Genomic DNA, 115,343 nt, shown 5'->3' on the forward strand with positions numbered 1-115,343 from the left:
CCTCACCCGTGCGCCACTAGTACTCACCCGAAAGCTTTCCCCGTTCGACTTGCATGTATTAGGCACGCCGCCAGCGTTTGTTCTGAGCCAGAATCAAACTCTCCAGTTTAAATTCTGTTTAGAAGCAAACAGCTAGCTTTTACGCTATTGTTTGTTCGAATATTTTTTGAAATTGTGAATACCAATTACTCGGTATTCAAAGAGCCCAAAAATCTATTTTATCTAGCTATTCAGTTTTCAAAGAGCGAATCTTGCTCGCCGTTAATCTTACTTAGCGGCGAGGTAGAGAGTTTTATCGAAGAGCTAAGCTCTTGTCAACACCCTCTCAAACATTTTTTCGAAAATTTTCAAAAAGAACTTTTTCGAAAAAATATTTGATCCTCAATCAACGTTCAAACGTGTCGCAAATAATTGAATTCAAATCAATTACTTATGAACCCTGTCTGTGTTTGGAATCAAACATAACGTCGGTGAGGTCCTGATTTATAGGCCTAATGCCCTTTCCAGGCAAGGCCTTTTTTAAATAAATAAAAGTGTAGAAAAATAGGGCAAAAATTGCGCTTTATGCCGCCTTAATGGGCACAAAGCGACTCCGCAGCGCTTCATGCTTATAAAAGAGGAGCCCATTTATCCCGCATTTCAGAGGAAATCTCTAGATAGAGGGACCATTTCCCTTATTAATAGGGAGCAGAAAATGCAAAAAGCCCCTTCCATATAAAAAAAGGGGCCTTTAAAACCGCTCATTAAGTACGGCGGGACTTCTTATTGTCGTTCATGTGTTCAACTTATCCCCCAGATCATGGATGGCCTGACCGGTTTTCGGGGCTTTCTCAGAGATCTTCTGCCCCACCTTCTCGATTTTATCCCCCACTTTATGGGACAGGCTTTCTTTCTCACCGTGTTTGGATGCCATAAGAAACCTCCTGGTTCGTTTGTTCTATTCTATTACTGAATGAACCTGCTCCATGAAGAATCCATCATTAGTGCCAGCTTACATTCGTAAGCCATCACCTAGGTGCAGAGACATTTGAATTTAGACATAAAAAAAGCCGCCCCAAGGGACGGCTTCAATATTAGATCACAGTTTCGTCGTGACCGAAGACCCTGCGGTACTTCGCCATGAACCAATTCTGGAATCGGTCCACATATAAGTGAACAGCAGGAATCACATATAATGTCAGCAAGGTGGAACTGATAGTTCCCCCGATAACGACAATCCCAAGGCTTGTGCGGGATTTCGATGCTTCATTCAAACCGATCGCCACAGGAACCATGCCGGCAATCAGCGCAAGACTGGTCATGATGATCGGACGGAGACGGGTTTCACCCGCCTTCAGCAAAGCTTCTGTCGGAGACGTACCGTGTTTTTGCTGTTCAGCTGCAGAGTCGATCAGCAAGATCGAGTTCTTCGTCGCAAGACCCATCAACATCACACACCCAATCATCGAGAATAAATCGAAGCTGGATCGAGTAATGAACAACGACAAAAAAGCCCCGCAGGCTGCCAGCGGGATCACAGACATAATAGTAACCGGAGTGATGAAAGAGCCATACAAGCTTGCCAGCACCAGATAAATGAACATCACACCCAGGCCCAAAGACACGAGGATGTTCGTCATCAGCTCGGCAAAACGTTCGGCCTCACCCACGAAGCTGAAGGTCACACCCGGTGGCGGCTTCAACTCTGCCTTGGAAAGACTGTTAATTTCTGCGATCACACCGCCAAGGCCTTTGCCACCCGGGGTGATATCGGCAGACAGCTGGATGTAACGGTTGCGATTTTCGCGCAAGATCACAGAAGGCCCCTGGGCCTCTTTTAAGTGGGCCACGTTCGCCAACGGGACCAGGCGCTGGCTGAGGTTTGGAACCTTGAGACTTGGATACTGTTCACGCAAGTCACGCTGATCCGGCTGCAGGCGCACACGCACATCATAGTTCACACCATTTTCACGATAGATGGCCGGCGTCTGACCTTCAATCAAAGTACGAAGCTCCATCCCCACGCCGATCAGAGACACCCCGGAGGCCTGGGCATTTTCACGCTTCAACTGCACCTGGAACTCTGGCTTACCGGCGCGATAGCTGGTATCCGGCTGGGAAAGACCCGGCTCGGCCTTCAGCTTGGCCAGCACCTTTTCAGAATACTGAATCAGATCGTTCATGTTCTGACCCACGATATTCAAGTTGAATTGACGGCTGTTCTGCTGACCGGGGTTGTCCGTCACGATGATGTTGTATTTCTCCAGGCCCTTATACGCTTCACGCAAAGCCGCTTTGGTCTGTGTGGTGTTCATGCTGCGTTTCTTAGACGGCACAAGACGGATATAAAGGCTTCCCTTGTGAGGCTCTCCATTGCCGGTACCCACGAAGGTCAAAATATCCTCGATCTCGGGGAACTTGCGGGTGCGGCTTTCGATTTCTTTGGCAATCACATCTGTCCCGTCAAGGCTGGCGCCCGGGGAAAGCTCAAACTGCACGTAGAATTCACCGTTGTCCTGCGCTGGCAGGAATGTGAATGGCACGCGTGTGGCAATAAAGAGTGAAAACACAAAGATCCCGACGGAAGCCAGAATGGTTTTCGCCGGATGCGCCAGAGCCCAGCCAAGAGTTTTCACATACCACTGCTCCATACGGGTCTGGAAGCGGTCAAAGGCCTTCAGAGCTCTTTGATTCCAGATGCCGAATTTGGATGTTGGAGGTGTGTGCGAATGCTCCCCGGCCACGTATGCTGACAAAGTCGGCGCAACAAACAGGCCGTCGAACAAGCTTACGATCATGGCAAAACAGATGGTCAAACCAAACTGTTTGAAGAACTGCCCCACAATCCCCTGCAGATTCCCGATCGGGCCAAACACCGCAAGAATTGTCAAAGTGGTGGCCACAACGGCCAGAGTCACTTCATTGGTACCGACCACAGCGGCTTTTTTCGGCGACATGCCGATTTCAAGTTTACGGAAGATGTTTTCACGCACCACGATGGCGTCATCCACCAAAAGACCCACAACCAAACTCATCGCCAGCAGACTCATGATATTGATGGAAAACCCGAAGATCCCCATCATAATACACGCCCCCAATAGCGAGTTCGGAAGCGCAAAGCCAGTAATCAGAGTGGATTTCATACTGCCCAGGAAGAAATAAACCACCAGAATCGTCAGGATCACCCCGAAGATGATGGATTCATAAACGTCATAGACGTTTGCGCGAATCTTGTTACTGGTGTCCTGAACGATCTTCATTTGGGCTTCAACACCTTGAGCTTTGAAGTCCTCATTGATCTTGGCAACCTTCTTGGCGATATCGTCGGCCACTTTAACTGAGTTGGCTCCGGACTGGCGATAGATGCTAAAGTTGATGGCTTTTTTGCCATTCAGACGGCTGCGCGAGCTTTCGTCCTGCAAAGTGTCTTCGATCCTGGCCACCGTACCGATGGTGATCGGATGATAGACATCCGCCAGGCGAAGCACGGTCGAACCGATCTCATGGACCGATTGATATTGCCCCAGGGTGCGGAAAGAGAACTGGGTTTCACCAACATCAATTTTACCAGCGGGAATGTTTCGTCCCCCGCTGCGCAGGGCTTCAGCCACAGTGCTGGCTGAGATGTCCGTACCGTTCAAACGGTCCCGATTCAAACTGACATGAATTTCACGTTTGCGCCCCCCGAGGATTTCGACCTGGCCGACCTGATAGACCTGTTCAAATTGCGGGGAAATGATCTCTTTGGCAAGATCGTAAAGCTTCCCGTCTTCCATGTCCGCTTGGAGTGAAATATACATGATCGGCGCATCAGATGGCCCGACCTTTCTGATGACTGGTTCATCGACATCGTCAGGAAGTTCCCGCATGGAGTTTTGCACTTTGGCGCGGACTTCCTGCTCGGCGAAATTCAGATTGGTTTTTAACGAGAACTCGATGCTAAGAATACTGACCCCTTCCATATTCTGGGAAGAGACCTTCTGTACTCCGGAGATGGTTGAAACCTGATCTTCCAATACCTTGGTGATTTCAGTTTCAACCTCCTGCGGACCGGCACCGGCATAAGAGGTCACGACCACGACAGTGGGAAGCGTGACATCCGGATACAAATCGATAGGAAGGTTTTTTAAAGAGATGCCTCCGAGAGTCAGCATAAGGATGACAAGAGACATGATAAGAACGGGTTGGCGTACTGATAATAAAGCTGGTGACATAGTGGCGGGAAATTAGCAGCAAGGATGAATGCGGACAACTGGAGAGATATTCGAGGACCGAAGCAGTCCCACGCCGAGGATCTATTTTTGATACCACACCCTATTTTTGAGCCATTTTATGGCTTTTCAGATCGTTTTTTGATACCCTCAGAATGATGATTGAGACTCCAAACCAAATACTGCAATCTGGTTTCAGAAAGCGATGAGGCTTTCTGAAAGAGGCAGGTCTCAAATGAAAAAAATTTTTTATATTATGTGTTCGCTGCTTGGTTTCGACAGTCTGGATGTGGATTGCAGTCACATTCTAGAGCGCGAGTTTCGCAAAAACTTTAAAAGGTAGGATCCTGTGAACGAATTTAAGTCCCAGAAAATAAAAGCAGTTCTTAAAGCTCTTTTGAAAAAGAAAGGCCTGACTTATGAGGCCCTTGCTGAACAAATGGAATGCTCTGTGCCTACGATCAAAAGAATTCTGGGGCCCGAAGAACTTACGCTGAATCGACTTCTGCACCTGTGTGAGATTTTAGATACAAATCTTGCAGAGCTTGAAACCCTGAGAGCAGAAGAGGACACCGGAAGCCCTTCGTTCACCGAAGAGCAGGATGCCTTCCTGGCCAAGAACAAAAATTACTTCGCCTACCTGATGAAGCTTTTTGACGGAATGACCCCCAAACAAATTGCTGACGAGTACCAACTGACGGCCCGAACCACCGACAAGTACCTTCTTGGTCTGGAAAAACACGATCTGATTCGTGTGACCGGAAAACAAAAAGTCAAACCGGCCTTTAAGACGGTTCCTAACCTGGGGAACGGAGCTTTGGCGCGTGCGCACTCGGAATCTTTTATTAAGAGCATCGCGTATTTTTTTATAGACCTTGTACGTGAAGGCCTTTATTCGCAGAAGAAAAAGGAAGAGCGCAACCAGGCGACCTTTTCCACTCAGGTGGTGAAGGTCTCCAAGGCCAGCTATCTGGCGTGGATTGAAGAACAGCAAAAATCCATGCGCAGCTTTGAGAAACTTGCGACCTATGAGGAAAAAACCAAAACTCCTGAAGAGCTGATGACGGCCGTAATTGTTTCAGCCCACACAATTCTGAGACACGACTATGAGGGCTTAAAAAAAATAAGCTCCACATTTGGAGAGATCACGAACTTCTAGGACCTCCGGGGAACACTGACTGCTGCCATCTTAGCCAGTTTTCCCTGTTCTTGGATGGTATGTACCTGAATAATGGGATCTTACGGAGGTCCCTATGCCAGAGATTGCCGAAGTCGAAACCGTGCGCCGTCATCTTGACAAAGCCCTGCGCGGGAAAAGAATCAAAGAAGTCATTTATGAAGAAAAAGACAGACACCTTTTCGCCTTTGCCCCAGCCGAAGAAGTGAAAAAGGCCCTGGAAGGGGCCCGCATCACCGGCACTGGCAGAAAAGGAAAGTATTTCTGGCTGGAGCTGGATCGTAAGCCCTGGCCCTTGTTTCACCTTGGAATGACCGGGAACATTTCACTTCTCAGCGACCCTTCAGACACAAGACATCGCAACATCTGGGGTGGAAAAAAGCTTTGGAGTCTTGAAGACGAAAGCGAGCACAGCATGATCTGGTTTTGCCGATTGCTGCTTCGCCTGGATAAAAAAATTGAAATGGCCTTCAGTGACCCCCGACGCTTTGGCAGAATGTGGCTGACAGACGACCCATGGCAACATCCCCGAATTGCCAAACTGGGTTTTGATCCTTTGCTGAACTTTCCTGCGAGCAAAGCTCTGTATGAGCGCCTGCGCAAACGAAATAAACCCATCAAGGCCGTGATGCTGGATCAAGGCCTTTTTGCAGGTATTGGAAACTGGCTGGGCGATGAGATCCTGTTTCAAGCGCGCATCTCCCCCCATCGCCGGGCCTCGGAACTAAGCCCTGATGAAGTGAGTATCCTGCGCAAAGTGACCTTGAACGTCGTCAAGAAAGCTGTTGCCGTCGACGCCGACTATGAAAAATTCCCCAAGACCTGGCTTTTTCATGAACGATGGGGAAAGTCAAAAACCGCAAAAACCCACAAAGGACATAAAATCCGATACGAAGAAATTGGCGGCCGCACCACTGCCTGGGTTCCGGATTGGCAAAAGTAGGCCCTTGGACCGATCGAGCTCTTGTTTTAAATCACCTCGTTGGAATTTAAATCCCCAGGTGCCGCAGGAAGAAGGAAAATGATTCGCGGGAGGCCTTTATGCCTGACAAAAGAATTCATTCTGTTCGAGGTTCGGAGTTGCGCAAAAAAATTGAGGCTTCGCTGGAGAAAGGAGAGAATTTTCGATCAGAACATCAGGGCGCTGACCTCATTGACACAAACACCCGTCATGAGGGAACCACACGCAACCGCAGCTCGTCCAAAAACAGTTCTAAAAAGTAGCCGGTGGACCTATGATCCCCACCAACATCGAAGAATTGATAAAGCGCCAGACGCCCCTGCAGCGCCATGAGGACCTGCAGGATGTGATATTCCACATCAAGGACCGCAAAGTGGTTCTGCTGGGAGAAGCTTCACACGGCACTCACGAATATTACCACTGGCGCGCACAGATCACCCAGGAGCTGATCAGCAAGCACGGCTTCAGTTTTGTCGCCGTGGAGGGGGACTGGCCGACATGCCAGTATCTGGATCGCTATGTCCGCTCCAGCAATCTCGACAAACTTCCTTTTTCGCACTTCGCAAGATGGCCTGCATGGATGTGGGCTAACGAAGAAGTCCGGGATTTTACAACCTGGCTGCGCTCTCACAATCACCTGAAAAACCAGAATCTGGCCGGCTTTCATGGACTGGATGTCTACTCGCTCTTTGAATCCATCGATGCCATTGTCAAAACTGTGGGTGGGATCGAACCTGATCTGGTGGCTCCTTTAAAGGAATATTACAGCTGCTTTGCCTCTTATCGGCATGATGAGAAAAAATACGTAAAAGATCTTATGCGAAACTATAAAGGCTGCCGCGAAGAAGCCGTCTCGGCCCTGGAAGACCTGCTTGAAAAGAACATGAGCCGTGCGGATAACGCCCTGTTTGATGCAATTCAGAATGCCCGTGTGATTAAAAATGCAGAAAAGTATTACCAGGCGATGACTTCTTTTGAAGACAGCTCGTGGAATGTGCGCGACCGACACATGCTGGAATCTTTGGAAGCCCTGCTGCAGCACTATGGCCCCAATTCAAAAGCCATTGTCTGGGCTCACAACACCCATATCGGTGACTATCGTGCGACCGACATGCTGCTTGAAGGCAGTGTCAACATCGGAGGACTGGCAAGGGAGATTTTCGGGGAAAGCAATGTGGCTTTGGTGGGATTTGGCAGCTATCAGGGAAGTGTTATTGCCTCCCCGGCCTGGGCTGGCCCTGTGAAAATCATGAATCTTCCCCAGGCTCAGAGCGGCAGTTATGAAGATCTTTTCCACCAAGTGGCCTATGCCTCGGGATACAAAAACTTCTCTTTGAACTTCACCCCGGAGGACCGGTCCAAACCCTGGGCTCAGTCGCGCGGGCATCGCGCGGTGGGAGTGGTTTACAATCCTCATCATGAACGCAGCAACTATGTTTCGACCAAGATCGCCGAGCGCTATGACTGCTTTTTGTTCTTTGATGAGTCACGGGCATTAAGTCCGCTGAGACAGAAAATCAACCGGACTGAAATACCCGAAACCTACCCTTCGGGTTTATAACCCGAGAATGGAGTGTTTTAAAGATTCTATCACCAATTTTTCTGCCGGAATTTTCCCAAACTCCGGACGATACACCAGAGCAATCTGATCTTTATAAACAGGCAGCTGGGAAAGGTGTTTCAAGGAAAGCCCGGACATCTCCACTGCACGACCGGGAACAATTCCGTAGCCGATGCGTTCATGCGCCATCTTGCAAATCAGCTCCAGACTGTCGGTGGAAATCACCTTTTCCGGACGATCCTTCCATTTCTTCAAAATGGACTGCGTCTGAAACAAATTCAGATTGCAGATGATTGTATCGTAAGACTCATTCTTGGCAGCCCAAACACCGACGGTATCCTGGGACATCTTTTGAATAACCAGATCAGGCACTTCCGCCGGGTTGATGACCACACCGATATCGATATTGCCTCTTTGAATCTCCGTCTGAATACTGCGCGATAAATCATGACGAAGTTCGATGCTATAATCCGGTGCTTTCTCTTTCAGAAAATGCACGGCTTTGGGGATGGAGTATTGAGCAACAGTCACGTGGCAGCCAATGGTCACCGTGCGTCCGGCAAAAATACGCTCTTGATCGACTGCGAAATCCAGCTCTTGCAGGGACTGCAGGGCTCTTTGAGCCTTACCAAGAAACACCCGACCACTTGGTGTCAGCTGGATACCGGACCGGGAACGATAGAAAAGAATTGTGCCCAGATCTGACTCAAGGCGCTTCAGACTTTCCGAAAGTGCCGGCTGGCTGATTTCAAGCTTTTGCGCCGCCTGAATAATTGTCGAGCAGGTGCTTGTCTGAATAAAGTTTTCGATATCACGAATCTTGTATTTCATAAGTAAACACCTATCACAATTCAGGTGTTTATCCAGCTTTAACTATGGATCAAGGGCTTAATCAGCAGGTTCTTGTCCTTCAGGAAGTCTGGATTAAAAACCTTGGACTGGTAGCGAAGCGCCGAATCCCCGATCACGGTCGCAATGCGCAGGCCTTTTCCCTGATTTTGCAAAGCGTACTGATAAGCCGCAAAAATATTCAGCGCCGCGGAAGTCCCCACTAGCAAACCTTCATGCTGAGCCAGATAATAAAGCATCGAGAGCATTTGCTCATCGTGGACCTGAACTGCCTCATCGACACGGGCTCTTTTAAAATTCTCTGTCAGGCGCATGATGCCGATGCCCTCGGTGATGGAACTCCCCTGAGCCTCAAACTTGCCTGTTTTTACAAATGAATAAAGGCCCGAACCCATTGGGTCCGCCAGAAGTGTAAAGACCTTGGGATCTTGTTCTTTTAAAAACGCCGAAACTCCAGCCAGTGTCCCCCCAGTTCCTACGGAAGAAACAAAGGCATCCAGCTTTTGACCCATCTGCGCCCACACCTCAGGACCGGTGGTCATATAATGAATTTCGAAATTGGCGGTATTTTCAAACTGATTGGCCCAAAAAGCATTCGGGCGAGATTCAGCCAAAGTGCGAGCCGTGTGATAGAAGTGATTGGGATTGGCAAAAGGACAAGGGGCGACCTTAACAAGCTCCACCCCCAGAGCCTGAAGCGCATCGTACTTTTCTTTGGCTTGATTGTCCGGCATCACGATCACGCAGCGATATCCGCGCTGCGCCGCCAACGTGGCAAGGCCTATCCCCGTGTTGCCGGCAGTGCCCTCAACAATAGTGTAGCCGGGTTTAAGCAGCCCCTGCTTTTCGGCGTTTAGGATGATCCCCAGAGCGGTGCGATCTTTCACACTGCCGCCCGGATTCAGGTATTCAGCTTTGGCGAAGATCTCGCATCCGGTCACTTTGGAAAGAGACTGAAGTTTGATTAATGGCGTGTGCCCCACAACGTCTGATACGGAACCTGCCTGCATAATTACCTCGCAATCCAGTCAGAACTATAACAATGAAAAACAAAAAAGCCAGGTCCTGAAACCTGTTATTGAGTCTTCGACTCAACTTCGTTGTGACACCCCTTCATGCCGGAATAATCTCCTGGATAATTCAGAACCCGCGGGAACCCCCAAGCGAAAATTTGCTGAGCTATATCAGGAAAGCCCGCCCCTTTGCTGCAAACGACGATAATTATTGAGTCGACCGTCATTCCCTTGTCTCCGATTGTTTTTACGGCGACCTCCGGAGTCAGGGACTTCAGCACAGAAGCGGGAATATTACTGACCGGCATTTTGGTGATGGGATCCATGCTTAAATTAAATTGCTGGAAGTCGGCTTCGCTTCGTACATCCAGCACATGAGCTTTGAGTTTGGCTTTACTAAATGGCATGGCAAAAGTTGGTGCCAGCTGTTGACTTGGCGCCCGCCCGCCTAAAGAAGCCATGCGGGCTTTACTGCTCCACTGGGCGACTTCGTTTTTCTGAGACAAATAGGATTTCAACTGCGGCAAATCAATCTGAATAGGACCCGGACGAGTTTGGCAGCCCAACAATATCCAGAATGCGATTAACACTAGGTACTTCATTAAAAAAGCATACGCCTGATTGGGGGAGTGCACACTTTGTCTTTTGCAGGAGTTTAGAAATAAAAAAGGGAGCTGATTCAGCTCCCTTTTGAAATTCGAAGAAAAATTGGGGTGAGTAACGGGGCTTGTCTGCCCAAAGGGCAGCTTCGCTGCTAGGTTCAAGCCCGGCGAAGTTTTAGAGAAAAATTGGGGTGAACTCCAACACCCCAAGTTAAATTAGGTACTTACGGCAATTTTAGCCTCGTCGTCAGCGGCAATTGCTCTTAATTCGAGAATCCGACCTTCTTTGGCTTCGGGCAAAATGTTGAAATTGTCCGTTAAGCCATCAATCTCGGTCGCGCTCAAGCGAACATAGTGCTGAAAGCTCTTAATTTCCTTCCATCCGCCCAATTTCATCGTCGAAGTGATTCCTTTTCCTGTTTCCAAGCACATCACCGCAAAGCATGAACGAGTCGCATGGAAGTGAATTTCCCGAATCCCAATCAGCCGGCAAAAGTTTCGAGTGATCTCGGCAGCTTCACCACGTTTCCAGGAGTTTATTCTTGGAAGAACAAATCCTGTCGATGCTGTCTTGAGTTTCAACTCTTTCAAAAGTGCCTCTAGTCCTGGACTGATGGGAACCTTTCGAGGTTCCCCAGTTTTTGTGGACTTAATCTTTTTGATCCGCGAGTTATACGATTTATTGATCGAAATCACTCGGCGTTCAAAATCAACGTCTGTCCAGTTTAGCGCCCAAAGTTCACCCGAACGGCATCCAGTTTCGAAAGCCATTGCCCAAACTGGATAGTATTCGTGATCAAGTTCTCGAGCCTTGCTTAAGAAGAAGCGCATTTCGCCTCTATTCAGCACAGGTTTATCTTTTGATCCGCTCTTGGGTATTTTCACACCTCGAGCAGGACTCAGCACCGTTGCAGGAATAAGGCGATTTAAAGCTCCCCAGTCAAAAACAACATTGATTGCACCTTTGACCGATTTCATTCGTCCGTAAGAAAGTCCCAGCTTTTTCATGTCGTTGAAGATAATCTGCACCGACATAGAATTAAGACGATCAACCGGCGTTTCCATCCATTCTTTGGTATGCCTCAAAAGCGTATTGTAGTTGTCGACTTTCGTTGAAGTTGGGTGATGACATTCCATCACATCTTTTTCAAACCACTGGCTTAAGAGGTGCTTCCAAGAAAGTTGACTTCTTTCTTTCTCGATCAACTCTTGTTTCACCTCACGCTTCAGCTGATTGTGTTCAACCTGAGCCTCTTTAAGAGTCGCAACCCCCAGCTTCTTTTGCCTTTGGACTTTAAGTCCGTGACGGATTCGACTTTCTGCTTTGTACCTAATCAGATAGCAGGTCTGACCATTTAGTTCGTACGGTATGATAGCCATTTCTAGCTCCTTTCCGTCTCGATCAAGTGATCAATTTCTGCACGTTTAAAATACCAGCGACCGCCGAACTTTCTTGGCGTCAGCTTGCATCTATAAACCATGTTGCGAATGTTGTTCGGGGAAGTCCCCAAATAATTCGCTACCTGATCTGTTTTCATCCAACCTTGAATTTTCAAAGAACCAGACAAAGTTTTATTTCTGTCGAAATCAGTTGTCATCTTTTTCACGACATTTACTCCTCTGAAGATACGGTTTTCATCTTAGGGAAATAATAACTCACCATCCCAAATGGCGCGTGATAGAGAATCGTCATCAAATAGATCCGACTCCAAATTCGGGCACGCTCTCTAGAGCATAATTTGCCGAAGTGCTGAACGATCTCTCGTCGAGGCGGCAATGCCTTACCCTGGTAAACTTGTTCGTTCGTAAGCCTCCAGACGGCTAAACCGAGGTCCATCAAACTTTTCGTTTTATGATCATCCTTCTTCATTTTCATTTCTGTTTCATGAACGCTGCCGTCGATTTCGAATGCGAGGCCTTTTAGGGTGTATCCTCTGACAAAATCTGAATTGAACGCGCCTAATGCTGGCGTGAAGTAATCAAGGCAGAGGTTGCCCACCCATGTTTGCGGGTAAAGTTTGATTTTCCACTCATGCTTGAATCGCTCAATGAAGCGGTCTTCCGCAGCCGTTCGACTGGTTTCGACGGAACGAACTTTATCGAGTTCGCTACAAATCAATCCGTAGTCATGGACTAAAAGATTTCGCTCATGGACGCGATGGTGAAGCTTATCCACGAGATCTGCCGTTGTGTCGGCGTTCTTAATTCCGTAGGCCGTTTTTAGATCAAGGACCCGTTGATTGAATCTTGACCTGATTTTTTCTTCTTGTTTCACTTCGATGTCTGAAATAGACATAAGGACTCCAATCTTAAGATATAGGAATCCCAGTGACTGATCGGACGCCAATCAGACAAGTCATTGGGATTTCTTGTTTTTAAGGGATTTGAACTTTAAATCTGTCTTACGTAAGTTCTTGCTTTTGTCGTTCTTTAATATCATCGAGCCATGTCTGTACGTCACAGGCACGGTATCGAATAAGACGATTTGAAATTTTAATAAACTTTGGTCCACGACCAAAGAGTCTCCAGAACTGAAGTGTTCTTGGTTTCAACCCCAAATAATCTGCAACATCTTTTTCCGTCAAAAGCATTTCATCGACCGGTAAAGCCACTGTTAACTCCTTTCTTGCAACATTGAGCTGCATGAACAGGACTTTACAGTTTTTTTAAAAGCGATCACGAAATGGACGTCCCGATTAAAAATAGGATTCGCCATTAGTAATTTCATGTAGTTATCAGCGACCAGGTCCGTCATCAGATAGAATCGCAACCCGAAATTCCGAAATTTTGTTCTTAAAGGTCTTTGCTTCTTTCTTTTCGTTCGCATGAGGATCGAGAAGCACCTCTCCAAACAGATCTTCTTGAAGTTTTTTAAAGTCTTCTGGAGAAACAAAACAAGCCGCAAGTGCTTCTTGGCTCACATCAACTTTAAGACTACAAATAGTGGCTCTTATAATCTTCTCATTTAGCTCTTTTTTAGATTTGGGGTTCTGCGCACGAAGAGCAATCACCTTGACTCGAAGTTCTTCGAAAGCGGCGCGATACGTAGCCCATAATACTATCGACGGTTTTTCGAATAATATTTCCTGCGCCAATCGATACGCTTTTAAGCTCTCGATAATCAAATTCTGCTCACGGTAAGTCATCAGAGGCGTTAGGTGCCGCTCGATCATTAAAACGAATCTTTCAGAAAAAACTACTGTAGGACGACTCGTATCTGCATCGTATGCGATTGAAAAATCGCCAAATTTCAAAATGTCCTGATTAAGAACTTCATGAAAATCAATCTCATGGAGTTCACCCAAGGGTTGAAGAGTCTCTTCAATCTCTTTACAAAAATGCTCAAAATATTTGTCGGTATTTGCATCGAACTGCATAGAGCTGCATCTACTAGCACAATGCCACAAGATGGTCATCTTGTTGATTTGGGATATCTACTTTAGAATCAAAAAATGGGAAAAGCGCCAGGATCTCCAAAAACAGGTGGAAGAAAAAAGGGAACCCCGAATGTTCGTACATTTGATTTGTGCGCAACTTTGTCAGACAGGGCCATCGACCCCTTAGATGAAATTTTAAAAGAAGCTAAACGGCTTTCTGGACGCGATAGAGTTAAAATTTACATGGAGCTTCTTCCGTATATTTATCCGAAACGTAAACCGGCAGAAAAACTGCCATTTACATTGGAGAATTACATTGAGAACTTGTCCATGCCGCAACTTGGCGAATTGCATCAGCAACTTGGTGATAAAATGGGCCTCAATAAGCCAACAGCGGAGTTAAGCCTCGAGCAGCTTGAGGCGTTTAAAGAAACTATTGAAAAACTTATTTCGCATAGGGAGGCGCTCGAAGTTCTCGGAGACGATGAATACTGCTAAAAGCTATTTTACAGGATCAATTTTCATTGGAATCTTTTCGCCATTCGCTTCGTCCAACTTTGATACTATCGCAGGAGGTAACTTACCAATTGCCTCTTTAAAGTCAGCCTCTGAAAGCTCAACAACATTTGAAGCCATCAACATTCCATTCTTTCCTCCAATATCCAGAAAATATGAAATTTTGCATTTTAAATTGCGAAAGAGCTGTCCGTAAAACTGCTGTGGATTAATGTGGCCTGCGAAAGTTACAGTGGCACCTTCCTGCCAGGGCCAAAGACATGACTGTCCAATGAAATTGCCAGTTTTAGCATCGTAAAGATTATATCGCACTTTGGGGTTTTGAAAGCTTCCTTGTCGGTGCTTTTCTTCAGCAGGCACTAACTGATTTTTTAGATTGTATTGATAGCCCTCGATTGTTTTCGTTTGCCTTTGCTCCTTTCCTAGAGCGGCATCGAATGGCACCGAAGACCTTTGGCGATAAATTGATAAATGGGACATTAGCCGAACATAAAAATGATTTAAAGATAAGCTGGCCGTCTCTTCTGTGACCAGGTGAACATATACTGGCGGGACTACGACGCCATCGCTTAAGGCCCCCCCAAACCATCCTGGAAACTCTTTCCCCATCGGGTATTGAATGACATAAGATATGATGCCCTTATCGAGAACGACAACCATGTCTATCCAGTGGTTAGAATCTATTTCTGCACTAATTTCCTTAAGATTTTCTGCGAGTGTTTCCAGAGTCGTAGCACTTTCATAAGCAAAGACGCATCCCAGAATACTGGTATTAACTAAATTGGCAAAATTAACGGGCTGATCGAAGCCATTAATAGGGGTGGGATTGATTTTTTTTGCGGCAGCAATTTTTTTGGCCGCATCTTTCAATTCTTCTTTATTCAATTTAGATTTTACTTCAATAACTGCCGCAACATTGTCTCTAGGTACGATACATGCCTGCTTAGTCCTTCTATAGATCGGGCAATTTAAGGCATCAAAAATAATGACATCAGTTTGAAGACTAATTTTTTCATCTGCTCCGACTACATAGCCGCCCTCAGCATCGAACCGTCTTGGCATCCGCTCTTTGAGAAAGGTTTTTAATATATCCTCGACTTCACTTCCGGCGTCCCCATAGTGCGGATTGTTTTTTCGAATTTCATCAAATGATGCCCTAGTAGTCTTTGCGGCATCTTCCAAAATTTGCTTTAATGATACCGTTTCATTTGAGGCCATAGTGATCCTTTCACATAAAAAATTATTCTTAAGTCAGCTGACTAAAATCGCCTTCCGTAAACGGCTCTGCTCTCTTCACGTTTTAAAGCACGATCAATTCTTTCTTGGACATAGCCTTTAACTTTTTGTCCAACAGTTCGTATCCTCTCGTCGGAGTGATCAAGCAAGGGATTGAAAGTGTTTTGCCAACCTTTCCACATCTCAGATTCGTTTCCCCACCACATCTGATTACTAGGAATGACATGATAGGAGACTTCATCAATGTCATAACCAGACTCAATGGCCTTGATAACTCTTTGCTCCCAGCCTGGACCGCCTTTCCATTCAACCAAATACAAGCGTAAATAATCCAAATTTTCTGAGGCAAAAACTTTTGCACATAGCTCATCATCATCTTGAACTAAGTCTAAAATAAGCTCTTTCCCGTAGTACCCATCAGGTAAGTGATCTAAAAGTGCGGATCGCTGTTCGGTAGAAAGCGTTGGGCAAAGGGAAGTGATTAACTTAGCTTTCTCATAATCGATTGCATTTGGAGTCGTGAATTGCTTCATCGTCCACTTAAAAGCTAGATCTGTGTCTTTCCTGAGAATTTCGTTGAGCCAGTAATCATGATCGTCGAAATTTACAATAGCATCACGCCAAAGTTCTTCAACTTCGGTGCGGATCTGATGCTTTTCAGACATATTCCATTCGCCAATGGCTGCATGTCCTCTTATGTTGGGGCTCTCGTGTTGTAAAAGACGCTTTAATGTCTCCAAGGGCGCTCGCGCTGTTAGATACTCAATGCTATCCCCAAACTCTGAGCAGTTATCTAAAGCCAAGTTCAACATTTTTACTGGTGGATTGGGATGCACAAAAATCATTTGAACTATTCGATGTTTTAAAGGCGTTCCAATATTCTGAGTGGCAAACTGCTGCCAGCCCTCCAAATCGTTTAACATTGAATATTCCCAAAATGGACATACTAAATCAGTCGGCAAACCTGATTCATAGAAAACCTGTGCCCAGGTCATCGGATGCGAAACAGACGTTGCGAGATTTTCAACTAGATGTGGAGTAAGTCTTGGCCACTTTAGGTCAGCGTTTTTTGCTTCGCTCTCAAATCGGTTGAGGTCACGAGCAACTTCTCGTGGTTCTCGAGTTTTCCAACGTTCAGACAATTCCTTTACTTTCTTAGTTGCAGATTGCCCTTTGTCCTCATACATGGTGTCTCGACTAGGGAAGAGGGTTTCAAACGTTGTATCTATCGTAAGACCTGTCGTAATCCCCAGGTTCTCGGCCATGACCATAAGCTGAGACTTAACACCTGACTTATCGCCAACAATAGTTGCAAGATCAGAAATCATTTTCGCTGCGAGCCTTTTTGACTCAGCAAGAGTTTCAGCTTCGATTTCAGATGGATGACGACCGATATACAATACATGCTCTACAGCATCAATTACGTATTTCCACTCAATGGACTGCTGACGACTTAAGAGTTGAAAACATCGATCCCACAAAACTCCTATAGCAACAACATCAACTTTATCTAGAACTCCATGCCGAAGTTGAAACGTGTTTCCTCCGCCTGGGTCCATTGAATCCTGACGAAACCCCATTTGGAAAACCTCAGGCAGAACTTGATATGCCACGGAATTTTCTTTATCAGAATCTAGCCAAGAAATGACTGAGTTTAATAGTTGGCGTTTTCTTTCCACAGCCTCTGGAGTCTTCGGCCATACATGTGAAATCCAATCCTGAATTTTTCTAATTGGATGATCGGGATTCGAGTTTAGAGGGCGATTGTCTCCGATTGCTCGCTCAAACATCCTAGGTAACATTTTTTCCGGACAATAATTTAACCCAGGTTCAATCAGAGACTGGTCATACTGAGGAAATTCCTCCAAAACCTTCAACGTCTGCCTTTTGCCAAGCCAAGCGTACGACTCCCAAACTTTCGGTGCATCGGCAGAAACAACTCTTTCAAAAATAATATGATCAGGAATATTTGCGCCCCTATGAGCTGCATGAACAATTGTACTCGCCAGTTCTTCGCTATTTGAAACCTCAGAGTAAAAAGGAACAGGATCTAATGATGTTGCACCTGAGAAAAATACATCACGAACAAGTGCATATCTTAATGCTGGAGGACGCACCGATAATTTATCTCCAACTTCTGTGACAATTCCCGCAGCTGCCAGATTTGCAACGATCTTACGAACCTGAACTAAAGGAATATTAAAAACTCTGGAGATAGAAGAAAGATTTAATCCTTCATCTCCACCGAGAGAAAATGCTGCCAAGATTTCCTCGGGTTTTTCACCTAGGGATCTAGCAAGCGAGAAAAGGACCCATTGGGACAACAGATCTCCGGTCCAGAATCTTTTAATGTTGCCGCTAATGCAAAGAAATGAAAGTAAGACCGCAAGACCAGGCTTACCTTCCGCTTGATTTACAATTTCATGAATAAGCTGATCCGGCCCATGTATAGAGCAGGATTTAATCACTTCTACGATTTCGTCTCGAGTTAGAAGGCGAAGTTCTCGACAATCATCAGTCCCTATGGACAGGGCAACCTGGAGATCCTTTAGACCATTAGGCCAAGTGATAGCCACAATTTTAAAATTAGATCCTGTCTCTTTTCTAATTTTCTGAAGAGTTGCCAGGTCATCCATACATGTATGAGCATCATCAACTATTATCGAAACAGGATTATTATCTCGGATTGCAGCTGCTATCTCTGAAGATGTGTCCCCAGTTAAAAAATAGGAATTTTCGGAAGAAATAATCTGTCTTAACAAATGCGTTTTTCCTGATCCTGGCTGACCAGATAATACGCAGTCCCGCTGTCGCTCTTTAAGCCATTTTAAGTCTTCTTCGCGACCTACAAAACTAGCTGTGAGATCAGCTCGGGGGTTGGGCGGAATTTTTGAAAGTGCCGGTGGTTGACCAGTTAGATTCAGCAACTCCTTACACCATTTCGAATTTCGGTAAAGCCGCTCCGCCACTGACTGTTGCTCATAAACATTAACAAGCGTAAAACCCTTTTCCTGGGCTCTTTCCTCTAAATTTCTTCTTCTCGTCGGCGTTAGTGACCGACTGGTGGCAACGACTATCTTTCGTCTCCGGCCATTACTAGCCAGGTATGAGTCTAGACTTCCTGTTAAATTTCCTATGACATCCTCTGACGTGGTACAAATTAAAGGAAATGCTTCGCCGTCGAGATCAGGAATAGCGCCATCCATACCGGAGTCTTGACCACCAGGCACCGATACGACTCCAGGAAAATCCATCCGAACCAGTTCGCACGCGCAAGCTTCAAAAGCTTTAGGATCTAATGGTCCTTCTAGCGCTTTTAAAATCTGTTGAAAAAATTGATCTTGTGCCATCGTGCCTCACCTCTGTATTGAACAAATAAAATATCTCATAACCGTTATCCCCAAGTTCCATATCCCAAATCGCAAATTATGGCGCCAACACTTAAAACGCATAATTCCGCATCTTGCGAAGTCGCAGCTCGCAAATCTCTTTTAACTTTTTCTTCTAGTTTTCGTCGCGGGTGATAGATTTGGAGAACCTGGGCATGATTCAAAACATTTTTAAATTCATTTTTAAAAATCTCTGAAAATTTTTTTATCGATTTTCCAATTTCGGCATCCTGGTATTGCATATCCACAGTTCGGATCTTTGCAAGCAGAACAGACTCACAAAGATCTCGGCAACAATCCACGATCGACTCAGGCGATGAGACAAATAAGCTGTCCTCTAAATTTTTATACTCATCTTCAATCAATTTTTTTTCGACTTCAGAAATTGCCCCAAGGGTCAGCAATGGAAGGGCGCCGTATGAAATTGACGCTCGCAAGGTTAAAAGGTCTTCGTTAGTTGACGTTCTTTCCCATGAAGAAATTGTCCAACTAGTAGCTGCGACCGAATTTCCCAGAACCAATTTGATCTGGCGAACGGATTTGCCATTTAGCTCAACCGGAAAATTTACTGGGGTACAAGTTCGCAAATCTCTCTGCTTAACCACGATCGGTGCGCCATAGGATACTGGGATGTCGCCCATCGGATGTAACGGAGTTATCCATCTTTCTAGATTCCCTACGCGATACAATCGTCCCTTGCGGATTCTCGTGATCGGGTCAAAAAAGTCTTCTCGAAAAATCATCTCCGCACCAGCTAATCCGGTAGATGTAGCTCCGGCAGACGACTCAAAGATTCCAGCAATTTTAACCGGCAAAAGTAGAGGTAAAGGCCAAAGAGCATAAGAAACAGCCTTATTTTGCCCTTGATAAATTAGGTGGGTGTTCTCATCAACTCCGACCAACATATCTAAGTCCATCTCCAGGACGCTTGTGATACAAATTTATCAAAACTCTTTTTGACACTTTTAACTCGATCATATGATCCACCAAAAAAACCGGCCTGAAGAGGTATCCAATTCTTCTTCTTATCATCAATTTCTTTTTCAATTGTTTGAGAAACAAGACTTCCATATCGAGCAGATCTTTTGGCGTATCGTCCTAAGGGGGCCCAACTATGACTTTGACCATCTTCTTCCTTAATCGGATGTGTTTCGGTCGCATCTACATATGCCATTCCCAAAAAATATTCAAAATAATCAAAAGCGGCCACGAATGACTCTTCATCGGGAACTAAGTCTTTGAACTGCTCTTTTATAGAATCAAATAAGAAATCACTCATCGGCAGTGGCGACCGATCATAACCTGCAATTTTATTATAAGTGTCCATTACGTGAATGGCATTTATTGCAGTCACGGCAGGAGAACCGCCATTTGATTCACGAATATTAGTTTCATGCAGAAACTTGTGTAAAAGCTTAAAATTCCCTTGAAGAACACATGCAATTCCAGCTGAGTAGTAGAGCAACAGTGCTGGGTAGTGCCGTAGTGCTAGTAGGACGACAAGCCCGCCACCATTTGGAGTAACATTTGCGATTCGTTCAAAATTCTTTATCCAAAAACTTTCCAACTCAAACTTGCCCCAATAAGAACCATGCATGAAAAATGGAGCTAAGGTACCCAACGTTGAATTATATTTTTTCAGCCTCTCTAAAATGATCTCAGGACTAAGATTTCCATTCATTGGAAAATTCTTTTCATCCAACGAAGACATAACCTTTTTCATTTCAGCCAAAACCAACTCATGAAGTCTTAGCTTGTATTTATCCTCTGCCAAATACTTCTTTAGAGTTACGACTGCTAACTTTGAGGACATAGGGTGGGCGTTTATTTCTTCAATGGCAGAAAGCTTGCTTTGAATATCAACAAAAAATGAATCCGCATCTGAAATCGATATGATCGATGCTCCTCTAAACTTTACGAGAGAATTTGCTATTTCGGTTAATTCATCTTTCTTTGTCCAAAAGGTAGTATATCTACGGCCTTTCGTTCTCTCTATAGCACCCCGAAGACCAATATCCCAATCTCCAGACCAGCCGCATACGATCATCCCAAAATCATCAAAAACACGATCTAACAAACTCTCAATTCGATGGTCATAGCTCGTTAACTCATTAACGGTATTCTTACTTCGCATATCCAGATAGTCGCCATTTACTTTGATAATAGTACATCTGGTGTGGATCAAAGGAGTTGCACCGTCACACATATCAGGAGTGCTAATGACAGAAGAAGTAATTCCCTCATCCTCGATAGCTCTCTCTAAGAGTCTATCAAAATTAGTTGTAACAATGACTTTCACATGGCCACTGGCGACAAGTTTTGCAATTGAACGGTGAGCGGCTGTCGGAGATTTCTTTCCCTCATCTCGCTCTTCCGCTGTAGGTTCAAAATAGCCTTTTAGAAAAGTAGCCCTCTCAGATGGGGCTTTAGCCAAAGTATCCAGCAAATCTGAATAAGCAGGATCTTTTTTAAACTTCGTTTTAAACCACTCTTCCGGATTGTCGCCAGCATCTTCACCAGTGATTACCGCTACCTTTCGAATCATGTCCAGCGTCACCTCCCAGCCTGTTGGAATACCAGCCGAGCGTGAAATACCTGAACCAACTAAAAGTGCATAAGCGCCTTTATTAGAATGTAGAGAAAATGCTAAAGAAGTAAGATGATCCACAAAAACCCCTCCTGTGGCGACACTTAAACATGAGGCATTTTTGTCATTGGTCAATGTGGAGACATGATTATTTTTAGGGTTTTATTTCTACGCAAAGGGTCGAAGCATCAATGCCGTCATTTACATCTCCACGAGACGTCATCTTTACCTATCTTTAACTTCAGATTCTTCTCGGTTAGTTTTCGAGCCTCACGTAAATCTACAATCTTCGTCCCAGCCTGGTTCAATACCAGCATATTTACTGTCCCCGAAACCTTTCCAATCTTCTTCTGACGATCAATTTCAGCCTGAGCCTCAGCTATCTGCCGGTCGATTTCACAAATCGCAGCTTTCATCCCTTCAGGCGAGTTTGCAAAGTCTTCTCTGGCCTGTTCTTCTTGTGCGTACTTTTCCGCATCTTTAATAGACCCATCGGTCTTAGCTTTTGCAGCCTCCAAAGATTCACGCGCAGAGCAGACCGGTGTTGCTTTCGATATGTCAGGGCACTTGTCCATCACAAATTCACGGAGTGACTTACTGATGGGCTTTAATGCCTCGATCCCCTCAGTATCAACTTCGTATCCATCTTTCAGTGTCTCAATGTACAAACTGGCTTTACGTGCGGCATAGACAAAAAACTTACTTGCTGCGGATGCAACCTCATCTTCAGAAGCCACCGTAATCATGTGATCAATAACTTTCGGACAAACCGCCTCATAGGCATCTTTCAAAATAGTCTCATTCGAATAGCGTCCACCAAAATCATATCGAGCCCCAGACTTCAAAAGCTCAACAATGATTTCATCTAGACATGGCCTTGCTTTAAATGCGCTCTTCAGAAGCTCCTGACCTTCGCTATCAGCCTTGCAGTAATGTGAAGGGGTATTATCAAAAATCTTCCCTAAACCCTTTTTAGGACATCTAAATGGATCTTCGATACCGGCAAGGGTATCAGTGACGGACTTCGAATCATTGCTATCAATACTCATCCGAATTTTCTTAACCTGATCGGCAGTCAAACCAGCCCATGCGACATTTCCGAAAAACAAAACGAAAAACAGTGACCGATACCTCATGAGCCCCTCCGTCGTCGTTCAATCCGATGAAGAGTCACGCGAACATCCCCAGAAAAGATCTCTTTCAAAATCTCCTCAGCGGGTGATTCAAACGGATCATGCTCCCCGAAAAGTAAATAGTGGACCGACGTCTCAAGAACTTGAGAGACGCGTTTAATTTGATCGGGATTGATCGACCGGCGTCCGATTGTCCAGTTGTGCAGCGTTTGCTTTGGCACTTCAGACCTTCGAGCCAACTCAGCCAGCGTGATCCCTTTCTTTTTGCAAAGTGATTCTAAAGTTGAACTTAGTTTCATCAAAACCTCATATCGAAAAAAGTAAGAGGTCCCTTGATGAACAATCCCCAAACGAGGACTGCTGTCCCCAAAGTGGATCAAAAACGCGGGTTCACAAAACCATCGCGTCCGCACTTGGGGATAAATTCAATTTGGATGAAAAAGATCAGGTTCAAAACACAGTCAGCGTAAGTCAGCCTTTTTTAGCCGTAAAGTCAGCGTATGAGTGCTGTTTCATCGTGTTGTTTTGTGTTGCATGGGCAAACGAGAAGAAATCTATTCGATCTGAGACTGTTTTATGATTTCAAATACTTAGATTTTTGGAGATTTTAAAGAGAAAAAAATGGGGTGAGTAACGGGGCTTGAACCCGCGACACTCGGAATCACAATCCGATGCTCTACCAACTGAGCTATACCCACCACAAAGGAAGATCTTTTATAGGGCCTTGCCAAAGAAAGTGCAAGCACGAAAATGGCCCCGGAACACAGATTTTAAAAAGTCCTAGTAATCACAAGGGCCTACGACCACCTGCGCCTTACAGGCACTGCCCCCTTTTTCGGCATCAAGAACCGTTTCTTCAGCCCATTCGCCATTGGCGTTACACCGATGACGAACGCAAGAAACCCCTTCAACCAATACCAGGCAGGCTTTCTTTTCTTTCTTGGGATTATTTAAACACGTCCACGAGCACTCATTAAAGCGACCGGCAGGCTTTTCACAGATGGATCCGGATCTTTTGCTATCCGCTTTGACCTTGGCTGCGCGCGCTTGCTCGGTGGCCTGCTTCTTCCGGCGCATTTTCTCGGCCTCGCTGGCCTTGGAAAGCTCTTTCATATCAATCGCCGTCACCGAAGTCAGACGTCCGCGAGGGATTTTTCTCCCCTGCAAAAGGATGTCATAGGCGATTTCTCCGCCTTCAATCACCCCTTGAAAGCCGACTTGTTGGCCACTTTGAACCTTTGCCGAGTCTTCACCATTGAGGGCGGAAAACTCCATCGAACCTTCAAACATCTTCACGCCGGCAAAAGCTTTGGCCGGATCCATACTCAAGACATAGTCCCCGGCAGGAGCGATAAATTCGAAAATATCAGAACGCACGGCCACGTTGTAGGGCCCCTTGTCTTTTAAGGACTGATTCCAGTGAAGGTGACCGGATTTCAGATTCAGAACTGGGGCCTCGCCCCCCTCCCAGCTGATCACGGGAATGACAAGCTCACTACCACCCAAAACAGTGAAACTGCGCTTTTCATCAAGTTGTACTTTAACTTCCCCATCCAGAGATGTTTCCAGAGTCGCCTTTTCCCGCAGAGTCGAAGCGCCGCGCAGAGACAGACGTTTGCCGTCTTTCCCCGTCACCCAAGCCTGGCCGCGAACTTCACGAACTGCTGGATACTTGGGAGGAGTCGCAAAAACATGGGAATCCACCAAAGTGATCCCCGCCAGCAAAAGAACAGAAAGAAGACTATTCAGACCTTTTGTGAACACGTTCCATCTCCCACTGTTTGGCGAACTTCAAGAACAGCGAATACGCGGCTCCAACGGCGATCACAAAGCCCGGCATCCCATCCATAAAGCCGCGCTTTACAAAATAGGTCTCGATAAACTTACCCCAGGGCTTAAAGATCAACTTGAAGTATGAAAATTTCTTGCCTGAAGCCGCCAGCTGCTTTGCTCCCAGCGTGGAGTAACGGTCGTTGGTGATAACCTGATCACTCAGCCCATCAAACACCCAATGCAGCAGGTCCCGCTTCATCTTGAGCATGCGTTTAACTTCCACTTTTTCGTGTACGTCCGCGGAATTCCACTGGGAACGGGCTTTATTAAACAATCTTAGTTGATAGTCAGGGTACCACCCGCCGTGCTCGATCCAGCGCCCCAAATGAAAAGACTTTCGCGGGAACAAATAGCCCGCATCAGGATCCAGCGAATGGAAACTTTCATACAACTCGGATGCAAGCTCAGGGCTGAGAGCCTCATCAGCATCCAGGGACAAAACCCAAACATTCCTCGCCTGGGCGGTAGCGAAAGCCTTCTGTGGACCAAACCCTTTCCATTTTTCCTGGAACACCCGGGCGCCGCACTTTTCAGCAATCTCAACGGTGCGATCCGTCGAAAAGCTGTCGACCACGACAACATCGTCAACAAAGGGGGCCGAGCGAATGCAGCGCTCAATGTGCGCCTCTTCGTTCAAGGTAATGATCACGAGGGAAATGGGAAGTTTCGTCACGGAATCAGATTCTCTTTGGATCAAGGTCTTGTCAAACGATTCACGACTCGATACCATTTTTTGAATCGAAAGGCTTTTATCCATGAATTTTGCTAAATACTTCGTTTTCGGACTGTTTCTAACCTCTCAAGCGCATGCTTACCTGAGCATCGCGGAATCCGGCGAGCTTTTGGCTCCTGGCAAATATCAAGTGGGTGTTGAGCCTCAGCTTTTGACCAACAAAGGTAATGGTGCCAACTTCAACGTGTTCTTTGATACGGCCCTGAGCGATTCTTCCAGCGCACGCATCAGCATGGGCGCTGGGGCCGTGGATTTTAACACTTTTGCCAGCGTTAAATGGATCCCGATCCCTGACGTGGACAATCAGCCTGCGATGGGCCTTCGTGCTGGTGCCGGCATTGCCCGCGATGAGGACGAAAACCTGATTCAATTCCAGTTTGCCCCCCTGGTCAGCAAACGCTTTGACACAGAATACGGATTGACCGTGCCTTACCTGGCGGTGCCGTTTACATTCCTGAACACCAAAGACGAAAACTTCGTTGCTTCCAACCTGGCGTTGGGAAGCGAATTCCACTATGTTGATTGGAAAGAAGTAAATATGGGCGCGGAAGTGGGCATTGACTTGAACAAGTCTTATTCCTACATCTCCCTTTATCTGACATTCCCATTTGAAAGCCACAAAGGATTCGGGAAGTAATATGTTTTCATGGTTCTTTAAGGACGAAACCGGAACAGCTGCAGATCTATACGTAGATTTGGGGACTGCCAATACACTCATCGCAGCTCGTGGCAAAGGGATCATCCTGAATGAGCCCTCGCTGATTGCTTACCAGCAGACCAGCCCCGGGAAAAAGCGCGTGATCGCCGTGGGAAATGACGCCAAAGAAAAGCTGGCGAACAACCCGGGCAGCATCTTTGCGCAAAAACCAATTCGCGATGGCGTGATTGCCGACTTTGAAACCTCCGAAGTGATGCTCAAACACTTCCTAAGCCAACCGGGCGTCAAAGGTGCCTTTTCCCGCCCGCGCGTGGTGGTGTCACTTCCTTACGGCGTGACTGAGGTAGAAAAGAAGGCCGTGATTGAATCCTGTAAAGCGGCCGGCGCAAAAGAGGTTTATCTGATCGACGAACCGATGGCGGCCGCGATTGGATCCGGCCTGAATGTGAAGTCCGCAGAAGGCAACATGATCATCGACATCGGCGGCGGAACCACAGAAGTGGCTGTGATCGCTCTGGCTGACATCGTTTATTGCGAAGCCGCCCGCGTGGGTGGCCACCGTCTGGACGATGCGATCATTGATTACTTCAAAAAATACAAAAAACTGATCATCTCTGACACCACGGCCGAATACCTGAAGGTCACTATCGGAACAGCTGTTCCGAAAAAAGACATTCGCAGCGTCTCGATTACGGGTCGCGATGCTGACACCGGCATGAACCGCACAATGGAAGTCAGCTCCGAGGACGTGGGTCTGGCAATGAACGGTTGTATTCAGGAAGTCATCAATGCGATTCACCGCGCGCTGGAACACACTCCACCGGAATTGGTGTCTGATATTATCGAAAGAGGTATCACACTTGCTGGCGGTGGCGCTTTGATTCGCGACTTTGACCTGCGCATTCAGAATGAGGTTCGCCTGCAGGTTCGCATCGCGGATGACCCGCTGACGGCAATCGCCAAGGGCGGCGAAGCAGTCCTGAGTGATCCAGAACTGCTCGATAAGATTCAGTTGGAAGTTTAGAACTTTCGCTAAAATTTCACGGGGGTCGTTTTCGGCCCCTTTTTCATATCCTCGCGCAAAAGTTGCAAAAGCTTAAACGCGAGCGGTCCTTGTTTGCCCTCGCCGATCTGCTGACCTTCATATTCGGTCACCGGCAACACATCCAAAGTTGTTCCGATCATCATGGCTTCGGAAGCACTCAAGATGTCCTGCTCGGTCAGATCTTTTTCCTGGATGGACTTTAACTCCCCCGCCGCCAACAGGCTTTCAGCCAGATCAAAGGTGCGCATCATGGTTGTGCCCTTCAAAATCTGACGTAGTTTTGGACGAAGCAGGTTTTTGTCTTTATCAATCAGAACGATGTTTTCCGTGCTGCCTTCCGTAATAAACCCTTGCGGATCAATGCCGATAGTGAAGTCGATCTTGCGATCCACACTTTCTTTTTTCATCATCACATTCGGAAGATAGTTGCAGGTCTTAATCCGAGCCAGCCACGGGTCTTTTGGAATGACTTGGCTGCGCCCGACCTTCACGCCCTTCAAGTACTTTTCATCTGTGAACGGCGTAAACGACGTCACAATCAAATACATCTGCGAGCTGATGGAATCGTAAGGATTTGTCGTAAAATACCCCGGACCACGGGAAATATACAGACGCAAAACTGCATAAGGCGCGCCGGCAATGCGCGTGGTTTCCAGAATGATCTTTTTCATGTCTTCCAGGCTGTGCGGCAGACTGATACCGATCTGCTGGGCGGAAGACTGCAGACGCTCCAGATGCTCTTGCATCAAGAACACCTGACCATCCACGACTTTGATCGCCTCAAAAACACCATCCCCGCGGTGCACAAGGTGATCATCCACCGGCACCATCATCAGCCCCGGGTCTTTAATCACCCCGCCATACCAGCTGCTGTACATCGCCAGATAGCTGCCTTGAGCCTGGTATTGTCGCTTTAAAAGTTGAGCCTGAACATCCGCAGAAGAAAGAATGGGTAGATTCATAAACGTCCTTATTAAAAAATCACCGTTTCATTCTAGATTCACGTCGGTTCGGCGTGAAGTTTTTTTTGTTTTTAATTTGACCATTCCCAAGGGAGGTCCTGACAATAAGACATCACGGAGGACGTCAATGCAAACCAATCTCATTATCGGGCTTCTTGCTCTGAACCTTACAGCCTGCGCATCTTTCACCAGCCATCGCGAACCCAATCAGGAAACGAAAGTGACCCTGAAAGACGGCAAAGGCGGCGTTAAAGAGGCCCCGGCTCAAGCCACCAGCACTGGCGGCGAAAAAGAAATGACCCGTGTTGAGGTTGGCAGCGATGCTGAAGCACAAGCTCACGCCACGGAAGTAAAAGAAGCCGTTGCCGCTGCTGCTCAACATATTCAAGACACTCATGGCAAAGCTCCCCGTGAGGCCGGACCAGTGCCTGCCGAAAAAGCATTTGGCTGGCTGAAAAACGGCAACACTCGTTTTGTGCGCGGCACCTTCCGTAATGACGGCGCCTCGGCTGCCGACCGCCGCCGCGTAAGCGCTTTGCAGCGCCCGCATTCGGCAATTTACACCTGCAGCGATTCCCGTGTTTCGCCTGAAATCGTATTTGACCAGAAATTGGGTGAAATCTATGTGGTTCGCACAGGCGAGCTGATTCTGGACAAAAATATTCAGGAAAGTCTTGAGTATTCTGTAGGCACTTTGGGCACCAATCTGGTGGTGATCATGGGCTCGGACTCTTGCGGTGATCTGACGGCGGCGGAAGGCCTTGCCAATGAACTGCTAGAACGCTCCGCAATCCTGCGTGACGCTGTGACCTCGGGTGATGTAAAGATAGTGAAGGCTGTCTACCATCTGGAAGCTGGAAATGTGGAGTTTCGATAAATGAACGACAAACGCAAGATTCTGATCACCTGTGCTCTTCCCTACGCAAACGGATACATTCACCTGGGTCACCTGGTGGAGTATCTTCAGGCCGACTTCTGGGCCCGTTTTCAGAATATGCGTGGCAACGAATGCGTCTTCATTTGTGCGGATGACACTCACGGCACCCCGATCATGGTGAAGGCCCGCGAACTGGGCATCACTCCGGAAGCTTTGATCGCACAAAGCTATAAAGAACACACCCAGGACTTTGCTGATTTCCAAGTTCAGTTCTCGCACTTTGGTTCCACCAATTCGGAAGAAAACCGTCTGCTTTGTGAGCACTTCTACAAAAAAATGCAGGAAGGCAACCACACCCGCAGCCAGCCGATTCAGCAGATGTACTGTAATCACGACAAAATGTTCCTGCCGGACCGCTTCGTAAAGGGCACCTGTCCTAAGTGCGGCGCCAAGGAACAGTACGGTGATTCCTGTGATGTGTGTGCTTCGACTTACTCCCCGAGCGACATGAAGGACGTTCACTGTTCCCTTTGCGGGACAGCTCCGGTGATGAAAGATTCCGAGAGCATCTTCTTCAAACTGAACGACTTCAAACAGTACCTGGAAGAGTGGATCCCTAAACACTGCTCCCCTGAAATCTCCAAAAAGATGCTGGAATGGTTCAACGAGGACCTGAAGGATCTGGATATTTCCCGTGATGAGCCTTATTTCGGCTTCGCGATTCCGGGCACCAACAATAAAAAATTCTTCTATGTTTGGGTGGATGCTCCCATGGGCTACATGTCCACCACCGAGCAATGGGCGAAATCCCAGGGCAAAACCCTGAAAGACATCTGGCAGGACCCAAGCCGTGAAATTTATCATTTCATTGGCAAAGACATTGCCCGCTTCCACACCATCTTCTGGCCGGCATTCCTGAAGGCTGCGGAATTCCGCTCGCCTAATCAGGTGTTCGTGCACGGTCACCTGATGGTTAATGGCGAGAAAATGTCCAAGTCCAAAGGGACGTTCATCGCCGCAAGAACGTATCTGAACCATCTGAACCCGGAATATCTTCGTTATTACTATTCCACCAAACTGTCGAGCTCTGTGGATGATATCGATTTGAATCTGGAAGACTTCACCAACCGTGTGAATTCCGAGCTTGTGGGTAAAATCACAAATCTGGGTTCCCGTGGTGGCCAGATGCTGAAAAAGAAAATGGACGGCAAAATGAGCGTGCCGGATGCTGAAGGCAAAAAACTGATTGAGCACGCTCAAAAAACGGCTGAATCCATCGCCGCTCATTATGAAGCCCGCGACTTTGCCAAAGCATTGGGTGAAATCCGTGGCCTGGCTGATGACGCCAATAAGTACTTTGACGAAAAAGCCCCTTGGAAAACCCTGGAAACTGATCCAGAAGGCACCAAGCAGGTTATCACCACCACTCTGAACATGTTCCGAATGCTTGCGATTTACCTGAAGCCGGTCTTGCCATTCTATAGCCAAAAGGTGTCAAAACTTTTGGGTGAAAAAGACTATGTGTGGTCTGATCTGAACACGGTTCTTACCAACCGCGAGATCAATGACTATGAACATCTGGCAACCCGTATTGAGGCCGACAAAGTCAAAGCCATGGTCGAGGAAGGTCGCAAGATCAACGAAGAGATTCAAGCGGCGAAAAAAGCGGCTTCCACCGCAAAACCAGCGGCGGCTCCGGCCCCTGCTGCAGCTGCGACAGCGGGAGATCGCCCGGCTGAAATCGAATTTGCTGATTTCGACAAAGTGGATCTGCGTATCGGTCAGGTCATTGAAGCTGAAGAAATCAAGGAAGCTGACAAACTTTTGCGTCTTAAGATCGATATCGGCGAAGGCCAGATCCGCCAGATCATTTCCGGCATCAAAGCGGCTTATAAACCAGAACAGCTGGTGGGTCGCAAAGTGCTGGTTTGTGTGAACTTGAAACCTCGCAAAATGAAGTTCGGCATGTCTGAAGGCATGGTGTTGGCGGCAGGAACTGGTGGCAGCGATCTGTTCGTGCTTTCGGCGGATGACGGAGCCCAGGTCGGCCAGAGAGTAAAATAATGAATCTTTCCATTCAGGATAAAAAATCCCTCGAAGAAATCCATCAGCTTTTTCTGAAGCTGGAGAAATCCTCGGGGGATTTTTCTTTTTCCGAGACAGAACTAAAAAAACTGAAAACTCTAATTTCGGCTTTGTCTGTTTGTGAAAATCCTGATGTTTCCCGTCTGGCGCCCTTGGAAAAACACCTGACCCCTGGCATGACGCTGAAACATTTCGTCAGCTATGCCATACCTTTTGAGCGCCTTTTACATAAAAACCTGCAGGACGATGAATTCTTGGTGGTTGAAAACGACCGCGAACAAGCTGAAGGCAAATTGCCGTTGGTATTTGTTCTGGACAACATCCGCTCTGCCTTCAACGTGGGATCCATCTTCCGCACCGCCGAGTGCCTGGGGGCTGAAAAGATTTATCTTTGCGGCTACACCCCGCTTCCGACCCAATGGAAAGTCGAAAAGACCGCCATGGGGACTCAAGAATACCTTGCTTGGGAAGAGGCTCCGAAACTTTTAGAGTGCCTGGAAGAGCTGAAGGACGAAGGCTACCGTATTGTCGCCTTAGAGACCGCAGCCAGCGCTTCAGATCTGTTTGAAAAATTTGAATCCGAACCTACCGCCTTTGTTTTGGGGAATGAACGCTTCGGCCTTGATCCGGAAGTTTTAAAGATCATCGACGAAGTCCGCATCATCCCCTTGCGCGGGCGCAAAAACTCCCTGAATGTCGGCGTTACCGCGGCCGTGGCAGGCTTTGAATGGATGAGACAATGGCGACTGAAATAAAGTTTACCGCCATCGGCACTTTCAAAAGTCCTCAGGTGCATCCCTACGAAGCCGGACGCCAGCCGGATGAGTTTCACTCGCAAGGTGTGATTGAACTTGAACCCGGCCACAATTTTGAACAAGCCCTCACAGGCCTTGAAGGTTGTGAGCGCATCTGGGTGGTGTTCTTGTTTCATCATAATGACCACTGGAGCCCGATGGTGCTACCCCCACGCGGTGGCAATACCAAACAAGGCGTGTTTGCGACCAGATCCCCGTACCGCCCCAATCCCGTGGGCATAAGCTGCGTGAAAGTTAAATCCATCGACAAACTTAAAATCCATGTGGAAGGTGCTGACCTTTTGCATGGCAGTCCGATTTTGGACATCAAACCTTATGTGGCCTATGCAGATTCATTCCCCGGTGTGGAACCTGCGTGGCTGAAAAATGCTGAGCGCTTTACCATAGATTATTCAGTCGAAGCCAAACAGGAACTGGAATGGCTGGAGCTTCACCAGGTACATCAACTGCGTGGATTCTTGCAGCATCAGCTGGAATTTGAACCGGATAATTCCCGCAAGAAGCGCGTGAAACCCGAAGGTTCAGGATTTGTCATCGCCTATCGCACCTGGCGTGCACGGTTTGAAATTCAGGGCCACCACGTCAGTGTGATCAGAATTTTCTCCGGGTACACCGAAGAAGACCTGAACACCCCCGAGGACACTTATCAGGACAAGGCCTTGCATCGCAATTTTCAAAAAAACTTTCAAAAGAACTTCTGAAGCAGCTTAGAACAAACTCTTGAGGGCACGCCAGACTGAAACCGGAGGCTTGCCACACAAAATGCGCACTTGATCCAAAACCGTCAGACGGCCTTGGTAAAAGCGCTCAATCAACGCCTCCGAAAGCTGATAAAATCTTTCAAGTATCACGTATCTTTTTTCCGGGACGGCTGCCAGGAACATCATACGATTCAGGATTCGCAGATAATGTGCTTGCTTTTTATAATTCAGCTGAAGCGCTGGCAGAACTTCCCCCCAGGTGTCCAGAGAGCTTTTGGCTAATGCCTGAACGCAGGCCACGGTCTGTGGGAAGGTATAGCCCGTTACCGGTTGATAAACACCCGAAGCAGCACCAAGACTTAGTGGGCCGTCTGAGGGACCACCCCCCACAGGCACATCATAAAGATCCAGAGGCAGACAGCCCACCTCTTGCCTGATCACGGATTCAGTGACCCAGCCTTTACCGACAATATAATCAAGAAGGCCTGACTTGAGTGCTGTCACATCCAAATCCGGAGTATTGGAGTAATAAGTGTCTTCAACCAGAAGTTCGGTTTCACTCCAGGGTAAAATATAGACAAATCGATAACCATCCACCTGCGGGACAAGAACATCTTTCAGAATCACATGGTTCAACCCGTGTGGCTGGGACAGCTTCACATCCAAACCAACAAATTTCTGATACCCACGTTTCACATCAGCAGCAGCCCCCCAGCCACGGGCATCGATCACACACTTGGCGCGAAACATCCTGCCATCAAGCAGGGTCACTGAATCGCGGCGCACTTCCTGCACCGAAGCTTGAAGCAGAATTTGACTGCCGTGCTGACCAAGAAGCTTTTGATGGAAATCCTGGGCTTTGATGGAGCAATAAGAGCTCTGAATCTTTCTTTGATATCTGGGGAAACGAACTTCATAGGCGGGCCACGTTTTTGAGATCAAGGGCTGCAACCAAGTGGCGTCGGCAGGCACGTCTGAGCCATGAAAACTCCAGGTGTGATTCCCACCCAACTGTGTTCCCCGCTCAAGCAGCAGGACTTTCAATTCGGGTTGCTCTGTACGCAAGGCCTGCAACAGCAGTCCCCCGGCCAAGCCACCGCCAACAATAAGGCAATCCCAAATATTATCTTCCGCCTGAACAAACATGTTTTACAAATATCGTGCTTTAAGATAGCAATCAATTATGAACCACTTCGAGAAGTATGAATCGTACATTCCCTTCGATCTATTGGTGCCGCAGAACTTTTTGCTTGCAACATTAGCCCTGACTTCGGTGGTTTTAATTCGCTATCTGGCTTTGACGACCTGCTTCTATGTCGCCTTTTACAGAAAAAGCTGGCCCTGGGCCAAAAGCCGACAAATCTACCCCACTTTGCCTGACAAAAAAATTCAGCTTTTCGAAATCAAATGGTCGGTCATCAGTTCAGGAATATTTGGATTGGGTGGAGTGCTGCTGGGCATTTTGTGGCAAACCGGATGGGCGCGTTTTTACCTGCCCCTGGATGAATACGGATGGGGCTACTTACTGCTGAGCGGTTTTATACTGTCGCTGCTGCATGATTTTTATTTCTATGTGACTCACCGGGCTTTGCATATTCCATGGCTGTACCGCCGCTTCCATGCGGTTCACCATGCTTCACTTCAGCCTTCCCCGTGGGCGTCCTTTTCTTTTCATCCGGTCGAATCCATTATCGAAGCCCTGCCACTGCCTTTGATCTTGTTGTTCCTGCCCCTGCATCCGCTGGTTCTGCTGGTCTATCTGACTTTGATGACCCTGTCGGCAATTGTGAATCATTTGGGCTTTGAGCTTTTACCGCGGGGATCGGCCAGACATCCGCTGGGAAAATGGCTGATCTCAGGAACCCATCATTCAGGTCATCACCGCTATTACAAATACAACTTTGGCTTGTTCTATACGATCTGGGACCATCTGCTGGGGACCCAGCATCCCGCCTATGAGGCGCAGTTTATGAAAAACACCGGCGAAACGGATCAAAGCACGTGAGATCGCCGCTTATCTCTATCGCCAATCTTAAAAAAAGCTACGGCGCCAAGGTCGCCTTGCACAATGTGGGCTTTTCGGTGGAGCCTTCGCAAATTGTGGCTCTGTTAGGACCCAATGGCGCGGGCAAAAGCACAACCCTGAAGATATTGCTGGGCTTACGAAGCGCCGACGAAGGGGTCATCCAAAAACCCGACAAGTCCCTGATTGGATATGCCGGACAGGAAATTTCGTTTCCGGCTCATTTGAAAACCATCGAAGTTCTTCGTCTGGTTAAGGCACACTATGACCGCGGGCCCTCCATCGACCAGATGGCAAAGCATTTTCATTTGTATCCATTTTTACACCGCCAGATGGGGGGACTTAGCGGCGGCGAAAAGCGCCGGGTCTCGCTGGCTTGCGCGCTTATTGGAGCCCCGCAGGTTCTGGTGCTGGACGAACCCACCACGGGTCTTGATGTTGAGTCACGCATTCATCTGTGGCAGGAAATTCGCAATTTTGCCCAGGATGGCGGCGCGGTCCTGCTGTCCACTCATGATCTGAATGAAGTTTCCCAGGTGGCCCACCGAGTGGTCATCATTGATCATGGAACTGTCCTGTTTGATGGCCCCACCGCTGACATCACCCGCAGTTTAAAATTCAAAACACTGAAGTTCCGCGCACCTGAAGCCCCGGTTTCCGGCCTTATTGACGACTGCTTCAGCGAGGGACATAGCCACCGGGTGCTGACCCAGCACACTGAGGCACTGCTGAAAGAACTGATCAACAATGAATACTTCCTGGAGGATCTGGAGGTTTCTTCGGCCACTCTCGAAGAGGCTTTTATTCATTTAAGAAAGAAGCATCATGAAAAAGCACCTTAAGCTGACACTGCTGCACACTTACTATCAGTTCCTGGAGCTTATCCGCCAACCCATGTACCTGCTTTCAACCCTGGTTTTCCCCGCAATGTTTTTCTGGTTCTTCGGTGTGCCGAATGCACAAACGGAAGCCGCCGCCGCCATGCTGACTGGATCCTTTGCCTGCTTTGGAGTCCTGGGGGTGGTGCTGTTTCAATTTGCCATCGGCATTGCCCAGGAAAAAGGAACCGCCTGGTCTCATTATCTGCACATTCTGCCTTTGCCAAAAATCCTGACGTTTTTACCTAAGGTGCTAAATGCCCTTTTTGTTTCTTTGCTGTCGATTGCTGCGGTGGTGATTGTGGCGATGATGACGACACCATTAAACTGGCAAGAGCTTCCGTGGATGAACTTCCTTACCAGTCTGATGCTGGGCTCGGTTCCGTTTGCTCTTTTGGGCGCCTGCCTGGGTTATTCGGCCAGCGCCAAATCCATTGTTCCCCTGGCAAATCTGGTTTATCTGCCGCTGTCTTTTGCGGGCGGACTGTGGATGCCACCCCAGGCTCTTCCCAAGGTTGTTCAGAAGATATCGGAATACCTGCCCACACGATTTCTGGGCGAAGTGGTCTGGGCTTCTTTACTGGATCAGACCACGAACTCGAAGCACGTCTGGGGACTGGTGCTATACGCCGCCCTGTTCCTGGCGGCGTCGCTGTTTCTATTTAGAAAAACCCAAGAGCAAGAGTTTCGTTAACACCCTGATAGCCTTCGCTGTACCACTGCCACCACGCCAGAATCATGATCAGATGGCCGACGAAAATAAAAAAATGACTCCACATTTCGACTCGGTCCGAGTGCTGAGCCAAATAGCGGTACCAGTGCAAACCTTCATCAATCAAAGAGTAAACAATACTTAACGAAACCAAAACCAAAGCCGGAATTCTTAAGAACACCGGAAAGTGATAAGCCATACACAGAACCAAAACACTGGTGATACCGGCAAAAATCGTGATGTGATGAACCAGAGCTTCGGCCTTTTGCAAAAACTCTTTATAGATCGTGCGATGTCCAATGGTATCAAATGCAATTGCCGTGGAGAAAATAAAGATCCCCAGTGGAATATTGTAAACATATGCAGGGAAATTAACGCCGTTGACGTGCCCCACGCCGATAAACAGAGTCACCACGGCGAAAAGCCCATACATCATTCCGACCCAAAGCACATACACGATCCAGTCCTTCAGACTGAATTCGCGAACCCGGCTGGCATATATCCATGTCTCTTTAACAAAACTGGTACTCACTTCAAACTCCAAATCCTGGCTGGCGGACGCACAGCCTCTGTCGACTTCAAAGACCACCACACCTGTGGCACAAAGTACTTTGCCGTGGACCCGATCAACACTATCTTTTTCCAAAAGCTCACATGAATCCGCCGGGTCAAACCACGGTCAGAATCCCGGCGTATCAGCTCACCAATGTATGAATACACTTTAGCCGCAATCAAAACCGCCCAGCAAGAACGGAGTGACAAAAACCGCAACCCGGCGAAGCCTTCCGCATAAAGTTCATCTGCTCTTTGCAGCAGACGCTCCTGAATCGTTACCAAAGACCCGCGATGTTCAGGCTGAAACAACGTGGTCTCGGTCATCCCGGCTTGTTTCAACCATTCTTGCGGTAAATAACAACGCCCCAGATTTGCATCCTCACGTATGTCCCGGCAGATGTTTGTCAGCTGCATGGCATTCCCCATCGCGATGGCATGCCTTAAAGCCTGATCAGAACGAACACCCATAATATGACACATCATCAATCCCACAACACCAGCCACGCAATAGCAGTATTCTTCCAGATCCTGCAAAGTCTGGTAGCGCCGATTCTGCACATCCATTTCCATCCCACGAAGCAGATCCAGGGGATACTGTGCGGGAATATGATGCGCGGAAAGAACATCCCTAAGGCCCCGGAACGGAAACGGCATCGCTGCTGGGTCCTGCGGCAAAGACCGGGTCAACTGAATCAGCTCATGCAGTCTTCGAGGAGCTGTCGACACCGAGGCCCCGTCGATTTGATCATCACAATACCGGCACCAGGAATAAAGCTTCCAGGCCGACAGCTTCTGTTGCTTTGAAAAGAACAAAGAAGCCAGGGCAAAACTTTTTGAGCCTTTTTGGATGCTCTGTTTATGCAGCTCCAGATCCTGGTTCGGCGTCATCAAACAAGGTCCTCAACAACCAAACCGGCTGTGGCTTTACCAGAGTTCACAACCCCTGGGACCCCGGCACCGGGGTGTGTCCCCGCCCCCACAAAGTACAGTCCTTGAATCTGCGAATCCTTGTTGTGCTGGCGGAAGTAGGCACTTTGAGTCAGTTTTGGTTCCAGTGAAAACGCCGAGCCATGGAACGAATTCAGCTCTGTGGAGAAATCCTCAGGGGTGAATATTCTTTGGGTCACGATATTTTCCCGCAGCCCCGGCATGTATTTTTCTTCCATGTATTTCAGGATCTTTTCCGCATAGACCGGACCTTCTTTTTTCCAGTCGATATTCATCTTGCCCAGATGCGCGACCGGAGCCAGAACATAGAAGCACTCATGCCCTTCCGGCGCCAGATTCGGATCGGTCAAACTGGGCACATGCAAGTACAGCGAAAAATCATCCGGCAAAGTCCCGTTGCTGAAAATATCCTCCAGCAGCCCTTTGTAGCGGGGGCCGAACAGAACATTGTGATGGGCCAGATGCGGATACTTTTTCTTCGTGCCAAAATAGATCAGGAACAAACTCATGCTGAAATCTTTGTTCTGCATCTCTTTGGATTTTTTCGCCGCCAGGGGTTCTTGACCCAGCAGATCGCGGTAGGTGTGCACGATATCGCCATTGCTGACCACGGCATCACATTCCCAGACATCCCCTTGAACAGTTCTGATGCCTGTGACTTTACCGTCAGAGGTCAGAATCCGCGAGATTTCACTTTGGCAGCGGATCTCACCACCCATTTCAGTAAAGTAGCGCACCAGCGCCTGCACCAATGCTCCGGTCCCGCCGCGTGGGAAGAACACGCCCCAGTTTCTTTCCAGGAAATGAATCAGGGTATAAATAGCCGACGTGCTGTAAGGGTTCCCCCCGACCAGCAGGGAATGAAAAGAAAACGCCTGGCGCAGATGATCGTCTTTGACGTACTTTGAAACCACTGAATAAACACTGCGATAGGCTCCCAGACGAAGAAGCTGCGGGGAAACCTTCACCATGCTCCAAAGATGCAGGAAGGGTGTTGCCACCAGTTTGGTGTAGCCCTCGTTAAAGACCTCTTCAGAATATTTTAAGAACTTCTCATACCCCTTGGCATCGTCCGGGGATTTTTTCTGAATCTGTGCATAAAGTTCGGCGGTATTATTGCTGTAATCAAACTTGTAACCATCATCCCACAGCAGGCGATAAAATGGCGAAACAGGAATCATCTCAACATAGTCGGACATCTTTTTGTTTTTCAGGGCAAAAAGTTCTTCCAGACATTCCGGAGCGGTGATCACCGTCGGTCCGGCATCAAAGGTGAATCCCTTGTCCCGGTACACATAGGCCCGGCCACCAGGCATATCCCGCTTTTCAAAAATACGAACTTCAAAGCCCGCGGCCTGAAGACGAATGGCGGCACTCAATCCACCGAATCCACTTCCAATTACTGCAACTTTTTTATTCATAGGCATGGACAATTCTCTCTGTCAGGTTTTTTAGTAGGTTTAGTGTCTGGGCATTCTCAAGACCGGCAAAAGACGCTTTCAGTCTTTCTTCCATTTCACGATGAAGCCTGAGGGCTTCTGCGTGGGCGCGTTTTTTCAGATCCGCACTTTGCACGAAACTTTCCAACGCATGAGTCTCGGGCAAGAATTCCAGGCAGTCTTTGAAGGCCCGGATTTCAGCGCTGTCCCCGCACGAGGCCAGAAACATCCAAATCCAGGATGGACGGCCCAGCTTCAGATCTTCCAGCGCCTTGCCGTCAGTACAGTTAAATTTCAAATTTCCAAGATCATCAAAGCGCTGCAGAGACGATCCCAGCTGCATTCCCAGATCCCGCAAAAGCTGAAGGTCCGCCTGCGCATCTCCGATCAGGGCGCCCACCTGCAGGGCCAGCGCCACCAAAGCGCCGCTTTTCAATGAATGACTTTTATGAACTACTTCCTGAATCTGCTCAGCTGACAGAGTTTTCATGTTCGCCCCCAGATCCAGCGCCTGGCCCAGGTGGGCTTGGTGCATGGCCTCGTGGGCACAGCTGATGATTTTCAATTTAACAGAATCATCCACAGCAAGAGCGTGCAATCCCTTTAGGGCCTCGAAATACATCCAGTTACCCAGATTCAGGGCCGGCCCCACTCCGTACAAACGATGGGCGGTAGGCCCGCCTCGGCGCTCCTGACTGTCATCCTGAATGTCATCAACGATCAATGAACCGGCATGGATCCATTCAAGGACCCTGGACAGCTCGGCGATGACGGACTTTTGTTTTTCAGTAAGCGGAGCTCCCTTTGAATAAAGCCTGCAGCCCAGTGAAACCAACTCGGCCCGAAACTCTTTTTTGGGACGAGACATGAATTCCCGGGCAGGTTCGTGCAAAAACGTGCTCCAACACTGCTCAACACTCGATGCAGAGCTCACTTGAAGAGCTGGAGAAAGAATCAAATTCACTAGACTAACTCCTCAAATTTTTACCCCGGGGCCAAAGTGAGTAACTAAAGTAACTCCGTGATGATGTCATTAAAATATAAAGCACACTTTATTGGGGCATCTCTATTATGCAAACCATGTTAAATGACATTTCTACACTTTCAGCAGACCTTTTAACTGTGTTTGCCACTGTTTAAAAAGTCGCTGGCTGATCTTGTCAGAACGAACTGACAGGTAAATTTTGGATTCAACCAAATCCAGCCCGCGCACCTTCAGACTTCGAATCAAACCGGCTTCCTCATACTTTCGGGCGATGATATTGGGTATCAGCGCCACGTTGTTAGAGTGCTGAACAATCTCAATGGCGGTCAGGGCCGTTTGCATTTCATGCCCCATGATCCGCTCATTGCGGGGAATGGGGAAGTTGTCGGCTGCCTGAGCAATCGCCCGTCCATTCCAGTAAGCAGACCGGGCGAAGGGAAACTTCAAAAGCTCCTCTTTCGAAACCGTGCCCTTCAACTGATGGTTTTTACCGACATACAGATTCCAACTCATCGCGCCCACTTCCGCCGCGCTCCAGGTCTGAGGCCATTTGATTTCTTCCAAATGAAGGGCCACATCCAATACCCCTTCCGTGGCGGTTTGGCGCAATTCTTCCGGCGATAAATCCATAAACCGCAGCAGGGCTTTCACTCCGGCGGACTCCAGACTTGTAATCATGACTCCGGAAAAAAACACATTCATAAAGCCGCGACCACCCACCGTGTAAGTGGTCGACGGCGCCAGAAACTGGGACTTTCGGGGGATAAAGTCCTCGGATTTTTTCAAAAGTTCTTTGGCCTGAAGGCTTACATAAGAGCCTTCAGCCGTCATGATATAGCCGTGGGAAGACGTCTTGATTATCTCAAACTGCAACTGATGCCCGACGGACTTTAGAACCTTGGTCAAACGCGGCGGTTCAACCCCCAGCGAACGGGACAGGGACCTTAAGGACTTATGGTCCGGCAGTTCCGCCAAAAGCATCAGATCAAAGAATGAAATTTTCGAAAGACGTTTATCCATCACCCTACTTCACAAATTCACAAAGAGGCGTGCGCTGACTTAAGCCGCCGTCCTGAACCGATGTCAGAATGGAGCACGTGTCGTAGCCCAGAGTTTTTAATTTTTGTTCGGCCGCCAGGAACACCTCCCGGCTTAGAGCTGGCTGACGTGAAAGAATCCACGCATACTGAAGCGTCGGATCACCAACCACCGCATAAGAATAATCAGGAGCCAGATCAAGGATCCAATAGTCTCCACCGAAGCCAAAGACCCAGTCGATGATTTTAACAAACGTCACCTTCAGCTTGGCGTTGCTGTCGCTATCAACAACTTTCGCCCGGCCTTCGGCGACGGAGCGATCACCGCTCTTGGTGTCACAGGAATTCAAAACCTGGATCATGCCCTCTTCCGCCACCGAATACTCGGCGGTCGTGTTTCCAACACACTGTTTTTGAAACACCATCGGAATGCTGGCAACCTCGTGCCACTTACCCAGATACTTGTTCAGATCCACAAAGGGAACTGTTGCCGGTGCCGCCCAGCCCGTTGAAACAAAGCCCAGAACAAAAACAGAAAGAATCAGATTTTTCATAAAAGCTCCTTTTCTATTGAAGCTGTTATAGACAGAATCCCCGGGCCTGCCTATTGTAAATAGGAACACGCCTATTTCCATATTGGAAACACCAGTGCGCCCCGTCTGGCAAGACGTTCAGCGGCATTTAAAGATTAAGAGGCTTTTTCGGTCGAAAGACCTTCACCAAGGCGTTCGGAATTGCCCAGATGATTGCGGACATAGCGATAAAGTGGATAGAACCCCGCGCCACGTACAAGGGATCCCAAGATAAAAACAGCATAATAGCTGGATACTTTTTCACCGAAGACCCACAGCACTTTGCCGCCGATATAAGTTCCCAGAATGATCGCCAGGGAATTCAAAAGATTGTACACGGTCAGCATCGGCACTTTTTCGTCGTGTTTGATGTCTTTAAAGAAAATCAAAGACAAGCCGACTTCCACAAAAGCCCACGCCATGCCACTGATGAACTGCAGGAAGAAAATGAAATACATGTCACTGCTGACCGCCCACATCGCCGGCAGCGGCACAATGGCGCCCGCACCGAACACCAGCAGGTTGAAACCGGAAGCATTCTGGCGGAACCGGTCAATCAAGGTCAGAGTCAGAATTTTTCCGATGAACAAAACCCCGATCGCCGTCATATAGGCGCCATAGTCCATCTTCACCTGCGCCAGCATGTACGGAGTGACAAACGGCGACGAAACAAAAACCGCCGCCTGAAACGGCGCCAGGTAAAAGAAAAACTGGCGTTTGGATTTGTTCGCCCAAAAGACTTTCCAGGAGGCACGGAAACCAAGCTTTGGTTCCTTGTTCCAGGCAGGGTCAAAATACTGCGATGAAAGAATGAACGATGAAATCAGACGGCAGGCAAAAGCAAACACAAAGAGCATCGTGAAGACCGACGAGAAAGGTCCGATCTCAACATTGTTGTGCAGGGCCACACCGCCCCCGATCAGTCCGAGTAAAATACCGATCTGCGAAACCCGGGCGCGTTTGGCAAAATAGCGACTGCCCTCTTCAACCTGCACCAGACGGCCCATCCAGTAATTCCACGCGGGTCCCGCGGCAAAGCCCGAACCCCAGTACAGGGACAAAATCAAAAACAACATCCAGAAGTTCGGCGCTTTCGTGGCCGAAAAATAAATCAAAGGAATAAAGGTCAGAGCCTGCAGCGTGGCGGACGCCACCACCCAGTTTTTATGAGATCGAATGCGCTGCAATCCGCGCGGGGTGATCAGCTGCAGGAACGCTCCGCTGACAATGGGAAGCGTTGAAAGAATGCCGGCGAAGATTTCGCCCATGCCGATGGATAAAGAATAAGCCGGCAAATAAGTTTCGCCGGCTCCAATCATCAGTGAACAAAGAAAAGCGTCGAAAAGACTAAGCCTCAGACTTCTTTCGCGCATAGATTTCTTTATTTACCCTTTCTCATTTTCTTGTGCGCATCTTTCATGTTTTCCATCTGCGCTTTGCAGTCTGCAGACAGTTCATCTTTGTGTTCCATCATGCATTTCATTTTTCTGCCCTTGCCCATGGAAACATTCGCACAGAATTTCTCGTGATCTTCGTGACACGCATCTTTCATTTCGGCCGCGTGGTCCTTCATCTTTTCAAACTTTGCTTTGCAGTCGGCAGAAAGTTTGTCTTTATTGTCCATCATGCACTTCAGGACACGGCCTTCACCGCGTTCAACAGTACCACAAAGTGTTTCACGATCCTTGGCACAGACATCGTTTGGCCCTTTGGCCACTGCGACATTTGCAAAGCAGGCGACCAGAACAGCTGCTAATAGTTTTCCCATAAAGTACCCCCTATAGATACTCATGTTAGAGCAGCAGCCGGAAGCACACAAAGAGCTTGAGGTCTTGTTGGTCCTTTCTGTGAAGCTGGACCTAAGGGAAGTCAGACAAGTTTGATAGCTCCCAGAGCCAGCGTTGCAAAGAACGATGCAACGATAAGACACCACAGGTAGCTAAAAAGGATAAAAACACCGTCTTTTTCCATATGGCCGATAGCGCACAGAATGATCCCGACGGCCGGAACGGTGTTGGAAAAGGGAATGGGTAACGGCAAAGACAAAAGCACTGCATTGCCGACGAAGACAATCAGATTCAGGATGCGGAAAAACCACATATCGTGGAAGAAAGTCAGACGCTCTTTGACGATCTGGGAAACGTAGGTCCAGATCTTTTCTGCCACCTCAGAGACCTTGATCACCACTTCAGAGGACAGCTTCACATTTTCAAAACGTTTGGGAAGCCAGGGAGGTTTTTGCAGATAAAGGAAGAAAGCCACCACCGAAATCATCATCCCCAGGGGCGTTGAAAGACCAGGAATGGGAATAGGCTGCAGAAACGGCAGACAGAAGAACAACACCAGCATGGCGTGGCCTTCTTCTCCGAGCAATTCGAAGACTCTTCGCAAAGTGAGGTGTCCTTTGGAAGCTTCTTCCTGCAAAAGATCCATGGCGGTAATAAATCGACTTTTCAAACTTGCCTTCCCTCACCTATCCTTTTATCACTAGGTTTTCATTTTTCGAACAAAGGACCCATGATGGATTGGAAGATTTTTGCCAGCACCTTTATCACTATATTTTTGGCTGAAATGGGAGACAAGACCCAATTTGCCGCGTTGGCTGCATCTTCACAAACAAAGTCGACCATGACCGTGATGCTGGCCGTTGTGTTGGCCTTGGGTCTTGCCGGAGCACTGGGAGTGATCTTTGGAAAGTTCCTGGGGACCATGTTGAGCCCCCAAATCATGAAATACGTTTCTGGCAGTTTGTTTATTCTGGTCGGAATCTGGGTTCTGGCAGCCAAGTCCTAAAAAAGCGTATAACCGCAGTACTCGGCACGATCCGTGTCGAGTCCCGTCATTGAATTCATAATTCGAAAGCGCGCTGTTTTTCCAACCAGCTCCGGCGAATTCACCGCCTGAGTGAACTGCAGCTGCAGGTAGCGGCGTCCGTTATCCTGAATCACGAATCCTTCCCCCACTCCGTTCAGCTTCACCAGTCCACTGTGACTGTCGACACTGAAACGCGACTGCAGCCTTGTATCAAAAGCCACATCATCCAAAGTGAATTCACGATAGCGCATATCAAAGGTGTGATTGGAGTGCAGATATAACTCCTGCTGCGAATGCAGTACGGCTGCGGGATCCGTCCACATTTGCGTTCCCGCGGCCACCAGCAGACTGAAAGACAGATCCCCTTGAGCGCAGTCACCCTTGGTCTGATAAAACATGTCAGAAGGAATGTCGTGAAGAACTTCGGACGGACCAATCATCGATTCAATGCCGCCGCAGGAAGAAAGCAGTAAAGCCAAGAGTGTTCCATAAAGTGCAAGTTGTGGTTTACGCATACTTGTTTATACGATCTGCCAAGCAGGCTTGTCACAAGTTTGGTGTCAGAATGGCCCGAGGTCCTGTGGACAAAAAAAGAAAACCCCACAAGTGTTAGCTTGTGGGGTTTGAATTGCAACCAAGAAGAAAGTCCAGCTACGCCTCCTCGGCAGAGCCGGAGTCCAGCTACGCCTCCTCGGCAGAGCCGAAGTCCAGCCTTCGCGACCGCTTACACTCCGGCAGTGCCGGAGTAGCGGCGCTACGGCCTCCTGCGCTGCCGCGCCTTAGCCGCCGATAGTAGCGATCAATTGAGCGATCAACAAAGATACGACGGACATAACTTTGATAAGGATCGCAACGCCAGGACCGGAAGTGTCTTTGAACGGGTCACCGACAGTGTCACCAACAACCGCTGCTTTGTGAGCATCGGAACCTTTTGGATGACCTGGAAGGCCGCCTTTTTCGATGTATTTCTTAGCGTTATCCCATGCACCACCCGCGTTCGCCATGAACAGGGACATAGTTGCACCGACAGCCAAACCACCAGCAAGAAGACCTGCCAAAGCCTGAGGCCCCAACAAGAAACCAACTGCCACTGGAGCAAGGATCGCGATCATACCTGGCAGGATCATTTCGAACAATGCAGCCTGAGTTGCAATGTCCACGATCTTAGCAGGTTGTGGTTCCGCTTTACCTTCACGAAGACCTGGGATTTCTTTGAATTGACGAGCGATCTCTTGAACGATTTTCTGAGCCGCTTTACCAACCGCAGTCATTGTTGTAGCACCCACCAGGAATGGAAGGATAGAGCCCAACAAGATACCGATCAGAACGCCGGAAGAAGTCAGATCCAAAGACATTTTAGCAAGACCCGCGCCCTCACGAACGTGGTTTACTTCCATGTTGAATGCAGAGAACAATGCCACAACTGTCAGGATCGCAGAACCAATCGCGAAACCTTTACCGATAGCTGCCGTTGTATTACCAACCGCATCCAATTCGTCAGTGATCGCACGAACTTCTTTGCCCAGACCGGACATTTCAGAGATACCACCCGCGTTGTCAGCGATTGGACCGTAAGCATCCACAGTCATTACAACTGCAGTACCAGCCAACATACCCACTGCCGCCATTGCGATACCGTACAGACCCAAAGCCTGATCAGCCACGTAAGCTGCGATAACAACGATCAACATTGGGATTGCTGTGGATTCCATACCCACTGCCAAACCACGGATCACACCAGTGCCCGCACCAGTCAAAGCTGCTTCAGCAACCAGACGGATAGGACGAGCCGCTGTGTAGTACTCAGTGATCAAACCGATCAAAGCACCACCGAACGCACCTGCAGCCAATGCCACAGTCACACTCTGATTGATGCCGAACATCGGAAGGATGATGTAAGCAGCGATAGTCAAAAGAATTGGAGGGAAGATCAAAGCATTACGCAATACAGTTGCAGGCTTGCCGTTTTTGAACGCGCGAGCAGCAAAGATAACGATGATAGAGATCACCAGACCCAAAGTGGACAACAGGATCGGCAAAGCAACACCGGCAATACGCACAGTTTCTGCATCCGCACCAGTCATCAAAGCAGACAGACCTTCTGCAGGGATTGTCAAAGCAATCGCCATAGCAGAAACGATCGCAGCAACCATGGACTCATAGATGTCTGCGCCCATACCAGCAACGTCACCGACGTTGTCACCAACGTTATCGGCAATAACACCAGGATTACGAGGATCGTCTTCAGGGATGTTTTCTACAACTTTACCAGCGATGTCGGCACCCACGTCCGCCGCTTTAGTGTAGATACCACCACCGATACGCGCAAATAGAGCGATAGAGGAAGCACCCACTGCGAAGGAGTGAAGGATTGTGCCAAGGTGAGCATCACCCTGGAAAGCAACATACAAACCACCAAGACCGATCAAACCAAGACCTGCAACGGAAAGACCCATTACAGCGCCGCCGTCCAAAGCAACCAGCAATGCTGCCGCTTTAGAACCGCCAGCTGCGGCTTGAGAGGTACGAACGTTGGCATAAGTTGCCGCCTTCATACCGAAGAAGCCCGCAAGCAAAGACAGGAACGCACCCAGGATGAAGGATCCTGCTGCGATACCGCCCAAGGCGAACCAAAGAGCCAAGCCTACGACGATTGCGTAGACGAAAAGTACCTTGTACTCACGCACAAGGAACGCCATAGAACCTTCGCGCACGTAGGACGCGATACGATTCATTGTCTCATTGCCCGCTGGTTGTGCCTTCACGCGAAGGTACAGAGCCAAAGCAACGATCAAACCAACGACCCCTGCAATTGCAGGAGAGATCAGCAAAGATTCACTAAACATGTTGCACTCCGTTTATGATTTCTCGTTTTAATTACGAAGGCTTAGAGTTACCGCGTCTCATTACATCGAGTCAATCTGGGAGGGGGCCGTAGCAGTTGAATTTGCGCCGCATTATGCTCAACGATTGGGCATAATTCACTTCTGCCGCCCTTTTAACGATGCATTGCTTTCCTAAAAAGCTCAGCGTACCTTCAGGGAACATGAATGACTTGAGTGACGAGGATCTATTAATAAAACTTTCTGAGGGCGAACGAAAAGCTCTGGATATCCTCTATCTAAGACATTCGGGCCGAGTTCTGAGCTATGCCCTGAAAAGACGCCTGTCGCAGGAGCGCGCCGAGGACCTGCTGCAAATCGTGTTTTTACAGATTTACCGCAAAAAACACCTGTACGACCCCAAGCACTCGGCCCAGGCCTGGATTTATGTCATCACCCGAAGTGAGCTAAAAGACTATAGAAATCGCGAAATCAAAGATTTCCTCGAGTGGGACGATTCCCTGTCACAAACATCAGAGTCCTCTCCTATACTAGAACAGAAGGACGAGGCCGAAGCCCTGTTGCAGGACCTGAAGCCCCGGGAGCAGGAAATCCTGCGCCTTCGCTATCTGGACGAGATGGAATACAACGAAATCGCGGCCCTTTTGCAGGAGTCCGAAAGCAACATCCGCCAGATTGTTTCGCGCAGTCTGAAATTCTTAAGAGGCCAAAAACCGAAAGGAGCGTCGAAATGACCGATATCAAAAAAGACTTTGAATCATTTGCTGAAGACAGCTCCCCGGCTGGCTCCTCTTTTGTCTTGAATAAAATCAACAGCACTCTGCAAGCCGAACTGCCATCACCATGGAAAGTGGCCGGCAAACTGGGGATTGCCCACACTGTGGCAACATCCCTGACTCTAGCCTCCTGTTCGCAGTTTGGTGTGACCCTGTTTAACACCGGTCATGATCTGATGCATTCGTTTATGAATATCAGCGAGACTTTCTGTCACAGCTTGTGTGGTGCATACTATCTGGCGGCCACTTTCCTGCTGGCGCGAATGATATTGAATCGCGAAGAGTGGCTGGTGCTTTTGAAAAACCGCACGCTGAGTATTGCCAGTCTGGCTTTGGTATCTTTGGGAGTGTTCTCGTCCCTTAGTCACGAAGTCACTTGGGAAAGTGCGCTGTTATGGTTCTTTGGCGCCGCCTTGGGGGCCGAACTAATGACCGTGCGCAAGCAGGCACTCAAAAGACTCCTTCACGATATTTAATTCAATTAACGAGTCAGGAGCTTATTTTTGCTCCCCCACCTGGGGGAAAAGTGCGTCTCATACCTGAACGTCATTCTTAAAAATCTGAAATCACTGTAATTTTCTGTCAAGAAGCCGATAAGAGAGGCATGAGCAAACGAACGTTAATGGTGCTCTGTTTGACCCTGTTCATCTGTACTTTCTGGCTCCAGTTAGGTTATGCAGCACCTTCCAATCTGACTTATCAAGGGCGAATTATTAAAGCCGATGGCACTCCTTTGGAGTACGGCAACACCAGTTTCCTTTTTGAAATCACCAGCCCCAACGGCAATTGTGTGATCTATCGTGAACAGCGCGATGGCGTCAGCATGGTGAATTCCAAAGGGGTCTTTGATGTGCCGATCGGATCGGGCACGAAACTCTTCCCGGCAGATCCTTTGTTTACACTTTTGGATTCCTTCAACAACTCTCTGGTGCACAACTGTTTTGGCGGCGCGACTTACACCGCCGGCACGGGCGATGTGCGTTTGTTGAAAGTGCAATTCCATGATGGCTCGGGCTGGAAAGTGATCTCTCCGGCCAATGAAATCCGCTCTGTTCCCTATTCTGCATACGCTCTGTCCGCTGAAAAGCTGGGAAGCAAAGTTGAAAGTGACTTCGTTCTGAAAGCTTCCGTACCGACTTGTTCTGCCAACGAGTTCCTTTCCTGGAATGGCACGGCGATGGTGTGTGCTCCGGTCAGTGGCGCTGCTGGTGGCACGGTCACGGACGTGACTTCAAGCAATTCCTATATCACGGTTGCAAACTCCACTTCGACCCCGGCATTGACGCTGAACGTGGGTTCCACCGCAGGCACAGTGGCGGCCGGCAATGACCCGCGCCTGTCTGATTCCCGCACGCCCACGGGCACTGCGGGCGGAGACCTTGGTGGTTCCTACCCAAGTCCTTCCGTAGTAAAAATCCAGGGCGTGGCTGTTTCAAACACAGCTCCCACCAGCGGCAAGTTCTTTAAACACGACGGTGCTCAGTGGGTGCCTTCGACTATTGAAATCACCGACGTGAATAATCTGTCGACGAATCTAGCGGGCTATCACACGACGGCGGCATTTAATGCGGCGGTGGGAAGTGCTAACTGCGCGGCTTATGAAACTCCGTATTGGAGTTCCGTGTCTGGATCGTTCCAGTGTCAGGCCATCAACGTTTCCGTCGCAGGCGATGTCAGCGGCAGTATTGGTGCCGTGACTGTCAATAAAATCAAAGGCGTGAATGTGGACACCACCGGACTGACCTCCGGGCAGGTTCTGAAATATGACGGCACGAAGTGGGCTCCGGCCAACGATAGCAACGCGGGCGGCACAGTCACGAATATCGCCACGGGCACAGGTCTTTCTGGAGGGCCGATTACTTCCACCGGGACTATTTCCCTGGCGAACACATCGGTTACAGCGGGCTCATACGGTTCCGGCACTCAGGTGCCAAGCTTCACCGTGGATGCGCAAGGTCGTTTGACAGCGGCTGGCAATGTTTCCATCCCCACAGCCAGCGGTTCCACAACAGGTCTTTTAACTTCAGCGGACTGGACCAGCTTTAACAACAAACTAGGCACGGCTTCGACGTTTGCGGGCGATGTCAGCGGCACGTCGGCTGCGATGAGTGTTGATAAAATCAAAGGCACGGCCGTCAGTGCCACGGCGCCGACTTCCGCGCAGATTCTGATTTACAATGGCACTCAGTACAGCCCCTCTTCAGTCAGCGGCGATGCCACGATGTCGACAACCGGCGCGGTGACTTTGAAAAACACCGGCACGGCGGGAACATACACAAAAGTCACTACCGATGCCCAGGGCCGCGTGACATCAGGGACAACATTGTCTGCGTCCGATGTTCCAGCATTGGATTGGAACAAAATCACCACCGGCAAACCAACGACTTTGTCGGGTTATGGTATCACCGATTCAATTCAAAATGCCGGCGGCACACCGAGTGTGCAATCCGGGACCGTCGCCAGCCGTCCAGCGGCAGCCACGGCGGGCAGACTTTATATTGGCACGGATGACAACTCCCTTTATCGCGACACCGGAAGTGCGTGGGTCAAAGTCGGCGATGGCGCAGGATCCAATGGTGTGACAAGCGTCACGGCCAGTGCCCCTTTGGCTTCCAGTGGTGGCGCGACTCCGAATATCACGATCACTCAGGCTAACACCACTACCAATGGGTATTTAAGTTCGACAGACTGGAACACGTTTAACAACAAACTGGGCGCGGCTTCGACGTTCTCTGGTGATGTGAGCGGCACTTCCAGTACGACCAGTGTTGATAAAATCAAGGGGAAATCCGTCACCCCGGCGGCCTATGCAACAGGCCAAACTTTGCGCTATAACGGTACGGACTGGGTGAATACACTGCTAGGCTTTGCAGATATCAGTGGCTCAATTGCCACGTCTCAACTGCCGGTGGTTCCCGTCTCAAAAGGTGGTACGGGCGTGAGTTCACTGACCGCCAATCGTCTTTTGGCAAGTGATGGCACTGGCGCCACCGTGACCGCGTTCACGTGCGCTGTGGGCCAGCTGATGACCTTTGACGCTGGCGGGGTTATGGGCTGTACAAGCTACGCTTCGTCGGGTCTTTTTGCCAATGGCGGGAATAGTTTTGGTGCCGCTGCGACTTTGGGTACTAACGATGCTCAGGCCTTGAATCTTGAAACCAACAATGCCACACGCATGACAATCCTAAGTTCGGGTGATGTGGGAATCGGAACCGCCTCCCCGACAACACAACTTGAAGTTGTGGGCTCGGCAACAACCAGCAAAGGTATTCAGGTCAATAACACAAATAGCTCGGGCGGCGCGTACTTTAGCGCCAAAGCCGGAACAAATAGCCTCAGTCTCGGCACCTGGGGTCAGGGCAGCGGCACCACCTTGACATACCTCGAATCAAACTCCAGTTGGAATTTCAAAATCAGTACGATGACGAACACAGCCATTACCTTTGCAACCAACACCAGTGGTGGAGCGAACGAAAGAATGCGCATTGATAATGCGGGCAACGTTGGTATCGGCACAGCCTCCCCGAGCTCACTGTTGCATGTGACCACGTCCGCCGCATCACCCCCGGCTGTATTGGTTCGAAACTCTTTGTCTCCGGCTCCGACGGCGACAGTCACCCAGAATTTGCACTCGGTTTGGAACACGATCCTGATTGGTTCGGCGCAGTCATTCACCGGTTCTCTTTACGGTGCAGTGAACCGCATTGAAGACAGTGCCGGACAAACTGGAAACATCACCGCAGCGATCGGTTCCGTCAACGACGTTCACCACAAATCAGTTTCCACGATGTCTAATGCAACGGGCCTACAGGCGAACGTGCAAAACACTTCCACTGGTACAGTGACTCTGGCCAAAGCAGCCTATCTGACTGTCGCCAACACCGGGGGCGGAACCATCGATACAGGTTACGGTCTGCATATCGGCTCTATAGCCGGAACGACCAAGTACGGCATCTATCAGGAAGACACGGCTTCAACCAACGTCTTCACCGGCAACACGGGTATCGGAACCAACTCACCGAACACCAAGCTGCACGTCGAGGGGAACACCTTCGTCAAAGACAGACTGTACGTTTATAACAACTCGGGCTGGGGCGCTACGACTCCGGGTATTGCTCTGGCCATCGGGGATCAGGACACGGGGCTTGAATGGGTGACTGACGGGGTTTTGCAGATTTATTCAAACAACGCCGCCCGCATGCATTTTGCGATCAATGGTAATGTCGGAATTGGAACAACGACTCCGGGATACAGACTCGATGTCAATGGAACCCTGCGCGGGTTTGGGATCACCGATTCTTCAGATATCCGTCTGAAACGTGACATTGCCTCGCTGTCTTCTTCAGAGGCCTTGCAGCGCATCCTGAAGATTCAAGGTGTCAGCTACAACTGGAAAAATCCAGAACATGGCAAGCGCCCGCAACTGGGCTTTATCGCCCAAGAGCTTGAAAAGATTTATCCAGAGCTTGTTGAAACCGATCCCCAGGGAATGAAGTCGGTGAATTACTCGCACTTGGTGTCCCCTTTGGTGGAAGCTATCAAGGCGCTGTATGAAGAAGTCAGTGCCTTGAAAGGCTCACTGGCCGACAAAGATCAGCGTATACTGGCTCTTGAGCAGGACAAAGCCCAAAAAGACAAAGAGCTGGCAGAACTGAAAGCCCGGATGGATCGATTGGAAAAAGCTGTACTTAACAGCAAATAAAGCTGACGCAGTGGAGACCCGGAAAAGAACCGGGAACCTTTTAGAGCTTGAGGGTGATTTCCAGAGGGAAGTGATCAGAGCTTACGATGGTGTGGTGAACTTTGGCTTTCACCACTTCAAAGCCGCGCACAAAGACATGATCCAGTTTCAGGATGCGCCCGTCATCTTCCAAATCCAGATGTTCAAGCCCCAGATCACGGAAAATAGATTTCATAATCATGTAGCGCTTGAAATTCCAGGTGTTGAAATCCCCGGCCAAAACAACAGGGCCGTCAAAGCGCGCGATCTTTTCAGCGATTTCGTACAGTGATGACGTGAATGCCTTTAACGTCACAAAGTTCAGCACATGCGTGCAGACGAACAGGGCTTTCTTTTCACCGAAGCTGTATTCACTAAATAAAGTTAATTTCGGTGTCAGCCAGAACAGCTCACGGGTTTTGGCGCGGATAAAGTCCACCGAATGAGGCGTCAGTTTTGAACCAATCGCCACCCCGGTGCTGGAAAGGTCTTTTTTATAATGAAAGCTCTGCGCCAGGTGCCATTCATAGGCGGAAAAATCAGATCGCCACATGGCTGGCATGCGCTGATCCAGCAAAGCTTCCTGCAAAAAAATAAAATCCTTGTTTTCGCCCAGGCGTTTGAAGTCTTGTTCAAACAGATGAGCTTTTTGTCCCTTGTAAACGTTCCAGACAAAGATATCAAACTGCGAAGGGGCCAGAGGAAGCTTGGGAGCCTCCCCGATCTTCAGCAGCACTTTTTCTTTGGCCGGAACGATAAAAGGAACCATTTTTTTTACTTCACTTTACTCAGGTAATTTTCATCCACGGTGGCAACCGGAAGACTGAGAGCTTCAGCTCTTTCCTGCTCAGCCAGCATGGTCGACAAATAACGTTCGGTCATACTTGGAATTATCACGACGATATTCTTGCCGCGATTTTCCTCTTTCGCCGCCTGACGAAGCCCTGCGCTGATCGCAGCCCCTGATGAAATCCCCACGGGGATGCCCTCTTTTTTGATCACTTCCCGAGCCACTTTCATGGACTCTTCAGAGGACACCTGTTCAACACCATCAACAACGGATCTGTCCATCACACTGGGAATAAACCCAGCTCCCAGGCCTTGAATTTTGTGTGGGCCAGGTTTGCCGCCGGAAAGCACCGGGCTTTCTGCAGGCTCCACCGCGATGATTTTGATGTTTTTGTTTTTTTCTTTCAGCACCGTTCCAACACCTGTGATGGTGCCGGAGGTTCCGACACCGCTGATGACCATGTCGACTTTGCCATCGGTGTCGTTCCAGATCTCAAGCGCCGTTGTTGCTTTGTGAATTGCCGGATTGGCTGGATTGTCAAACTGACGAGGCATCCAGGCATTGGGCGTGTTTTCGAAAAGCTCCATGGCTTTGGCGATAGCGCCCTTCATTCCCAGAGGTCCTGGCGTCAGAATGATTTTCGCGCCCAGCATCAGCAGCAGGGTGCGACGTTCCTGCGACATGGTTTCTGGCATAGTCAGCGTGATCTCGTAGCCTTTAGCGGCAGCCACGAAGGCCAAAGCAATACCTGTGTTGCCACTTGTCGGCTCGATGATTTTCATGCCCGGTTTCAGCTGACCTGAGCGCTCAGCGTCCTCGATCATTGCCAGACCGATGCGGTCTTTGACGGACCCCAGAGGATTGAAAAATTCAAGTTTAAGTAACAAACGCCCCGGCAAGTCTTTGCCGATTCTTTGCATTTCGATTAAGGGGGTTTGACCAATGGTTTTCGTGATATCAGAATATATTCTCATAAGATGCCGATCTCCGTATCTTCCATGATACTCCCGTTGCGGGACCGGACAAAGATGAAGTTTATAAATTTTTGTTTTCATTTCGTTAATAAGGGGAAATCCAATGGCAACTGAACCTTTTTCCAGCTCCAATACCAGTTACTGTTTCCGTTTGAGACCGGGTCAGGACTTAAAAAAGGAACTCTTGTTCTATTGTCAAAAGTACCACCTTCATGCGGCCTGCGTCGTGAGCGCAGTTGGCAGCGTCGATAAGGCTCATTTACGTATGTCTGGCGGCAAGGACGTTGTCGAGTTCCAGGGGCCATTTGAGATCGTGTCCCTATCAGGAACACTGGGTCCCGATGGCGCCCACTTGCATATGTCCATCAGTAACTTTGAAGGACAAGTAATTGGAGGGCATCTGATGGATGGCTCTGTGATTCACACGACAGCCGAGATCGTTCTTTTGGAAAATCATGATCTGACTTTCCACCGTGAAGTGGACGGACATACCCAATACAAAGAGTTGGTTATTAAAAAACGTTAGGCACTAGCTCTTCGCAAAATGCATAAGCGGCTCATAGTCCCCGCTTTGATCCGCTTTTTTCAGACTGCGAATATATTCTTCCCGCAGTTTCCCCACCTGAGTCAGGCTTGACCGTCCCCAGGTAAAACGAGCCACTCCGTGATGCTGTAAAAAAAGATCCGTCATAAGGCGGGCACAACGTCCGTTGCCGTTGGGAAAAGGGTGAATATACACAAGGCGATGATGGAAGCGGATGGCAATTTCTTCAATTGAAAAAGTCTGATGCTCAAGCCAGTACTTTACATCTCCAAGCAAGACACCCAAATCGTTCTGAATCGCCTGTGGCGTAACGCCGATATTCGTCTGCCGCACGCGAAGCTCCCCAGCCCAGCTCCAGGTATCTGCAAACATTTTCTGATGCAAGCGTTTAAGCCCCGTCAGGCTGAGCAGGTCTTTTTTCAAAGACCGACTGGCTTCTGCCCACAACAGGGCCCGCGCGATATTGGCGGCCTCAAATTCATCCAGTTCCCCATGTGTGGTCAAACCCGGGATCAGACCGCGCAAGGTCTCGTCGTCCAAAGGTGTGGCTCCGGGGATTTCCTGGATTTTCATTTTTTCCGGCTCCAGATACGGCGATCTTCATTGCGCAGCAACTGCTGGGCAATTTCCTCTGTCAGTTCTTTTTGTGCGGATTTGGAGGTGGATTGCATCTCAAGGCCCATCGAATGCTCGCTGGACTTCACGATTTCATCTGCGACTTTAAAAGCCTGCGCCTCTAAGGTCTTTTGCAGCCCCTGCTTCGGAACAAAACAATAAACGAAGTCACAGTTCATAGCTTCCGCTGCCTTTCTTAAAGACTCCAACGTGACCGTCCCTGCCACTTCGTTCTTTTCGAGCCCTTCGATTCGCTGTTTGATCACACCCAAACGTGTCGCCAAGTCGTTCATCGACATCCCCAAGGCCGTACGGATTTCACGCACCCAACCCGTTTTGGGTGCTTTTAAGGCACGAACTCCTTGCGCCGCAGCAAACTGCCGGTCCAACTGAGCTCTTCGCAACTTTGCGGTTTTGGATTTCACTAGGCCCCCATTCGTCTATCTATAGGTAGATATAATACATCATATCGTCTATTTTTAGATAGACTTAAAGATATATTTTATCTACTTAAAGGTAGACGTTTTTACTGATTATAGAGGGAGCTGATTGAAGCTTTCTAAAAAACTCTATTGCCCCAACCCGGCCTTGGTCAATAGATATGTAAATTATATGTAAATACTAGACCTTTTGGACCGCCGCCCCGAAACGAACATAAAATTAACCCGAGTGGCTTTATATGTTTGATGCCTACTTCGCCCCCCGATAGATTGCTCGGATGCAATTTAATCATCCGATCGTAATACAAGGTGGCATGGGGATCGCAGTCTCTGACTGGCGTTTGGCAAAGACAGTTTCACAAACAGGCCAGTTGGGCGTTGTTTCTGGAACTGCGATCAATTCAGTTCTGGTTCGTCGTCTGCAAGATGGTGATGCTGCGGGCGACTGCCGCCGTGCTTTGAAAGCCTTCCCTTCCCAGGAAATCGCTCAGAAGATTCTGGACACATATTTCATCGAAGGTGGTCGCCCAGCGAACCAGCCTTACAAACGTCCTCCGATGTTCAACCTGGAATCTCCAAAGGCCTTGTTACAGCTGACTGTGGCCGCAAGCTTTGTTGAAGTGTGGCTGGCGCGTGAAGGTCACAATGGTTTGATCGGCTTGAACCTTTTGGAAAAAGTGGTTCTGCCAAATCTGGCGTGCCTTTATGGGGGCCTGCTGGCGGGTGTGGATTACGTGATCATGGGTGCGGGTATTCCGCGTGAAATCCCGGGGGCTTTGGATCTGCTTGCTCAGAACCAAAAAGCGACTTTGAAAGTTCCGGTCGCGGGTGCGGCTGAAGATGGCATTACATCTTTTGATCCGCAGTCTGTGATGGAAGGCACTGAGCTTGTCCCACTCAAACGCCCTTACTTCTTCCCGATCGTTTCCTCTGCAATTCTGGCAGCGAATCTGAAAAAGAAATCCACAGGTCGCGTCGACGGCTTTATCGTGGAAGGTCCTTTGGCTGGCGGCCACAATGCGCCTCCACGCGGTCCAATGAAACTAAACGAGCGTGGCGAGCCGGTTTATGGAACTCGCGATGAAGTGTGCTTGAAAGAAATGGCGGCTTTGGAGCTTCCGTTCTGGATGGCGGGTTATTATGCGACTCCGGAAAAGCTGGCTGAAGTTCGTGCTCAGGGTGCTCACGGAGTTCAAGTGGGAACTTTGTTTGCCTTCTCGGAAGAATCCGGCGTGAAGGAAGAACACAAGGCCCAGGCTTTGAAGAAAATCACGACCGAAACGGCCCCTGAAGGAGGCTGGATCTTTACCGATCCTCGCTCTTCACCAACAGGTTTTCCATTTAAGGCCGCTCGTCTTTCAGGAACTATTTCTGAAGAGGCTCTGTATCTTTCCCGCAAACGTATTTGCGATCTGGGTTACTTGCGCCATGCTTATCAAAAGCCCGACGGCAGTGTGGGTCAAAGATGCCCTGCTGAACCGGTGAATGATTATGTTAAAAAAGGCGGCTTGGAAGAAGACACTGTCGGACGCAAATGTCTGTGCAATGCTTTGATGGCTGACGTGGGCATGGGGCAAATCCAGGCCGGCGGCGTGGAAGAGCAGCCTTTGTTGACGGCGGGTGATGACTTGAACAATGTCGCTCGTATGCTTCGTGGGAAGAGTTCTTACAGTGCGAGGGATGTTGTGGCTTATCTGTTGGGCCTTGATGGCACGGCACAGGTTGCAGTTCAAACTGAGGCCCCGCTGACAGTTTAAGTTTAATAAACTGTCGAAATTTTTGACTGTTGCCACTCAGCTTGAAACAGGTTGTTCTTTTATATGGAGTTCTTTATTCGATTGCGGATAATGAACTTCAGCGGAGGACTTCATGAAGAAGTTAATGGCAGCAGCGACGTTGTCTCTATCAATGATGATTACCACTTCTAACGCCCTTGCCGACAATGCCATCGGTATTGTGCTGGGCGATCCATCGGGGATCTCAGGACGAGCTTCCCTGGATGGACAGCATTCCATCGAAGGCGCCCTGGCCTATGCCACGGGGGACCATTCCGGACTTCATATTCACGCCACGTACCTTTGGGATCGCGCCCGGACTTTTGCTGTGCAAGGAGGCGGTCCGATTGAGATGTATTATGGCCTTGGGGTGCGGTTGATTAACTTCAACAAGGGCGAGCACGATGGCGAGCTGGCCATCGGTCCGCGGGCCCCGCTGGGGTTGCTTTATAATATTAATAATCCGGACATTGAGATCTTTGGGGAGCTTTCCGTCGCGGTGGATTTGACGCCGGAGACGGATGTGGATTTGGACGTGGGTATTGGGGTGCGGTTGAGGTTTTAAGACCGACCAAATCGACGCATCGCACGTCACGATTCCCCCATCGGCAGCTTGAGTTTTGGGTCAATTATCGACAAGATACTAGTCCTATCCAAAAGGACTATGTCATGGAATTTATTGATCTAAAGTCACAGCAAAAAAGAATTCAAAAACAGATTCAAGAAAGAATTAACACCGTTCTTACGAATGGTCAGTACATCATGGGTCCTGAGGTGTTTGAACTTGAAGAACGCCTTGCAAAATACACTGGCTCTAAACACTGTATTTCTAACGCCAACGGCACCGATGCTTTGATGCTAGCCTTGATGGCTATCGGGATCAAACCGGGCGATGAAGTCATCACAACTCCTTTCAGTTTCTTTGCCACCTCCGAAGTAATCAGCTTCTTTGGTGCCGTTCCGGTCTTTGTGGATATCGACAGAGAAACTTACAATATCGATGCAAGCCGTATTGAGGAAAAGATCACCAAGAAAACCAAAGCGATCATTCCTGTCAGCTTGTACGGCCAGTGTGCTGACTACGATGCTATTGAGGCTATCGCTGCAAAACACGGTATTGTGACCATTGAAGATGCGGCGCAGAGCTTTGGCGCCACTTATAAAGGTAAAAAATCCTGCAATTTGACGACGATTTCCTGCACGAGCTTCTTCCCATCCAAACCTCTGGGTTGCTATGGCGATGGTGGCGCTTGCTTCACTAACGACGACAAAATTGCAGAGAAAATCAAAGTTCTAAGAACGCACGGTCAAGCTAGAAGGTACTATCACACCGACATCGGCATGAATGCCCGCCTTGACACTCTTCAGGCTGCGATCCTTTTGGCTAAAATGGAAATCTTTGATGACGAGATTCAACTTCGCCACAAAGTGGCTGCTCGTTACAATAAGCTATTGGAAGGTATTGCTCCGATTCAGCGTATCTTGCCTGAAAACACTTCAGCTTATGCTCAGTACACGATTGAGGTCGACAACCGTGACAGCTTCATTGAAAAGATGAAAACACTGGGTGTGCCTACAGCGGTTCACTACCCGATTCCTTTGCACTTGCAGCCGGTTTATGCGGGTCAATATCAGAAGGGTTCTTATCCGAAGTCCGAGCTGGCTGCGAGCCGTGTGGTGAGCTTGCCGATGCATCCGTATTTGGATGAGGCGTCGCAGGATGAAGTGGTGAAGGCGGTAAAGGTGGCGCTTCAGATCTAAGCAATCGAAATCTATTAATTCGAAAAGGCGTCCCGAGGACGCTTTTTTTATTTAAGCAGGTTCTCGCCTTTGAAATACTTTTCTGCCAAAGCTGCTGAACCCAACTGATTCAAGTGATTGTTGTCCATATAGACCGTATTCCCATTTAAGTAAAAACCACCGTCAAGGTCTTTCGTCAAAGAAGCTATATCCATAACCTCCACATCATGCTGTAAAGCCATCTGACGTAGAACTGTATTAGCTCGCCCGGTATAGGGGCCATGTTTAACTTCCACGGGAACACCCAATTTCCTAACCTTGTCCATGCGAAAAGGATCCGAAGTAAGCGCCGGTATTTGCGAAACAACTAAAACCCTCTTCCCAGCCTTCTTCAAAGCCTCGAGTGTTTTCTCGAATTTATTTGTAAAATCAGGATCATTGTATTCACTGGGCTCTATTCCGAACTGAAAATCCCAGCGTGCTGCGATTACTATTGTATCGTATTTCGCAATGTTGTTCTGAACATAACTGAGCAACTCCTGACAGTCCTTACGCGAACCCACGGGAAGATAATCCACATCAAATCCGAGAGCAGGACCACAGGAACTTGCAGACACCATCATTGCCGACCAACCGTTAAGATGCCCTAGCTTATCCATGAAGTAATGCAAATGAGCGGCATGCGAATCCCCGAAAATCAAAATTCCTGGCTTCTTGGATATGTCTCCACGAATACAGTTTTCGCCAAACTTAAAATGACAAACCTCCTCTCCCCCATAGGTGCTAAGAAGAGGGCTCACATCATTCTGCAACGAAAGGTACTCTGCGCCTCGTAGGGCCACGACAATAACGATCGTCGGAACTACAAGACAAGATGCCAAGGTGTTTGCAAAACTCATTTTTAAGTTACGCACAGACTGTTCAACCGTATAGTACGAAAAAACTGAACAAACATAAGTAAGAAAAACTGCCACAAAAATCCAGGTTACAGGAAGATCGCGCGCACCAAACATATACCGCATGTAAGCCAGAATAGGCCAATGCCACAAATAAAGAGAGTAAGATATCTTACCAAGATGGCTGAACAATGGACTGGACAACACCGCCACTACTACCCCTTGATAATTCGTCATCCCTACAATCAGAAGTAAGGTGCCCACCACTGAAGGAAGAGCATTCACTCCGGGGAAGCGTACACTCTCTCCAAGCAGGACGAACGAGCCTAAAAGCATCACTATCCCTAACAAACAGGAAAGATTACTCAAATAACGCCCAAGACCATTAAGAGGCGAGTCCTTATTCACCATCAGAATAGCAACTCCAGCCCCAAGCAGCATCTCACCGTACCGTGAAAACAGAGAATAATAAGCAAGCGGTTTGTTGCTCTTTATCTGAAGTAAGTACTCACCGTAGACAAAGGAACAAATTACCAGAACAACAAAAAGACTCTTTTTCCAGCCATTCCGTATCTTGTAAGAAAGCCCAAACAAAACTGGCCAAAAGAAATAAAATTGCTCCTCTACTGCCAGCGACCATGTATGCAATAAAGGCATCTCAGCAGATTGAGGTCCAAAATAGTCCCCACCTTTGCCGAAGTAAACATTAGAGCAAAACATAAGGAGATACTTGATTGACTCTTTAAAATAGCGAAAATCTTTGGGCGTCAGAACCAAAACACCCAAGAGCACGGTCGCGGCCACCAATGCATAAAGCGGAGGCAAAATTCTTTTCATTCTGCGAATATAGAATGACTTAAATGAGAAAATTCCGGACTCCTTCTCACGCACAATAATGCTGGTAATTAAGAATCCGGACAATGCAAAGAAAACGTCCACGCCAGCAAAACCGCCTGGAAGCCATTGAGCATTTAAGTGAAATACGATAACTGCAACAACCGCAATGGCCCTTAATCCATCAATCTCAGGGCGGTACCTGATCACTGATGACACTGATACTCCGGAACTAGCTTTTTCAGAATATCAAGCACAGCAGCCTCATCACCAGCACCACATGCTTTGCGCATCTGTCCCAGAGACTCCATCAACTGTCCAAGCTCAATTGATTTCTCTTCGGCAGTCATTATTCGAGGGTGCGACGTCCATGCAACATTATCCCCGATCAAAAGTTCTTCATACAATTTTTCACCTGGGCGGAGTCCAGTAAACTCAATGCTTATATCTCCTTGCCCAGTTTCAGGATGACGTACTTCAAGACCACTCAATTCAATCATTTTACGGGCCAAATCAACGATCTTGACCGACTCGCCCATATTAAGAACGAAGACATCCCCACCTTTACCCATTGCCCCAGCCTGCAGCACGAGCTGCGCCGCTTCCGGTATCGTCATAAAGTATCGAGTTACTTCAGGGTGAGTGACAGTTACTGGACCACCGTTCCGAATCTGCTCTTTGAATAAAGGCACCACGGACCCCGAAGAGCCCAGGACATTTCCAAATCGCACCATACAAAAGCGTGTCGAATGGGATTTATCCTGAGACAACCCCTGCAAGACCAGCTCAGCCAGACGCTTTGAGGCACCCATCACATTTGTGGGTCTCACAGCTTTATCCGTTGAAATCAAAACGAACGTCTCAACTTTTCCTCTTGTAGCCGCAACAGAAGCCGACATAGTTCCAAAGACGTTATTCATGACACCGGCAATAATATTCGCCTCAACAAGAGGGACATGTTTATATGCCGCCGCATGATAGACGGTTTGGACACTATATTGACAAATAATTTTCTCTAAGTGCTCGGTATTAAGAACATCACCCAATACTGGTATCACCTCAAAATTAATCCGGTGCCTACTTATATCCTGTTCGATGCGATAAAGAGCATATTCTGCCTGCTCAAACAGAATCAACTTACGTGGCGTATTTAGAATGATCTGACGGCACAACTCAGAACCTATGGAGCCCCCAGCCCCGGTAACCAAAACCACTTTGTCTCTAATACAAGATTTAATAAGGTCTTCAAAAGGCGGTACCGGATCACGCCCAAGTAGATCCTCCACCCCCACCTCACGAATATCCTCAATCCTGACACGACCATCAACAAGCTCGCCCATTCCAGGCAGCGTCTTAAGAATGACCCCTTCACGTTCGAATTTCTGAATAATTTCCTTACGGCGCGTGCGGCTTGCAGAAGGCATGGCAATTAATAACTGCCTGCACTCTTTGGCCTTCATAACATCAATCGCTTCCATTGGGTCGAAAACTCGAATCCCTACAACATTGGTGCCTTGCACTTCAGGATTGTCATCAAAGAATGCAACCGGGCGAAACTCTGGCCCCGACATTAATGCCAAAGCAGTCTGCAGCCCGGCACGACCAGCGCCATAAATAGCAACAGGTTGACGGCGATCTTCGAATCTTTCAAGGCTTCTCATCAATCCTCGTGCTAGGAAACGGCTTGAAGCTATATAAGCAATAGCGATAATCCAATAAATAATCAAAGAAGACCGGGGAATGGAAGAAGCTCTTCCCATGACAATAACAGCCGTCAACAATAAAACAGAAAGTGTGACTCCATAAAAAACGGTATAGATAATCTTATCGTCAAGATAACGGATAACAGCTCGATACAATCCGATTCTTATAAAAATAGGGATTGTTACAAATGGAACCACAAAGAAAAGCCAAATATAACTTTCCACATCAGGACTCAGAGTTCCCATGCGCAATGCGACTGAAGACCATAATGCCAATGGCAGAAGAACTAAATCGCTAAATAACATCAGCAATATTTTTATTCTTCTAGGCAATCCGGCTAGTCGCAAAAACATAAAAACCCAACTTCCCTATTCTATTCCACAGCTACATTCATCACTTTAGTAACAGCATTGATCAAGTCAACCGCATAACCCGAGTCCAGATTCGGATGCACCAGGAACATCAGACTGTCTTCTCCCAATTTTTTCGCGTTTGCAAATCGATAAGACGGACCCAGTTCCGCTTTCTTAAATGCTTGCTCCAAATAAATCTCACTGCAGCTTCCGGAGAAACATGGAACTCCTTCGGCATTAATTGCCGCCATTATTCGATCCCGATTCCAGTCAGGCCTCAAACATCCCGACTCCACCATCACATAGTACTTGTAGTAAGAATGGTAAATCGTTTCATCCGGAACGTGCACAACGAGCCCTTTAATTTGAGCGATACTTTGAGTGATTTCGGATGCCAGTTGGCGCCTTCTCTGGATCCAACCTTCAAGTTTTCCCAATTGAAGACGCCCAACCGCCCCCTGAATTTCGGTCATACGCCAGTTAGTTCCAAAGCTTTCATGCAACCAGCGAAATCCCGGAGGGTGTTTACGCCTGAAAACAGCATCAAAACTTTTTCCATGGTCTTTGAATGCCCAGAGCTTTTCATACAACTCGGTATCATTCAAAAGAAGCATCCCACCTTCACCAGTAGTGGAGATGATTTTATCCTGACAAAATGAAAAGGCCGACATGTCGCCAAAAGAACCAGCAAATCGCCCTTTGTACTTTGCCCCGTGACTTTGAGCACAGTCCTCAATGACCTTCAGGTTGTGCTTTCGTGCAATTTCCAGGATCGCATCCATATCACAAGGCCAACCAGCCAAGTGAACTGCAATAATAGCCTTGGTCCGGGGACTGATTACCTTCTCAATTTCCGAAGTAAGAAGATTCTGCGACTGTAAGTCGACATCGACCAAAATGGGGGTCGCTCCCACACGAACAATACAACTAGCTGAGGCAATGAATGTACGACAGGTCGTAATGACCTCATCACCATGCCCAATTCCATAACCGATAAGAGCCAACTCCAATGCAAGTGTACCATTGGCCAATGCAATTCCGTGCCGCATCCCATGATAATGCGCAAACTCTTCTTCAAACTGCCTCGTTTCTGATCCAGTCCAATAATTTACTTTACCCGATTTAAGTATCGAAACCGTTTTTTCAATCTCATCTTGATCATAAAACGGCCAAGGCGCAATAGCCGCATTTCTAACTGGGGCTCCCCCATCAATTGCCAAAAGGCTCTTCATCACTATCCCTCTTTAAGACTAAGCCCCAGAAGCATAATGGAAAAAGATCATTGAGTCCTCAAAATACCTAACAGATGCATGCAAGATGCGGCGCGCGAGAAGACTTGTTTGGCGATTTATTTTCCTATAGCCTAAGACTTCTTCATCCTAGGGAGATTTATGAAACGGGGCTTTGACCTCACCTTGGCCTTATTGTGTTGCATTCTACTTGCTGTACCCATGGCTCTGACCTATTTGGGGGTAATTCTTTTTCTTGGGAAACCTGCTATATTTTGCCAAATTCGCCCAGGGAGATACGGCAAACCTTTTAAAATGTACAAATTCAGAACTATGACGGACGCGCGCGACCTGTCGGGGAACCTACTTCCCGACTCACAACGCCTTACCAAGTTCGGCCTGTTTCTTCGCCGCACCAGTCTTGATGAGCTGCCTGAGATCATTAATGTCCTAAAGGGCGAGATGAGCTTTGTCGGCCCCCGCCCACTACTGATGCAGTACCTTCCACACTACACACCATTCCAAGCACGTCGGCATGAGGTTCTACCTGGAATTACCGGTTGGGCCCAAGTGAACGGGAGAAATTTGTTAAGCTGGGAGGATCGCTTCAAACTTGATGTCTGGTATGTGGACAATCATGGATTGTCCCTTGATATTAAAATCATTCTATTGACTGCATGGAAAGTTTTCCGAAGAGAAGGTGTTGCTGCTAAGAACTCGGAAACCATGACTCCATTTGTGGAAGCCACCGATACTAATACCAAAAAAACGGATTTAACATGACGAAGCAGATTGTCATTTTCGGCTGCGGTGGCCACGCCAAAGTCATCGCGGATGTTATTCAAGCAACAGACAGCTATACAATCGCTGCCTTTTTCGACAACTCACCAAAAAATTCCGAGTTTTTGGGGCGCCCTGTCTTTTCTGATCTTCAACAACTTGCCACTTTCTGCAGAACCAAAAACATAACTCATGCAGTAATTGCCATCGGAAACAACAGCACCAGAAGAAAACTGACACTGGATGCTACCCAAATTGGCCTTGAACTTCCAGTGCTTATCCATCCAAAGTCTGTCATATCCATTTCAGCCAAGATCGGCCCAGGGACAGTAGTTATGCCAGGGGTCATCGTCAACTCAGATGCCATCATTGAAAACGGCTGCATCCTTAACTCCGGCGCAGTAATTGAGCATGACTGCGCCGTCGGAGCATTTTCCCACATCGCCCCAGGCTCAGTACTTTGTGGCGGAGTCACTGTCGGCGAACTGACCCTTATCGGCGCCAGATCTGTAGCGATTCCTTTGATTAGAATTGGATCACGATCAACTCTAGGAGCAGGTTCCGTAGTTGTCAGAGATATTCCTGAAAATTCTTGCGCAATGGGAAATCCCGCAAAACCTAAAATCAGGATTGATTAGCAATTAATTTAAGGAACTTTTGACCCGTAACCTTGTGGTCATGATTATTTATCAGGAAACTATATCCCCGGTCCCCCATAGAAAATAAATACTCCGGGGTATTGCCGATAATCTTTTTCACTTCTTGAGCAACCTCACCAGGGGTTCCATCGGGTATAACAAATCCAGCACCAGCATCAGCTACTGGATTCCTAGCCACATCGCCAATAAAGATAACCGGTTTCTTTGCCAAGAAATAGTCAAAGAGCTTATTAAAACTAATACCAAACTTATAAAGCGGAGAATTGTGCGCAAGAGCAACGGCAAAGTCCGATTCCGCAACTTTACCAAGTACCTGCTTACGAGAAAGCGCTCCAAAAAACGTAATATTTTTTAGCCCCAATCGCATCGCCATCGACTCTAATCCTTTTCTCTCGGGACCATCACCATATATTGAAAAATGAACGTTCACTTTGGATATTTGAAGCTTACTAGCGACTTCCAACAAAAACTCAATCCTGTTCGCCGCCCCAAGACTACCTGCATAAACAATTTCTACAGGTGCAGAATCGACCGAAGCTGAGCTAAATTTCGGAATAGATGCCGATGTGTCCACCCCTTGCCCAACCCAAACAATCTTTTCCGATGGAATTCGATGTGCCTCTGAAAAATACAAACCCGCTAGAGGCATCAATACGACAATTTTTTCAGATCTCCGTGAAAGCAAACGCTCAATCCAAAACATCACCTGCACCATTGGATGAAATCGACTCAACCCACCAAGATCAATCAATGTCTGTGGCCACAAGTCCCTCACCTCATATATAAAACGCACGCGTCTCAACTTCGCTGCCAGATATGATGTAAAAGCCAAGAAAGGCTGGGGGCTGGATCCCACCACGACATCTCCAGGTCGCAAGTTCCCCACGAGATAGAAGAATCCTTTTAGTGCACACTGGATATGATTAAAAAGACGGCTGATCTGCCCACTATAACGTCTGCCTTTAATAACCTTAAATGTGACACCGTCATGAACTTCAGTACTTTGGCTCCAAACTAGCTTTTCCCGGCTATTATAGTGAATATCTGAAGTAACAATTTCAGACCGGTAGCCCTGACTAACAAGATATTGCGCCAAATAAAAATGCCGCAAACTTCCGCGGTCAGTAGGCCTCAGCGCAAACTGATTTACAAATACAACCTTCACTACTTCCTCTGGCCCGCCGCGAATCTCTTTATCATCCCCAAAAAACCCTTGTTCAAATTTTCAAAAATTCGACGGTTTGATGGATACTCTTTATAGGATTTTGGCTTTTCAGACATTATTCGATCAAATTCCATTTCAGAAAGACCAAACTTTTTCAAAACATACTCTTTGTCACGCACAAGCTCGTCAGCCCGATAAAGCGGCATTGCGAGCTCCTTCAAGGCTTCATCCCGAGTCATCTGACCAGAGAGGATAAGCGAAGACAAATGAGGTCTTCTTTTGTCATACCCGAACTTCTTAGGCAAAATATACGCCTGATAAAATTTCGTGAAAATGGATTCGTAGTGCTTCCCTGCGTACGGGACCCAGTCAAACTCCCTGCGGAACAACTCCATTGCCTCATTTTTATTGTAAGGCGCATAGTTTAGAACCTTCACAAATTTGATGCCTCTAAAAAAGACAAAGTAGACCATATGTAATAGCCCATAATGAGGGAATGTCTTAAGTTTTACCTTACCGAAGATTCGATGAAGGCCCTTAATATGCTTCCAATCTTTATTGTCATAGAGCCACGAAGACGGCATTACCCCCTCCGTTTCCAAATTTCCGCCGCTGATCAAATACTTTACGCCATACTTAGAAGCCATTTTATAGAGCAGGGCCCCAATAGCGTGGTCAGTCGGGGCCTCAATATTGGCCACGCCAGCGCGGATGAACGAAAGCTGAATATCGCGAAACTCGTTCCAATCTATCACGTAAGTATAAAGATCAATACCCAACTTCTTCATAGTCTTTTCAATGTTAGAAACAGCCAATTCTGAGTTCCAACCATTATCAAAATGAATGGCCAAGGGACGCAATCCCATCTGTTTTACCTTATAAGCCACCATTGTGCTGTCAACGCCACCACTGACACCGATCACACAATCATAAGACTTATCTTTTCCATCGGCTTTGATGGTCTCAACAAGGTCCGCCAGCTCTTTTTGCCCTTGAGGTCCGTGCTTTAACTCCACCAGCGCCCGCTCATCGTATCGATGACAGTGGTTACAAACTCCCGCACTATCAAACTTAATTTCCGGATCAGATGTATCCATTATACAACGAGAACAAACTTGATATTTCATATGATCAGACTTTCGGATCTCTCAAAGATTATAGCCAACTGTTCAATTTACTTTTGCCCACAAAGAACAGTTGATTTTTAAAGATGCCCCAGCTAGTTTCAAATGCCAATATGAATAATACTTATCAGATTTGTACTCGCTGCATTATGGATACCTCCGACCCAGAAATCACTTTTGACGACGTCGGGGTTTGCAGCCATTGCTCAACTTTCGACACAGTCATTAAGCCTGCCTGGAGTAAAGACCCAGAAAAACTAAGTCAGCTCATGGCCAAAATAAAACTCGATGGTGAAGGCAAAACCTATGATTCAATTCTAGGCTTGAGTGGAGGAGTCGATAGCTCTTACGTCGCTATGCTTGCAAAACAATACGGCCTCCGCCCATTGGTAGTACACGTTGACGCAGGCTGGAACTCTGAGGTTGCAGTAAGAAATATCGAAAATATCGTAAAAAAACTCGGATTTGACTTATTCACTGAAGTCATCAATTGGGAAGAAATCAAAGACTTGCAACTATCTTATTTCAAGTCTGGTGTTGCAAACCTGGATGTCCCTCAAGACCATGCTTTTTTTGCTGCACTTTATGGGTACGCAATCAAGCACAATATCCAGTATGTGCTTAGCGGTAGCAACTTTGCAACAGAATCAGTGCTGCCAACGGCATGGGGCTATGACGCCATGGACTCAAAACAACTCAAGGCCATTCACAAAATTTTCGGAAAGAAAAAGCTTTCAACATATCCAACCATCAGTTTCTTCAAAATGTATGTTTACTTCCCATACATAAAGCGTTTCAAGATTATCAAACCTCTGAATTTTATCGAATACGATAAAAACAAAGCTATTCAAGAAATGACAGAGAAATTAGGATGGCAGTACTATGGCGGCAAGCACTACGAATCCAGATTTACACGCTTCTTCCAGGGATACCTCCTTCCAACGCGATTTGGATTTGACAAAAAACGCGCACATCTTTCAAGCCTCGTATTGGCCGGACAACTTTCACGCCAAGAAGCTCTAGAAAAAATGAATGAGCCCAACTTGCCGATAGAACTCGTAACCGAAGATACAGAATTTTTATGCAAAAAACTCAGTATCTCACCAGAAGAATTCAAACAGTATCTATCCATGCCTCTGAAAACATTCAGGGACTATCCATCAAATTATCAACTTCGTCAGACAATGTACAAAGTACGATCTTTGATACGTAAATTTATAAAATGAATGTCCACATTTACCCGTCAACAATCGAGAATGAGAGCCGCATTCTAAAAATCACAACCTCTTTAGCGAGTGCTGGGATCTTTGATAAAATCGAGATCCTGGGGCGCTGGCGCGATGGATTAGCAGAACGATCGCCGATCAACAATAAAATTGAAATTGTGCGCATTAAACCGATGAGATTTAAACTACTGGGCCGCTCAATAGAAAGAGTGATTGCAGTTTTGTCTTGGTACATTAAAACCATACTCTATCTATCCAGACATAAAGTAGAGTGTATCAACCCGCACAGTCTCCCCGTCCTGCCATTATCTGTTTTTATAAAAGCACTCAAAGGTTGCGAGCTAGTCTACGACACTCACGAGCTCGAGACTGAGACCATAAGCTGTAAAGGCACCAAAAAACTAATATACAAACTGACAGAAAAAATATTTATAAGATTTTGTGATGCAATTTCAGTAGTAAACACCTCAATCGCCAGCTGGTATTCAGAAACCTACAACATAGCACTCCCGTTTGTAGTAAAAAATGTACCACACAGACAAAGCTACACTGGGCAAAGAAACAATATCTTAAAAGATACATTTAACATCCCGCACTCGGAAATAGTCTTTTTGTACCAAGGACTACTTTCTGAAGGCCGGGGAATTCCGATGACCCTCGAGGCATTCAAAGATAAATCTGGAAAGCATATAATATTCATGGGCTATGGAGAACTTTCCGGCCTAATAAAGTCCTACGCTGAAAAGTATAGCAATATTCATTATAAAACAGCCGTTGCTCCAGAATTAATTCCCCAAATCACGCCTTCTGCGGACGTAGGTCTTTCACTCATTGAAAACAAATGTTTAAGCTACTATCTCTGCCTTCCGAACAAGGTTTATGAGTATCTAAACTCGGGAGTACCGGTCTTAGCAAGTGCCTTTCCGGAGATGATTTCGTTCATTGATGAAAATGCAGCAGGCTGGTCCATCAAACCCACACTTGAAGACCTTTCAAACAAAATCGACACCCTCACTCAGAACATTATCGATCAAAAAAGAAGTGAAATGCAGAATAAACAGCACAACTTTGGCTGGCATATTGAGGAGAAATCTCTTCTCGCCATCTATAGTAAGCTTGGGTATATCTAGCTTGGCGCCACTGTGAAAGAATTAATCAATAGGAACTCTTTTCTGGCAACAAAACTAAAAAACAAACAATCAATTGTATGTTTCTTTATTGTGGCGTCACTGTACTTTAGATGGATTCCAATCTACTCAGGACTCCTACTAATTGCAACATTAGTCACCGTGCTAGTTTTCTCCAAAGTTCGCTCCATAAATAATAACGACATCAAACTGATTTTTCTATTTGGACTGACCTCACTGCTACACCTGGTCTGTATCACTCGGGATTGGTATCGAGATGCCTTTCATCCTATATTTATTCTAGACATTTTAAATGTCACTACTATAGCTCTCTTCGCACTATTCATAAGAACGGTGAACTTAAATACCTTTTCATCAAAACTTCGTTCCTATCAGATTTCAGCTGGAGTATTACTAGCATCAATCCCCTCAGCAATAATTACTCTAAGTTTTGGATCAACAATATCTGAGGTCCACACTCTCACTCTAGCAAGCTCACTTTACGATTTCGTTAGAACAAATATTGATTACAATATCATGGCATTTCTACTGCTTCTTTCTTTAAACTCCTTGGCATTCTCCAAAGACTCCAAAATTCCAGCTGTTCTCTTTTCAACAATAATAGCATCGGGCATTTTAAACTCTTCTTCGAGACGCGCCTTCCTTGTCCTTTTATGCCTTTTACCATTAATTTGGATTTTAAGACCTTCCCTTAAGCTGCCTAACCTTAAAAAGGTTGCACTTGGCATTGGACTTGCTTTCTTAATTTCAATCACTGTCCTATTATTTGCATACCTTCAAGTATTCAAAAGCTATCTAATCAATAAAGCGATAGTCGAACCGATTGTACGCCCTCTTTCGTTTGTGTTGACCCCAGCAGAGTTCAATAAAATTCACTACAAATTAGTTCATAATATTCGAGACCACAGTAAGGTATCATCTGAGCACTCAGACTTTATTAATAGCCTTGGTGAGCTGGCCTTTCAGCCGAGAAAAAACAGACTAAAGGCGGCATATTCGATAGCAAGCAGTTTTTCAACTACGCAGAAGCTCTTTGGACACTCTTTTTACTTGAAAGAACTAGGCAGAATAAACAAATTATCCATAGACTACCCTCACAATTTCCTGATGACATCATACATTTCCACGGGAGCAGTCGGAGTAATCCTCTTGGTCTCCTGCATACTAATTGCACTGATCGGTCTTTTTCGTATTAAGACAGAATGGTCACTGGAAGTGTTTATTGCATTGTTAATTACCATCGCATTTACACTCACTTCCAGCTTCTCATATTGGAGCTTCTTGCCGGTATCAATCTACACAACTTTGGGTATATTTGCTTTCTGTAGCAGCAGACGTGAAACACCCCAAATTTCACAGATATAAATACACTTAAAATCCGACCAGCGTTAAATTTTTTCCATGAACATTAACACGCGCAAGCATCCCAAATTAATCATCTAAAACTCCTTATGGTTCTGTAACCTTCTCCTTCACACTTTGAACTTATGGCGTGTATTTCTACAAACACGTCAGCACACTACTATTAATACGAGAAACCGTCGTGCAATAGATAAGTATGAATATTTGGCGGTTATCATCTAAAAAACAGGCGTTAGAAAATGACTCATTTACAATGACTACTTACAGTGTGTGCCATTTAACTTCAGTTCACAATAGGTATGACACTCGAATATTCCTAAAGGAATGCACCTCCCTTGCACTATCTGGATATAGAGTATCACTGATCGTAGCTGACGGCATGAAAGACGAGATTAAATCTGGAGTCGTGATCTTCGATACAGGAAAAAATGCAGGCAGTCGCTTTAAAAGAATGATTTTCTCTCCGGCCCGAATTCTAAGAAAGGCAATTGAAGTAGATGCCGATATTTATCACTTGCATGATCCCGAGCTCATACCAATCGGACTAAAGTTAAAAAAATTGGGGAAAATTGTAATATTTGACTCCCACGAGGACGTTCCAAATCAAATATTAGAGAAAAGGTATATTCCTCGTCCAGCAAGAAAACTCATTTCAATAATCTATAAAACATACCAACAAAATGCAGTAAAGAGACTAGATGCTGTAGTTTCAGCAACTCCTTTCATTAACAGCAAATTTCAAAACATCTCCAACAAATGTATTGATGTTTTAAACTATCCAATTGCCGATGAATTTAAGGAAGTACGGCCGTCAATCCCTGAAACTTCCAAGCAAGTTTGTTACGTTGGCGCTATTACTGAGGCACGGGGAGTATTCCAAATAATCGAGGCGATGGAATTAGTAAAAGGAGAAGTGAAGCTTGCTTTATGTGGCAAATTTTCCGAGTCAAAAACTGAAAAACGAGCAAAATTAATGCGGGGCTGGAGAAAAACTACAGAACTTGGATACGCAGACCGTGAAACTATTAAAGATGTTTTTGCACAATCATTTGCTGGCCTGGTGATACTACATCCGACAAAGAGCTACATAGAATCCCTGCCAGTAAAAATGTTCGAGTATATGAGCGCTGGTATCCCCATAATTGCCTCAAACTTCGAAAACTGGGAAAAAATTGTAAATCACTATGAGTGTGGTATCTGCGTGGACCCAACATCCCCTGAGGAGATTGCAAATGCAATAGACTTTTTAGCAAACAACATCGATAAAGCGAAAGAAATGGGAAAAAATGGGAGATCTGCAATTCTCAATGACTTAAATTGGAAGATTGAAGAAAAAAAACTTCTCAGCTTGTATGAAGAGCTAGCTGTGCAGAATATGGATAAAAAAACTATTCCCTTCAAAACCCTCATCCCTACTTGGTGTCAACTTTAAAAATTCTACTGAAACAGTAAAGAACAGCAAACACCAACCCAATACCAATCAAGAAAAAATCTAATATCAATGTTAAGAACAAACTTTCTGCAAAAACTATATATCGAAAAATAAGCCAAGCACTAACGGAGACACAATCTCCGATAGACAAATATCTCCTAACAAAAGTTACCAATGAGCCAAAAAATAGTCCCATTAAAAAAGTAGAAAGAACAAAACCTGTCCATCCAAAATTTGCGTAGCCTTCTCCCCAAAAGGCCGTTACAGAGGTGCCACGAATCGATGAAAATAGCAGTTCCGGATGGATCACTCGCCAAAGATAGAATGGCAAATCAAATTTATTACCACCATACAAACCAAGAGGATCAAATAGACTTTTCCCACCTAAAAAAGCAGTTTCTGCTGGAAAGACCTCCATCAATTTGTAAGCAACTGTTAAGGATCCAAAAGAAAGTCGATCTGCCAAGGAAACGGGAATTGCAGCTAACAACAATGGGATAATACCTGCCAAAGACAGAACTAACATGGACCAGCAACGCGAACTAATCTTTCCACTTGAAAAGAATATAAATAACAGTCCATACCCATACCACAGCACGGGGGCCTTCTCTCCATTATAAACAATAAGGAAAACCTGAATGAAAAACACGAATACTAAAAGCAATAAACTGCCGATGGTCTTCCTGGTCAAAAGTCGCCAAATGATAGAATAAGAAAGCAACGAAGTTAGATGATAGAATAAAAGACGCTGGTAATGTGGCTTAAGAAAACCGAGGTCTGTTATTTCCTGCCTTACTTGTGCTAAGTAAGTAGCACAATGTGCACCATCACAATTAAAGTAGATTTTCAAAAATGAATACAAGCCGGAAATTGCCAGCAGGCACAAAGCACCAGCCAAAAAGACATATAATGCAACCACAATCTTTACTTGAAGTACCTCCTTGTTTTGCTTTGAAATCTTAACGAAAGAAAATATCTTTTGGCTAAATAGCCAACCAGCTAAAATAAGAAGCAACGAACCAATACTCAGGAATGCGAGAGTAATAATCTTTGACCTGTCTACAACCCCCTGAGCCAATCTATACTCACTCACACCAAAGTATAATCCCCAAACTCCAAAGAACGAAAAGGCAAGCCATGCTGAAACTACGACAGACAAAAACCACTCTTGTTTACGCACAAAATACCAAAGTACCAAAAGTGCAAAAACCGTAAGCATAGACATAAAAAACAAATCCGTTTTTCCAGCACTACTCATTACACCAGGGGGCTTCTGACAAATCTCTGAGGCCACTAAATCGCGCTCATTAAGTCTAAGTTTAGATGCGCCAAGCTCACCAACAGAAACAGAAGTGATTGTATTTACTCCTCCAGAAATAACCAGCGTAAACGACGAAACCATAGCGCCCAAGAACTCTTTACCTACATAGCCGACAAGATCTCCATTTTTTTCAGCCAATGGTATTGTCAAACTCGAGCAGTTTTCATTGCAAACGAGCACCTTCGCAAAGACCTGCGGCGCAAGAAACTCTCCTTTAACAGTTATCAATACATCCCGCAAAAGGTTATCGACATCCTTGTAAATCAACGGACGTCCGATCAATTCAATATCTTTAAGTCCTCCGATATAAATCCCGGAGACATTTTTCTGATTCAATTTCTTGAATCTCTGATAGTCCTCTGAATTAAGGCCCCAGCACTTGCGAATCTGCCAATACCCATCCAGATCTCTCGTTATCGAAACACTCTTACTCGGGATACTAAAATCACCATTGATAAGTAAATTCCCAACAACAAGCTCCTGAAGCTCTTCTTTACCCCATGGCCTGTCATTCAACTCAAAAGAAAGAGTATAAGCTGGAAAAAGCAGACAAAAAATTAATAGAACAACTTTGATCACCAATTCCCCATTCGAGAAATGAGGCGGACGAACAACTTCTGCCAAAGTGGTTGACTTGGGTTGTATGGAAAATCAGAAAGCGACTCATTAATTGCCGAGATCAGCCTTCTATGAAACACCCCACCACTCCTTAATTCTGACCTTACTGACAAAAGAAGTGAAAACATCTCTCTGCTATTCCCCAAAAGGAGTGAATCGACCCAAAGATCTTGTGCTTGAAACAACTTCCCAAATAGCGGATAGCTCTTATATAAATAAAGCGCATCCCTGCGATCAATTGCAAATTCATCATTTAGCTTCGCAAAATAGCTATCAAGTCGAAGATAGTCTTCACTATCAATAACATACCCGTCCTTTATCAGATCTTCCCTGGAAAAATCCGATCCGACCCCACTCGCACCTTTACCATAAAGAGTATTTCGTCCAATTTCATAGCAATGATCTAAATTCAACACACCTGCCGGTAATTTCTGCCAAAATCCGCGCTGCAAATAAAAAAAAGGTGATCCTGGTTCAGTGGATCTTAAGGTCCAACAATGCTCCCTATAAATTTCACCGACACTCTCTCTGAATTCACCTTCCTGTATTGGCTCGTGATGAAAACCGAACTTTTTAGAAATCTTCTTTGGAAGTTCTCTATCCCCTGGATTCATAAACAGAAAACTTTTTACAAATGTAAACGTTCTAAAGGCATATCTTTCGGACACCCTCAACAGTGCAGCCAAATCCAATCGGGAGTCCTGTCCAGACGTAAGAGCTGAATAAACAATCACTCCGGAGTTCAGAACCGCCCTTGCAGCAGTTTCAAATCGCGCAACGAGAGTGCCAACTATTACTTCCATATCGTCAGTAGTTGTAAACAAAGGCGAAAATCCTTGCCACGACACAGCGCCGCTGCTCGGATTTACTTTTTCACCAATCATCACCTGCTTCACGTCGCTTACACAAGTAGTCGGAGCCAAGTAGTTACTTTCTTTAAATACCATTTCCGGTCGAACAAGACCCTCTTCTACTTTGGCCAACAATGCGACGCTACTAGATACCCAAAACCTTCGACAATTTGTCCGATAAAACATTGAAAGAGATGTCGTTAAATCTGAATACAATTCGCCTTGAAAATACAAGATCCATCGCCCTGTCCATGTCCGCGTATCAACATCAACATCCCGAACCGAACGCACCAATTCTTTGGCGCCCATGCCCGTCTTAGAGCAATAAGCATTACCAATTAAAAGATACCTATCATCGTCACTTGTATATATTGGCAAATCACTATCATAGGAAATAAAACTTCCGCACGAAAGACGGCGAGTTTTAAAGAAGGAATCGTTCTTAAACTCTACAGGCCCAATAATAAATTGCCTTCTATGTGGTCTCATTTGCTTCCCCGATACATTTAAAACACAACAACAGCTCTATAAGATACTTTAAACAATTTGCCCCTACAAAGGCTGCAACGAAGGTTTCTAGATTTCTACTTGCGACGAAGTACACGCAGCAATAGAGTCCTGCTGTAATAGCCTGTAAAAACAAATCATATCTTTGACCATTGAATACATACAACGTAACCGAAAGAGAAGGGACTACAAAAGACAAAACAAAAATCGGAAGCATCCAAATAAAATACTTCCCAGCATAGCCCCACTTATCACCCAAAACAAAACCAATTCCAAATTTTGAGAAAAGGAAAATAATGACCGCGCATATTGCTGAAATTAGAAAAAGAACCGCACCCAATCGCCTTAAAAGTCGGGGCAAATCACTAACGGAGGAGGTAACAATTTTCCTCCTTAACATATCACCAATCGACGAAACCACCAAACCTTGCGGAGAAACAACCAGGCGTAAATATAAACCAAATGCAGCAGAGACTTCCAACCCAAAAAGTTCCGATGAAGCCAATAGCAAAAAGCCACTGTTAAAAGCTTCCAACACTCCTGCCGGCAGAAGGTATAGCGGAAAGTTTTTGTACTTCTTTAAGAGGAGTACAACTTCCTCCACTGACCACCCACCACGCTGCCTACCGCTAAGAATAATAAGCCCGAGTAAGTTCGTAAGAGTATAAAAAAACAACAGTCCCGTCTGCGTCCCAGACATCGCTGCATAGATAACCATTCCAATGCCGCCGACCAAAGGTGGAATTAACCTAGAGCGAAAAATCACACTTAAGCGATCTTCCCTTAGACACAAATAGTAATAGAAGAGATTAGAAGCTGAGAAAAACCCGGCAAGGGAGATTAGAATTAGATCAACAAACGAAACATCCTGTAGCTTACCAAAAACGCCCTTAAATATGAGTACTAATAAAAATCCAATTGCAGACAATAATCCAGTGAACACAAAATTGCCGGTAGCTATCTTCCGAGCCTCATCCAAGCTTCCAGAAAAAACGACATGATGATACTTTGCGCTAGCAAAAACCACCATATAACCAACAAGAGTGATGCAAATGGCATATGCACCATAAGTTTCAACAGAGACCAGTCGAGCTACAAAGAGAAGCACACAGAGGTTAATCACCTGACCAAGTACAGAGCTCGACGCAAGTGAAAAAACATCTTTAAACATCTCGATACCTCATCGATGAAAACCTACTGAAGCGCACTCCTCATCACTCGGGTAGCTAACTAAAACCGCACGTAATGGTCCTTGAAACACAAAAAGACTTCCCGCCGCGACAGCAGAAGCCCCTTCTTGGATCGCAGCATGAAGATCTTGTACAGAACCGGCTCCGCCAGAAGCCACTACTGGAACTGATACCTTCGAAGAAATGGACTTAATCAAGTCCAAATCAAAACCTTTCATAACTCCATCTCGATCTACGTTGTTTAGTATGATCTCTCCGGCACCAAGACTTTCCAGCTCCATTGACCATCTTAAAGGATCCGAAGAGCTTTTTCCCGTAACATGATTGAAAACTTCATACTTCCCAAAGAAGCTTTTCCTAACATCAACCATCACGGCAATGGTTGAACTACCAAAAACCTTGGCAGCCTCTTTAACAAAAAGCGGGTTTGAAAGTGCAGAGGAATTCAAACAAACCTTTTCGAACCCCATATTAAGGATCTTCTTGATCTGTGAAATTTCTCTTATTCCACCACCATAACCTAGAGGCATAAAGGCCTCCCCAGCAAGGTCCTTCAATAGATCATACTGAGGCTCTTGCCCTTCCTTACTGACCGAAATATCAAGAATCAATACTTCATCAACTTCTTTTTCATTAAATATCTTAAGTATATTTATTGGATCACCAAGATAACGAAGATCCTTGAACTTTTGACTTTTATAAAAGCCATGGCCCTTTAATAGCAGCGTTGGAATAATTCGTGTACGCATATGCCCTCTTACATCTCAGCGAACCGCTTCAACAATTCCATTCCGAATCTATGACTCTTCTCAGGATGAAACTGAGCCCCAATGATATTATCGACCGAAAACATAGAATCAAAATCGATACCGTAATTAGTTTTTCCTAAGACATCTTTTTGATCATTGCACTTAACATAGTACGAGTGAACAAAGTAAAAACGAGTCTTTGGATCAAAACCAGAAACAATTGGGTGTTCTTTTTTTGGACTTATATAGTTCCAACCAATGTGTGGGACTTTGTGCAAATTATCTTCAAGAGGAAACTGGAATTTTTTTACTTCAGCATCGACCCAAGCAAGGCCTGATCCAGCCCCTTCTTCCGAACTTTTACACATTATCTGCATGCCTAGGCATATCCCCAGAACTGGAACTCGCTCTTCCAGTGCCTTCAGATTAAGCAACTGAATCAAATTCATTTCTTTCAGCTTTTCCATACCAGTGGAAAAAGCGCCAACCCCAGGAAGAATAATTTTGGATGCCTGTTGAATTTCGCTCAACTCGCTTGTAATCAAGGATGCAACACCAACACGTTTAAGCATATTGCGTATTGAGCCAAGATTACCCATACCATAATCAACTATAGTAATCATACCCCGCTTGCCTCAACGGATACAAAATCGCCGGAAAGAACATAAATTGTACCCGTATTCGGGCATTGCCATCGCCCATATCCAGACAAAGGAAAAGGGATTCTCTCCCCAAACTGACTCATCCAACCAATCTGCCTTCCTGGCACCCCAGCAACTAGAGCATAGGGCTTTGTATCTTTATTTACTACAGCGCCAGCAGCGATAAATGAATATTCACCTAGGGTAATGCCACAAACTATAGTCGCATTTGCTCCGATAGATACGCCCTTTTTAACAAAAGTATCTTTATACTCGCTTTTTCTTACAACTCCAGAACGAGGATTGATCACATTGGTAAAGACCATGCTAGGTCCACAGAAGACATTGTCTTCAATGAAGACATTATCGTAAATAGAAACGTTGTTCTGAACTTTAACGTTACTTCCAAGAACGACTTTATTTCCTACATAGACATTCTGCCCCAAGGAACAATTTTCACCAAGTCTTGCGCCCCCTGAAACATGGGTCCAATGCCAAACTTTGGTGCCAGCTCCAATTTGAGCTCCACTATCTACAATTGCCGTCTGATGAACAAATACATTTGAATCCACACTATCCTCAAAACCCTATTATTAACTCAGGCCTATAGGCTCCGAATTTTTTCTACTATGCGAACTGCAGCTCTGGCGTCCTGCAATCCATAGCCTCGTCCGGCAAAAATATCAGTATACACACGTTTGTGAAGTTCAGTAAAACCTTCAGAAAACTCAAACTCTTCCCCATCAATTTTAATAGATCGAAAAGTTGTCTTCCCAGATTCAACCGCCTGCTTTGGCAAGCGAGACTTATCTATGGTCAACTCCCAATGAACGTCAGCTTTAGCTAATTTTACAAAACCTTTTTCCACAACAGGTGACTTTTCTGTCATGGCTACTTCAACTGAATCACCAAATATCCAGGTCAGCATATCAAAAAAGTGAACTCCGATATTCGATGATAGCCCCCCCGACTTACGGACATCACCTTTCCATGATTCATGATACCACTGTCCACGAGAAGTCATATACGTCAGATCAACTTTGTGGGCAGTCTTTCCTGAAGCCTCAACCTTGTTTTTTAGGCTCAAGATTGCGTCATGAACTCTCAATTGCAGTACCGTGAAGACTTTTTTACCATACTTACGCTCGTACACTGCAAGTTCATCAATATGCTTCTCAAACAAAACCAGTGGCTTTTCGCAAATTGCATTAGCCCCGTGACTTAGAGCAAACTTGATATGTGGAGCGTGCATGTGATTAGGAGTGCAGATGGAAACATACTCCACCTGTTCCGATGTCCCTTTCAACGAGTCAACAAAAGCTTCGAACCGTTCGAAGTCAGTAAAGAACTGACAATCAGGGAAGTACCTGTCCATAATCCCGACAGAGTCATTCTGGTCATATGCAGCGACCAATTTGTGACCAAGATCTTTAATTGCTTCCAAATGCCTTGGGGCGATATACCCGCCAACACCAATAATAGCAAAATTCATAATTATGCCTTAATCAAATTGTGAGAAGCCTTGCGATACTTGCCACGGGTATCCACAACAAGTTTGGCGTGCTTTAAAATCATATTGTAATCAAACTTATCATGATCCGTCGCCAAAACGACACAGTCATAACTCGCAACACTCTCAGGAGTAATTTCAACTGAAGACAAGTCAAATTTATGCTCACGCATTTTGGGGAACACCGGAACATGGGGATCTGTATAATCTACGATCGCACCATCATCGCGTAATTTTTCCATCAGGAAGACAGATGGTGATTCACGCATATCATCAATATTCTTCTTATAAGAAATTCCCAGGACCAAGACTTTAGATCCTTTTACCGACTTATTCTTATCATTCAATGCCATCGCAATCTTACTAACTACGTAGTTCGGCATCGCATTGTTAATTTCGCCAGCCAATTCAATAAAGCGCGTGTGCAACCCATACTCCCGAGCCTTCCAAGTCAAATAGAAGGGATCAATAGGAATACAGTGCCCACCAATTCCAGGCCCAGGACGATACGCCACAAATCCAAATGGTTTCGTTGCTGCCGCATCAATAACCTCATGAATATCAATGCCCATTTTATCTGCAACTATCTTCATTTCATTCACTAGGCCAATATTAACGGCGCGATGGATGTTTTCCAGCAACTTAGTCATTTCAGCAGCTTTTGTTGAACTAACTGGGACTACCTTGTCGATCACGCCACCATAGAGCTCAATTCCAACCTCAAGACAGGATGGACTATAACCACCAACCACTTTCGGAATAGTTCGAGTGGTAAAGTTTGGATTACCCGGATCTTCCCGCTCTGGTGAAAAGACTAAATAAACATCTTCTCCGACCTTGAAACCACGAGACTCAATTCGCGGCTTCAATTCTTCATCTGTAGTCCCAGGATAAGTTGTACTTTCCAAAGAAACAACCTGCCCCTTTCTCAAGTAAGGAACTATGCTGTCCATAGTATTCAAGACAAAACTAAGATCCGGCTCCCGATATTTATTCAAAGGAGTCGGTACGCATAGAATAATTGCATCTACTTTTGCAATCTGCTTAAAGTCGGTCGTCGCAGTAAAGCTTTTTGAAACTGCCTCTTTCACCGATGAGCTTGGAATATGCTCTATGTAACTCTGACCTTCGGAAATTCTACTGACCTTAAAGTCATCAATATCAAATCCAACAACAGAGTAACCCTCTTCAGAGAACCGCAATGCCAGTGGAAGCCCAACATAACCTAACCCGACAATGCCAATTACAGCTTTTTTTGATTTCAAATCAGACGATAAAGAACCCATACACCCTCTTCAATTCTTAGAAAGGGCATACTAAACCCGAGAGTTTCTATAAGTAAATAAAATCCACACTTTAGCCCTCTTTGATGCAACACCTCAAAGACTCAATTTATAGACCTGAGAGATCCCCAATGCTGCGCGCAAAACGCTAACAAATCAGCTCTCACGACTGAACAAAACATACCCTAACTTATTCTGCTCAAGCTTTCAGCGAGATACAAAGCTGCGCAGATTTAGCACTCCTAAAGTTAGTAACTCATTTCAAGAAACTCGAAATACGAGCATGATGGTTGGTATGCCGCATCGCCAGCGCAAAGATTGGCCAACGAATTACCAAGTGACACTGATTTATTATAACTCTACACTCAATCAATGTCCGCAACTAGATCATCTTTAGTTTTTGCCCTCCTCGCATGTTTTGTGCCGCTTTCTTTAGCACTTAATCTGTTTAATTTTTTCTGGATGGACGGCGTTTTTGCAATTGCGACTATTGTTGCATTCTGTTTCTCAGGAAAGTCCTGGAACGGCATTCGCACTACCTTCGGCTTTACCAATAAATTTCTCCTAACATGCCTTGCTGCTTACCTTGGCTCTGGCATCATGGGATACTTTTTGAACAGCCCGATGCAAATGCATGAATGGAGCAAGATCGCCAGCCTGCGCTGGATTTGGGGCTTTTTCGCCTGCCATGCTGTTGGTCATTTACTTGCAGCAAACTCTAAGAAGTTCAATTGGTCATTCACTGCCCTTATTGGGATTTTGGGCTGGATCATCTATCGCCAGTATAATTTGACCGCTGGTGACTTCATCACTCCCGACCACAGACTCCAAGGGTTTTACAGCAACCCCAATTATTTTGCACTGGCTCTAGTGCTAGTTTGGGCTATGGTCCTATCCTTTGTCCTTTACTCCAAAGACTGTCCGTCAAGAACCTCTGCGACACTTGCATTAATACTAGCGACCATTGCGCTTATTGCAACCTATACTAGAACTTCCTGGATCGGCATGATCTGCACTTTAGTGGTCGCCCTATTCTATACTAGGAACAAAAAGGCTATCGCCATTTCTGGGCTTACGTTTGCCGCATTCGCAGCAGCCGTTGTATTGAACGTCTTTGAGCTGAAAGACAGAATACTTTATACTTTCGACTTTTCTGGTATTAACTCCCAAATCGCCCGTCTGACAATTTGGAAAGTCTCCTGGCAGGTATTCCTGGATCACCCTTTGTTTGGCGTAGGGTTTGAAAATGCCGCCAAACTGTTCCCTTCTTATTACGTTAAGATGGGTCACGCAAATGAGTACGTTGTTGGCCATGCTCACAATCAGTTTTTGGACATTCTGGCTGGCGCAGGAATCTTTGGACTGGCTGGATACCTTGGTGCGTTCGGCGGAGGCGCAGTATTCTACTATCGTAAACTGAAAAGCTCTGCTGAACTCCACAAAAAGCAACTGGCACTTGGCTCTATTCTTTGTATTGTTGCCCTTTTCGCCTGCTCTTGGACAGAAACACCGTTTGTCCAACACGAAGTCCGTAACTTCATCCTAATCCTCCTCGGCTTCTCCTACGGCTACCTTGACGGAGTACCGAAGCAACATACCAAGCCCCAGAACGAACCGGCTTAATTAATCAAACAACCGGTCCCCGTAAATCTCCTCAGTAAAGTATTTCTTTAAAAACTCCGGATCGACCAGGTCTTCCGGAGATTTGCGACAGGTATCCACCAGATAGTTATAATAAGCATTCTGAATCCCAATCCGCTCTGACAAGATCCCCGGCAGGCAGAAGATCGGACGTTGCTCGCTCTCTTTGGCAATCGCCTCTGCCACACCAGCATCCTTCAACCCATACCCCTTCACGTACATCGGCACTTTGCCGTACACGATCTGCTGGGACCGATTCAGGGTCGAAAACTGGAAGGATTCGTTCCGTGAACCACGGGCACTGAAATAGTCATCATCGAACTCATGGCGTTTATAAAAGGAAATGGTCATCGCAGGCTTGTGATCCCCAAAGATCACAAAGATCACCGGGCGATTGTTTTGCTGGGCAAGCTTGACCGCCGCATTCTTAAAATCCAGGAACTGTTGTACTGTTTTTCCGAGCTTTTCCTTATATACAGCTTCGCCGCCGTCCCCGTCAGTATCTGCATACGGCCCATGGGTGTATACCGAGATCAGGAAGGCAAAGGTCTTCTTCCCGGCCTTCAGGCTGTCAGCGTACTTGGTCAAAGCCAAGTCAAACAGGACTTTGTCTTCCGGGTACTTGCTGCCATCAGACCAGCTCATGGAATCGGCAAAGAACGATCTTTCAAAACCAAACTTCGGATGAACGATGTCGCGCTTCCAGAAAAACCCGTCATTGGCGTGCGCCGACCAGGTGTCATAGCCATTTTCTGCAAAAATTCGGGGCACGGCTTCGGCCTTGGCCGAATACCTTTCCGCAAAATACTGGAAATCAATCCCTTTGTACCGTCGACTTGGAAGTCCAGTAAGAACCTCAAATTCTGCCTCGGCCGTCATCCCCCCGTAAACCGGAGAAATCACCGTCGCATGGGCAAAGCCGTCTTTTTCCAGATCCGCAATCGGAGTCACAAAGCTCTCATTGCTGCTGGTATAGCAGGACTCACACAATACCAAAAAGACATCCGGCTCGTATTTGGCTTTTTTTCGATCAATCACCGCATTTAGATCCTCGTAAGGAAGCTTTCCCTTGGCCGGAATCTGCCCCGTCGGCAGCGTCAGGAAAATATGATTTAGAATGCCGTTTTCCTTCACATTGGTGGTAAAGTTCCAGTCCACATAGGTTACTCGTGCCAGCTTAAACAATGAGCTGACCGGGTTGGCCTGGGATTCCGTGGGATGGCGTTCCTGCACAATGGACATCGCCACCATGAAAAAGACCGGCAAAAACAGTAATTGCTTTTTCTTGAAGGAAATCCCCTTCCAAACACAGAGCAAAAGCCCGATCACAATCGCCGGAATCACATAATCAGTATAACTTTTCAGGAAAAAAGCCTGTTTCCAGGCAAAGATATCCGAGGCCTCAAAGGGAGAGTTCGTCAATGCCATCTTCATCAGATGAATCCGAACCCCCAAGCACTCGATCAGGAAAATGAAAAAAGCCGCAGGATACGGGCGCAGGAATACCAGCACAGAAAAATACAACAGCCACGGCATCAACAGCTTTACAATCAGAAGATATTTGAATGCATAAAGCTGCAAAAGTGCGCTCAGCACACTCAAGCTCAGCAATCCCCATAAAACCTGTTTATTCTGTGGCAATCTGAAGCGCATCGCGAAAAAGCCCTATGACAAAAGCAGCTTGGAGTACTTGGACTGATTTTCCTGCACGTACTTCGGCAGGCGCTCCACCCCGACCGGCTTAAACTTCATCGGGCGATTGAAGATGTCCTTCCCGGATCGCACCTGGGTTTCCACCCATTGGGGGTTGAACATATCTTCGGTCATGTATTCTGTATGACTGTAGGCGCGCATTTTTTTAAGGATCATTTCAGTCCCACCCATGAACGAGAAATGCCATCCCCCGTCCATCACCATGGTGTGTTCGCTGTCTTTTTTACTGCGATAGGTGCGCATGTTGTTACAGCCGTATTTCTTGAAATAGGAATAGTTGGCCATCACTGTTCCATGCCAAGGGATATAGTCCTTGTACATTTCGTTGGGCTCGGTGTGCTCATACGCCAAGTTGTTCAGGTAATAGTAGTAAAGCTCCTGATAAAAGGTCTTAATCCCCGGTTTGTGCAGGTATTCGGTGACCTTTTCCGGCGTGGGGATTTCATCCACGTCAGAGAAGATGATCACATCCTCAGGAGCACAATTCACCAAAGCTTTCGCAAGGGCGTTACGTTGATAGTCTTCACGATCCCAGTTGCTGAAAGGTCTTAGCTTCTTCCAATTCACTTTCGGGAAGTCTTCGACCACCACATGAATGATCTTGGATTCAAACTGGGCGTAGCGTTGCTTGTTTTCGATATAAAAAAGTGGCTTGTCGGTCCCACGGAAGGTCTTCTTGGATTCGATAATAACAAATTTATCGACGACCTTATCCAGTACGTTCAGGCGAATATCCAACAGATCCAACTCATCATAAAACACAAAGCAATCGTATACCATGGGCCCAAAATACCGAATATGCTGGCAAAAATGTACCAGTAAGTCTTCAAAGGGTTTGCGTCAATTCATAAGACACAGCCTGTCGAAATGGATGTACAGCCCAAGGCCCTCGTAGTATGAAAAAAACATGAGATTCCTGTTTTCATCCCTGGGCTTCCTTCTTCGCATCACCGTCATTGGCGCGGTCTTTCGTGCCATCGTAGCCATTTACCTGCAAATCTGGGATTTGATGGATTTTAACACCGTCAAAGACACCTTCCCGGCCTTTCTGCACGGCTGGCACTTCGATCTGGCGATTGGTTCGGTTGTTTACCTTTTGCTGTACTGGATGATCCTGCTCTTTAAGCTTTCGCCGAAAGCCGCCAAACGCTGGAACTTCCTGTTTCTGTGGTTCTACATCGTGATGATTGTCACCGACTCTCTATATGCCAAAGAGACCGGTCGTCATCTGTCTTACGAAATTTACTCGCTCTTCACAATCGAAGGCTCGATGCTGAGTCTTTTTGGACGCTACTGGATCGCCGTGCTCGTCTCCTTGGTGGCGGCGGCCAGCTTGAACCTTTGGGTGTCCCCCAACTATAAAACCACCTCCGGTCCAATAGGCCGCACCTTTGCCATGCTGATGGCGGCGATCTTGGCGGTCATGGGCTTCCGAGGTTTTGAAGGCATCCCCCAAGACCCGTCCTGGGCTTATCGCGCTGGCGGTGGACCTCAAGGAGCCTTCTTGGCCCTGAACGGAGCCTATGGAATCTTCTGGGCCGCGGTGGGTGAAAAGAAATCCAGCAAAGAAAACATCGCCCTCCCCAAAGACATCAACACCGAGAAAGTTTTTGCCGCCTGGAAGGCCCAGCGTGGCATCCATACACCCATTGGCGGCTTTGACGGCAACATCGTGATCGTCTTCCTGGAAAGCTGGTGGGGGTCCGAGGTCGACCGTATTCAAGACGGCGTTGAGATCCTGCCGTTCTTCAATAAACTTCGCCGCGAGTCCCTGCACACAGATCTGTTCCTGGCCGGCGGTCATCGCACCACCGAGGGGATTTTTTCAAGCATGTGCAGTCTTCCCAACCCACTGGGAAAAAGCATCATGTACTCGGAAATTGAAAACAAAGACTTTGTCTGCCTTCCCCGTTTGCTCAGCGAAAAAGGCTATAGCTCGGCCTTCTTCCAAGGATCTGATCAATACACCAGCGGCACGGGATTGTTGGTGCTAAAGACCGGCTTCCAAAGCTCGTATGGAAAACGCGACATTCCTGATTACGAAAAATTGGAACAAAACGCCTGGGGTGTTTACGACACGGATTTGTATAAATTTGCCCTGGACAAGATGAACGGCCTGCGTGAGCCGTTCTTGGTTGGAATCAATACCAACACCACTCACGACAACTTGTTCCCGGCCAGAGCCGATCGCCAGAAGTATAAAACCATCCGCCAGTGGGCTGATACGGAACTTAAAGACTTCCATAAGCTGCTAGCCAGTCGCAAGTGGGAAAAAGACTGGCTGCTGGTCTTGGTTGCTGATCACACCACTTATGGTGGATCCAGCATCTTCGATCACTATGCGATTCCGTTCCTGATGAAACACTACACCAAAGACGGCAAAGAAAGCCGCGTGCTTCCAAACAAACTTTTACCGGGAGCTTTCTCTCAGTCCGACATCGCGGCCACCTTGGCCGATATCACAGGCGTAAAGGCTCCAACGTTCCTGGGAAGATCCTTGGCGCGCCCGGAAGCCTTCAGCCCCGGCGCCAGCATCTTCCATCTGGGCCAGTCGGCTTGGTTTGATGGTGATTGGGCCGTGGTCTTTAACATCCGCAACCCGGGTGAAGAAAGATGCTTTAAGTGGAAAGAGGACATGAGTTTCACCAAAGAATCCCCATGTCCTGCCAATGGCAAGAAAATGCACGAAGAAGGCTTAAGCTATATCAAAGAGTCGCAGGAGCTTTTGTTCCGCTAAGCCCAGGCTTCAGCATTAACATCATCGCCTTGCACGTCGCGTGAGATCCATCATCCCAGAAAGAAGGCCCGGCATCATCCCCGGGCACCCCATCCCAGTACGACTGCACGTGAACCTTGTCGGACTCCAGGCCCTTGATCATATCCAGCCATTCTTGGTGAGACTTCACCGCTTCCGGATGATCTTTCGCGTGCCTGCGAACAAATTCAGGATGGAACGGCGGAACCAGAATCAGGACTTCCACGCCCTGCTCGGCCGTGGCTTTGATCTGCTTTTTAAATAGCTCTACAAATTTAGGATTCAATGGTGCCTTCATCGGGCCACCGAAAGTGGAATAGCTGACATCGATTTCTTTGGCCAAAACATCCGGAGTGGTTTTTCCGGCATAATCAGCCGCCGCGCACTTTTTATAGTCAATAGCGCTACCACTGCCTTTAGGGGCGAACATGCCGTCGGCTTTTTTCTGGTTCAACTGATGAATGGCCGCTTCCAACGTGTTGTGGCTGATCAGGCTTTGCAGGTGCTCAAGATAGTACTTCATCCCATCAAGACCTTCGACGTCTGACAGAAGCTTTTCACGCAGCACCGGCGTCTGACGAACCTTTACGTCCGTCACTTCACCGGCAAGTTCGAAGTAATCCGCAATCCAGATGACTTTCTTCAAAGGCAGTTTTTGATCCAAAGCATTTCTTAACAGGGACACTTTCAAAAGCAAACCGGCGCCGCCCTTGGAAAGATTGATCGTCTTAAGACCCGTGACTTCTTCCACCCACAAAGCGGAAGTCGTTTCACCACGGGAAGATCCCAAAATCACAACTTGGGCTTCAGGATTGGCCCCGACAATCTGGGCTGCCTGATAATAGACGTTCTGACTTTGTCTGTTGGTATCAATAACATCGCAGCGATAGTAGCACATCGGATCCACAGCAAAGTTAAAACCCGCCACCAGCGCCATTAGTCCGATGATGAAAGCCGCAAGGAAAAGAATCATTTTCAAAGTATTACTTTTCATACGCCCCACCTAGAATTGGAAGTAAAGGAACGGAGATTCCTCACCCATGTACATCAGACACACCACGAACATGAATGCCATCAAAGCCGCTCGCCATAGCGTGGGCTTAAACTCACGCTCCCAGGTGTTCTTGGCCAGGAAGGCCACCAAGATCCCGACACCCAAAGCTGCAAAGAAACGGTCCTTGTGTTTCAGCGGAATCAACGTGATGTCCCAGTTGATGTCACCATTTAGCATAAACACCTTCTGCAACCAGAACAGCGCCTGTTCTACAGAATGCGCACGGAAGAACACCCAGCCCACACAGACCAGGAAGAAGGTGAAAGTCCACTTCACGTATTTGTTGCCAACACCCTTCCAGCCACGGTCCTTAAACAGTCTTTCAATCGCCAGAATCCCACCGTGGAAGCAACCCCAGACCAGATATGTCCAGTTCGCCCCGTGCCACAAGCCCCCGATGGCCATGGTCAGGAAAAGATTCCGATAGGTTTTCAAAACCCCGGCGCGATTTCCCCCCAGGGAGATATACAGGTAATCCTTCAACCACGAAGACAGCGTGATATGCCAGCGCTGCCAGAACTCAGTGATCGACAACGACTTGTACGGAGAATTAAAGTTCTGCGGGAACTGAATGTTCATCATCAGTCCCAACCCCACGGCCATGTCAGAATAGCCGCTGAAATCGAAATACAACTGCATGGTGTAGCCAATCATGGCAATCCAAGCCTCTGCCGTGGAAGCCCCGGCCATATTCATCACCAACGGATCCACCACCGCCGCGATACGATCGGCGATCATCATCTTTTTGGCCAGACCGAAAACGAAGAAATAACACCCCTTCCAGAAGTTCTCTGGATTGAAGAAGTAGGTTTTGGAGTCTTCCAGCTGGGGAACGATATAGTTGTGACGAACCAGTGGGCCCGAGATCTGGTGCGGGAACAAAGTCACATAGCCCGCAAACTCCAATAAGTGCGCATGCGCATTGGATGTCCTGCGGTAAACGTCAATCACGTAAGACAGGGACTGGAACGTGTAAAAGGAAATACCAATGGGCAGTACGAGATTCAAAATCGGCAGCGGCGGCGCAAGCCCCGTCACCTGCAGGGCTCCATTCAAAGAGTCCGCAAAGAAGTTGTAGTATTTAAAGAATCCAAGAATCCCAAGATTGGCGATCACCGAAATCAGCAGGAAGGTCTTTCGGCGCGCCTGTGAGGTCGTCATCGATATGGCTTTGGCTAAATAAAAATCCAGAACCACCGTGAACAACAGCAGGAACACATACACTGTGCTCCAGTAACAATAGAAAAACACACTTGAAAGGAACAAGAACCATAGTTGCAGGTTCTTTTTCGTGATCCAGTAATAGCCCAGCAACGTGAACGGCAGGAACAGGAATAAAAAGGCGTAGGAGTTAAAAAGCATGGGCACACAGTACCCAATAAATGGCTCAGAAAAAAGGTTCTGGCACCGTTTTGGGCCACAGTGCGTCTAACGCAACATGGGCCGGAAAAAGAACCAGGAACCTTTTTATTTCAATCCTAGCAGGAAGTCGAAGTCCTCTTTGGTCAGAGCCCCACCGGCGCCGGTCAGGTCCGTGCTGGCTTCGGTTTCCGAGAACAGGCTTTGGAACTTGCGGTTTTTGCGCTCTTTTAGAAGCTCCATCTTTTCTTCCAGGGATTCGTGCATGATATAGCGGAAGACCTGAACGGCCTTACGCTGCCCCAAACGGTGCGCACGGTCTGTGGCCTGATTTTCGACCGAAGGATTCCACCATGGTTCCAGATGGAACACATAGCTGGCCTTGGTCAAATTCAAACCCACCCCGCCCGTTTTCAGGGTCATCACTAGAACGGCTCCGCCTTTGGTTTCGTTGAAGTCCTTTAAGATCTTCTGACGTTGTTTGGTCGGAATCGCCCCGTGCAGAACAAAGACCGGAATACCGACAGCCTTCAAAAGCTTTTCGGTGCGCTCCAAGGTCTGCAGGAACTGGGTAAAGACCAGCGCACTTTCGCCGGACTCGATGATCTCTTGCAAAGAGTCCATCAAAGCCTCCAGTTTCGGCGGCGTCTTTTCATACTTCACTTCCGGCAAAGCCCCAGGATCGGAGCACGCCTGACGAAGTCGCAACAAAGCCGTCAACATCTGCAGCTGGGACTGAGACTCCCCGGCTTCGCGGATGGTGTCTTGAATGCGCTGATTATACGCAATCGCAATATCGCGGTAGATCTGCTTTTGCTTGTCTTCAAAGGCGATGCTGACCTTGGTTTCCTGTTTCTCAGGAAGCTGATCCAGGATCTCTTTTTTAGTTCGTCGCATAATCAACGGTCTGGTTTTAAGCTTCAGATCCTCGACGTCTTCCAGCAACACCACTTCGGTGTTCACAAAGTGGCGGCGGAAATCATCGTACTTGCCAAGACAACCCGGCACCACCAGATCCAACAACGAATAGAACTCACCAAAGTGATTTTCCATCGGCGTACCCGTCAGGCACATTTTAAACCGGGCATTTAACATACGCGCCGAACTGGTTCTTTTCGCGGTGATATTTTTCAGATTCTGAGCTTCATCAAAGATCAGGACATTCCAGTTGTACTGGCTTAAGAATTCGTCATTTTCCATCAAAAGACCGTAAGTGGTCACAACCACCAACGGCTCTTTGGCTTCAAGACGTTTGCCAAGGCGGTCATGGTCCTTGCTGGTAAAGATCTCAAATGGCAGCTCCGGAGTGAACTTCGCGACTTCGCTTTCCCAGTTGTAGACCAAGCTGGATGGCACGACGACCAGCACCTGCCCCAGCTGTTCGCGCGTGCGAAGCAGATCCAGGAACGACAGCGCCTGCAGGGTCTTACCCAGACCCATGTCATCCGCCAGCAGTGCGCCCATGCGCAGAGTGAATAGATCCAGCAACCACTGCACGCCTTCGTGCTGATAAGTCTTTAGCTCCGCTTTCACAGAACCTGGAAGCTTCACCAAATCCGTGCGTGTACCCAAACCATCATAGAAAGCACAGATTCGCTTCCATTCATCATCCCCGCGGAAGGCATAACCCGACGCCCGCAAGGCAAGTAATTCAAGCGCCTGGTGCTTGGGCAGTTGATAGTATTTATCCGTCCAGGCTTTTTTGGATGAGTCTTTTTTACCCGCCTGAAGCTTTTGCCAGAAACCTTCCAAACGGCGCAGCGAAGGGATTTCTTTGCGCGGCACAAGGAAGAACTTTCCGTCGTATTCAACCACACCCCCGCTTCCCATACTTTTTAACTGCGTGGCATCGATTTCTTTTCCTTGCAGGAAGAAACGAGGATTCAGCTCAAACCAGTTCAGCATGCCTTCATCCAGCTTGCTGACAATCTGGAAGTCGACAACGAATTCATTCTGACCAAGTTCTTGCAGCAGCTGACCGCGCACGTACAGGCGAATGCCATGATCCACCAAAGGTTGCAGCAATCCCAAGGACTGAGTCGGCGTGACGTCTTCTTTACCCCAGGAAGGCATAAAGAAATGTCCTTGTTCCAACATCGGGTCTTCTTCGAGCTTTCCATCCCAGGTCTTTGTCAAAAAACCTGTACGCGCACGCTTAAAGGCACTGCCTTGAGTGGAAAGAGCCATGTATTTCAGAATTTCATAAAGAACACGGAACTCCCGTTCAACGGAGCCCGAGAACAGGTATTCACCCTTGGAGCTGTAAATGGCTTCACGCTCACCCACTGATTTCAGGACCTTGGCGACATAGTCGGCAAAGATCCCCAGCACGCCTTTGGAGCAAAGCTCGTCCAAATCCAGTGTTTTAGTCAGGCTGGTGCCGTCCCCAGTGACAAGCAGGCTGTGAACACGACTGCGCAAGGCCGGGAAGATATTCGCCGGATCACAAGTCGTTCCATCAGTCAGCTGACCTTCAAAGTGATAAGTCAGGGCTTCCAAAGTCAGATACTGCAAGACGCCCAGGTGTTTTAGGATCTTCAAATCCCACTCGCGCTTTTTGAAACTGCTGGAGGCCAGAGTTTTGACTTCGGTTTGCAGCAAAAAGCCCAGGCCCTCTTGCAAAGTGCGCATGATCAGCACCACCGGAGTGCTGAAACCCATTTTGCTGACGGTTTCTTTTTCATTCAACGTAAACACTTTTTCCGGAACAAAGCCCGCGTCATCCTGATGGTGCAGATTCAAAACACTGGCAATCGCACCCATATCATGGCTGCCACCCTGAACACGCACCGGAAGCGAACGTCCGCGCAGGAATTTCATAAAGGCCGCTGTTTCGCCTTTACCTTCCACATGCAGATGCGAGAACGCTCGGGGGCGGTCCGTCTTCAACTGGCGGGAATAAAACTGATCTAAAGCTTCGCTTTCTTTCTTCCACGCAAAAGCGACAACCGCACCAGTGGCAAAATCCACCGCGAAATTATCAAAGAAGATGTATTTCTGCTGATCTTTTTGCGCCGTCAGCAGCGCCGAGGTTTTGACTTCGTCAGAACCGCTGAACTCAACCTTCCATTCAAAGGCGTCTTCAGCTTCCACGCTGATGTTGCCGACCTGGAAGGCTTTTCCCAGATCCTTTTGATCCTGCAGATAGAATTTCAGATCCCCTTTGTTCACCCGGCGGGTGATACGGGAAAGAAGCTCTTGCATGACCGCTTCAATATCCAGCAGGTCACGGCTGAAAAAACGATGCGGATCACTTGGCAATAGCGGCCAGTAGACTTCAAAGGTCTCTTTGCGCGCCGGGCCCGGCAAAAGATCCCGTGGCACCACGGAACGATAAGCATGGCGAAGAATATCCCGGCTGCTGATTTGCACACCGTCATTGAAGTTATACCTTAAAAGCCCCGCCAACTGGTCTTGATGGCGCACATCGGCCCAGTAAACGGTTTCTTTTTGCAAAGACCCGCGGAAGGCTTGAGGAAGCCCCCACACCGCCCCGGTGCTGGCATCATCCCCTTCAGGAACGCGATTCAGCTCATAGACCTTATTCCACTCGGGCAGATATTCTTCCAGGGCGCGGTCTTCATCCAAAGACAGAGTTTCAGAGACCAAACTGATGGATTCAAGTTTTAAGCTGTCCGGCAGACCATTGCCATCGCCTTCACCGCGGCGGGCTTTTTTGGTTTCAGTCAGATCCCAGAAGTCTTCACAGAAGTTACTGACCTGGAAGCTGTGATTGCGCAGGAATCCACGATCCACCGACAGCGCCCACCAAATCAGGATCAACGACGCCCACTCATGAACGCAGATGTCTTCTTTGTCCTTGCGGCTTTCTGCGCACTGGGCACAGTGGAAGGTCAGCTCTCCGCCCTCACCGTCTTCCTCAACCTGCACATAGGATTTACGCAAAGAGGATTCTTCCGCGTAAACAAACTGGATTTCCAGTCCGCCGTCTTCCTTTTTTTGGATGCTGTGGCTGTCCAGGGACATTTTTTTAAGAATGCGAAATGCGTTTTCAGCAACAGGCATTTGCTCCAGGGTCGCAAGATCCTTGGGGCTGACTAAATGAGAAATTTTTTGAAGACTTAATCCGGAAAAGGCCATCCCTACAAGGTAGCAGAAGTCCTTGAAGAATAAAATTCTTTATACCACTGAAGTGTTTCTTTCAGAGCATCTGTGAGGTTTCTTTGAACTTTCCAGTTCAGATCGCTCTGAGCGAGCTTTGAATCCAAATTTGCATGAACAGACAAAGAGGACTTCGACCCCTCGCCCAAATTCACCCGTGCATTTTCTCCCCAATAACGAGCCAAAGCTTGCGCAACTTCGCCGACTGTGTTAGTCTCTTTCGCCGCAAAATTATAGGTCGGCGCCAGCTTCGGCCCGCGCTCGAACAAAGCTTCGGCAAGACTCAAAAGACCCGCCACCTGATCCAGCACATGAATCCACGGGCGCACCGATTGAGGGTTCTTCAATTCAAAACTATTTCCCGCCACAAAGGCCTGCACGGCCTGCGGAATAAATGCGTGTTCGGTAAAATCCCCGCCTCCGATGGCAGAACCCATGCGAGCCGTGGCAATGGCGATTTTATGCTTGTTGTATTTTTCAGGAGCAAAGAAACTTTGGCGATAAGATAGTGCGATCATCTCGGCACACAGCTTGGCCGTGGGCAAAATCGCTGACGGCGCCACCGCATCTGTTTCAGACAGCACTTCGCCGGATGTTTTTCGTGCATAGACCTTGTCAGAACTAACAACCACCAACGAACGAACCGAAGCCGTTTCCCTCATCAGCTCCATCAAAGTCGCCGTTCCCAACGCCGCTTTGGCAAAGGTTTCCAGCGGTCTTTTGCCAAGATCTGAAATCAGGCCGCTTTCGCCCAGATGCAGAACCACATCAGCTTCGGCAAATTGCAAAGCCTCGCGCAATGCGGACTCATCCCGTATGTCCCCGTAGGTCATCGAGATTTTCTGTCCCAGGTTTTTCAGATCAAAAAGATTCGGAGATGTGCTGGCCGGTTCACCAAAGCCAAACACCTGAGACCCGGAATCAAGCAGAGTTTGCACCAGCCACGTCCCCACAAAGCCCGTGGGGCACGTAACGAAAACTCTTTTGCCGTTCCAGAAATTAGTCACGGCTTAAGCGCCGCCCAGAAGATTTTGTTCTACCCCATGACCGCGATGATCCGGGTGCACCCAGTGCGCCAGAACCTTGCCTTCATAGTTCCAGTAAAAGCCCACAGGATCTGTTTCAAAGATCGCCACACGCAGTTGGCCGTTCTTTTCTGTCGCTTTCATTTTTAAAAGAGTCTGCGCCAGGGATTCAGGGCTGATTTTCCCGCTGGATGCTGAGGGCGTGCAATGAGCCTCATACAGGCGGGCCAACAAAGAAAGCTCAACAAGGTTGAACATGCTTTCACGAATAAAGTACTTATCAGTCTGAAGTGATGTCATCCTACTAGCCTAACCACTCCGTTCGGGTGAAGCAATCGCAAAGCAGGAACGGTCATTTAATGACCTAGCCCAAAGGCGATAACCCCGCGGGGCTGCGCTTTGGATTCCATAAACCGGGCCAGAATCTCGGCCATCATCAGGCTCATGTGACCGGCCTCAAGCTCTGGCACGTCAGCCACATAGAAGCGATTTTTTGATTGAACGATATAGGGTACGATTTCGCGGGTGATGGAGTTTCGCGACTCCGCCAACATGGAAAACTTGCTCATGTCCGAAGGCAGAAGCTCGACCTGTTCAGTCAGGGTCTTACTGGTTTTTTTAAAGAAGCCGCCCTCATACAAAACCTCATCAAAGAAGCCGGTGAACTCCTGCCGAGCCATTCTTAAAAAACGCAGACCCATCTCGTTTTCCAGGCGTGGGCCCATCTGCCACACATTGTATCCAAACCAAGCCACGCTCCCCTTGGCGCTCATAAAGTCTTCAACAAACACCCGGGGAACGCGATGGTCAAAATGAGTTCCAATATAAATATTCTTATCACAGCGATGCACTTCTCCGCTTTGATAGTTCGCAATCCCCGAAGCGTGAACAGAATACCCTACATACGGGGCCAATAATCCACGCAACTGATCGGCAAAGGCTTTCCCAGAGGCCAATTGGTCCCGGGATTCCGCATCGAAATAAATTTGAACGCAGTTGGCCTTCTCCGGCGTCGACAATCCGCGAAAAGCGGCGATGCCAAGACTGCCGATTGCCACCAACCCCAAGAGAACCAACAAGCCTCTTTGACGTCTCATTCTTCACCTACTTGAAAGGGATAACCAAGGCTAACGAGGTCTTTTTGAAAACTCGAGTTAAGTTGATGTAAAGATCGTCAGAACTAAATACTTCGAACCCCTGACAGAATAGCTGTTGTCCGCGAGCAAAGAGGCTTCTATGCTGTGGGATATGACAAAGTTATTGATTACAGTAATGGCGGTTTTYGGCATTTCCACCTCTGCAATGGCCTTTGAATTGGCTCAAGGACTGACTCCGCCGGGCCGTCAGCGCACGACATTGAACTATGTGGGCTTTTTCTATGACAAGGCCGAGTTCCCACAAGAGCGCGCCAACATGCGCTATCAACTGATGGACCTTAGCTCCCCGGTTTACAAAACTGAAACACAGTCCGTGGGCTTGAGTTTTTCCGGAAGCCAGATGAGCGTGGATCCTGCTCAGAATGGGTATTCCGAGCTTTACGACATCAAATTCGGCGCAAGCTACACAAAAGTGCTTGGTGAAAAACGTATGTGGTCTGTGATGGTCAATTACGGTTCTGCCAGCGACAAACCCTTCTATGACCCGACGGTTTCCACTTTGGGGATCACCGCCTTTTACTCTTACCCGAGCGATGAAAAAAGCAGCTGGCTGCTTCTGGCGAACTATTCCAACAACCGCCCGATTCTGAACAACATTCCCCTGCCGGGCTTTGCCTGGTTCTATTACCCGTCCCGCGAGCTGAATCTGGTGCTGGGTGCCCCGTTTGCTTCCATCAACTGGCAGTTTGCCGACAAGTTCGGACTGACCTTTTTCACTCTGGTTCCATGGGTGATCAAAAGCACGGTCTATTATAAACTGAACGATTTCGCCCAAGTGTATGCGGGAATGGATTTCAGCCAGGTGACCTATCTGCCATACGGTCGCGAAAACCGCGAAGATCGTTTATTTTACGATGAAAAGAAGTTCCTGATGGGCATCAAGTCGCCATTGTCAAAATCAGTCTTTGCCGACTTCGAAGTGGGCCACGCCTTTGACCGCCGCTTCTTCATCGCCGAAAACTACGAAATCAACCCAGGCAACCAAGTCGACATCGGCAACGCCTACTACGCCAAACTAGCCCTCAAAGTCGCCTTCCAATAAACAACGCAGCGCTTATGCAAAAGTAAGCAGGTACCTTTTAAGAAAACCGTTCAAAAAGGTCGCAGCGCAAGGCGGAGGGTTTTTCGCGTAGCGGAGGCGTGCTCCTAGCACGTCGGAGTGAAGCGAAAGGCCCGACAACGCAGTCGATGGGGCCTTTTTCAACGGTTTTACCCGAAGCGGCCGGTGATGTAGTTTTCTGTGCGCTGATCTTTTGGGTTCGTGAAGATCTGGTCGCTGGCGCCGAATTCGATCAGGTCGCCCAGATACATGAAGGCGGTGAAATCAGACACACGGGCTGCTTGGTGCAAGCTGTGGGTCACGATCGCGATGGTGACGTCCTTACGAAGCTCCTGAATCAGCTCTTCGATGTGACGAGTGGAGATCGGATCCAGTGCAGATGTAGGTTCATCGAGCAGCAGGATTTCAGGTTCGGTCGCAAGGGCGCGTGCGATGCACAGACGCTGCTGTTGACCTCCGGAAAGCGCTGTCGCTGAGGAATGCAAACGGTCTTTGACTTCATTCCACAGACTGGCCTGCTGCAGGGACTTTTCGACCTGTTCTTCGATGAAGCTTTTCTTTTTGACTCCACGAACAGTCAGACCGTAAGCGACGTTGTCATAGATGCTTTTCGGGAATGGATTTGGCTTTTGGAAAACCATTCCGATACGCATGCGCACTTCCATCGGGTCAATGTCTTTACCCAGGATGTTACTTTGATTTGGATAAAGCAGAATCTCGCCCTGGTATTGGGCATTGGCATACAGATCGTGCATGCGGTTGAAACAACGAAGCAGCGTGGTCTTACCGCAACCGGAAGGACCAATCAAAGCCGTCACGCGGTTTTCATAGATCGGCAAAGTGATGCCGTTCAGAACCTTTTTATCACCGTAAGAGAAAACCAGATTTTTAACTTCAGCGCGCAAATTCAACTGCATAAATTACCACTTCATCTTTTTACGGAAACGGGAGCGCAGGTAAATCGCCCCACCGTTCATAATCAAAGTCATCACAAGCAACACCACACCCGTGGCGGCCGCGTTCACATGGAACTCCGGCTGAGGCCGTGACAACCAGTTAAACATCTGAATCGGCATCACGGTGAATGGATCCATGAGCCAGTTAAAGTTCAAATAAGGGAACTGCCCGTCAATCGGCGGTGTTGGCAAAAACGCAATAAACGTCAAAGCGCCAATCGTGATCAGCGGAGCGGTTTCACCGATCGCACGGGACAATGAGATGATCACACCCGTCAGAATACCACCGGAAGAATAAGGCAGAATATGATAGCGAATGGTCTGCCACTTGCTGGCCCCCATCGCGTAGCTCGCCTCACGGATGGTGTTCGGGATCGCACGAATGGCTTCACGCGTGGTCACGATGATGATTGGCAGAACCAATAACCCCAAAGTCAAACCCGCGGTCAGAATACTCTGACCCAGCTTCAGCTTGTAAACGAACAGACCCAGCGCCATCAGACCATAAGTGATCGATGGGATCCCCGCCAAGTTGATGATGTTCAATTCAATGATCTGAGACACCCAGTTTTTCTTGGAGTATTCTTCCAAGTACACACCAGCCGCCACACCCAACGGAATGGCACAAACCGCGGTGGTCACCATGATCAGGAAAGATCCGACCCACGCCGACAAGATCCCCGCTTTTTCCGCAAAGCGCGAAGGGAAGTTGACGAAGAACTCCGCATTGATACGCGGAATCCCGGTCATCCCCAGATCCACAATCAAGGCCAGCAAAGTCACCAAAGCAAAAAGCAGCGACAACAAACCCATCAGGGCAAAAGCAAAATCCCACATCTGACGGCGTTTGATATTCGCCAAAAGTTCCTGACGTGATTCCATCTACTCTTTCTCCTGGAACTTTTTGCGCAGCCACAGGCCCACGATATTGAAACACAAGGTCAGCACCAAAAGGCTTAGGCCCGCCACGTAAATACTCTGATACCCGATCGAACCGTGAGGCAAATCGCCCAAGCTGACCTGAACGATAAAGGCTGTGATGGTCGCCGCAGGTTCCGTGGGATTGATGGTCAGATTCGGCTGCATACCAGCGGCAATCGCCACAACCATGGTTTCACCCAAAGCACGGGAAATGCCCAGAATGTAGGCAGAAGTGATCCCCGAAAACGCCGCCGGAATCACAACCCGGAAGGCCGTCTGCATGCGCGACGCCCCCACGGCAAAGGAGGCCTCACGCAGGTGATTGGGCACCGAGCGCATGGCATCTTCACTCAGACTGGAAACATAAGGAACGATCATCACCCCGATCACAATCCCCGCACTCAGGACATTGAAGCCACCTAAATTCGGAATGATCTTTTGCAAAAGAGGCGTCACAAACAACAAAGCAAAATAACCGTACACGACGGTCGGCACAGCCGCGAGAAGCTCCAAGACAGGTTTTAAAATTTCGCGCGCCGAAGGACGAACGTATTCACTTAAGAAAGCGGCTGCCACTGTGCCTAATGGAATCGCCACCGACAAGGCAATCACGGTGGAAAGCAAAGTTCCACTGAGCAGAGGCAAGATGCCATAACGGGCATTTTCAAAAAGCGGAGTCCACTGCGTGTCGGTTAAAAAGTCTTTCAGGGACACATGCGCAAAGAACGGCATGCTTTCAGTCACCAAAATACCGACAATGCCGACAGTGACCAGAACCGAGGAAGCCGCCGCCAGGAACAGAACCGTTTCGATGGCTCTCTCCCTTAAACGACGCATCCGCCGGACCGGGTGGTCGGCGGATGTGAATTCAGAAAGTTTTCTAAGTTGGCTTTTACTCACGTGGCTAAACTACAACGAACCTTCACGTTTCATCAACTCTTCAATTTTCAAACCCACTTCAGAGTGGCCGCCAAAGACGGTTCCCAGCTTGTTCTTTTTAACGTGGTCTTTAACCATGTCATAAGCCTTGGCTGGAAGTGGAACGTATTTCACCTGAGGAACGATTTCAAAAGACTTGCTGATGTAGAAGTTCACGAACTCTTTCACTTCAGCTTTGGCCATGGACTTTTCGCTGACGTAGATGAAGATCGGACGAGACAATGGGAAGTAAGAACCGTTCTCAACCGTCTCACGGCCTGGAAGCACCGCTTCGTTTTTCTTAGGGGCTTTGTCGCCACCTACGATAGCTACGACTTTCAGCTTAGCTTTGTTCTCTTCATAGTACGCCAGAGGAACATAGCCCAAAGCGTAAAGATCGTTGGAAACACCTGTCACCAGAGTGTTGTCATCTTCAGAAGCCGTATAGTCACCGCGGGAAGACTTGGATTTACCAACAACGGCTTCAGTGAAGTAGTCAAAGGTACCGGAGTCAGAACCTGCACCGTACAATTTCAATTTCTCTTTTGGCCAAGCTGGGTTTACGTCAGCCCAGGTGTTGATCTTACCTTGAGCGCCTGGTTCCCACATTTTTTTTAGTTCAGCCACGGTGATGGACTTCAACCATGTGTTTTTAGGGTTTACCACCACAGCAGTAGCGTCATAAGCGATTGGAAGTTCCAAGAACTTGATGCCCGCTTTACGGCAAGCTTCGATTTCAGAGGCTTGAATTGGACGGGACGCATTTTGAACGTCTGTTTCACCACGGCAGAATTTTTTGAAGCCGCCGCCTGTTCCCGAGATACCCACGGTCACGCGCACTTTACCACGCTGGGAGGTTTGGAACTCTTCCGCCATCGCTTCGGTGATTGGGAACACGGTGGACGAACCATCGATTTTGATAACTGGAGCTTGTGCGTGCGCCAAAGCCGCGCCCATAACAACAGACAAAGACACTACAAAGTTGGTCAACATAAAATCTCCCTATGGATTTATGAGACAAACTCTAGCACTATGATATTGCGCTGTATTGTTAAGGTTTTATTATGATTTTAGCCGTTTCGCGTTACCAAAACCTAGGATAGACTAAATAAATCTATGATTACAGACCTTCTAAAAGACCAAAATACTCTGCTAGAGAAGATCAACAAAACGATCCCCAACAGCGTCTATATTTTTGACCTGAACGAAGTCAATATGGTGTGGTTCAACGACCGGGTGAAGGATCTGTACGGATACACCCTGGCCGAACTTCGCGCCCTGGGACCGGAATACTACGCAAGATCCATGCATCCAGACGACATCCCCGTCTTGAATGCCGCCATTGAAAAATCCCGCACCCTGAAAGAGGGCGAGGTTATTTCCATTGAGTACCGCTTTAAAGATCACAACGGGCAGTATCATTGGATCAACGACCGCATCACTCCGTTTTCCCGAGATGAGAAGGGAAACGTCGCCACTATTTTAGGCATCGCCACCGATGTGGACGACCGAAAAAGCTATGAAGAAACCCTGAAAAAGACCATCGAGAAAATGAACCTGTCCCTGTCGGCCGCCAACATGGGCACGTGGGAATGGGATATCGAAAAAAACCGCCTGCAATGGGACACGAAAATGTACGAGATGCATGACGTGCCGGTGCTGCCGGGATTAAACCCTTTGGATGAAGTCTGGAAGCGCGCCATTCGCGAGGATATGGAAAACGTCAATCGCCGCATTCAAGAGGCCGTTGAAAACCGCCAGGATTTCTATGTCACTTACCGCGTGACCCATTCCAATCAGCAAATCCATCACATCAAATGTTATGGCAAGTTCATGACCAGCACCGGCAGCCCGCGCATGTACGGCGTGGCCTGGGATTCCACTGAAGAATTCCAGACAGAACGCGAAATGGCGGAAAACAAAGCCAAGCTGATTTCGTCCACCAAGATGGCCGCTCTGGGCGAGATGTCCGGCGGTATCGCGCATGAGATCAACAATCCCCTCACCGTCATCCAGGCCCGCGCCTTTCAGCTGCAGCAAATGGTGGACTCTGGCAAAATGGATCCGGCAAAAATCAAGCAGGCCGCCGAAAGCATCAGTCGTACCGCCGACAAGATTGCCCGTATCATCAAATCCCTGCGCTCTTTCGCCCGGGAAGGCACTTACGATCCGTTTGAGGTCATTCCGTTAAAACAAATCATCGAAGAGACTTTGGAATTCTGCCGCACCAGATTTTACAATCATGGCGTTGAAGTCGAAGTTGGTGAAATCGATCCGGAACTGGAAGTGGAATGCCGCCTGATTCAGATTGAGCAGGTGTTGCTGAATCTTTTGAACAACTCTTTTGATGCCATCAGTGACTTACAGGAAAAATGGATTCGCATCAAAGTTGTCGAGCAAGTCGACTGCATCGAAATCCGCGTGATTGATTCCGGCAACGGGATCCCGGAAAAAATCGCCGAACAGATCATGCTGCCGTTCTTCACCACCAAGGAAGTCGGCAAAGGCACAGGCCTGGGTCTAAGTATTTCTGCGGGTATTATGAAAAGCCACAAAGGCGAATTGATCCTGGATCGCCAGGCACCGAACACGACATTTGTGGTGCGTCTGCCGCGCTGGCAGGAAGAGGAAGCTCTCAGCTATTGACAGCGAGAGCACACGCCAAAGAAATCCAGGCGGTGGGCCACTTGTTTGTATCCCATCGCCTCAACCATCTTGATATGCTGATCCAGATCACAGATATGCAAAGGTTCAACCCGCTGACAATGACGGCAGATCACATGATGATGGTGATGGCCGGACTCAAGGGTCAGTTCAAAGCGCGCGACACCATCGCCAAATTCCAAACGTGAAACCAGGGCGGCTTCTTCGAATTTTTTTAAGATACGATAGATGGTCACCAGATCCATGCCGTCAGATTTGTCGTCGATCTTTTTGAAGATCTCATCAGCGGAAATTGGCTCGGGATGGTGCAAAAGGATCTTCAGCAATTGACTGCGCTGCTGGGTCAGCTTCATCCCCGCTTTACGCACTCTCTCGTTCAGAGAGTCGATATCAATGTTCTTCCGATCATGGCTGCACTTTGTCATACCCTAGGAGATACACCAAATGCCGCCCAAAATCCACTTTCCGGGCAGGAAAATTCACTTTCGGCGCTCTTCCAGGGCGTTTAAGCCGTAATAGGTGTAGCTCAAAGCCGATATAATGGGGACGAAGAAAAAAGCCAGGGGAATATATGAGAGGAGTCCTAATAAAAGACCCATCAGGTACAGGGAGCCGGATTCTTCCGATTCGATACTTTTACGCTCTTCCCTGGAGGCATAATCCTGAAGAACGTCATACAAAAAGACCTTTTTGTTCAACCACGCCGTCAGCACCAACGGCACCAGCAGCTGACAACCCGGAATCAGCCACAGCGGTAAAGTCACCATAAAGGCCACCACAAACAAGATCGTGGCTTTGACCGTGTTCCAGACACTGCCCGCGACAGTTCCCCCACGGCGCTTTTCAAGTGTGCGGTAGTCCTGATCCCCCACCCATTTCAGCACTATCGGCATCACAAACACGGATACAATCAAGACCGAAATCACGTAAGCCAACGGAATAAAGATCATCACGAGGAAAAGCATCGCCAGCCACAACGCCAATTCAGTCAAGCCCGTGACCTGTTGCACCCACTGAAAGCCCCAAAGATTGCCAATGACGCCGGCAATCCCCACGGTCCATGCGCTCCAGTAAACAATGAACAAGACCAACAGCACGAAAACTGTGACGATTGGAGGGCCCAGAATCAAAAGAAACATCCGCAATCGCAAGAGAGATTCAAAAGCCTGTTTCAGAGCGCGAAAAATGTTTTTCATATCCTGATTTTTTCTCTTTCCGATGCCACTGGCAAGTGCTTCAATAGAGCCATTATGCGAAAAACCATCCATCTCTTCCGCCATGGGCTCACCGACTGGAACTCGCAGCTTCGCCTGCAGGGACACACAGATATTCCTCTTAACGAAGAAGGCCGGCAGCAGGCCTTGAGTCTGCAATTGTTCTTCCGCGACAATCCGGTTGAATTCTTTGTCAGCAGTGATTTACAGCGCGCTCAACAAACGGCCCACATTGCCAATCATCATCTGGCAAAGCCCATGCTGCTGCAGCCGGGCTTTCGTGAAGTGAATATGGGGAAGATTGAAGGCATGACCCGCGAAGCTGTCGCGCAAGAGTACGGGCCCCAAGCCTGGGAAAAATGGGTGTCGGTTGATCGCAAGCATTTTGATTTTGCGTTCCCGGATGCTGAAAACACCTGGGCCACGGTAGAGCGTTTTTCTGCTGCCTTGACGGCTTTGTGCGAACAGCATGACTTTGACAGTATTGGCCTATGCACTCATGGCCTGGCGATGCGCCGGTTCCTGCACTCTTTACGACCGGACATCACCGAAAGCCTGCCCACTCCGAACTGCGTGGTTTACACGGTCGAGTGGGACTCTGAAAGCAAAGAGTTCTATTTTATTTCGTAACGGGTCAGATCCAGATAGCCGAAGTTCACCGGATCTGACTTTTTCATCGCGACGTGCATATCATCATAGAACGACCAGAACCTGGCGTTGCTGCGGCGAAGGCCATAGCGGGAAACCAGGCTCTGATAATCCTCTGCGGACTTCATTCCACGCACCTGAATGACAAACGCCGGCAACTCATTTTCTTTCACGTTAAAGATCATATTCGGGTAAGAACCCCACACCCCTTCACGCACCGTCAGGGTGTCATTCTTGGGATCCATGCGCAAAGACTCGCCCAGAATCCACGAGATGTTTTCGTGCTCTTTGTTGTGAATGAGCGAGTATATTTTCAAACCTTTGGCGGTCTTGATATTTAAAAGAGCCAGATCCGGGAAGAACTGGGAAAACGGCGATGAAGCCTCCGCTTTCACTGCGGCGATCTTACGAAGTTCTTTGTTCAGTCCCCGCACTTTCCACTGATCCTGCATACTGTCGGGGACTTCCAGATTCTTCCAGTTGATAAAGTCCCATTCGCCACGCACCGACTCGTTTTGATGGAAGAACAGCACCTTTTGCACAAACTGCTTTTTGGTGTGGTTGTCTTCGTTAAACTTGATCCCCGTCGGCTCGGCCGAACCCACCGTCGGGAAGACATAGGCCATTTTCGCCTGCGCCAACAACCCACGATACCACGCACGACGATAGCTCAGGCGTTCTTCCGAAGGCAGGAAGGTCAGGAAAAGCTCTTCAGCCTCCATGCGAATCATGTCCATGTATACCCGAGTCAACAATTGATGAGACACATTGCCGAAGACATCAAAGTTCACCACCAAGTTATAAACCAGTCGCTCGAACAACGGATAATCGAGCATAAAGACGGTCTTGGACAAATCCCCCACAGCCCCTTTCATCACCACCGCATTGTCATCGTGACGAAGCACAGTCAGCGTGGCATTGGGATTAAAGCCCCCGCCATCCCAGACGTCCTTCAGGGTGTATCCATCAGGACGAAGCTTGGCGAGTTCTTCCGTGCGAAGTTTGCGATAGTTTTCGCGATGGTCGACCAGTTTTTTATAAAACAGCGGTGTTTCTTTCACATCCACATCACTGCCCCACACGCCCGGCATCATCAGAAGATTCGCAGCTTTGTCGGCGTATTTCTGCGACAGCACCATGTTGTCTGAAGAAGGGTTCAGGAAGAATACATAGAACTGCTCCTGAATGGAGTTCACCGCCATGCTGCCGTTGCACACCGGGCCTTTGATGAAAGTGCTGACCTGGTACTGGGCATCGTCGAGCAGGAACTGATAACGGGCCTTCACCGGAATGTCTTTAAAGGCCACAAACGGATTTTCCGCCACACCGGCCTCATAGCTGGGAAGTGAAGAAACTTTCCAGCCCTCGGCCAGGAAGAGTTCTTTATAGCGGGCCAGCTTTGCCGGACTCCATTGATAAGGGATGTGGGTCTTTTTTACGACTGTGCCTGGGAATTTCTTAAGACAGTACCAGAACTTCTTCATCCCCGGATTGTCATTGGGACGACGAGTGGCGATTTCTTGAATTCCCAAAGCGCAGGCTTGCTTTGAACGCACCAGTCTGAAAAATTCCTCTGATTTCTCCGGAAAATAAATATGCGCCAGGAAAAGATGTTCGTACAGATAACGACTGACCAGCTGCTGGCGAAGATTTTCCTGATTCAGGAATTCTTCCCACTCACGCACCTGACTTTGTAATTCTGCAGACGGAGTGTTCTGGCGCTTTAATTCATCCGCAGCCGGGCCCGGAGTGCCCGCTTTCACCCAGTCCCTGAGGGTGGCAAGCTCGGCGGCGTTCAGAGCCGGGAATCCGTACGGCATCCCCAACTCGGGCGAATTCTTGGCCAAAAGCTGATAGTCCGTCATGGTCTGCGCGCAGACTTGAGATTCGGAAACCTGCTTGGTGATCTTCGCATTTTTCGCTGTGGTGCGTAGCTGTACGATCTGGAAAAACAGGTTTTGGTCAGGATCTTTACTGGTGCTGACCTCGTAGAACCCGCGTTTACGCCACTCGTCCGCATGGGCATCAATCCAGATACGTGAGGGCTCAACACTTTTCAGGCGAGTGCCATCATAGACGTTTAATTTGTTCGCGCCCCTCTGAAACCCCTCGAAATTCTGCAAATTCAGCTGGCAGGGAGCATTAAAACAACTGTGGCAGGCCAGACAGCGATTGTCAAAAAGCGGCTGGATTTTGCGGGAATAAAGAGTTGCTTCAGCTATGGTGCCGGAAGGCACCTGCGCACTGCCCGCTGCCGCAGCTGCTTCAGCTCGCGTGCCTGCCGGCACTCCAGCTCTGCCCGCTGCCGCGGAAAAACAAACTACCAGCATCAGAATGAATTGCATAAAATGGGACTCCCTGTGTATTCTGCAAATATAAAACTCTTTCTTGATTAAAGGAAAGATAAAGACGAGGTCGCCTATGCAAAAAATTCCGTTCCAAACAGTGCAAAATTCTATCGACAAAATCTGCAGCATTACGGAAGAAAGCGACCTGGAAAAGGCATCCCAGCATCTTTTTGAGGTTCAACCGGATCTTGCCGGCTTCTTTATGGAGTTCATTGAAGACATGAGCGAAGGCGCTCAGGATCTGGGCTTCATGATGGCTTTGATCCTGAACCGTTCTTTTGAAGAACAGTACCAGAACCTTCGCGCGATGAACGAAGATGAAGTTGTTGAGCGCTTTGAAAAGAACGAAGCTGAGTTCGAAAAGTATCTGCAAATCAACGATGACATGATCGCAGACCTTCAGGACAAAGCTGCGCAAGCAGGTCAGCCTGAAATTCTGAACTACATCATCGAAGAGCTGTTCATGTCCCCGGAACTGGAGCCGGCTTTGGAAGCCAATGAGCAGGTTCACCTGTTCATCGTGTGCAAGTTCTTCGTGGACTGCCTGAATGATCTGGCTAACGAAACGGCCCCGGAAATGATCCGCCACTAGTGGCTCACCACTAAGACTTTGAATTCCCAAGGCGTCTCTCGCTGAGACGCCTTTTTTTTTGCATGAACTTCTTTGCTGCCATTCATTCCCATGTAATTTACCAAAGCCCCACGGGCCGTTTGATTTTCCGGGCCTTCAAGGTTGCCATGAAGGAATGCGGGAGGATCTTCATGACGCCAACGACAGACCTGACCAAGACATTGTTAAGCACTCTTTTTATGGGACTGCTGGCGGCGATTTCTTTGTGGGTGGTTTTGCCTTTTCTGCCGGCGATGATTTGGGCTGCCATGATCGTCATTGCCACCTGGTCAACAATGCTAAAGCTGCAGGGTCGATTCAACAACAAACGCTTTCCTGCGGTTTTGACGATGGCCTTGCTGATGACTGCGATCGTGATCATTCCTTTGGCGGCAGCTTTGTTTTCGCTGGTCACGAACCGTCACGTGATTGTTTCCGGCCTGCAGGACCTGGCCAACACTCAACTGCCACCGGCGCCGGAATGGATTGAAAAACTGCCCCTTGGCGGGCCCCGTCTTGCGGCCCGCTGGAATGAACTGGCAGCCACCGCCCCGCAGGATCTGATGGAAAGAGCCAAGCCCTATTTGCATCGGGCCTTCGAGTGGATTGTCGGCAGCGTTGGCAGCATCACCATGTTGGTGGTCCACTGCATTCTGACGATCATCGTGGCTTCGATATTTTATACAAACGGAGAAAAAATCGCCCTCTCCTGCCGCACCTTCATACGCCGCCTTGCCGGATTGCGCGGAGAAGAAGCCTTAAGACTGGCCACCCAATCCGTGAAAGCCGTCGCCATGGGAATTATCGGCACGGCTCTGATTCAAACCGCCCTTGGCGGCATGGGGGCCTGGCTTGCCGGAGTTCCCAAACCAGGTCTGCTGACCGCCGTGATTCTGATTTTCTGTGTGATACAGCTGGGCCCGTTACTGCCTCTGCTTGGTGCCGTGGCATGGCTCTATTCACAGGGTCACAACACGGCTGGAACAATTCTGTTGGGATGGGCTGTCGCCGTGGGACTGATGGATGGTTTTGTTCGCCCGATTCTGATCAAACGCGGGGCGGATCTGCCATCGGCCGTCATCACCGTGGGTGTACTGGGTGGAATGATTTCCTTTGGGATCGTGGGACTATTCATTGGTCCGGTCATCCTGGCCGTCACCCTGCGCCTTTTAAGTGCGTGGATGACAGAGGATACCGAACCCACTGTCTTCAAGCGAGTCATCGACAAACCTGTTGAGTCACCTCCGCCGCCGGAGATCAACCACTGATCCCCAACAGCGAAGCATCGTCTGGCTACAATCGAGCTGACATCTGGGAAGATTTCACCCGCACGGTCATGCCCGCCATGCCACGGCAGTGTTCTGCACACTTGCGGCAGATATCGGCGCATTTGATGACAATCGGCTCTTCCGGAAACTTTTCACACTCCAAAGCGGTTCGATTGCAGATCTGAAAACACAGTTCCGCCGCCTGAGGGGCAAAATCGGCTTCAGCCATTTCCATGCGCGCGTGCAGATCACAGGTGTCTGCACAAAGCTGCAACAGCGACGTCAGTTCAGTCTGCGCAAAACGCATTCCGTGATCCTGCACGTGATTGAGCGTCTCCAGACACACACGGTACGTTGTAAAACAAAAGTTGATACACTTCGCCGTATCACTGTCCTGCAAAGGATTCGTTCTCATAAAGCCCCCCTAGGCTCGTGGATTCTTTTTGGATGAAGACACGTTCTGAGACTCGCGGCTTTCGGTTTCCTCCTCGCGGTGATCTGCAGAGTGATCCATCTGCTTGCTGCGACTGCGTTGATGCTGAGCTTTCAAGGCCCCGTCGAAGCGCTTGCTTGTTTGACTAAAACCTTTGTTCTTATGATGACCAGACATGCTAGCCTCCTTTGTTCAAAAGTTCTCTTCTAGGATAACAAAGTCGTTTCATGACGGCGTAGCGCAACCCCAAAAATTGCCGGTGGAAATGATAAGAATCAGAAGTGCCCTCCATTGAACCTGCCATCTGACATCATGGAAAAAGTATATCGTTCTTGGACAAACCGACTGTTGTCCGTCGACACCCCGGACATGCCCGCACTTGTCCGGGAATCTTTCTTTAGACATTCAATTCCCGTTGAATCCTCGCGGAAACTGGTGGAATCAAGGCTCATCAAACAAACCAAAAGGAGAATTTATGAAAAACGTATTCGCAATGATCGCTTTGTTGATTTCCGCTTCTGCTGCATCCGCTCACACCGCCGACACTTCCTGGGAAGTTCTAATGGCCGATACCAACCTGAAAATCGACGCTCCAGTTGTATTCATGGGTCACGCCGTTGACTACACATTCGTTTGCGTGGATGGAAAAATGCTTAGAACCAAAAAAGCGGTTGCTCAAAGAGAAACTATTTTCATTGGCAAAAATCGCTCTAAAGAAGTGATCACTGGTTACAAATACCTTTACACTCCAATCAACTACACACGCACAGTTTCTGACTGCAAATACATCGGTAAAAACCGCGAAGTTTGCACGGACAAAGTTATTTCCGGCACTTACCCACTGACTGTGAACGTGAAAGTTTCCCAAAAAATGAGCTCTCGCAACGACACTTACAAGTTCTTGTTCAACAAGGCTTTGACAGTTCCTTCCTGCCACTAGTCTGCATTTTTCACCCGGGGCTTGCACACCAAGCCTCGGGTTTCATTTTTGAAACTTGCCAAACGCCGACGCCCCCAATACGTCATTCGGAAAAAAGCGAGGTCGTGCATGCAGGAATCCACCGCATCAATTCAGGATCAAGTCAGCCAGGATATTGGCCGGTTTTTGCAACGCCACAAAGATCCCCGCAAAGGCCTGACTCAGCTCTCAGCCAAGACGCGTATCCATACCAAGACGTTGAAACGCCTGATATTGAAGGAACACAACCCCACCTATCAGACTTTGTACAAGCTGTATTCCTGCCTGACAGGAACTGCAGATCTGGGACAGATGCTGAATTCAGCTCCCGCATTGATTCAGGAAAAACTTAAACGCACCGACCCTCAGCTTAAGTCATCGCCATTGCATAAGTACAACGTCAGCGTCGAGCAGGAGCTGATCAAGGACCCGTGCTTCTCAGAGCTCTACGTTCTTGCGGACACCCGTCCCTTCGATAAGGGTTTCGTCAGAACCCGTTTCGGCGAATACGGAATGGAAATTCTGGAAAAGATGAAGCAGATGAACGTACTTCGCCAGTTGGAAAACGGCCGGTACGCCCTGGGCAGCAATCGGTCCACTTTTTCCGCAGATGCCATTAAATCCGTGGGCCTGCGACTGACGGAAAAGTACTCAAAACCGGCCCGCACCGACGAAAACTACGCCAACTATATGAATTTGTTTTTTGAATCCATCAACGAGTCCACCTATCGCAAGTGGCTCGATATCGATGTGCAGGCCTTCCAGGACAAAATGCGTCTGTTGGAAGACCCCTCGTCGCGCGGATCGTTGCCAATATTTATGTTCAATGTGATCGACACTCTTCAGGAGCCTTCATGAAATACTTTATCAGTGTTCTTTTACTGGTTGTTCTATCGGCCTCACAGGGCTCCGCCCGTGGAGGAGGCGCTGCGGGCGGATCCGGAAGTTCCTCCCCGAAGAACGGCAGTAATAAATAAATCGAAACGGATTCGCGATGGTCACCCATCGCCTTTTCGGGTCAGCATTTTCAATCTAAAAAAATGTTCTCATGTTTTCCATTTTTACCCTCTTGAGTATCCCTCCCTTTACCCTGTGCCGAGGGCGGGGTTTCATTCACGGATTGGTAATTTGGAAAATAAACATTTAAAATTTTTAACTGCTAAACCGACAAGTTTGGCATGTTTAGAAAAACTGCCTTCATATTGCCCGTTCTATTTTTTTCTGTTTTGGCGCAAGCTGCTCCGAATACTTTGACCTATCAGGGCCGCATTCTTAAGTCCGATGGAACTCCGCTGGAATACAACAATGTGAGCTTCCTGTTTGAAATCAAATCTGAAGACGGCCTGTGCGTTTACTATCGCGAACAGAAAAACGGCGTGAACATGGCAAGCTCCAAAGGGGTCTTTGATGTCCCACTGGGAACTGGCACCAAGCTCTTCCCCACTTCTGGCAGTGTGGGCTTGAAGGAAGTCTTCGACAACTCCACCACATTGGATTGCGCTGATACCAGCAACAACGTCGCCAGTCAAAAAGGTCCGATCGCAACTCAATCCCGCCGTTTAAGTGTTCAATTCCACGACGGCACCGGCTGGATGCAAATCAGTCCGGACAATGAGATTCGCTCTGTGCCTTATGCGCACTTTGCATCGTCTGCTTTGAAACTGGGAAATTATTCTGCCACGGACTTTGTTCGCACCAACACGCTTCCGGGTGCGGCTTGCACTGCCGGACAAGTTGTCTTTTTTGACGGCACCAACTTCACCTGCGTCACGGACGCGGGGGGAACCGGAGTTGTTTCAGATGTTCTTGCCGGGACGGGTGTTTCTGTCACGGGAACAGCAACAAAAACAGTGACCGTGAACTACGGCACCACCGCCGGAACCGCCGCGCAAGGCAACGACAGCCGTATCACGGGTGCCTTCCAGACCTCAGCCAACCTGGGCGGTGATCTGAGTGGCACCCTTCCTAACCCCACCGTTGTCAAAATCCAGGGCGTGAGTGTGGCTCCCACCACGCCCCAGGCAGGACAAGTTTATCGCTATGGCACGACCGAGCTTGAACCCGTTTTTTTTGGCGTTGATGATCTGCGCACCTCTGCGGGGCTTGCACAGTTTGCAACATCTTGTACCGCCTCTCAGACGCTAACTTGGTCCGCGGTGACCGATGCCTTTGCCTGTTCAAACATCACAGGCCTGGATGCCGGGGTGATCACGACAGGAACTATTGATGCCGCCCGCTTGCCTTCTCCTGCTTTCCCTTTACGCGGCTCCGGGGGCACGGCGGCCCAGCCCAGCTATTCCTTCACCTCAGATACGGACACTGGAGTTTTCAGCACAGGCAATGACTCCATTTCAATTGGCACCGGGGGCACAGCCCGCTATACCATCACAAACAAAAATCATCGTCTGGGCGACATGGGCTCCGGAACAAACAGCCCCTCGGGCTTTGCTTTTGATTCACGCTATTACGGCGGCAGCAGCAGCTATCACACCGGACGCTTTACAGTCAGTGGCAGCAACACTTTCACCGCCAATTCCAGTATCTCAGGACCTGCGGCCGGCATCACAAATACCGTCTCTGGCACCGTCGCCGTGAGTGGTGATCAGGGCGCGTTGGAAGGAACCAGTTTTATGAACGTCTCGGGAGGCTTTACCGGATCAGCTTATGGCGTTCGTGGCACAGTCACACTCAGCACTCCCAGCTCAGTCCCTGCTACGACTGTTGCGGGACTGCAAACAGGTCTTTGGGGACTGGTTAAAATGGGCAACATTGAAAACCTTCCCGCCGCGCTTAAAGTCAACGCCATCACCTCGGACTTTCTGTTGGAAGGCGCTACTGGCAAAGGAATTACAGTGGATCAAGGAGCCGGTTTGGAAATCAGATCCAGCATTTCCTCGTTCGACACTTTAAATCAATTCACCGGGATTGTGATTCGCTCTCCAACTGGTACAGGCACGATCACCAACAAATATGCGATGCTGACAGAAGCCAACGCCGGTTCAGTCGGCATCGGCACCCTGACGCCGGCTTACATGCTGCACGTGAATGGTACGGCTGGTGGCACATCCTGGGCCAACACTTCGGACCGCCGCTTTAAGCGCAATATCGCAACGATTGACTCAAGCCTTGAAAAAGTGCTGCAGCTGCGCGGGGTGACCTATGACTGGAGAACCGACGAATTCCCGCAAAAGAACTTTGAAAAAGGCCAGCAAGTGGGTCTGATCGCCCAGGAAGTTCAGGCTGTATTCCCGGATGTGGTCACGAAAGACAACGACGGTTTCCTGGCAGTTCAATACGCCAACTTGGTGGCACCTTTGATTGAAGCGATGAAAGAGTTCCATGCAAAATGGAATTCAGAAAATGCAGTTTTGAAAGCTGAAAATGCCGCCTTAAAAGAACAGGTCACTTCCCTGCAAAAATGGGCCTGCAGTCAGGATCCTACGGCCGAATTCTGCCAGTAAATAAACAGCCATGTCCGGTGGTTGTTTATTTACCCCGCAAAAAGGCCTGAACCGTCAAAAACCAATGATTGTTTATTTTTCTTCGTTACAATAGCTACCACGGAGGATAAATGAAACACCTTATTGCAGCCCTTGTTCTTACCACTTCAGCCAATGCTTTTGCTCAAACGACGCCAGCGTCGGAATCTGTGCCCCAACCTTCTGCCAGCGACTTGAGAAAACGCACTCATGGTATGAGCTGGGAAATGACCAGCAGCAACACAAAAACCAAAAACAAAGACACCGACGTCGAAACGGAAACAACTTCCACCGAGACAAAGTTTGGATATCTGTACAACTTCGGCAGATTTGAGCTAGGTGGCGCATTTGCCTCCTCGACGGACAAGAACGAAGACACGGGCGACAAGTCGACCGCAGGATCTTTTGAATTGATCGGCCATGTTAACATTCTGAAGAATGAGCCCGGGGAAGATCTGGTACCTTATGCCGCCTTAAGCCTCGGAAGTGTCGTGATAGACTCTGACACAATCGACGCCAAAGGAAGCACTGCAAGTCTGGGCTTCGGTTTGAAGTGGTTCCCGCTTTCAGAAATCTTTGCACTGAAAGCGGAGCTCGGTGCCGGGTCGGCCACCATCAAAGACAACAACTCTGACGTGGAGCTGGAAATGAAGGCGACTTATTTCAATGTCGGCTGGGCCTTTTACTTCTAATTGCACATTCAAATTCAAGAAACAAAAAAGGCCTCTTGCGAGGCCTTTTTCATTTTAAACTATTTGAAAATCTGACGGACTCTGCGGATATCCAGGATCAAGTCCTCCACCGCTTCGCTGATGCCCTCAAGCTTGTGGTACACTTGAGTCATGTCCTTTTCTTTCTTCACGTGAGCTTTCAGCTCTTTCATCGCGTTGCGTGCGCCTTCGATAGAGAAGCGGTCACGGTGCAGAAGCTTTCTGATCAACAGCGCGTTTTCAACATCTTTACGAGTGTACATGCGCT

105 protein-coding genes, 1 tRNA gene and 1 rRNA gene (1 of these 107 running past the window's edge) are annotated in these 115,343 nt (G+C 47.9%); 38 read left to right on the forward strand and 69 right to left on the reverse strand.

All coding sequences use genetic code 11. The features are described 5' to 3' along the window. The 3 genes from ACNQKP_RS10800 to ACNQKP_RS10810 all read right to left on the reverse strand — a co-directional run. A 16S ribosomal RNA gene (locus ACNQKP_RS10800) occupies positions 1-109 on the reverse strand; the annotation flags it as partial. A 663-nt stretch (positions 110-772) separates the two neighbouring features. Further along, the gene (locus ACNQKP_RS10805; RefSeq protein ID WP_417864747.1) at positions 773-913 is read right to left on the reverse strand and encodes a hypothetical protein; all 141 of its coding nucleotides are present in this window, start codon (positions 911-913) and stop codon (positions 773-775) included. A gap of 160 nt (positions 914-1,073) precedes the next feature. Then, positions 1,074-4,193, reverse strand: a complete 3,120-nt coding sequence (locus ACNQKP_RS10810; RefSeq protein ID WP_417864748.1) for an efflux RND transporter permease subunit — start codon at positions 4,191-4,193, stop codon at positions 1,074-1,076. Between the two features lie 346 nt (positions 4,194-4,539). Here ACNQKP_RS10810 and ACNQKP_RS10815 point away from each other — a divergent pair, with 346 nt between their 5' ends. From ACNQKP_RS10815 to ACNQKP_RS10825, 3 genes are all read left to right on the forward strand, one after another. Beyond that, positions 4,540-5,349 carry a helix-turn-helix domain-containing protein gene (locus ACNQKP_RS10815; RefSeq protein ID WP_417864749.1) on the forward strand — a complete coding sequence of 270 codons (810 nt, stop codon included), beginning with the start codon at positions 4,540-4,542 and terminating at the stop codon, positions 5,347-5,349. Between the two features lie 94 nt (positions 5,350-5,443). Continuing rightward, positions 5,444-6,310 carry an Fpg/Nei family DNA glycosylase gene (locus tag ACNQKP_RS10820; RefSeq protein ID WP_417864750.1) on the forward strand — a complete coding sequence of 289 codons (867 nt, stop codon included), beginning with the start codon at positions 5,444-5,446 and terminating at the stop codon, positions 6,308-6,310. A 292-nt stretch (positions 6,311-6,602) separates the two neighbouring features. After that, on the forward strand, positions 6,603-7,889 hold the full coding sequence (locus ACNQKP_RS10825; RefSeq protein ID WP_417864751.1) for an erythromycin esterase family protein: 1,287 nt from the start codon (positions 6,603-6,605) through the stop codon (positions 7,887-7,889). On the opposite strand, the gene ACNQKP_RS10830 is transcribed toward ACNQKP_RS10825, so the two are convergent. The 8 genes from ACNQKP_RS10830 to ACNQKP_RS10865 form a co-directional block, all read right to left on the reverse strand. Continuing rightward, positions 7,884-8,720, reverse strand: coding sequence for a LysR family transcriptional regulator (locus ACNQKP_RS10830; RefSeq protein WP_417864752.1), 837 nt, complete (start codon positions 8,718-8,720; stop codon positions 7,884-7,886). The genes ACNQKP_RS10825 and ACNQKP_RS10830 overlap by 6 nt on opposite strands. Before the next feature lie 38 nt (positions 8,721-8,758). Next, the gene (locus ACNQKP_RS10835) at positions 8,759-9,748 is read right to left on the reverse strand and encodes a cysteine synthase A (RefSeq protein ID WP_417864753.1); all 990 of its coding nucleotides are present in this window, start codon (positions 9,746-9,748) and stop codon (positions 8,759-8,761) included. Between the two features lie 65 nt (positions 9,749-9,813). Beyond that, positions 9,814-10,515, reverse strand: coding sequence for a rhodanese-like domain-containing protein (locus tag ACNQKP_RS10840; RefSeq protein WP_417864754.1), 702 nt, complete (start codon positions 10,513-10,515; stop codon positions 9,814-9,816). Positions 10,516-10,569: 54 nt separating this feature from the next. Next, complete coding sequence (locus ACNQKP_RS10845; protein ID WP_417864755.1) at positions 10,570-11,733, reverse strand: tyrosine-type recombinase/integrase; 1,164 nt, start codon at positions 11,731-11,733, stop codon at positions 10,570-10,572. Positions 11,734-11,735: 2 nt separating this feature from the next. Beyond that, the gene (locus tag ACNQKP_RS10850; RefSeq protein ID WP_417865068.1) at positions 11,736-11,951 is read right to left on the reverse strand and encodes a helix-turn-helix domain-containing protein; all 216 of its coding nucleotides are present in this window, start codon (positions 11,949-11,951) and stop codon (positions 11,736-11,738) included. A 14-nt stretch (positions 11,952-11,965) separates the two neighbouring features. Beyond that, a complete protein-coding gene (locus ACNQKP_RS10855) occupies positions 11,966-12,649 on the reverse strand; it encodes a DUF559 domain-containing protein (protein ID WP_417864756.1) in 684 nt (227 codons plus the stop codon). A gap of 106 nt (positions 12,650-12,755) precedes the next feature. Further along, the gene (locus tag ACNQKP_RS10860) at positions 12,756-12,998 is read right to left on the reverse strand and encodes a helix-turn-helix transcriptional regulator (RefSeq protein WP_417864757.1); all 243 of its coding nucleotides are present in this window, start codon (positions 12,996-12,998) and stop codon (positions 12,756-12,758) included. 90 nt (positions 12,999-13,088) lie between these two features. Beyond that, positions 13,089-13,730 carry a hypothetical protein gene (locus tag ACNQKP_RS10865; protein WP_417864758.1) on the reverse strand — a complete coding sequence of 214 codons (642 nt, stop codon included), beginning with the start codon at positions 13,728-13,730 and terminating at the stop codon, positions 13,089-13,091. A 75-nt stretch (positions 13,731-13,805) separates the two neighbouring features. Between ACNQKP_RS10865 and ACNQKP_RS10870 the strand changes: the two genes are divergently transcribed. After that, a complete protein-coding gene (locus tag ACNQKP_RS10870; RefSeq protein ID WP_417864759.1) occupies positions 13,806-14,228 on the forward strand; it encodes a hypothetical protein in 423 nt (140 codons plus the stop codon). 3 nt (positions 14,229-14,231) lie between these two features. Here ACNQKP_RS10870 and ACNQKP_RS10875 read toward each other — a convergent pair whose 3' ends face one another. The 9 genes from ACNQKP_RS10875 to ACNQKP_RS10915 form a co-directional block, all read right to left on the reverse strand. After that, entirely contained in the window at positions 14,232-15,464 is a 1,233-nt protein-coding gene (locus ACNQKP_RS10875; RefSeq protein ID WP_417864760.1) for a DUF6602 domain-containing protein, read from the reverse strand. Positions 15,465-15,505: 41 nt separating this feature from the next. Further along, entirely contained in the window at positions 15,506-18,832 is a 3,327-nt protein-coding gene (locus ACNQKP_RS10880) for a hypothetical protein (protein WP_417864761.1), read from the reverse strand. Positions 18,833-18,876: 44 nt separating this feature from the next. Continuing rightward, a complete protein-coding gene (locus tag ACNQKP_RS10885; protein WP_417864762.1) occupies positions 18,877-19,776 on the reverse strand; it encodes a hypothetical protein in 900 nt (299 codons plus the stop codon). Positions 19,777-19,778: 2 nt separating this feature from the next. Beyond that, the gene (locus tag ACNQKP_RS10890) at positions 19,779-21,539 is read right to left on the reverse strand and encodes an SIR2 family protein (protein ID WP_417864763.1); all 1,761 of its coding nucleotides are present in this window, start codon (positions 21,537-21,539) and stop codon (positions 19,779-19,781) included. 116 nt (positions 21,540-21,655) lie between these two features. Then, complete coding sequence (locus ACNQKP_RS10895) at positions 21,656-22,594, reverse strand: hypothetical protein (protein ID WP_417864764.1); 939 nt, start codon at positions 22,592-22,594, stop codon at positions 21,656-21,658. Further along, a complete protein-coding gene (locus ACNQKP_RS10900) occupies positions 22,591-22,890 on the reverse strand; it encodes a helix-turn-helix domain-containing protein (protein ID WP_417864765.1) in 300 nt (99 codons plus the stop codon). Before ACNQKP_RS10900 ends, ACNQKP_RS10895 begins: the two co-directional genes overlap by 4 nt. Before the next feature lie 323 nt (positions 22,891-23,213). Then, positions 23,214-23,289 (reverse strand) — tRNA-His (locus ACNQKP_RS10905). Positions 23,290-23,371: 82 nt separating this feature from the next. Then, positions 23,372-24,355 carry a hypothetical protein gene (locus ACNQKP_RS10910; protein ID WP_417864766.1) on the reverse strand — a complete coding sequence of 328 codons (984 nt, stop codon included), beginning with the start codon at positions 24,353-24,355 and terminating at the stop codon, positions 23,372-23,374. Next, positions 24,333-25,154, reverse strand: a complete 822-nt coding sequence (locus ACNQKP_RS10915; protein WP_417864767.1) for a glycosyltransferase family 2 protein — start codon at positions 25,152-25,154, stop codon at positions 24,333-24,335. Before ACNQKP_RS10915 ends, ACNQKP_RS10910 begins: the two co-directional genes overlap by 23 nt. Positions 25,155-25,179: 25 nt before the next feature. On the opposite strand from ACNQKP_RS10915, the gene ACNQKP_RS10920 reads away from it, so the two are divergent. Together ACNQKP_RS10920 and ACNQKP_RS10925 are read left to right on the forward strand one after the other, a co-directional pair. After that, complete coding sequence (locus ACNQKP_RS10920) at positions 25,180-25,794, forward strand: hypothetical protein (RefSeq protein ID WP_011164208.1); 615 nt, start codon at positions 25,180-25,182, stop codon at positions 25,792-25,794. 1 nt (position 25,795) lies between these two features. Continuing rightward, the gene (locus tag ACNQKP_RS10925; RefSeq protein ID WP_011164207.1) at positions 25,796-26,839 is read left to right on the forward strand and encodes a rod shape-determining protein; all 1,044 of its coding nucleotides are present in this window, start codon (positions 25,796-25,798) and stop codon (positions 26,837-26,839) included. A gap of 8 nt (positions 26,840-26,847) precedes the next feature. Here the strand turns inward: ACNQKP_RS10925 and ACNQKP_RS10930 are convergent, their stop codons facing one another. Beyond that, complete coding sequence (locus ACNQKP_RS10930; RefSeq protein WP_417864768.1) at positions 26,848-27,822, reverse strand: aminotransferase class IV; 975 nt, start codon at positions 27,820-27,822, stop codon at positions 26,848-26,850. Positions 27,823-27,949: 127 nt separating this feature from the next. On the opposite strand from ACNQKP_RS10930, the gene ACNQKP_RS10935 reads away from it, so the two are divergent. Genes ACNQKP_RS10935 through tsaA form a run of 4 tightly spaced genes read left to right on the forward strand, consistent with a single transcriptional unit; the run spans position 27,950 to position 32,300 of the window. Then, complete coding sequence (locus ACNQKP_RS10935; protein WP_417864769.1) at positions 27,950-28,699, forward strand: carbonic anhydrase; 750 nt, start codon at positions 27,950-27,952, stop codon at positions 28,697-28,699. Next, on the forward strand, positions 28,700-30,763 hold the full coding sequence (metG, locus tag ACNQKP_RS10940) for a methionine--tRNA ligase (protein ID WP_417864770.1): 2,064 nt from the start codon (positions 28,700-28,702) through the stop codon (positions 30,761-30,763). It abuts the gene before it with no gap. Next, entirely contained in the window at positions 30,763-31,539 is a 777-nt protein-coding gene (locus ACNQKP_RS10945) for an RNA methyltransferase (RefSeq protein ID WP_417864771.1), read from the forward strand. The genes metG and ACNQKP_RS10945 overlap by 1 nt, the downstream gene beginning before the upstream one ends. Further along, positions 31,524-32,300 carry a tRNA (N6-threonylcarbamoyladenosine(37)-N6)-methyltransferase TrmO gene (gene tsaA / locus ACNQKP_RS10950; protein ID WP_417864772.1) on the forward strand — a complete coding sequence of 259 codons (777 nt, stop codon included), beginning with the start codon at positions 31,524-31,526 and terminating at the stop codon, positions 32,298-32,300. Before ACNQKP_RS10945 ends, tsaA begins: the two co-directional genes overlap by 16 nt. A 6-nt stretch (positions 32,301-32,306) precedes the next feature. Here the strand turns inward: tsaA and crtY are convergent, their stop codons facing one another. Further along, complete coding sequence (gene crtY / locus ACNQKP_RS10955) at positions 32,307-33,446, reverse strand: lycopene beta-cyclase CrtY (protein WP_417864773.1); 1,140 nt, start codon at positions 33,444-33,446, stop codon at positions 32,307-32,309. A 37-nt stretch (positions 33,447-33,483) separates the two neighbouring features. Here crtY and ACNQKP_RS10960 point away from each other — a divergent pair, with 37 nt between their 5' ends. The 3 genes from ACNQKP_RS10960 to ACNQKP_RS10970 are packed head-to-tail and all read left to right on the forward strand — an operon-like array spanning position 33,484 to position 35,895. Beyond that, positions 33,484-34,305, forward strand: a complete 822-nt coding sequence (locus ACNQKP_RS10960; protein ID WP_048349737.1) for a sterol desaturase family protein — start codon at positions 33,484-33,486, stop codon at positions 34,303-34,305. Further along, the gene (locus ACNQKP_RS10965) at positions 34,302-35,165 is read left to right on the forward strand and encodes an ABC transporter ATP-binding protein (protein WP_374028282.1); all 864 of its coding nucleotides are present in this window, start codon (positions 34,302-34,304) and stop codon (positions 35,163-35,165) included. The genes ACNQKP_RS10960 and ACNQKP_RS10965 overlap by 4 nt, the downstream gene beginning before the upstream one ends. Further along, complete coding sequence (locus ACNQKP_RS10970) at positions 35,149-35,895, forward strand: ABC transporter permease (RefSeq protein ID WP_417864774.1); 747 nt, start codon at positions 35,149-35,151, stop codon at positions 35,893-35,895. Before ACNQKP_RS10965 ends, ACNQKP_RS10970 begins: the two co-directional genes overlap by 17 nt. Here ACNQKP_RS10970 and ACNQKP_RS10975 read toward each other — a convergent pair. The 9 genes from ACNQKP_RS10975 to ACNQKP_RS11015 form a co-directional block, all read right to left on the reverse strand. Continuing rightward, positions 35,864-36,445, reverse strand: a complete 582-nt coding sequence (locus ACNQKP_RS10975) for a hypothetical protein (RefSeq protein WP_011164197.1) — start codon at positions 36,443-36,445, stop codon at positions 35,864-35,866. The two genes, ACNQKP_RS10970 and ACNQKP_RS10975, sit on opposite strands and share 32 nt — an antisense overlap. Beyond that, positions 36,442-37,356 carry a phytoene/squalene synthase family protein gene (locus ACNQKP_RS10980; protein WP_417864775.1) on the reverse strand — a complete coding sequence of 305 codons (915 nt, stop codon included), beginning with the start codon at positions 37,354-37,356 and terminating at the stop codon, positions 36,442-36,444. The genes ACNQKP_RS10975 and ACNQKP_RS10980 overlap by 4 nt, the downstream gene beginning before the upstream one ends. Beyond that, complete coding sequence (locus ACNQKP_RS10985) at positions 37,356-38,843, reverse strand: phytoene desaturase (protein WP_080701368.1); 1,488 nt, start codon at positions 38,841-38,843, stop codon at positions 37,356-37,358. The genes ACNQKP_RS10980 and ACNQKP_RS10985 overlap by 1 nt, the downstream gene beginning before the upstream one ends. Next, entirely contained in the window at positions 38,830-39,819 is a 990-nt protein-coding gene (locus tag ACNQKP_RS10990) for a polyprenyl synthetase family protein (protein ID WP_417864776.1), read from the reverse strand. The genes ACNQKP_RS10985 and ACNQKP_RS10990 overlap by 14 nt, the downstream gene beginning before the upstream one ends. 132 nt (positions 39,820-39,951) lie before the next feature. Next, complete coding sequence (locus ACNQKP_RS10995) at positions 39,952-40,860, reverse strand: LysR substrate-binding domain-containing protein (protein ID WP_374028280.1); 909 nt, start codon at positions 40,858-40,860, stop codon at positions 39,952-39,954. A 4-nt stretch (positions 40,861-40,864) separates the two neighbouring features. Beyond that, entirely contained in the window at positions 40,865-41,431 is a 567-nt protein-coding gene (locus ACNQKP_RS11000; RefSeq protein WP_417864777.1) for a lipocalin family protein, read from the reverse strand. 134 nt (positions 41,432-41,565) lie between these two features. Next, a complete protein-coding gene (locus tag ACNQKP_RS11005; RefSeq protein WP_417864778.1) occupies positions 41,566-42,768 on the reverse strand; it encodes an MFS transporter in 1,203 nt (400 codons plus the stop codon). A gap of 62 nt (positions 42,769-42,830) precedes the next feature. Further along, complete coding sequence (locus ACNQKP_RS11010; RefSeq protein WP_417864779.1) at positions 42,831-43,217, reverse strand: cysteine rich repeat-containing protein; 387 nt, start codon at positions 43,215-43,217, stop codon at positions 42,831-42,833. Between the two features lie 101 nt (positions 43,218-43,318). Further along, positions 43,319-43,906, reverse strand: coding sequence for an exopolysaccharide biosynthesis protein (locus ACNQKP_RS11015; RefSeq protein WP_417864780.1), 588 nt, complete (start codon positions 43,904-43,906; stop codon positions 43,319-43,321). Positions 43,907-43,966: 60 nt separating this feature from the next. Here ACNQKP_RS11015 and ACNQKP_RS11020 point away from each other — a divergent pair, with 60 nt between their 5' ends. Then, positions 43,967-44,242: a TMEM165/GDT1 family protein gene (locus ACNQKP_RS11020; protein ID WP_015090848.1), complete on the forward strand. Its 276-nt coding sequence runs from the start codon at positions 43,967-43,969 to the stop codon at positions 44,240-44,242. Here the strand turns inward: ACNQKP_RS11020 and ACNQKP_RS11025 are convergent. Both ACNQKP_RS11025 and ACNQKP_RS11030 read right to left on the reverse strand, forming a co-directional pair. Next, positions 44,239-44,778 carry a hypothetical protein gene (locus ACNQKP_RS11025; RefSeq protein WP_417864781.1) on the reverse strand — a complete coding sequence of 180 codons (540 nt, stop codon included), beginning with the start codon at positions 44,776-44,778 and terminating at the stop codon, positions 44,239-44,241. The genes ACNQKP_RS11020 and ACNQKP_RS11025 overlap by 4 nt on opposite strands. A 264-nt stretch (positions 44,779-45,042) precedes the next feature. Then, on the reverse strand, positions 45,043-47,109 hold the full coding sequence (locus ACNQKP_RS11030) for a sodium-translocating pyrophosphatase (protein ID WP_417864782.1): 2,067 nt from the start codon (positions 47,107-47,109) through the stop codon (positions 45,043-45,045). Positions 47,110-47,309: 200 nt separating this feature from the next. On the opposite strand from ACNQKP_RS11030, the gene ACNQKP_RS11035 reads away from it, so the two are divergent. The 3 genes from ACNQKP_RS11035 to ACNQKP_RS11045 all read left to right on the forward strand — a co-directional run bounded on the left by ACNQKP_RS11035 (position 47,310) and on the right by ACNQKP_RS11045 (position 52,584). Next, positions 47,310-47,840 (forward strand): RNA polymerase sigma factor, encoded by a 531-nt coding sequence (locus ACNQKP_RS11035; protein WP_417864783.1) that lies wholly within the window; start codon positions 47,310-47,312, stop codon positions 47,838-47,840. Continuing rightward, positions 47,837-48,358, forward strand: a complete 522-nt coding sequence (locus ACNQKP_RS11040; RefSeq protein WP_374032759.1) for a hypothetical protein — start codon at positions 47,837-47,839, stop codon at positions 48,356-48,358. The genes ACNQKP_RS11035 and ACNQKP_RS11040 overlap by 4 nt, the downstream gene beginning before the upstream one ends. Before the next feature lie 128 nt (positions 48,359-48,486). Then, a complete protein-coding gene (locus ACNQKP_RS11045; RefSeq protein WP_417864784.1) occupies positions 48,487-52,584 on the forward strand; it encodes a tail fiber domain-containing protein in 4,098 nt (1,365 codons plus the stop codon). A 40-nt stretch (positions 52,585-52,624) separates the two neighbouring features. On the opposite strand, the gene ACNQKP_RS11050 is transcribed toward ACNQKP_RS11045, so the two are convergent. Both ACNQKP_RS11050 and cysK read right to left on the reverse strand, forming a co-directional pair. Further along, positions 52,625-53,371 (reverse strand): endonuclease/exonuclease/phosphatase family protein, encoded by a 747-nt coding sequence (locus ACNQKP_RS11050; protein WP_417864785.1) that lies wholly within the window; start codon positions 53,369-53,371, stop codon positions 52,625-52,627. Positions 53,372-53,376: 5 nt separating this feature from the next. After that, positions 53,377-54,366 carry a cysteine synthase A gene (cysK, locus tag ACNQKP_RS11055; RefSeq protein WP_417864786.1) on the reverse strand — a complete coding sequence of 330 codons (990 nt, stop codon included), beginning with the start codon at positions 54,364-54,366 and terminating at the stop codon, positions 53,377-53,379. 103 nt (positions 54,367-54,469) lie between these two features. Here cysK and ACNQKP_RS11060 point away from each other — a divergent pair, with 103 nt between their 5' ends. Then, the gene (locus tag ACNQKP_RS11060) at positions 54,470-54,892 is read left to right on the forward strand and encodes a PPC domain-containing DNA-binding protein (RefSeq protein ID WP_417864787.1); all 423 of its coding nucleotides are present in this window, start codon (positions 54,470-54,472) and stop codon (positions 54,890-54,892) included. 3 nt (positions 54,893-54,895) lie between these two features. Here the strand turns inward: ACNQKP_RS11060 and ACNQKP_RS11065 are convergent, their stop codons facing one another. Both ACNQKP_RS11065 and ACNQKP_RS11070 read right to left on the reverse strand, forming a co-directional pair. After that, on the reverse strand, positions 54,896-55,483 hold the full coding sequence (locus ACNQKP_RS11065) for a mobile mystery protein B (RefSeq protein WP_417864788.1): 588 nt from the start codon (positions 55,481-55,483) through the stop codon (positions 54,896-54,898). After that, on the reverse strand, positions 55,480-55,950 hold the full coding sequence (locus ACNQKP_RS11070; RefSeq protein ID WP_417864789.1) for a mobile mystery protein A: 471 nt from the start codon (positions 55,948-55,950) through the stop codon (positions 55,480-55,482). Before ACNQKP_RS11070 ends, ACNQKP_RS11065 begins: the two co-directional genes overlap by 4 nt. A gap of 293 nt (positions 55,951-56,243) precedes the next feature. Between ACNQKP_RS11070 and ACNQKP_RS11075 the strand changes: the two genes are divergently transcribed. The 3 genes from ACNQKP_RS11075 to ACNQKP_RS11085 all read left to right on the forward strand — a co-directional run bounded on the left by ACNQKP_RS11075 (position 56,244) and on the right by ACNQKP_RS11085 (position 59,501). Then, positions 56,244-57,722: a nitronate monooxygenase gene (locus tag ACNQKP_RS11075; RefSeq protein ID WP_417864790.1), complete on the forward strand. Its 1,479-nt coding sequence runs from the start codon at positions 56,244-56,246 to the stop codon at positions 57,720-57,722. A gap of 112 nt (positions 57,723-57,834) precedes the next feature. After that, positions 57,835-58,305, forward strand: coding sequence for a hypothetical protein (locus ACNQKP_RS11080; RefSeq protein ID WP_226988110.1), 471 nt, complete (start codon positions 57,835-57,837; stop codon positions 58,303-58,305). Positions 58,306-58,409: 104 nt separating this feature from the next. After that, positions 58,410-59,501, forward strand: a complete 1,092-nt coding sequence (locus tag ACNQKP_RS11085) for a DegT/DnrJ/EryC1/StrS family aminotransferase (RefSeq protein WP_417864791.1) — start codon at positions 58,410-58,412, stop codon at positions 59,499-59,501. A gap of 47 nt (positions 59,502-59,548) precedes the next feature. On the opposite strand, the gene ACNQKP_RS11090 is transcribed toward ACNQKP_RS11085, so the two are convergent. From ACNQKP_RS11090 to ACNQKP_RS11100, 3 genes are read right to left on the reverse strand one after another with little or no spacing between them, the layout of a single operon-like run. After that, complete coding sequence (locus ACNQKP_RS11090) at positions 59,549-61,429, reverse strand: acyltransferase family protein (protein WP_417864792.1); 1,881 nt, start codon at positions 61,427-61,429, stop codon at positions 59,549-59,551. Next, complete coding sequence (locus ACNQKP_RS11095) at positions 61,417-63,267, reverse strand: polysaccharide biosynthesis protein (RefSeq protein ID WP_417864793.1); 1,851 nt, start codon at positions 63,265-63,267, stop codon at positions 61,417-61,419. Before ACNQKP_RS11095 ends, ACNQKP_RS11090 begins: the two co-directional genes overlap by 13 nt. A gap of 20 nt (positions 63,268-63,287) precedes the next feature. After that, positions 63,288-64,499 carry a DegT/DnrJ/EryC1/StrS family aminotransferase gene (locus ACNQKP_RS11100; RefSeq protein ID WP_417864794.1) on the reverse strand — a complete coding sequence of 404 codons (1,212 nt, stop codon included), beginning with the start codon at positions 64,497-64,499 and terminating at the stop codon, positions 63,288-63,290. A 159-nt stretch (positions 64,500-64,658) separates the two neighbouring features. Between ACNQKP_RS11100 and ACNQKP_RS11105 the strand changes: the two genes are divergently transcribed. Together ACNQKP_RS11105 and ACNQKP_RS11110 are read left to right on the forward strand one after the other, a co-directional pair. After that, positions 64,659-65,279 (forward strand): sugar transferase, encoded by a 621-nt coding sequence (locus ACNQKP_RS11105; RefSeq protein WP_417864795.1) that lies wholly within the window; start codon positions 64,659-64,661, stop codon positions 65,277-65,279. Continuing rightward, positions 65,276-65,914, forward strand: coding sequence for an acetyltransferase (locus ACNQKP_RS11110; RefSeq protein ID WP_417864796.1), 639 nt, complete (start codon positions 65,276-65,278; stop codon positions 65,912-65,914). Before ACNQKP_RS11105 ends, ACNQKP_RS11110 begins: the two co-directional genes overlap by 4 nt. Here ACNQKP_RS11110 and ACNQKP_RS11115 read toward each other — a convergent pair. Beyond that, entirely contained in the window at positions 65,901-67,100 is a 1,200-nt protein-coding gene (locus ACNQKP_RS11115; protein WP_417864797.1) for a glycosyltransferase family 4 protein, read from the reverse strand. The genes ACNQKP_RS11110 and ACNQKP_RS11115 overlap by 14 nt on opposite strands. Then, the gene (locus tag ACNQKP_RS11120; protein ID WP_417864798.1) at positions 67,100-68,227 is read right to left on the reverse strand and encodes an N-acetyl sugar amidotransferase; all 1,128 of its coding nucleotides are present in this window, start codon (positions 68,225-68,227) and stop codon (positions 67,100-67,102) included. Before ACNQKP_RS11120 ends, ACNQKP_RS11115 begins: the two co-directional genes overlap by 1 nt. Before the next feature lie 110 nt (positions 68,228-68,337). Here ACNQKP_RS11120 and ACNQKP_RS11125 point away from each other — a divergent pair, with 110 nt between their 5' ends. Both ACNQKP_RS11125 and ACNQKP_RS11130 read left to right on the forward strand, forming a co-directional pair. After that, on the forward strand, positions 68,338-69,450 hold the full coding sequence (locus ACNQKP_RS11125; protein WP_417864799.1) for an N-acetyl sugar amidotransferase: 1,113 nt from the start codon (positions 68,338-68,340) through the stop codon (positions 69,448-69,450). Next, complete coding sequence (locus ACNQKP_RS11130; protein WP_417864800.1) at positions 69,447-70,580, forward strand: glycosyltransferase; 1,134 nt, start codon at positions 69,447-69,449, stop codon at positions 70,578-70,580. The genes ACNQKP_RS11125 and ACNQKP_RS11130 overlap by 4 nt, the downstream gene beginning before the upstream one ends. Positions 70,581-71,104: 524 nt before the next feature. On the opposite strand, the gene ACNQKP_RS11135 is transcribed toward ACNQKP_RS11130, so the two are convergent. After that, on the reverse strand, positions 71,105-71,353 hold the full coding sequence (locus ACNQKP_RS11135; RefSeq protein ID WP_417864801.1) for a hypothetical protein: 249 nt from the start codon (positions 71,351-71,353) through the stop codon (positions 71,105-71,107). 860 nt (positions 71,354-72,213) lie between these two features. Between ACNQKP_RS11135 and ACNQKP_RS11140 the strand changes: the two genes are divergently transcribed. Further along, complete coding sequence (locus ACNQKP_RS11140; protein ID WP_417864802.1) at positions 72,214-73,392, forward strand: glycosyltransferase family 4 protein; 1,179 nt, start codon at positions 72,214-72,216, stop codon at positions 73,390-73,392. On the opposite strand, the gene ACNQKP_RS11145 is transcribed toward ACNQKP_RS11140, so the two are convergent. Genes ACNQKP_RS11145 through ACNQKP_RS11180 form a run of 8 tightly spaced genes read right to left on the reverse strand, consistent with a single transcriptional unit; the run spans position 73,373 to position 82,065 of the window. After that, a complete protein-coding gene (locus tag ACNQKP_RS11145; RefSeq protein WP_417864803.1) occupies positions 73,373-75,292 on the reverse strand; it encodes an O-antigen polymerase in 1,920 nt (639 codons plus the stop codon). The genes ACNQKP_RS11140 and ACNQKP_RS11145 overlap by 20 nt on opposite strands. Then, on the reverse strand, positions 75,289-76,671 hold the full coding sequence (locus tag ACNQKP_RS11150) for a hypothetical protein (protein WP_417864804.1): 1,383 nt from the start codon (positions 76,669-76,671) through the stop codon (positions 75,289-75,291). Before ACNQKP_RS11150 ends, ACNQKP_RS11145 begins: the two co-directional genes overlap by 4 nt. Further along, complete coding sequence (locus ACNQKP_RS11155; RefSeq protein ID WP_417864805.1) at positions 76,658-77,860, reverse strand: lipopolysaccharide biosynthesis protein; 1,203 nt, start codon at positions 77,858-77,860, stop codon at positions 76,658-76,660. Before ACNQKP_RS11155 ends, ACNQKP_RS11150 begins: the two co-directional genes overlap by 14 nt. Positions 77,861-77,869: 9 nt before the next feature. Next, positions 77,870-78,628: an AglZ/HisF2 family acetamidino modification protein gene (locus tag ACNQKP_RS11160; RefSeq protein ID WP_417864806.1), complete on the reverse strand. Its 759-nt coding sequence runs from the start codon at positions 78,626-78,628 to the stop codon at positions 77,870-77,872. Between the two features lie 8 nt (positions 78,629-78,636). Further along, positions 78,637-79,251 (reverse strand): imidazole glycerol phosphate synthase subunit HisH, encoded by a 615-nt coding sequence (gene hisH, locus ACNQKP_RS11165; RefSeq protein ID WP_417864807.1) that lies wholly within the window; start codon positions 79,249-79,251, stop codon positions 78,637-78,639. Continuing rightward, complete coding sequence (locus ACNQKP_RS11170) at positions 79,248-79,841, reverse strand: DapH/DapD/GlmU-related protein (protein WP_417864808.1); 594 nt, start codon at positions 79,839-79,841, stop codon at positions 79,248-79,250. The genes hisH and ACNQKP_RS11170 overlap by 4 nt, the downstream gene beginning before the upstream one ends. A 32-nt stretch (positions 79,842-79,873) precedes the next feature. After that, positions 79,874-80,761 carry a Gfo/Idh/MocA family oxidoreductase gene (locus ACNQKP_RS11175; RefSeq protein ID WP_417864809.1) on the reverse strand — a complete coding sequence of 296 codons (888 nt, stop codon included), beginning with the start codon at positions 80,759-80,761 and terminating at the stop codon, positions 79,874-79,876. A 2-nt stretch (positions 80,762-80,763) separates the two neighbouring features. Next, entirely contained in the window at positions 80,764-82,065 is a 1,302-nt protein-coding gene (locus tag ACNQKP_RS11180; protein WP_417864810.1) for a nucleotide sugar dehydrogenase, read from the reverse strand. A 369-nt stretch (positions 82,066-82,434) separates the two neighbouring features. On the opposite strand from ACNQKP_RS11180, the gene ACNQKP_RS11185 reads away from it, so the two are divergent. Then, on the forward strand, positions 82,435-83,685 hold the full coding sequence (locus tag ACNQKP_RS11185; RefSeq protein ID WP_417864811.1) for an O-antigen ligase family protein: 1,251 nt from the start codon (positions 82,435-82,437) through the stop codon (positions 83,683-83,685). On the opposite strand, the gene ACNQKP_RS11190 is transcribed toward ACNQKP_RS11185, so the two are convergent. Beyond that, positions 83,686-85,356 (reverse strand): LTA synthase family protein, encoded by a 1,671-nt coding sequence (locus tag ACNQKP_RS11190; protein WP_417864812.1) that lies wholly within the window; start codon positions 85,354-85,356, stop codon positions 83,686-83,688. It abuts the gene before it with no gap. A gap of 12 nt (positions 85,357-85,368) precedes the next feature. Next, on the reverse strand, positions 85,369-86,196 hold the full coding sequence (locus ACNQKP_RS11195) for an N-acetylglucosaminyltransferase (protein ID WP_038448963.1): 828 nt from the start codon (positions 86,194-86,196) through the stop codon (positions 85,369-85,371). 127 nt (positions 86,197-86,323) lie between these two features. Between ACNQKP_RS11195 and ACNQKP_RS11200 the strand changes: the two genes are divergently transcribed. Continuing rightward, positions 86,324-88,153: an LTA synthase family protein gene (locus ACNQKP_RS11200; RefSeq protein WP_417864813.1), complete on the forward strand. Its 1,830-nt coding sequence runs from the start codon at positions 86,324-86,326 to the stop codon at positions 88,151-88,153. Here the strand turns inward: ACNQKP_RS11200 and ACNQKP_RS11205 are convergent. The 6 genes from ACNQKP_RS11205 to ACNQKP_RS11230 all read right to left on the reverse strand — a co-directional run bounded on the left by ACNQKP_RS11205 (position 88,122) and on the right by ACNQKP_RS11230 (position 96,828). Then, the gene (locus ACNQKP_RS11205; protein WP_417864814.1) at positions 88,122-89,165 is read right to left on the reverse strand and encodes a hypothetical protein; all 1,044 of its coding nucleotides are present in this window, start codon (positions 89,163-89,165) and stop codon (positions 88,122-88,124) included. The two genes, ACNQKP_RS11200 and ACNQKP_RS11205, sit on opposite strands and share 32 nt — an antisense overlap. A 9-nt stretch (positions 89,166-89,174) precedes the next feature. Further along, positions 89,175-90,587 carry an MBOAT family O-acyltransferase gene (locus ACNQKP_RS11210; protein WP_417864815.1) on the reverse strand — a complete coding sequence of 471 codons (1,413 nt, stop codon included), beginning with the start codon at positions 90,585-90,587 and terminating at the stop codon, positions 89,175-89,177. Between the two features lie 105 nt (positions 90,588-90,692). Then, positions 90,693-94,685: a DEAD/DEAH box helicase gene (locus tag ACNQKP_RS11215; RefSeq protein ID WP_417864816.1), complete on the reverse strand. Its 3,993-nt coding sequence runs from the start codon at positions 94,683-94,685 to the stop codon at positions 90,693-90,695. 2 nt (positions 94,686-94,687) lie between these two features. Then, positions 94,688-95,713, reverse strand: coding sequence for a CDP-glucose 4,6-dehydratase (locus ACNQKP_RS11220; RefSeq protein ID WP_417864817.1), 1,026 nt, complete (start codon positions 95,711-95,713; stop codon positions 94,688-94,690). 3 nt (positions 95,714-95,716) lie between these two features. Continuing rightward, on the reverse strand, positions 95,717-96,031 hold the full coding sequence (locus ACNQKP_RS11225) for a hypothetical protein (protein ID WP_011164139.1): 315 nt from the start codon (positions 96,029-96,031) through the stop codon (positions 95,717-95,719). A 56-nt stretch (positions 96,032-96,087) separates the two neighbouring features. Continuing rightward, complete coding sequence (locus ACNQKP_RS11230) at positions 96,088-96,828, reverse strand: hypothetical protein (RefSeq protein WP_374028251.1); 741 nt, start codon at positions 96,826-96,828, stop codon at positions 96,088-96,090. 151 nt (positions 96,829-96,979) lie between these two features. Between ACNQKP_RS11230 and ACNQKP_RS11235 the strand changes: the two genes are divergently transcribed. After that, a complete protein-coding gene (locus ACNQKP_RS11235) occupies positions 96,980-97,930 on the forward strand; it encodes a hypothetical protein (protein WP_417864818.1) in 951 nt (316 codons plus the stop codon). 167 nt (positions 97,931-98,097) lie between these two features. Here ACNQKP_RS11235 and pstB read toward each other — a convergent pair whose 3' ends face one another. The 4 genes from pstB to ACNQKP_RS11255 all read right to left on the reverse strand — a co-directional run bounded on the left by pstB (position 98,098) and on the right by ACNQKP_RS11255 (position 101,736). Then, entirely contained in the window at positions 98,098-98,865 is a 768-nt protein-coding gene (gene pstB / locus ACNQKP_RS11240) for a phosphate ABC transporter ATP-binding protein PstB (RefSeq protein ID WP_011164136.1), read from the reverse strand. Between the two features lie 3 nt (positions 98,866-98,868). Then, positions 98,869-99,786, reverse strand: a complete 918-nt coding sequence (gene pstA / locus ACNQKP_RS11245) for a phosphate ABC transporter permease PstA (RefSeq protein WP_417864819.1) — start codon at positions 99,784-99,786, stop codon at positions 98,869-98,871. Next, positions 99,787-100,662: a phosphate ABC transporter permease subunit PstC gene (gene pstC, locus ACNQKP_RS11250; protein WP_417865069.1), complete on the reverse strand. Its 876-nt coding sequence runs from the start codon at positions 100,660-100,662 to the stop codon at positions 99,787-99,789. It lies immediately after the preceding gene. 72 nt (positions 100,663-100,734) lie between these two features. After that, on the reverse strand, positions 100,735-101,736 hold the full coding sequence (locus ACNQKP_RS11255; RefSeq protein WP_417864820.1) for a PstS family phosphate ABC transporter substrate-binding protein: 1,002 nt from the start codon (positions 101,734-101,736) through the stop codon (positions 100,735-100,737). A gap of 123 nt (positions 101,737-101,859) precedes the next feature. Here ACNQKP_RS11255 and ACNQKP_RS11260 point away from each other — a divergent pair, with 123 nt between their 5' ends. Continuing rightward, positions 101,860-103,389, forward strand: a complete 1,530-nt coding sequence (locus tag ACNQKP_RS11260) for a PAS domain-containing sensor histidine kinase (protein WP_417864821.1) — start codon at positions 101,860-101,862, stop codon at positions 103,387-103,389. Here the strand turns inward: ACNQKP_RS11260 and ACNQKP_RS11265 are convergent. Both ACNQKP_RS11265 and ACNQKP_RS11270 read right to left on the reverse strand, forming a co-directional pair. Further along, positions 103,383-103,832, reverse strand: coding sequence for a Fur family transcriptional regulator (locus ACNQKP_RS11265; RefSeq protein ID WP_417864822.1), 450 nt, complete (start codon positions 103,830-103,832; stop codon positions 103,383-103,385). The genes ACNQKP_RS11260 and ACNQKP_RS11265 overlap by 7 nt on opposite strands. Positions 103,833-103,886: 54 nt before the next feature. After that, positions 103,887-104,603 carry an EI24 domain-containing protein gene (locus tag ACNQKP_RS11270; protein WP_417864823.1) on the reverse strand — a complete coding sequence of 239 codons (717 nt, stop codon included), beginning with the start codon at positions 104,601-104,603 and terminating at the stop codon, positions 103,887-103,889. Between the two features lie 54 nt (positions 104,604-104,657). Here ACNQKP_RS11270 and ACNQKP_RS11275 point away from each other — a divergent pair, with 54 nt between their 5' ends. Continuing rightward, positions 104,658-105,251 carry a histidine phosphatase family protein gene (locus ACNQKP_RS11275; protein ID WP_417864824.1) on the forward strand — a complete coding sequence of 198 codons (594 nt, stop codon included), beginning with the start codon at positions 104,658-104,660 and terminating at the stop codon, positions 105,249-105,251. Here the strand turns inward: ACNQKP_RS11275 and ACNQKP_RS11280 are convergent. Further along, on the reverse strand, positions 105,236-107,614 hold the full coding sequence (locus ACNQKP_RS11280; protein WP_417864825.1) for a fatty acid cis/trans isomerase: 2,379 nt from the start codon (positions 107,612-107,614) through the stop codon (positions 105,236-105,238). The two genes, ACNQKP_RS11275 and ACNQKP_RS11280, sit on opposite strands and share 16 nt — an antisense overlap. A 76-nt stretch (positions 107,615-107,690) precedes the next feature. On the opposite strand from ACNQKP_RS11280, the gene ACNQKP_RS11285 reads away from it, so the two are divergent. Beyond that, complete coding sequence (locus ACNQKP_RS11285; protein ID WP_417864826.1) at positions 107,691-108,209, forward strand: hypothetical protein; 519 nt, start codon at positions 107,691-107,693, stop codon at positions 108,207-108,209. A gap of 170 nt (positions 108,210-108,379) precedes the next feature. Then, positions 108,380-109,495, forward strand: coding sequence for an AI-2E family transporter YdiK (ydiK, locus tag ACNQKP_RS11290; RefSeq protein ID WP_417864827.1), 1,116 nt, complete (start codon positions 108,380-108,382; stop codon positions 109,493-109,495). A 25-nt stretch (positions 109,496-109,520) separates the two neighbouring features. Here ydiK and ACNQKP_RS11295 read toward each other — a convergent pair whose 3' ends face one another. Next, positions 109,521-109,910 carry a four-helix bundle copper-binding protein gene (locus tag ACNQKP_RS11295; RefSeq protein ID WP_417864828.1) on the reverse strand — a complete coding sequence of 130 codons (390 nt, stop codon included), beginning with the start codon at positions 109,908-109,910 and terminating at the stop codon, positions 109,521-109,523. Positions 109,911-109,919: 9 nt separating this feature from the next. Then, entirely contained in the window at positions 109,920-110,105 is a 186-nt protein-coding gene (locus tag ACNQKP_RS11300) for a hypothetical protein (RefSeq protein ID WP_417864829.1), read from the reverse strand. Between the two features lie 298 nt (positions 110,106-110,403). On the opposite strand from ACNQKP_RS11300, the gene ACNQKP_RS11305 reads away from it, so the two are divergent. From ACNQKP_RS11305 to ACNQKP_RS11325, 5 genes are all read left to right on the forward strand, one after another. After that, the gene (locus tag ACNQKP_RS11305; RefSeq protein WP_417864830.1) at positions 110,404-110,868 is read left to right on the forward strand and encodes a hypothetical protein; all 465 of its coding nucleotides are present in this window, start codon (positions 110,404-110,406) and stop codon (positions 110,866-110,868) included. A 108-nt stretch (positions 110,869-110,976) separates the two neighbouring features. Beyond that, entirely contained in the window at positions 110,977-111,744 is a 768-nt protein-coding gene (locus ACNQKP_RS11310; RefSeq protein WP_417864831.1) for a hypothetical protein, read from the forward strand. Continuing rightward, positions 111,741-111,863, forward strand: a complete 123-nt coding sequence (locus tag ACNQKP_RS11315; RefSeq protein WP_417864832.1) for a hypothetical protein — start codon at positions 111,741-111,743, stop codon at positions 111,861-111,863. The genes ACNQKP_RS11310 and ACNQKP_RS11315 overlap by 4 nt, the downstream gene beginning before the upstream one ends. Positions 111,864-112,064: 201 nt before the next feature. Continuing rightward, complete coding sequence (locus tag ACNQKP_RS11320; RefSeq protein WP_417864833.1) at positions 112,065-114,347, forward strand: tail fiber domain-containing protein; 2,283 nt, start codon at positions 112,065-112,067, stop codon at positions 114,345-114,347. A 110-nt stretch (positions 114,348-114,457) separates the two neighbouring features. Beyond that, on the forward strand, positions 114,458-115,057 hold the full coding sequence (locus tag ACNQKP_RS11325) for a hypothetical protein (protein ID WP_417864834.1): 600 nt from the start codon (positions 114,458-114,460) through the stop codon (positions 115,055-115,057). 59 nt (positions 115,058-115,116) lie between these two features. Here the strand turns inward: ACNQKP_RS11325 and ACNQKP_RS11330 are convergent, their stop codons facing one another. Continuing rightward, positions 115,117-115,343, reverse strand: partial view of a MerR family transcriptional regulator gene (locus ACNQKP_RS11330; RefSeq protein ID WP_417864835.1) — the 3' portion only. It continues 316 nt past the right edge of the window; only the last 227 of its 543 coding nucleotides appear in the window; the start codon falls outside the window, past its right edge; its stop codon occupies positions 115,117-115,119.

Origin of the sequence: Bdellovibrio bacteriovorus (assembly GCF_048286975.1) — a bacterium.
Lineage (GTDB): Bacteria > Bdellovibrionota > Bdellovibrionia > Bdellovibrionales > Bdellovibrionaceae > Bdellovibrio > Bdellovibrio bacteriovorus_H.

Excerpts from the sequence above, each read along its gene's own strand:
- ACNQKP_RS10805 (WP_417864747.1), bottom strand. The coding sequence starts at position 913 with ATGGCATCCAAACACGGTGAGAAAGAAAGCCTGTCCCATAAAGTGGGG.
- ACNQKP_RS10810 (WP_417864748.1), bottom strand. The coding sequence starts at position 4,193 with ATGTCACCAGCTTTATTATCAGTACGCCAACCCGTTCTTATCATGTCT.
- ACNQKP_RS10820 (WP_417864750.1), top strand. The coding sequence starts at position 5,444 with ATGCCAGAGATTGCCGAAGTCGAAACCGTGCGCCGTCATCTTGACAAA.
- ACNQKP_RS10825 (WP_417864751.1), top strand. The coding sequence starts at position 6,603 with ATGATCCCCACCAACATCGAAGAATTGATAAAGCGCCAGACGCCCCTG.
- ACNQKP_RS10830 (WP_417864752.1), bottom strand. The coding sequence starts at position 8,720 with ATGAAATACAAGATTCGTGATATCGAAAACTTTATTCAGACAAGCACC.
- ACNQKP_RS10835 (WP_417864753.1), bottom strand. The coding sequence starts at position 9,748 with ATGCAGGCAGGTTCCGTATCAGACGTTGTGGGGCACACGCCATTAATC.
- ACNQKP_RS10845 (WP_417864755.1), bottom strand. The coding sequence starts at position 11,733 with ATGGCTATCATACCGTACGAACTAAATGGTCAGACCTGCTATCTGATT.
- ACNQKP_RS10850 (WP_417865068.1), bottom strand. The coding sequence starts at position 11,951 with ATGACAACTGATTTCGACAGAAATAAAACTTTGTCTGGTTCTTTGAAA.
- ACNQKP_RS10855 (WP_417864756.1), bottom strand. The coding sequence starts at position 12,649 with ATGTCTATTTCAGACATCGAAGTGAAACAAGAAGAAAAAATCAGGTCA.
- ACNQKP_RS10860 (WP_417864757.1), bottom strand. The coding sequence starts at position 12,998 with ATGCAGCTCAATGTTGCAAGAAAGGAGTTAACAGTGGCTTTACCGGTC.
- ACNQKP_RS10865 (WP_417864758.1), bottom strand. The coding sequence starts at position 13,730 with ATGCAGTTCGATGCAAATACCGACAAATATTTTGAGCATTTTTGTAAA.
- ACNQKP_RS10870 (WP_417864759.1), top strand. The coding sequence starts at position 13,806 with ATGGGAAAAGCGCCAGGATCTCCAAAAACAGGTGGAAGAAAAAAGGGA.
- ACNQKP_RS10875 (WP_417864760.1), bottom strand. The coding sequence starts at position 15,464 with ATGGCCTCAAATGAAACGGTATCATTAAAGCAAATTTTGGAAGATGCC.
- ACNQKP_RS10880 (WP_417864761.1), bottom strand. The coding sequence starts at position 18,832 with ATGGCACAAGATCAATTTTTTCAACAGATTTTAAAAGCGCTAGAAGGA.
- ACNQKP_RS10885 (WP_417864762.1), bottom strand. The coding sequence starts at position 19,776 with ATGTTGGTCGGAGTTGATGAGAACACCCACCTAATTTATCAAGGGCAA.
- ACNQKP_RS10895 (WP_417864764.1), bottom strand. The coding sequence starts at position 22,594 with ATGAGGTATCGGTCACTGTTTTTCGTTTTGTTTTTCGGAAATGTCGCA.
- ACNQKP_RS10900 (WP_417864765.1), bottom strand. The coding sequence starts at position 22,890 with ATGAAACTAAGTTCAACTTTAGAATCACTTTGCAAAAAGAAAGGGATC.
- ACNQKP_RS10915 (WP_417864767.1), bottom strand. The coding sequence starts at position 25,154 with ATGGTATCGAGTCGTGAATCGTTTGACAAGACCTTGATCCAAAGAGAA.
- ACNQKP_RS10920 (WP_011164208.1), top strand. The coding sequence starts at position 25,180 with ATGAATTTTGCTAAATACTTCGTTTTCGGACTGTTTCTAACCTCTCAA.
- ACNQKP_RS10925 (WP_011164207.1), top strand. The coding sequence starts at position 25,796 with ATGTTTTCATGGTTCTTTAAGGACGAAACCGGAACAGCTGCAGATCTA.
- ACNQKP_RS10930 (WP_417864768.1), bottom strand. The coding sequence starts at position 27,822 with ATGAATCTACCCATTCTTTCTTCTGCGGATGTTCAGGCTCAACTTTTA.
- ACNQKP_RS10935 (WP_417864769.1), top strand. The coding sequence starts at position 27,950 with ATGCAAACCAATCTCATTATCGGGCTTCTTGCTCTGAACCTTACAGCC.
- metG (WP_417864770.1), top strand. The coding sequence starts at position 28,700 with ATGAACGACAAACGCAAGATTCTGATCACCTGTGCTCTTCCCTACGCA.
- ACNQKP_RS10945 (WP_417864771.1), top strand. The coding sequence starts at position 30,763 with ATGAATCTTTCCATTCAGGATAAAAAATCCCTCGAAGAAATCCATCAG.
- tsaA (WP_417864772.1), top strand. The coding sequence starts at position 31,524 with ATGGCGACTGAAATAAAGTTTACCGCCATCGGCACTTTCAAAAGTCCT.
- crtY (WP_417864773.1), bottom strand. The coding sequence starts at position 33,446 with ATGTTTGTTCAGGCGGAAGATAATATTTGGGATTGCCTTATTGTTGGC.
- ACNQKP_RS10960 (WP_048349737.1), top strand. The coding sequence starts at position 33,484 with ATGAACCACTTCGAGAAGTATGAATCGTACATTCCCTTCGATCTATTG.
- ACNQKP_RS10970 (WP_417864774.1), top strand. The coding sequence starts at position 35,149 with ATGAAAAAGCACCTTAAGCTGACACTGCTGCACACTTACTATCAGTTC.
- ACNQKP_RS10980 (WP_417864775.1), bottom strand. The coding sequence starts at position 37,356 with ATGACGCCGAACCAGGATCTGGAGCTGCATAAACAGAGCATCCAAAAA.
- ACNQKP_RS10985 (WP_080701368.1), bottom strand. The coding sequence starts at position 38,843 with ATGCCTATGAATAAAAAAGTTGCAGTAATTGGAAGTGGATTCGGTGGA.
- ACNQKP_RS10995 (WP_374028280.1), bottom strand. The coding sequence starts at position 40,860 with ATGGATAAACGTCTTTCGAAAATTTCATTCTTTGATCTGATGCTTTTG.
- ACNQKP_RS11000 (WP_417864777.1), bottom strand. The coding sequence starts at position 41,431 with ATGAAAAATCTGATTCTTTCTGTTTTTGTTCTGGGCTTTGTTTCAACG.
- ACNQKP_RS11005 (WP_417864778.1), bottom strand. The coding sequence starts at position 42,768 with ATGATTGGAGCCGGCGAAACTTATTTGCCGGCTTATTCTTTATCCATC.
- ACNQKP_RS11010 (WP_417864779.1), bottom strand. The coding sequence starts at position 43,217 with ATGGGAAAACTATTAGCAGCTGTTCTGGTCGCCTGCTTTGCAAATGTC.
- ACNQKP_RS11020 (WP_015090848.1), top strand. The coding sequence starts at position 43,967 with ATGATGGATTGGAAGATTTTTGCCAGCACCTTTATCACTATATTTTTG.
- ACNQKP_RS11025 (WP_417864781.1), bottom strand. The coding sequence starts at position 44,778 with ATGCGTAAACCACAACTTGCACTTTATGGAACACTCTTGGCTTTACTG.
- ACNQKP_RS11030 (WP_417864782.1), bottom strand. The coding sequence starts at position 47,109 with ATGTTTAGTGAATCTTTGCTGATCTCTCCTGCAATTGCAGGGGTCGTT.
- ACNQKP_RS11035 (WP_417864783.1), top strand. The coding sequence starts at position 47,310 with ATGAATGACTTGAGTGACGAGGATCTATTAATAAAACTTTCTGAGGGC.
- ACNQKP_RS11040 (WP_374032759.1), top strand. The coding sequence starts at position 47,837 with ATGACCGATATCAAAAAAGACTTTGAATCATTTGCTGAAGACAGCTCC.
- ACNQKP_RS11045 (WP_417864784.1), top strand. The coding sequence starts at position 48,487 with ATGAGCAAACGAACGTTAATGGTGCTCTGTTTGACCCTGTTCATCTGT.
- ACNQKP_RS11050 (WP_417864785.1), bottom strand. The coding sequence starts at position 53,371 with ATGGTTCCTTTTATCGTTCCGGCCAAAGAAAAAGTGCTGCTGAAGATC.
- cysK (WP_417864786.1), bottom strand. The coding sequence starts at position 54,366 with ATGAGAATATATTCTGATATCACGAAAACCATTGGTCAAACCCCCTTA.
- ACNQKP_RS11060 (WP_417864787.1), top strand. The coding sequence starts at position 54,470 with ATGGCAACTGAACCTTTTTCCAGCTCCAATACCAGTTACTGTTTCCGT.
- ACNQKP_RS11065 (WP_417864788.1), bottom strand. The coding sequence starts at position 55,483 with ATGAAAATCCAGGAAATCCCCGGAGCCACACCTTTGGACGACGAGACC.
- ACNQKP_RS11075 (WP_417864790.1), top strand. The coding sequence starts at position 56,244 with ATGCAATTTAATCATCCGATCGTAATACAAGGTGGCATGGGGATCGCA.
- ACNQKP_RS11080 (WP_226988110.1), top strand. The coding sequence starts at position 57,835 with ATGAAGAAGTTAATGGCAGCAGCGACGTTGTCTCTATCAATGATGATT.
- ACNQKP_RS11085 (WP_417864791.1), top strand. The coding sequence starts at position 58,410 with ATGGAATTTATTGATCTAAAGTCACAGCAAAAAAGAATTCAAAAACAG.
- ACNQKP_RS11095 (WP_417864793.1), bottom strand. The coding sequence starts at position 63,267 with ATGTTTTTGCGACTAGCCGGATTGCCTAGAAGAATAAAAATATTGCTG.
- ACNQKP_RS11100 (WP_417864794.1), bottom strand. The coding sequence starts at position 64,499 with ATGAAGAGCCTTTTGGCAATTGATGGGGGAGCCCCAGTTAGAAATGCG.
- ACNQKP_RS11105 (WP_417864795.1), top strand. The coding sequence starts at position 64,659 with ATGAAACGGGGCTTTGACCTCACCTTGGCCTTATTGTGTTGCATTCTA.
- ACNQKP_RS11110 (WP_417864796.1), top strand. The coding sequence starts at position 65,276 with ATGACGAAGCAGATTGTCATTTTCGGCTGCGGTGGCCACGCCAAAGTC.
- ACNQKP_RS11120 (WP_417864798.1), bottom strand. The coding sequence starts at position 68,227 with ATGAAATATCAAGTTTGTTCTCGTTGTATAATGGATACATCTGATCCG.
- ACNQKP_RS11125 (WP_417864799.1), top strand. The coding sequence starts at position 68,338 with ATGAATAATACTTATCAGATTTGTACTCGCTGCATTATGGATACCTCC.
- ACNQKP_RS11130 (WP_417864800.1), top strand. The coding sequence starts at position 69,447 with ATGAATGTCCACATTTACCCGTCAACAATCGAGAATGAGAGCCGCATT.
- ACNQKP_RS11140 (WP_417864802.1), top strand. The coding sequence starts at position 72,214 with ATGACTACTTACAGTGTGTGCCATTTAACTTCAGTTCACAATAGGTAT.
- ACNQKP_RS11150 (WP_417864804.1), bottom strand. The coding sequence starts at position 76,671 with ATGAGACCACATAGAAGGCAATTTATTATTGGGCCTGTAGAGTTTAAG.
- ACNQKP_RS11155 (WP_417864805.1), bottom strand. The coding sequence starts at position 77,860 with ATGTTTAAAGATGTTTTTTCACTTGCGTCGAGCTCTGTACTTGGTCAG.
- ACNQKP_RS11160 (WP_417864806.1), bottom strand. The coding sequence starts at position 78,628 with ATGCGTACACGAATTATTCCAACGCTGCTATTAAAGGGCCATGGCTTT.
- hisH (WP_417864807.1), bottom strand. The coding sequence starts at position 79,251 with ATGATTACTATAGTTGATTATGGTATGGGTAATCTTGGCTCAATACGC.
- ACNQKP_RS11175 (WP_417864809.1), bottom strand. The coding sequence starts at position 80,761 with ATGAATTTTGCTATTATTGGTGTTGGCGGGTATATCGCCCCAAGGCAT.
- ACNQKP_RS11180 (WP_417864810.1), bottom strand. The coding sequence starts at position 82,065 with ATGGGTTCTTTATCGTCTGATTTGAAATCAAAAAAAGCTGTAATTGGC.
- ACNQKP_RS11185 (WP_417864811.1), top strand. The coding sequence starts at position 82,435 with ATGTCCGCAACTAGATCATCTTTAGTTTTTGCCCTCCTCGCATGTTTT.
- ACNQKP_RS11190 (WP_417864812.1), bottom strand. The coding sequence starts at position 85,356 with ATGCGCTTCAGATTGCCACAGAATAAACAGGTTTTATGGGGATTGCTG.
- ACNQKP_RS11195 (WP_038448963.1), bottom strand. The coding sequence starts at position 86,196 with ATGGTATACGATTGCTTTGTGTTTTATGATGAGTTGGATCTGTTGGAT.
- ACNQKP_RS11200 (WP_417864813.1), top strand. The coding sequence starts at position 86,324 with ATGAGATTCCTGTTTTCATCCCTGGGCTTCCTTCTTCGCATCACCGTC.
- ACNQKP_RS11205 (WP_417864814.1), bottom strand. The coding sequence starts at position 89,165 with ATGAAAAGTAATACTTTGAAAATGATTCTTTTCCTTGCGGCTTTCATC.
- ACNQKP_RS11210 (WP_417864815.1), bottom strand. The coding sequence starts at position 90,587 with ATGCTTTTTAACTCCTACGCCTTTTTATTCCTGTTCCTGCCGTTCACG.
- ACNQKP_RS11215 (WP_417864816.1), bottom strand. The coding sequence starts at position 94,685 with ATGGCCTTTTCCGGATTAAGTCTTCAAAAAATTTCTCATTTAGTCAGC.
- ACNQKP_RS11225 (WP_011164139.1), bottom strand. The coding sequence starts at position 96,031 with ATGACATCACTTCAGACTGATAAGTACTTTATTCGTGAAAGCATGTTC.
- ACNQKP_RS11230 (WP_374028251.1), bottom strand. The coding sequence starts at position 96,828 with ATGAGACGTCAAAGAGGCTTGTTGGTTCTCTTGGGGTTGGTGGCAATC.
- pstB (WP_011164136.1), bottom strand. The coding sequence starts at position 98,865 with ATGCAGTTGAATTTGCGCGCTGAAGTTAAAAATCTGGTTTTCTCTTAC.
- pstA (WP_417864819.1), bottom strand. The coding sequence starts at position 99,786 with ATGGAATCACGTCAGGAACTTTTGGCGAATATCAAACGCCGTCAGATG.
- pstC (WP_417865069.1), bottom strand. The coding sequence starts at position 100,662 with ATGCGTCGTTTAAGGGAGAGAGCCATCGAAACGGTTCTGTTCCTGGCG.
- ACNQKP_RS11255 (WP_417864820.1), bottom strand. The coding sequence starts at position 101,736 with ATGTTGACCAACTTTGTAGTGTCTTTGTCTGTTGTTATGGGCGCGGCT.
- ACNQKP_RS11260 (WP_417864821.1), top strand. The coding sequence starts at position 101,860 with ATGATTACAGACCTTCTAAAAGACCAAAATACTCTGCTAGAGAAGATC.
- ACNQKP_RS11265 (WP_417864822.1), bottom strand. The coding sequence starts at position 103,832 with ATGACAAAGTGCAGCCATGATCGGAAGAACATTGATATCGACTCTCTG.
- ACNQKP_RS11270 (WP_417864823.1), bottom strand. The coding sequence starts at position 104,603 with ATGAAAAACATTTTTCGCGCTCTGAAACAGGCTTTTGAATCTCTCTTG.
- ACNQKP_RS11275 (WP_417864824.1), top strand. The coding sequence starts at position 104,658 with ATGCGAAAAACCATCCATCTCTTCCGCCATGGGCTCACCGACTGGAAC.
- ACNQKP_RS11280 (WP_417864825.1), bottom strand. The coding sequence starts at position 107,614 with ATGCAATTCATTCTGATGCTGGTAGTTTGTTTTTCCGCGGCAGCGGGC.
- ACNQKP_RS11285 (WP_417864826.1), top strand. The coding sequence starts at position 107,691 with ATGCAAAAAATTCCGTTCCAAACAGTGCAAAATTCTATCGACAAAATC.
- ydiK (WP_417864827.1), top strand. The coding sequence starts at position 108,380 with ATGACGCCAACGACAGACCTGACCAAGACATTGTTAAGCACTCTTTTT.
- ACNQKP_RS11295 (WP_417864828.1), bottom strand. The coding sequence starts at position 109,910 with ATGAGAACGAATCCTTTGCAGGACAGTGATACGGCGAAGTGTATCAAC.
- ACNQKP_RS11300 (WP_417864829.1), bottom strand. The coding sequence starts at position 110,105 with ATGTCTGGTCATCATAAGAACAAAGGTTTTAGTCAAACAAGCAAGCGC.
- ACNQKP_RS11305 (WP_417864830.1), top strand. The coding sequence starts at position 110,404 with ATGAAAAACGTATTCGCAATGATCGCTTTGTTGATTTCCGCTTCTGCT.
- ACNQKP_RS11310 (WP_417864831.1), top strand. The coding sequence starts at position 110,977 with ATGCAGGAATCCACCGCATCAATTCAGGATCAAGTCAGCCAGGATATT.
- ACNQKP_RS11315 (WP_417864832.1), top strand. The coding sequence starts at position 111,741 with ATGAAATACTTTATCAGTGTTCTTTTACTGGTTGTTCTATCGGCCTCA.
- ACNQKP_RS11320 (WP_417864833.1), top strand. The coding sequence starts at position 112,065 with ATGTTTAGAAAAACTGCCTTCATATTGCCCGTTCTATTTTTTTCTGTT.
- ACNQKP_RS11325 (WP_417864834.1), top strand. The coding sequence starts at position 114,458 with ATGAAACACCTTATTGCAGCCCTTGTTCTTACCACTTCAGCCAATGCT.